Below are 115,343 nucleotides of genomic sequence, written 5' to 3'. Positions count from 1 at the left end.
ATGGTCTCGGGGGCGGCGACGGCCGCCGCGTCGCGATTCAGGAAGGAGACGGACTGATAGGCATCCCGCCGGATGTTGCTGTAGGTGAGGCGCGTGGCGAAGCGGGTCTGATCGAAAAACCGCTCCATCGACCCGTTGACATGCAGCTGACGCCCGCGCCGCGGCGTGATCAGCTGGAGGTTGGCGTCGCTCTCCAGGCGGATGCGGTACCCTTCGATCTCGCCGGGCGTCAGGCGGAAGCTGCCGCCGAACAGCGGGCCGGCGTCGCGCCGCAAGGGCGAAAAGCCGGCGCTGTTGAGGGCTCCGGGCCGCTGGTCGAGCGTCAACCCCAGCGACGGCTCGAGGGAGAGCCAGGGCGCCGGCCTGACCGGCAGCACCCCGACGATCGATTGCTGGAGCACGCGGCCCTGGCTGAACCAGACCGTCTCCCCGTGCAGCCCCGCGCCCACGGCGGCGCGGCCGGGCGCGGAGAGGTTCCAGCGAAAGACATCCTCGTCGCGAAAACTGAGGCGGTTGTCGAACAGCACGTAGGCGTCGGACGCGAAGCGGTTTACGGCCTGCAGGCTCCACCGCCCGATGCGCTCGTCGACGTCGACATGGGCGGCCCATCGGTAGCGATTGACTTCGCGTTCGTATCCCAGCGTAACCGCGCGCGGCGTCTGCGCGGCCGTTTCGGACAGGGTGCACATCGACCAGAGCACATGGAGCATCAGGAGGACGGCCGGCGGAGACCGGAGCACCACCGCCGCGGGCAAACGGCTGCGCATGCGTTCGTCACCCCGGGGGCCAGGTCAACGGGCGACCGCCGAGGAGATGGAGGTGGAGATGAAACACCGTCTGGCCGGCGCCCGGTCCGCAGTTGAAGACCGTGCGGTAGCCGTCGACGAGCCCTTCCTCGGCGGCGAGCTGGCGGGCCACCGTGAACAGATGCCCCACGAGCGCCTCGTCGGCCGCGTCGAGGTGGTCGAGGCTCGGAATCGGTTTTCGGGGGACGATCAGGATGTGGGTGGGCGCCTGCGGATGGATGTCGCGAAAGGCAAAGCTGTGCTCGTCCTCATACACGATCGTCGCGGGAATCTCCCGGTCGGCGATCTTCTCGAACAGGGTTTTTTCAGACATAGGCGTAGCGCGAAGGTGCGCCCGATGGCCGGGCAATTGAAACTCAGATACTCAACAGCCGATACTCCGTTTCAGCCGGCGTACAGAACGGCCGTCATGCCCGATGCGCGGCGGGACCGATTTTCCCGCTGGCGTGTAAGCAGCAGGTACGCCGCGCCCCGATTCATGCTCTGAGTCACGCGCTTAGTCAGTTCTGCCCCGGCGCGGGTAACACGTTCGCTTGTAACCTCCACCTACACCACGCGTTCGTATGCCGATCGTTTATGTGACCCGCACCGTCCATTTTAACGCGGCGCACCGGCTACACAATCCGGATCGTTCCGACGAATGGAATCGCCGGGTCTTCGGGAAGTGCAACAACCCGAACTGGCATGGGCACAACTATACGATGGAAGTGACCGTGGCCGGCGAACCCGATCCGGAGACCGGCTACGTCATCGACCTGGGCGCGTTGAAGCAGATCGTCGAGGACAAAATCCTCTCGAAAGTCGATCACGCCAACCTGAACCTCGACGTGGATTTTATGCGGGGCCAGCTTGCCTCGACCGAGAACTTCGTCGTCGCGATCTGGCGGGAGCTCGAAGGCGCCCTGCCGGCGGGACGGTTGCATTGCATACGGCTCCACGAAACCGACCGCAACATGGCCGAATATCGGGGGGAGTAGCCCCGATACGCCGCCGCGTACGCGAACGCTGCTACTACATCTATGAAGAAAAAAACGACGAAAACGCCGGCCTCCAACGGCATGGCCCATGCGACCATGGAGAAGCTCTATATCCGCGAGGATCGATACGATGCGGAGGTGACCGGCGAAATTGCCGGGCACGTCACCGGCATTCTCGATAAACTGGGTGAAAATCCGGGCCGCGAAGGCCTCGCCAAGACGCCGGAACGCGTAGCCAAGGCCTACCAGTTTCTGACGCAGGGGTACGCGATGGACCCGCATGCCATCCTCACGGCGGCCCTGTTCGAAGAGGATTACAGCGAGATGATCCTGGTGAAGGATATCGAGGTATATTCGCTGTGCGAGCATCACATGCTGCCCTTCTTCGGCAAGGCGCACATCGCGTACATCCCCAACGGGAAGATCGTGGGCCTGAGCAAGCTCCCGCGTGTCGTTGATGTGTTCGCCCGCCGGCTCCAGGTCCAGGAACGGCTTACCCTCCAGATCCGCGACGCGATCGACGAAGTGCTGAACCCGCTGGGCGTGGCCGTCGTCATCGAAGCGCAGCACCTGTGCATGATGATGCGCGGCGCGGAAAAACAGAACTCCACCACTACGACGAGCGCCGTGAGCGGAGAATTTCATCGGGATGCGACGCGCACCGAGTTCATGCGCCTGATCGGGGCCCGCTGAGATGCCGACCGTCCTCATCACCGGCGCCAGCCAGGGTATCGGCGCGGCGATCGCGCTCGCCTTCGCCGGCGAACCGGATACCCGTCTCGCGCTCGTCGCCCGCCACGCCGGCAACCTCGATGCGGTGGTGCGCCGATGCACCGCCGCCGGCGCCGAAGCCGCGGCCTTTGTCTGCGACGTCACGAACGACGAAGCGGTGGAGGCGATGGCCGCCTCCGTGCAGTCCGCCTGGGGCGCCCCGGACGTGGTCGTGAACAACGCCGGCGTTTTTACCCCCGGGACCATCCAGGAGACCACCGCCGAGCGCTTCCGCCACCAGGTCGAGGTCAACCTGACCAGCGCGTTCCTGGTGACGCGCGCCTTCCTCGACCCGATGCTGCAACGTGGCAGCGGCCATTTCTTTTTTATGGCCTCCGTCGCGTCCATCCGGGCCTATCCCGCCGGCGCCGCCTACTGCGCGGCCAAACACGGCCTGCTCGGGCTGGCCCGCAGCGTGCGGGAAGAAACGCGCCAGCACGGACTGCGCGTTACGGCGCTCCTCCCCGGCGCAACCTTCACCCCGAGCTGGGAGGGGGTAGACCTGCCGGAAACGCGCTTCATGCCGGCGGAAGACATCGCCCGGGCCCTGCTCGACGTCTACCGGCTCAGCGACCGGACCGTCGTGGAGGAACTGATCCTGCGCCCCCAGCTCGGAGATCTCTAGGAGGGGGGATTGGCGATCAAGGATTCGTGATCAAGGATTTGGGTGCCGCAGAAGGCTCCCCATCCTTGATCACGAATCCTTGATCGCTAATCCCAATCTCCTCAAAACTTGACGACTTCGAAGCCCACGTCGTCGATGGCCTGAACGATGGCGTCGTGCGCCACCTTGTCGGGGTCGTAGCTGATCTCGGCGAGGCCGATCTCGACCCGTTCGACCTTCACGCCTTCGGTCTGGGTGAGGGCCTGGGTGACGGACTTGACGCAATGGCCGCAGCTCATGCCGTTTATCTTCAGGGTTTCGGTTTTGGTACTCATGGCCTGTAAGGATTCAGGAGATACTGGATGCACGCCAGCGCCGCAGGCGGAGGCTGTTGGTCACCACCGACACGCTCGATAACGCCATGGCGCCGGATGCGATCATCGGGCTGAGCAGCCAGCCCAGCAGCGGATAGAGCGCCCCGGCGGCGATCGGGATGCCGACGATGTTGTAGATAAAGGCAAAGAACAGATTTTGTTTGATAGTACGCAAGGTGCGCGCGGACAAAGCGAAGGCATCCGCCACCGCCCCGAGGTCGTCGCGCATCAGCGTCACATCCGCCGCCTCGATGGCGATGTCGGTGCCGGCCCCGATCGCGATGCCGATATCCGCCAGCGCCAGCGCCGGCGCGTCGTTGATGCCGTCGCCCACCATCGCCACCTTGCGCCCGGCCGCCTGCAGCCGTTCGATCTCCGTCGCCTTCTGATCGGGCAGGACGCCGGCGATGACATGCTCGATGCCCACCTGGGAAGCGACCGCCCGCGCGGCACGTTCGTGGTCGCCCGTGAGCATGATCACATCGAGTCCGATGCGCCGCATGGCCGCGACGGCCTCGCGGGACGAGGCGCGGGGCGCGTCCGCGATCGCCAGATAGCCGGCGAACTGCCCGTCGATGCCGACGCCGATCAGCGTGTTGCCGGCCTCCTGCAGCGCGGCGGCCTCCGCCCCCAGCGCCTCCGTCGACAGCCGGCGCTGCGCCAGGAACGCGTCGTTGCCGATAACCACGGGCCGGTTCTCGACGACGGCCTCGATGCCCAGACCCGTCGCCGACTCGAAGGCCGATGGCGCCGAAAGCGCCAGGCCGCGCTGTTGCGCCGCGCTCAGGATGGCCCCGGCGACCGGATGCTCCGAGCGCCGCTCGGCGGAGGCGGCGATCCGCAAGACTTTGTCCGCGGCCCAGCCGGCCGCCGGCCGGATATCCGTTAACCGCGGCTTGCCTTCGGTGAGCGTGCCCGTCTTGTCGAGCACGATGGTGTCGATCCGATGCAGCTCCTCCAGGGCGTCGCCGCCCTTCACCAGCACGCCGTGCTCGGCGGCCTTGCCGGTGGCGACCATGATGGCGGTGGGGGTCGCGAGGCCCAACGCACACGGACAGGCGATGATCAGCACCGACACGAAGGAGACGAGGGCATAGGCCAGCGCCGGCTCCGGTCCGAAGTACATCCATACTCCGAACGTCAGCACGGCAAGGCCCAGCACGATGGGCACGAACACGCCGGCGACGACATCCGCAAGGCGCTGGATCGGCGCCTTGCGCCCCTGGGCGTCGCGGACGAAACGGACGATCTGCTGGAGCGTCGTCTCCGATCCGATCCGGCGCACCTCGTAGGTGAAGGCTCCCGTGCGGTTGAGCGTGCCTCCCGTCACGGCGTCGCCCGGCTCCTTTTCCACGGGCAGCGGCTCGCCGGTGATCATGCTCTCGTCGACGGCTGAATGCCCGTCGACCACCACGCCGTCCAGCGCGATGCGCTCGCCGGGGCGGACCAGCAGTCGCTGGCCCACGGCGACCTGCGCCACGGGCAGTTCGACCTCGCGCCCGTCGACCACCGCCCGCGCGATCGCCGGCTGGAGATCGACCAGTTTTTCGATGGCGTCGCTCGTTCGCTGCTTGGCGCGCGCCTCCAGCAGGCGGCCCATCAGGATGAGCGTCACGATCACGGCGGCCGCCTCGAAATACACGTCCGGCGTGCGGCCGAGCGCGCGTTCGAACAGGGCGGGGAAGAGCGTCGCCACCACGCTGTAGCCGTAGGCGGACCCTACGCCCAGCGAAACGAGCGTGTTCATGTCGGCGCCGCCGTGCCGGAGCAGCCGGATGGCGCCGCGGAAGAACGGCCCGCCGGCCACCACGACGACGGGGGTCGTCAGGGCGAGCAGGACGTAACGGACGCCGGGGAAATCGAGCGCGCCGTGCGCCATGGAGATGACGAACACGGGCGCGGTGCAGAGGGCGGCGAGCAGGAAGCGGCGAAAGAGGGCCCGGAAGGCGGTGGCATGCGGGTCTTCATCCTCGGGCGCTGTTTCGACCTGGGCGTCGACCGCTGCCCATCCCCGCCCCACCAGCAGCGCCTGAATGGCCGCCGGCTCCACCACGCCGGGCACATAGGTCACCCGGATCAGGTCGTCCGCGCGGGTCGCCGAAAGCACGCCGTTGGTGCGCTCGAACGCCGCCTCGAGGTCGTCATCCGTCGGAGCCGGCCGGCCCGGAGGAAGCGGGCTTTCCACCACCGCATGCGGCACCGTGAACCCGGTGCGCTCGATGGTCTCGACCAGGTCGGAGAGGCGGACCGAGCCCGGCGCCGCGGAGATGCGCGCCCGGTTGCTGGCCAGGTTGACCGCCACATCCTGCACCCCCGACCGTTTGCGCAGCTGCTTTTCGATGCGGACGGCGCAGGAGGCGCATTCCATGCCCTCGACGGGCAGGGTCCACTCGCTGGCTTCGTGTTGCGTGTCGGTGGAGGCGATTTCTGATGACGGGTTCATATCGGCGATCTGGTCGTGAGGGGTGTCGGGCGACCATGGGTTCCGTTAATAAGCGTCAGGGGCGCAGGAGATCCGGGCGAAGCCGGGACTGTGTGGTTCTGTGTTGCATTATCGTACGGTTGTACGGGCTGGAGGCCCCAAATGAGGTCATTTAGCGAGTTTTCTGTACATTGGAACCGCATTTGAATCGATCGCAGCCTCTACCCATCCTTACAGACATACCAGCCATCATGGATTCAGTCTCCCCCGATACGATTACCCAGTTCCTGATCGACTACGGCATCCCGGCCGTCAAAGCGCTCGTGCTCGTCGTCCTCGCCTTCCTGCTCGCGGGCTGGGCAAAGAGCATGAGCTTCAAGGCGCTCCAGAAGACCCGCCTCGATGCGACGCTGACCAAATTCTTCTCGAACATCATTCGCTACGTCATTCTCGTCGTCGCGCTGGTCGGTTGCCTGGGCTATTTTGGCATCCAGACCGCCAGCTTCGCCGCGATCCTGGCGGCAGGCGGCTTCGCGGTGGGCATGGCGATGCAGGGCACGCTGTCCAATTTCGCCGCCGGCGTCATGCTGCTCGTCTTCCGCCCGTTCAAGGTGGGCGACGTCGTCCAGATCAATGGCGTCACGGGCAAGGTGTTCGAGATCGAGCTGTTCACGACGCAGCTCGACACGCCGGACAACCGCCGCATCATCGTCCCGAACGGCTCGATTTTCGGGTCGACGATCGAAAACATCACCTTCCACGAAAGCCGCCGCGTCGATGTCTCCGTGGGGACCGACTATGCCGCCGATCTCAAGCAGACGCGCGTGACGCTCGAAGCCGCGGCCTCGGCCGTCGAAGGCCGGCTCGCGGATAAAAACGTGCAGGTCTATCTGTCCGCGCTCGGTGCTTCGAGCATCGACTGGGAGGTTCGGATCTGGTGCGCCACCCCGGATTATTTTGATGTGCGCGACCGGCTCACGCTGGCCGTGAAGGAGGGACTCGATGCCGCCGGCATCGGGATTCCGTTTCCGCAACAGGATGTCCACATCGATGGGCACGTCACCAGCGCGGTCGCCGGCTAACCAATCCACGCTCCCGTCCGGTCGCCGCGCGCGGCCGGACCGTATGCGTGAAAAAAGAGCGAAGCAGGGCTCCTTGTTTCGCATCGCTACGTTTCACGGCCGTCGACCCGCATTTCATCCACACAGGAGTTTATGTACATGAATTACCAGCTACGTATGCGGCGCTTTCGCGCCATGTCTACTTCGCTCTTGATGTTCGCGCTGGTCGTCATGGCCGGCGCCTTCCAGACCGCCACCGCACAGGAAGCCGAAGTCGATACCACCGGATGGCGGAACAGCGTGATCGCCAGCCTCGCCGGCAGCCAGGCTTCGTACCGCAACTGGAGCGAAGGCGGTCTCAACTCGGTCGCGTTCACCTCCGGCCTGCTCGGCGAGCAGCTCAAGCACACCGAGCACTGGCTCCGCAAGCGCAAGCTTCGCCTGGCCTTCGGCCTGCTGAAGCAGGACACGCTCGACGTCCGCAAGGCGGACGACATCATCCACCTCGAATCGTCGGCCCAGTACCAGGGCGAGCGGGTGTGGAGCGTCCTGAACCCCATCCTCGCGTTCTCCTTCCGCAGCCAGATGGCCGAGGGGTTCGATTACGGCACCACCCCGTCGCCGCGCGTCTCGGCGTTCCTCGCGCCGGCTACGTCCACGCAGACCATCGGTCTGGCGTATCAGCCGGTGGACTGGTTCTCGCAGCGTTTTGGCTTCGCGGCCAAGGAAACGATCGTCACCATCGAGGAGCTGCGTGAATCGTACGGCAACGCCGCCGATGAGACGTTGCGCCTGGAAGGGGGCTTCGACTTTCTGTCGCAGCTCGACAAACAGCTCGTCGAAAACGTGGTTCTGAAGTCGTCGCTGGGTGTGTTTCTGGGATTCTCGGCGCTCGACAAGCCGGACGTCCGCTGGGAGAATCTCGTCTCCATGAAGGTGAACAGCTGGCTTTCCGTGAACTTCGAGTTCGTCACATTCTACGACCTCGACATCAGCGACAAGGCGCAGTTCAAGCAGGTGCTGTCCACCGGCGTTTCGTTCTCGCTGTTGTAAATCGGCCCCGCCGAGCGCCGTTTGTGGCTTCGTTTCCCGTGCCGCAGTCGGGCAGTTTCGCACTGTCTGATTGCGGCACGGTCATTTTGCAGAATGCAACAGCGGGCAGGTATCGGAGCGCGTTTTCGGGGCGTTGCCGGCGTGTGGCATACCGCTTGTAGGCATGGGCGTATCCTTGACCCGGCCACGGCGCCGGGGACGCCATTCGCGCATGCCGCTATGATCTATCTGACCGCGCAACTCCTGCTTTTCCTTCTCCTTGCCGCCTTGCTCGGTTTCGCCATCGGCTGGATGGCCCGCGGGGCCTTCGCCATCGCGACGCGCATACAGCATCTCCCGGCGGCGTTTCTGGCCGACCGGCCGTTCTCCAGTTCCCTGCGGGCCGCGCCCGAGGACGAGGGGGATGGCGGCCAGGGGAGCCGTTAGGCGCGAGCCGGCTCAGAGCGTGATCTCGTTGCCTTCCTGCTTGTATTTCTCCATCAGGCGGTAGATCGTCGAACGGGTGACGCCGAGGCGGATCGACGTCTGGTCGATGTTGCCCTTGCAGAGTCGGTAGGCGTGTTCGATGGCGAGGCGCTTCAGGTCTTCGAGAGGCAGGATGGCCTCCGGCGCGTCGACGCGCAGCAGGGCGTCGGCCGGGGAGGAGGCGCCGGCGCGCGGCGCCACCGGCGGCGTCCCCGAAGGCCGCGCGGCCTGCCGGGGGGCCGGCAGCTGGTCGAGCATCAGGTCTGCCGGTTCGATGCCGGGGGAGTCGGAGACGAGCAGCGCCCGCTCGACGGCATTTTTGAGCTGGCGCACGTTGCCGGGCCAGTCGTGCGCCAGGATGAGCCGGCGGGTGGCCGGCGTGAATTCGCGCGCCTCCACATCCCGGTGCGCCGAGAGGAAGGCTTTCCGGAAATGCTCCGCCAGGAGCAGGGCGTCCTGGTCGCGCTCGCGGAGCGGAGGGAGATGGACCGGGAACTGGAAGAGCCGGTAGTACAGGTCCTCGCGAAACGAACCGTCCTGCGTCATCGCGACGATATCCCGGTTGGTGGCGCAGATGACACGCACATCCACCCGGATCGTCTCGTTTCCGCCGACGCGCTGCACTTCCTGATTTTGCAGGACCCGGAGGAGTTTGGCCTGGAGGCTGAGGTTCAACTCACCGATCTCGTCCAGAAAGATCGTGCCCCGGTTGGCCTGTTCGAATTTACCCATCTTGCGCGTGTAGGCCCCGGTGAACGACCCCTTCTCGTGCCCGAAGAACTCGCTCTCCATCAGCTCGTTCGGGATCGCGGCGCAGTTGACGATGACGAACGGCTCCCGCCGGCGCGGCGAATTGTAGTGGATGGCCTGGGCGGCCAGCTCTTTCCCGGTGCCGCTTTCGCCCACGACGGCCACGGTCAGATTCCCCTTCAGCGTTTTCCGGAGGATCTTCAGCACGCGCGCCATGGCGGCGCTCTCGCCGATCAGGCCCTGCATGCCGTGCGGCGTCGCGAGTTCTTCCCGGAGGGACTCGACCTCCGCCGAAAGCTGGAGGCGGTCGGCGATGTTCCGGGCGATGGATTCGATCTTGACCGTGTCGTCCACCCCCTTGGTCACATAGTCGTAGGCGCCGAGCCGCAGCGCTTCGAGGGCGACATTGACCGAGGTTTGCGACGACACCACGACGATGGGGAGTTGGGGATGCTCGGCATGCATCTGGCGCAGCGTCTCGAGCCCGCCCTGGCCCGGCATCACCAGGTCCAGAAAGATCAGGTCGGGCAGGGGGTCGAGGGCGTCCAGCGCGGCCTCGCCGGTTTCGAAGACTTCGATCAGCGTGTCGAGCTTTTTGAGCTGGAAACGAAGGAGCGACGCGTAGTCGGGGTCGTCGTCGACGATGAAAATGCGAAGAGCCATGACAGGGTAGGATTGTGGCGGGCGTGTCGGGTGAGGCGCGGCGTCAGGGCGCCGGGTGCTCGCGAACGGGCCGCGGCAGACGGAACCAGAAACACGCCCCGCCCTCGGGGGCCGGGCGATAACCGACCGTGCCGCCCCACTGCTCGACCGTGATGCGGCAGAAGTACAGCCCCAGGCCGGCTTGCCCGGGGCGATCGTCGCCCTGGGTAAAGCGATGGAACAGCGAAGGGACCAGGGCTTCCGGCACGCCGGGCCCCTGATCTTCCACCGACGCGTGAATATACGCATCTTCCGCATGGAGCCGAATGGTGATGGTTTCGCCTTCCGTCGCGTAGCGCAGGGCGTTGGCGACGAGGTTGAAGAAGACGCGCTCCAGCCGCTCCGCCTCGCCGGCGACCCGCCAGTCCGCCGCTCCGTCGCCGGCGTCGACCACGAGGTGAACGCCCCGCAGCGCGGACGTGGCCGACATCGAGGCCACGACATGGCGGGCGCACCGATCCATCTCGGGCGCCACCTCCGCGCCGACGAGCGACGGCATCAGCTGGCGCGCCTCCACCGAAAAGGTTTGCAGGATGCTGCGGATCGAGCGCTGCATCTTCTCCGTCTGGTTCAGGCTGATGCGGAGCAGCTCGAAGCCGTCCGGCTGGACCATCGCCTCCTGTTCCGGCAGCGTGAGGCTGCCCCGGATGCCGGCGAGCGGATTGGACAGGTCGTGCACGATGCAGTGGAGCAGGATCTCGCGTTTATTGATCTCGTCCAGCAGGTGCTCGTATTCGAGGCGCTGCTCCCGCGCCTGCTGGAAGATGCCCCACGTTTGTTGCTGGGGCGGGATGCGGATGAGGAGGAGCGGCCGGTCTTCGATGGTGCGGGCGGTGGCTTCGAGGAGGATGTCGGCGCCGTCCGGGCCGGTTTCCGTCCACACGCCGGAGTTCAGGGGATCGGCGGCGCCTCCCGCCCAGTGCGCAACGGCGCGGTCGATAAAGTCGTCGAGAAAGAGGAAATGCTCACCGGGGAGGAGGCGCTCCCGGTCGTCGCCGGCGGCGGGCCAGAGGGCGCGCATCCAGGCGGGCGTTTCGCTCATCCACGTGAACGCGCGGTCGCCGGCGTGTTCGAGCACGGCGATATCGAGATCGGATAACAAACGGGAAAGGACGGCGCTCATGGCATCGAGGCACTTCGGGCGTTGCAGGAATGGAGGCGAAGGGATGTGGAGGGCCATCGGGCGTCATTCCACGAGGCGACGCGCCAGGGCGATGAAGGCTTCGTCAACACCTGTGCCCGTTTTGGCGCTGGTCTCGACGCAGATCCAGCCCGAGGCGCGGAGGGCGTCGAGGTCTTCCTGCCGGCGATCCCAGTGGCCCGGAAGGTCGATCTTGTTCACGATCAGGATGAACGGGAGGGGGCCGACGGTTTGCTCCACCTTCTGGCGCAGGGCGTGCGCCGCCTCGAGCGTGGCGGGTCGCGTCTGATCCACCACCAGGAAATAGCCGGCGGATCCGCGCACATATTCCATCGAAAGCGACTGAAACCGGTCTTCTCCATTCAAATCCCACACGAGCAGGTCCATCCGGACGTCATCGATCGCCAGGGACTTTTTGTCCACCTTGGCGCCCATGGTGGTCAGGTACTTGTCCGAGAAGATCCCCTTCACGAATCGGCGCACCAGACTGGTTTTGCCCACGGCGAACGTGCCGAGCATGCAGATCTTGCGCTTGATCGTACGGGAGGGGTCCGAGGCAGGCTGTGGGTCCGGATTCACGCAGGCGAACGAATTCTTGCGAGCAGCGACGGGTGGTGAGGGCCTTCAGTGTAGCATTCTGCAACCGGAAAGTAAACGGGCGATCCGATAGTTCGCCACGCAGCGGGTTCGGTTCGGAACGAGGGGGTGGGTAAGGTTCCGGGCGGGCCGGCGCCGTCCCCGCCGGGGGCGCATCGCACCGAACAGTAGCGCGCTTGTCCCAGAATGCGTTATTTTGGAACGAGCAAGCGCACCGCTTCCGATCGGTGTGCAGCCGGCCTCTCCGGTTTGCGGGGGCACGGGCTGCCGTGGCGTGTGCGTGCGCCACCGGTATTGCTCTGTGTACTCATCACGATTCAACGCGTAAACGGCATTTCTCTTTACATGGCAACCAAAGCAAAACAACCCGACGAGCCGGCCGCGCCGCGCGCGGTCGAGGACGGAGGCATGGGTGAACTCGAAAAGGTTCGCAGTATCCTTTTCGGCGAACAGATCCGCGCCTATGAGTCGCGGCTGGCGCAGGTGGAGGGCGTCTTGAACGGCCGGATCGATGCCTTGCGCGGCGACATGATGGAGCGGTTCGACGCCATGGAGGCGTCGATCAAGGCGCTGGCCGGCCGCCTGGAGGAACGCCTGGATGGCGAAGGGGCGCAGCGCGCCGGCAGCGACGCGGAGCGCCGGGCGGAAATCGCCGAAGTCGGCAACCGGCTGCAGGCCGCGGAGGAGACGCTCGGCCAGCGGCTCGACGCCGTCGCGCAGGAGCATCGCGAGGCGCTCAAGGCGAGGGCCGACGCGCTCATGGACACGCTGACGGCGAGGGTCAACGAACTCTCGCATAACCTGCAGCACACCCACACCCAGCTCGACGCGAACAAGATCGACCGCGTGCAGCTGGCCGCCTTCATGAATCAGCTGGCCGATCAGCTCAAGGGCGGCGCGGCGGACGGCGCCTGACGCCGGCCGGTCGCGGATTCCCAACGGAACGCATGATGCACGATCCAACATCGTCGCCATCCCCGGACCGGCCCGAGCCGGAGGCCGACGTGTCGCCGGAAATGGAGGAACTCCGGCGGTTGCTCTTCGGGGAGGAAGTCGAGCAGGTCGAACGGCTGGAACAGCGGGTGGATCGGGTAGCCGCCATGGAGGAGGAGGGCCAGGTTCCGGCCCTCAGCCGAACGCTGCCGGATGCGATCGCGATGCACGGGGAGGATTCGCGCGTGCTCGCCAACGCGCTCGGCCCCACGATCGAAAAGACGATCCATATTTCGATCCGCCGGAACCCCAAGCCGTTTGTCGACGCGCTGTTTCCCATCATCGGGCCGGCCATTCGGCGAAGCATCGCCGAGGCGCTCCGGTCCATGGTCGAAACGATCAACCGGGCGCTGGAGCATAGCCTGTCGGTGCGTAGCCTGCAGTGGCGCTTCGAAGCGATGCGCACGGGCCGGCCGTTCTCCGAAGTGGTGATCAGCCACACCCTCGCCTACAAGGTGGAGCATCTCTTCCTCATCGAGCGGAGCAGCGGGTTGCCGATCCAGCATGTCGCCTCCGACACGGCGCAGGAGCTGGATACCGACGTCATCTCCGGGATGATGAGCGCCGTGCAGGATTTCATGCGCGAGTCGTTCGGCGCCTCGCGCGAGCAGAATCTCAACCGCGTCGAGATCGGCGACCTGACGTTGTTGATCGAGCCGGGGCCCAAAGCCGTGCTCGCCGCCGTCGTGCGCGGCGTGCTCACCCGCGAGTTGCGTGAGCGCCTCCAGGATGTGATCGAAATGATCCATCTTCAGTATGGCCATTCCTTCACCGGCTATTCGGGCGATATGGCGGCGTTCGACCATGTCCGGCCGCTGCTCCAGGCCGGCCTGCACATGGAGATGCGCCCGCAGGCGACCGGCAACGGCAAATGGATCTGGGTGGCGCTGGGCGTCTTTTTCCTCGGCAGCGCGATCTGGCTGGCGTGGGGCGTGCTGCAATACCAGCGGTTCCATCGGTACGTCGATACCCTGCGCGCCGCGCCGGGCATCACCGTGGTGGACGCCGGCCGGCAAGGCGGCGTCTGGTACGTCGACGGGTTGCGCGACCCCTATGCAACGCTGCCCGACCGGCAGGACTTCGAGCCCGACAGCATCCGGTACGCCTGGGAGCCGTACATCGCGCTCGATCCGGACATCGTGGTCCGGCGCCTGGCCGCGCAGTGGGAAGCTCCGGGCAGCGTCCGGCTCCGGATGGTGGAGGACAGCCTGATCGCTGCCGGCACGGCGCCGGCAACCTGGATCCAGCGTGCGCGCCAGCGCGCCGGCCTGACGCCCGGCGTCCGCATATACGATGACAGCGCGCTGCAGCCGACGGACGAAGCGACGACGGAGGCGCTCGTCGAGCGGATCGAGGCGACGATCCTGCTCTTCGAAAACGGCAGTACGGAACTGCGTCCCGGGCAAGAGGGGCTGCTGGCCGATCTGGCGGCCTCCATGCTGATGCTCGAACGTCGCTTCGCCGCGACGGCGGAGCCCCGGGCGATCTGGCTATCCGGTCATGCCAGCACCGACGGCTCGCCCGAGCTGAATGCGCGGCTCCGCACGATGCGGACGCGCATGATTCGCGACCGACTGATCGACAGCGGGGTGCCGGCAGGCCTGCTGCAGACCGAGGAGGGCGGCACCCTGGCCCGCAGCGGACAGGACACCTCTTTTTTGAATCGCAGCGTCACGTTCCGGGTAGGGCTCGCGCCTTGAATCAGGGACCGTTGCATCTTGTGTGGCATAATCAGACAGAGCCCCCGATGGCACCCGTTCGCTCGGCGCACCGCGAAATAATATAGAGCCGGTCAACCGGGCTAAATACGCCTTAAATGCATAATTATAGCTTGTAATTACAAGTGATCATGCGGTATTATGAGTCCTAATGCGAAGCGCCGATGAATTGGCATGGACTTCGTAAACGATGCCATCAGACGCACGGGGAAACAGACGGAGTGCCCCGGGCGAGTTCTTCACCAGGATTGAAGAAGGTTACGCGCCGAAGCTGATGCGAAGTGTTGCCGGCGAACGCGCCAACCTGTCGGTTGTGCAGTTGAACGATCAACTGTAATCCAAGAACTAGGGATGGAGTTTATCCCTAGAGGGGAGAGGGGCCGTACCTTAGTGGGTCGGGTGCGGTCCCTTCTCCTTGCTCTTGGACATTTTTCCCATCAGAGAGGGGGTCTTGTCTTAGTGGGTCGGACGGGATCCTCTCTCCGGGAAATTTTCCCCCTAAAGGGAACGTGCCTCAGTGGGTCGGGCGCGTTCCCTTTTTTTTATGCGCTCTTTTTTGCTCCCGAGGCCCGGCGGAGGCGCATTCGGGGCGCGTGCGAGGACGTTTCAGAATTCCTGCCGTCCATGCTGTTCGTTTGGCCGGTAAGTGCTACTTTCGGGAGAGCCACCCACCCGGATATCCTGCACTTAACGACGGGCCGCATGCACGTGCCTCCCTATGCCGATCCATACGCTCCGATGCCGGATGCGGGATGCGCTCGTTCAGCCGCATCGCGCATATCCGGCATCGTGCTTTGGAGGGTCGGGGCGCCGCGGTGCATCGGACCCCTCACCGACCTGCAACGCAACGCATGAATGTTTTTGTATCTGGTGGCGCCGGCTTCATCGGGAGCGCGACCGTTCAGCACCTCATAGAAAAAGGACATCGCGTCCTCGTATTCGACAATTTGAGCCAGGGGCACCGCGAGGCCGTCCACCCGGGCGCCGAACTCGTGGTGGGCGATCTGATGGACGTCCAGGCCGTCGAAGCGAGCATCGCCCGATTCCGCCCGGAAGCCGTGATGCATTTCGCCGCGTATTCCCTCGTCGGCGAGTCGATGCAGCGGCCGACCAAATACCTGCGGGACAACGTCACGGCCGGCCTCAATCTGATGGAATCGGCGGCGGCGCACGGCGTATCCCGCTTTATCCTCTCCTCCACGGCCAACCTGTTCGGCGTCCCCGAGCGGATGCCGATCGACGAGGAGACCCCGATCGCTCCCGGGAGTCCGTACGGGGAATCGAAGGGGTACCTGGAGCGGGCGCTGCACTGGATGGAAACCTGCACGGGCATGCGCTATGCCTGCTTGCGGTATTTCAACGCATGCGGCGCCGTTTCGCCGGACCTCGGCGAGGACCATGCGCCGGAGACGCATCTGATCCCCCTGGTGCTCCAGGTTGCGCTCGGGCAACGCGAGAAGATCATGGTGTTCGGGGATGATTACGACACGGAGGACGGGACGTGCGTGCGCGATTATATCCATGTGATCGATCTCGCGCAGGCGCATGTGCTCGCGCTGGAGGCGATCGGCTCGGAGAGCCGCACCTACAACCTGGGCAACGGCAAGGGCTTCAGCGTGATGGATGTCATCGACACGGCCCGGGCGGTGACCGGTCATCCCATCCCGGTGGAGATCGGGCCGCGCCGGCCGGGCGATCCGGCCTGTCTGATCGCCGGCAGCGACCGCATCCGCGAGGAACTGGGCTGGCAGCCGCGGTTCGTGGAACTGGCGCCGATCATCGAAAGCGCGTGGGCCTGGCACCGGGCGCATCCCGAAGGTTTTTAGCCATTCGCCCACTTCAACCGACCCTCCGCGTCACGAGCCGATCGCGTGCGGTCCATCGGCGAATCTCAGCCGTCTGGATACTGATTTTGTCAGTTCGGGCCTCCAATCGGATGAATGTTAGGTTAAAATGCCTATTTACGAGCGTGGTGTTCCGCCAGGTGGAAGAGGCTCGGAAGAGCTTTTCTTTGAAATGAAGGGGTTTTAACAGCCATATCGCCGGATATGACCGCCTTAGAAGCTAAGGCAGTTTTTTGTCCACGTATTGTAAATACAGGTAGGGCATAATATTATAAGGCTGTTAAAAAACGACTCGCCACCAACGAGAATCTCCTTTTTTGCGCTGTTTGACGCTGCACGACGCTACCTTTTCGAAAGGGTCGAGAACCGCGTTCCAGTCCCACAGGGACCTGCCCCGAGCCGCGTTCCGGTCGGTAGCATCCAGCAGTCGAGAGGAGTCACCACTCGTTTACAGTCATCGGAAGAAACATACGATGCGCAGTGTACTGCGCCATGGTTTTGGAGCTGTCGTCGCCGTCCCTGTCTCAGGGTTTTAGCCTCAGTACAAGCGCGTAGGCATCCGGGAGCCGTCGATTGTTGATCGGCGATCCGGGGGGTTACGCTCTTACCTGTTATAGGCCACTGAGGATGAGGTGGCGACCTGCTCGCAAGACACAGAAAATCCTAGAACCACAGTACAAACATATGGTGGAGAACATGCTACGAAAAAAGTGTGCGCTTCTGCTCCTCATGCTTATGGTGCCTGTGCTCGCGTTTGCACAGAACACAGGTAAGCTGTCGGGACGGGTATTGGATACCTCGACCGGCGAGGGGTTGCCAGGCGCCAGTGTTGTCGTCCTCGATCTGAATCTGGGCGTGGCAACAGACGTTGACGGGTACTACGTCATCGTCGGTGTGCCGGTAGGCACGTACGACGTCCAGGTATCGTTCGTCGGTTATCCGTCGCAAACGGTGCAGGGCGTGGAAGTGAACGCCGGCTACACGCGCGAACTCAACTTCGACATGCAGCCGGGCGTCGAGCTCGACGAAATCGTCGTCGAGTACGAGCGTCCGCTGATCCAGAAGGACGCCGTGGGCGTGCCGAAGATCGTTTCGTCGGAAGAGATCCAGTCTCTGCCGGTTCGCGGCCCTGAAGAGCTGGCCAAGATCCAGGCCGGCGTCGTCGCGAAGGAAGGTACGGACGAACTCTTCATCCGCGGCGGTCGTAGCGGTGAAGTCACGTTCTACATCGATGGTGTCAAGGTGCAGGGCTCGACGGGGCTTCCCCAGTCGGCGATCCAGCAGCAGGAAATGCTCATCGGTAACATCAACGCGCGCTACGGCGACGTGATGTCGGGCGTTATCAACATCACGACGAAATCGGGCTCCAACAAGCTGTTCGGCTCGCTGGAAGCGATCACGTCGCAGTCGCTTGACGCGTTCGGTTACAACCTCGTTTCCGGCACCGTGGGCGGCCCGCTGATCAAGAACAAGCTCAGCTTCTTCCTCTCGGGTGAATACCTCGATCAGGCGGACAGCAACCCGAGCTACTTCGGCATGCTGCGCCTGAACGATTCGAAACTGCAGGATCTGCAGGGCGCTCCGCAGGCCTTCCGTGGCCGCGACGCCGACGGCAATGCCGTTTATATGCCGATCCCCGCCGGCCTCGCCGACGGCGCCAGCCTCATCGTAGACGACGCGGGGCTCCCGGTCATCTCGAACGGCGCGGTTTCGTTCAGCGACGGCACGACGGTCGCCGTACCGTCGGGCATCGACGCCTCGACCATCGGCCTGACCCCTGTGGAACGGGCTGAACTGCTGACGGCGGACGATTTCAGCATCAAAAATGACAAGCTCTCCGCCACCGCGCAGAACCTGTCCGGTACGGGTAACCTGACCTGGAATATCCTCCAGAACGCGCGTCTCCGTGTCGGCGGCCGCGTGAACGTCGGTCAGTTCGACTCGATCAACCGCGAGCTCGACGCGCTGTTTGCGCCGGAGTCGGCGCTGCGTCAGGATCGTTCGGACTATCAGGTGTTCGGTTCCTGGACGCAGTATGTGTCGAACACGACGTTCTTCCAGATCCAGGCGGACTACTCCGATCGCCACGTCGAAAACTACGATCCGCGCCTCGGCAATACCTTTGCCGATCTGATGGAGTACGGGAACATCGAAAACCCGATCTACTCGACACTGGCCGGCTACAAGAACACCTCGTTCGTCAACGAGACCCGCATCGACGATCACGGCACGCCGGACCCCGCCGACGACACCGAGTTCACGGTGCGCGTCCCGATGTATGACAATGCGTTCAACGACGGCGCCAACATTTCGGGCCGTACGGTGAGTGCACTCGTTTCGCCGGTTGGCGGCCGCTTCAACGGCTACTCGAAATCGCGCAACGAACAGTTCCGCATGACGGCGTCCGCTACGACGCAGCTCGGTCTGCATCAGCTCGAGTTCGGCGGTGAGTACGAGAAGCGGACGAACCGCGCCTGGTCGATCACCGCGCGTACCCTCGCCCGCTACGCGGCGGACGGAAATCCGGAGCAGGTAGCCGGCAACCCGGACCTGAATCCGGCCGGGTACAACAGCTACGATGAGATTCCGCTCTTCGTGTTGGACGATATCGTGACCTACAACGGCTACGACATCCGCGGTCAGAACGAAGTAGACACGGAGAACTTCTCGGCCTACCTGAGCCAGGATATCACCAAGCCGCTCGAAGACTATAACATCGCGCCCTACGAGCCGATCTACTACGGCGGGTATGTCCAGGACAAGATCGAGTTCAACGACATCGTGCTCAACCTCGGCGTTCGCGCCGACGTGTTCGACAACAACACGCGCGTACTGAAGGACCGCTTCTCGCGGCGCCCGATCTGCCGCGCCGGCGACCTCGGTCAGACGATCAACGGCGTGAGCTGCGGGGCTTCGACCACGTTGCCCGGCACGATCGGTAGCGACTACTCGGTCTTCTTCAGCGGCGACGACGTCGTGGGCTATCGCGACCTCAACGGCAACTTCTACGACGTACAGGGCCAGGCCATCAACGCCGGCGACATCCTCCTGAATGGCAACGTCCGCTCGACGGGCGCCCAGATTTCGGAGGACATGTTCACCGACTACGATCCGGTCTTCACCCTCATGCCGCGTATCGGCGTCAGCTTCCCGATCACCGACCAGGCGTTGTTCTTCGCCAGCTACGGTATCGTGTCGCAGCGTCCGTCGACGAACACGCTCGCCACGCTCGACGCACTTACGGGCACCGGCGGCATCAACAACACGGGCCTGAAGCCTGAAAAGACCACGAAGTACGAACTCGGCTTCCGTCAGCGTCTCGGCGACCGGTCGGCGTTCACGATCTCTGGTTTCTTCCATCAGATCGAGAACCTGATCCAGCAGCGCGAAATTCGCGGTGCCACGCCGAGCGTGTACACGAGCTACGAGAACGTGGACTTCGGTACGGTCAAGGGCGTCGAATTCGACTTCGACCTCCGCCGCACGGGCAACACGTCGGCTCGCATCAACTACACGTTGTCCTTCGCGGACGGCACGGGTTCGAGCAGCACGACCACCAGCACCATTACGTGGGTGGACGAAACGCCGCCGAACTTCATCAGCCCGCTGGACTTCGACCAGCGCCACAAACTCAACGTGTCGGTCGACTACCGTCTGGGTAAGGGCGAAGGTCCGATGCTCGGCGGTATCCACCCGCTCGAAAACTTCGGTATCAACGTGCTGGCTACCGTGGGTAGCGGCTTCCCGTACACCCCGGTTATCGAGCCCTTCAACCGCGCCGGTGCGGCGCGCGCCACGAACCCGAAAGGCGCCATCAACAGCGCCCGCATGCCGTGGAGCAGCCGTGTCGACCTTCGGATCGACCGCGCCTTCCTCATCGGCAAGGCCAACGTGAGCGCGTTCCTCTGGGTGCAGAATATCTTCGACCAGCGCAACGTGAACAACGTCTGGCGCTACACCGGCATCCCGGACGACGACGGGTTCCTGGCTTCGGAAGCAGGCGCTTCCTGGCTGGCCAGTGCTTCTCCGGTCGCAGAAACGTTGTATGCGCATAGCAACCGGCAGCTCGGGTTTGTGGGTCTTCCCCGCCTGACGCGCCTGGGTCTGCGTCTCAACTTCTAAAGCGACTGTGTTATTTCCGTCATCGTAGGACACAATTTTTGACGCGAACAATCATGAAATCTTTCCTTCGAATGGTGTTCGTGGTCGTCGTGGCGCGCGGGTTGAGCGCCCCGACGGCACGAGCCCAAAACTGTGAGCAGGCGCTTGGGGAAGCATTCCTCGACGTGAATAACGTCCGGGCCCGTATCCTCAACAACGGCTCGCTTTTCTACCGCGGTGAACCGCACGTGTACGAAGTGCCGAAAGGCTCCGGCTCGAACGCGATCTTCGCGTCGGGTATCTGGCTTGGCGGTTTCGTCGGCAACGAGACGGCTCCGCGTGTCGCGGCGTCGACCTACGGCCCCTGGGAATTCTGGGCCGGCCCGCTCGACGAAAACGGCAACCCGCCGGCGGATTGCGGTATCTTCGACCGTGTCTACAAGGTGAACAAGACCGACATCCAGAACTACGAGGCGAGCGGCGCGACCACGCCGGCGCTGACGGGCTGGCCGACCGGTCTTGGCGCTCCTACCCTTGCCGCTCCCGGCAACGGTGTGGATGACGACGAAGACGGCGAGATCGACGAAGAGGGCGAACTGATCAAGTTCGATATCAGCGTCCCCCTTGCGTCCCGCGCCAGCCGCGTCATCGACCTGGCTGCCGGCGAACGCCCCGCGATTCTCGGCGACCAGTCGATCTGGTGGGTGATGAACGACCGCGGCAACACGCACGAGCGCAGTAGCTCGTCGCCGATCGGCGTGGAAGTGCATGGCCTCGCGTTCGCCTTCAACCAGGCGGGCGCCATCGGCGACATGACCTTCTACAAGTTCAACATCTTCTACAAAGGCAGCGAGCCGCTGAATCGTGCCTACCTGGGTATCTTCTCCGACCCTGACCTCGGTGACTTCGCCGACGACTACGTGGGTTCGGACTCGACGCTCGGTCTGGGTTACGTGTACAACGCCGACAACGAGGACATCAGCGGTGAAGGCTACGGCACGCCGGCTCCGGCCGCGGGCTACGACTTCTTCCAGGGTCCCATCGTCCCGTCGGTCGGTGATACGGCGCTGGTAAGCGGCCGCAAGATTCCTGACTTCAAGAATCTGGGCATGACCACCTTCGCCTTCTACAACAACGGCGGTACGGTCATCGGCGACCCGGCTTCGGCAGAAGACTTCTACAACTACATGCAGGGTCGCTGGCGCGACGGTCGCGTGTTTACGTACGGCGCCAACGGCCGCGACGAAACAGGCGGCGGCTCCACCATTCCGACCCGCTTCATGTTCTCCGGCGACCCGGTAACGGGCACCGGCTGGACCGAATTCAACCCGGATCCCTTCACGAACAGCGTCCCGCCGATCAGCCCCGGTGACCGCCGTTTCGCGATGGCGACGGGTCCGTTCACCATCAACCCCGGCGACGAACAGGAGATCATCTTCGGTGTCGTGTTCGCCAGGGGCACGGACAACCTGAACTCGGTGGCCAAACTGCGTCAGGTCGACGCGGCCGCCCAGTCGGCGTTCGACGTGAACTTCGACCTGCCGGTACCGCCTAACGCGCCGAACGTGACCGTGACGGCGCTCGACGGTGAAGTGGTACTCGAGTGGACCAATCCGTCCAACTCGAACAACTACCTCGACTCGTATGCGGAATTCAACCCGCTGGCCGTCGTCGAGCCCGGTTCGCCGGACGAAGCGAAGACCTACTTCTTCGAAGGCTACGATATCATCCAGTATGACGATGTCGCAGACCAGACGGGCAAGTTGATCGCGACGTACGACGTGGCGAACGGCGTGACCCGTGTGATCGACGGCCTCGAAGGCGAGCCCACCGAGATCACCGCGTTCGGTACGGACTCCGGCGTGCAGAACTTCCATCGCATCACCAACCTGACGAACTATAAGACCTATAGCTTCGGCGTTCAGGCGTATGCGTACAACGAAGGCTCTGTGCCGAAGGTCTTCCGCAGCCCGGTCACCCGGTTCGAAGTCATCCCGACGCGCGGTGAAGATGCGCTTTCTGAGACCGCCGTCACGGCGGCCCAGAGCGTCGCCGAGCCGGACATCCTCGCGGATCGCGCCGGCGTGGGCGAAGGCCGCGTCTGGGTTGACGTCGTGAACCCGGGCCGCGTGCAGAACGCCACCTACACGGTTGAATTCTACTCGATCGAAGTGCCGGACAAAGTGGACGGCCGCGTCGCGGAAGAAGAAAACGTGGTGGACCCCGCCGTGGGTACGCCGGCTGTAGCGAAGACGAGCGCCGCCACGGCGACGACCTTCGATATCAAGCGTAACGGCACCGTCATTTTCGACGGCTCGGCCACGGGCGAACCCGCTCCGCAGCGCGAGAAGCTGACGGTCATCGACGGTCTGCAGTTCAGCGTCGTCGGACCGGAACTCGGCATCAAGGGCTTCGCGGCGGTATCGAACAACGCCGGCCCGATCGACCCGCCGGACATGGCGGCCTTCGCCTTCAACAGCTCGGGCTTCCCGATCCTCGAAGGCAACGTCACGCCGGAAGGTTCGTATCCGTCCAACGACCGCCCGACCGAAGGCGTCCAGCAGGCGCTTAGCGCGGCCAAATGGGGCTTCCATGCGGGTGGTGCTTCGAGCATCAACTTCGGCTCCACGAGTGATGGCACGACCTTCCTCGGCCGCGCGGTGCGCAACGACAACCTGGATCGTGTTTCCTTCTACGACTGGGAGATGCGGTTCACGCAGGCGTGTGCCGATGGCATCAACGGTGTGATCGAAGAAACGGACTGCCTCGCCTGGCGCGCCTTCGATGACGGCGCCATCGTCGAGGTGCCGTTCCAGCTCTGGCGCGTCGGCGTCGGCACGCTGACGGACCCGTCGGACGACGTGCGGCTCATCCCGGGCATCTGCGAGGAAGCTTGCGGAGCCGGCACGGATTCGCTCGTGTACGACCTCGGTGGCGACCACCCGATCTCGGGCGGCGACAACGATCCGTTCACGGACTGGATCTACTGGTACCTGCCTGAAGACGGCGGCGCTACGCCGGGCGAGCAGGGCTACCAGGACTTCTTCTTCGGAACGGCCGATACGGGTGGCGAAGTGTTCGCCCGCACGGTTCTGGTGAACTTCAACGGTGGCACGCTGCCGGATGTCAACGCGCCGTTGCCTGAATCCGGCACCACGTTCCGCCTCTACACCTACAAGCCGAGCCAGCCTGGCGACACCTTCACGCTCAGCACAGCCGGGTTTGAAGTGGCGGCCGCGACGCAGGCTCAGAAAGAAGCCGACCTCGAAACGATCGGTATCACCCCCAACCCGTACAAGGGCGCCTCGATCTATGAGCGCAGCCAGCTGATCGACGAAGTCCGGATCACGAACCTTCCGCAGGAAGCGACGATCCGCATCTTCACGCTCCACGGCGCACTCATCCGGACGTTGAGGAAGAACAGCCCGGAACGCTATCTCAGCTGGGACCTTACCACGGATAACGCGTTGCCGATCGCCAGCGGTATGTACCTCGTGCATGTTGAGGTGCCTGGCGTAGGCGAGCATACGATCAAGTTCGCCGTGGTCAAGAAACGCGTCCAGCTGAACGTGTTCTAGCACCGAATCCCTGGGTATGCGGGGGGCTCAAGGCCCCCTGCACACCCGATTCTTTCTCGACCTTGTAGACAATAGGGTTTTTGATATGAAAGCATTGATGCAAAAAACATCGTCGCTGGGGTTCGGCTTGCTAGCGCTCGGCTTGCTGCTCCTTAGCGCACCTGAAGCGCGTGCGCAGGATATCGGCAGCGGCGGCGGCAACCTCGGCCAGTCCGGCTCCCGCTCCGGTACGTCGGGTGCCACCGAGTTGCTGGTGCCGCTCACGGCACGCTATACCGCGCTCGGCGGCACGTCCACCAGTGGTCTGAGCGACATGAACGGTCTGGAGGCGCTCTACGCCAACCCGGCCGGCCTCTCGCTGAATACCGGCACCGCCGGGATCTTCAGCCGGGTGGAGTACGTAGCCGACATCGGCGTGAACTACTTCGGTATCGCGCAGAACTTCGGTCAGTACAACAACATCGCGTTCACGATCTCGGCCTGGGATTTTGGTGATATCGCCGAACAGACGGAAGATTCGCCTGAAATCTCGGACGTGACGTTCAACGTGTCGTACCTGACGGCCGGTCTGTCGTACTCCCGGCAGCTCACCGACCGGATCTCGGCCGGCGCCACGATGAAGCTGGTCAACGAAACCATCGACGACGTGAGCGCTTCGGCGGTCGCTTTCGACGCGGGTATGACCTACAACGTCAGCGAGATCGGCCTGCGCCTCGGCGTCAGCCTGAAGAACATCGGCAACGAGCTGGCCTTCTCCGGTACCGGTCTGTCGCGTAGCGTCAAGATCCCGGGACAGGATCCGTCGGCCAACAACAACACCCTCGCTATCGAAAGCGACGGTGTGCAGATGCCGACGCTCCTCAACGTGGGTATCGCGTACACCGTGCCGATCGCCGGCTCCAACTATGTCAGCTTCCTGACGAACTTCCGGTCGAACTCGTTCGACCAGGATAACTACTCGGGCGGCATCGAACTGGGCTTCCAGAACATCCTCTATGTTCGCGGCGGCTACCAGTTCTCCGAAGACATGGATCGCACGTTCTACCAGGGCCCTGCCTTCGGCGGCGGCCTCAACCTGAACGTGGGCGGCACGCGGATCGCGCTCGACTACGCGTACCAGCCGACCGACTTCTTCTCGGACGTCCAGTACATCACGGCTTCGTTCTCGCTCTAAAGCCTGACGAAACGTACGTTGGGTTACCGATCATCCCGGGTTCCGACGGAGCCCGGGATGATCTTTTTTTTGGGCCTCTGTGCCTCGCTACCGGACAAAAAAAGCCCGATCCGCAGCAGCGGACCGGGCTTTTTCCGTAGGTCGATGTCTATTTCAGGCCTTGACGCCCTGCTTGGCCTGGAAGGCTTCCCAGTCGGCCAGGAACTTCGCGAGACCGTTCTCCGTCAGCGGATGCGTGAGGAGCGCCTTGATGACGTTCAGCGGCATCGTTCCGACGTGCGCGCCGGCCAGCGCCGATTCCACCACGTGCATGGGGTGACGGATCGAAGCGGCGAGGACCTGGGTCTTCAGATCGTAATTCTTGTAAATCGTGACGATCTGGCGGATGAGGTCCATCCCGTTCTGCGAGATGTCGTCGAGACGGCCGACAAACGGGCTGATGTACGTCGCGCCGGCCTTGGCGGCGATGAGCGCCTGGGTCGGGGAAAAGCACAGCGTGCAATTCGTGCGGGTCCCTTCCTCGGTAAACGTCTTGATGGCCTTGATGCCATCCAGAATCAGCGGCACCTTTACGACAACATTCTTGTGGATCCGCGCGAGGACGCGCCCTTCCTGGAGGATGCCGGCGTAATCGGTGGCGGTCACTTCTGCGGAGACATCGCCGTCGACGATTTCACAAATGCGGTAGATGTGCTCGTGGAAATCCACATTGCCGGCCTTTTTCATGAGCGAAGGGTTCGTCGTAACCCCATCCAGCACGCCCATTTCGTTGGCCTCTTTGATCTCCGAGAGATCGGCCGTGTCGATGAAAAACTTCATGATCGATAATCGATTTGGTCCTTGAATATGGTGATCGAACGTGACGAGGACTACTACGAAACCGAAAGGTCTTCTCGACTTGGTCTGATTCTCGCCCGTAGGAAGCAACAAGTTTCGCCGCTGCCCGTGCGGCATCGCGCACGTACGTTCAGGGAAGCGATTGCCTTCCGGTAACGGAAAAGGCGGGTACCTTACACCCGGAGGGTATCGGTACGCCGCATTCCAAACTTAACGCATACCTCGCAGCCTGGCAATGCGAGTCATTCTTCCCGTATCAGGTTCATGACCCATCTCTGCATTTTCGAGGACGATCAGGTCGAGCATCTACGCCCGCTGGTCGACCTGCGCGCCGTGTATCAGCTGCGGCCCGGAATACGAACGCTATTGGAAGCGATACGAACGCTGTTGCCTTCGTGTCCATTGGTACTCCACGCCCGGAAAGACGTTGCATCGATCGCCGCAACAGCCACGGGATGGCCGGCCGGCCCCCCGCCCGGGGAGGTCGCCGTCGTCTTTGTCAATGGCCGCCTCATCGCCGAGGAGGGGCCGGTGCTGGAGCGCATCAAGACCCTCTTCGCGCCGGAAGCCGGCGAGCAGACGCTGGTGCAGGACGGCGTCCTGGTCGCGGCGAAACAGCGGCGTGTCGACGCGCGCCTGTTCGAGTGCCCAGCTATCGGCCTGGACGCGTTTCCGGGTGCGCGGGCCTACCCGGTGGACGGCGCCCGCTTCGTGCGCCGGCACTGGCATGTCATCGACGAAATCCGCGCCGCGCTCGTCCGCGACGCCGCGGTCTGTGCGCGGGATACGCAGACCTGGCATCCTCTGCCGGAGACGCTGGCGGAAGGGGTCGTGGCGGCCGGCCGCGAAAACATCCTCGTCGCGGACCCTGTGCGCATCATGCCGGGGGTCATCCTGAATGCCACGAATGGGCCGATCGTGATCGACGAACACGCGACGATCATGGAAGGGTCCATTTTGCGAGGTCCACTCTACATCGGTCCGCGCTCGACCGTGAAGGCGCTGGCCGAGCTGGAAGGATGCAGCATAGGCCCCGGCTGCAAGGTGGGCGGCGAGGTCCAGGATGTCATCCTGCATGCCCACGCCAACAAGGGCCACGCCGGCTTCCTGGGGCACTCGTACATTGGGAAATGGTGCAACCTCGGGGCGGGGACGACGGTCTCCAATCTGCGAAACGACTATGGCGAAGTCTCGCTCTATAACATGCATCTTGGCCGCTATGAACCGTCGGGCCGGCAGTTTCTCGGCGTCATCATGGCGGATCACACCAAAACCGGCATCCAGTCGATGATCAACACCGGATCGGTGTTCGGCGTCTCGTGCAACCTGTTCGGCGCGGGCTATATGGACCGGTACGCCCCGTCGTTCTCCTGGGGCGGTCCCGAACGCGGATTCGTGCCCTACCGCATCGACAAGGCGTTGCGCGTCGCGGAGATGGTGATGGCGCGGCGGAGCCTGGACATGACCGAAGACGAGCGGATGCGCCTTATCGCGCTGTACCGCAGCGAGCATCCCCAACTCATCGACGCGCCAGCGCCGGGCTGACACGCCCGGACCCGCGCCGGCTCAGACCCCCTTGACCACGATCATCGTGAGGTCGTCGCTCAGGAGCGTGGCGCTGCCCGTGAAGTCGATGATGTCCGTCCGCACCGCGTCCATGATATCCTGGGCGCTCTCGTGCTGATGCCGGCGCAGCAGCGCCATGAGCCGCTCCTCGCCGTATTCCTCCTCGTCGGGGCCCATCGCTTCGGTGACGCCGTCCGTGAAGAGCGCGAGGACGTCTCCGGCCTCGAGCGACACCGTCCCTCGCTCGTAGGGCACCCCTTTCAGGACGCCGAGCAGCAGCCCCCCCTTTTCGAGCAGTTCGATCTCCCCGCCGCCGGCGCGCAGCAGCATGGGCGGGTTGTGGCCGGCGTTGACGTAGTTCAGGAGGCGCGTATCCGTGTGGTATACCGCCAGAAACGCCGTGATGAACTTGTCGAAACCGGTGTTCTGGCAGATGACGCGGTTCATGTGGCTGACCACATCCTCCAGCGAAAGCTCCATCGGCGTCATCGTGTGGAGGCAGGCCTGCAGGTTCGCCATGAGCAGCGAAGCCGGCATCCCCTTCCCCGTGACGTCGGCGATCGCCATGAGCAGGCTGCCGTCCGACTGGATCAGCAGGTCGTAATAGTCGCCGCCCACGTGCCGGCTGGGGAAAGCGACCGCGGAGAGGTCGATGCCGGCGACATTCGGGATCTCTTGCGGCAGCAGGCCGAGCTGGATGTCGCGCGCCAGCCGAAGCTCCTCCTCGATACGCTCTTTCTCGATTTGCTCATCGACCAGGTAGGTGTTCTGCAGGCTCACATAGGCGAGGTTACCGAAGGCGGAGAGGAGTTCGAGATCCTCCTCCATATAGGGTTTCCCGGTCATCTTGGGGCCGAGACACAACACGGCGCTCGTTTCGTCCTGATGGCGGATGGGCAGGATCAGCTTCATGCCGCATGCGGTCATCGGGTCGAAGACGGGCAGGGCGGCCTCGCTCAGATACTGCGCCTCTTCCATGGCGTCGAGGGCATCCATCACCGGTTCGGGAAAATCGCAGTCCGGCACCCCGTGTGACGCGATGACGCGGAGGCCATGCGGATGCTCCGCATTCCCGCCCGGTCGGCGCATGATGAACAGGTACTTGTTGACCAGCATCTGCCCCATCAGCGTAAAGGTAAGCATTTTGAGCAGCTGGGAGCGGTCGAACGTGGCGTTAAACTGCTGGGACAGGTCGAAGAGGGTGTTGAGCTGCTGGATTTTGCCGTCGAGGGTCCGGTTCGTGCGCCGCAATTCGTCGACGACGAGCGAGTTCTTGACGGCGGCGGCGGACATGTTGACGAGCGACTGGATGAACTCCAGCTCTTCGTCGGAGAACGGCACCCCGGTCGCCTTTTTCCCGAGTCCGACGAGGCCGATGAGCACATCCGAGCTGACGATAGGGAGCAAGAGCACCACCTGGTGCCGGCGGAGCGCCTCCGGCACCTCGTCGTCGCGCAGGATGCGTTGCTGCGTACCGGTCTCGAGCCGCACGATCGTGTCCACCGGAATGTCCGACAGTCCTTTCACGATGACGGCCTTGAAGAGCCCGTCCTGCTTCCCGTCGAGCAGACCGATGCCTCGCGTGACGAGCAGTTTGCTCATGGCCGTGAGGAGCAGGTTGTTCAGGACGAACGAAAGATCCAGGGAGCCGCTCAGCAGCCGGCTCGCCTCGTACAGGGCTCTGAGATCGTAACGTTTGGCGCGTTGTGCCTGAGACGGAGTTTCGAGCATCGCGTGGGTGGGGATCGGGTAGCGGCAGCCTCGTGCGTCAGGGCTGTCCGGGTTCGTCGAGATGGATCACCTCGGCCTGCGTCGCCTTGCCGCCGTCGAGGGTGATGCGCACGCAGGTCTTGACGAGGTGGAATCCCTGTTGGCCGGCGGCGCCCGGGTTAATATAGAGCATATTGCGGAGGGATTTCACGCGTTCGATGCGCAGGATGTGGCTGTGGCCGCAAATAAAGATATCGGGCGGTTCGTCGCGCAGGAGCGTTCCCATGCCGCGCTGCCAGGCACCGGGCCGGCCGGCGATGTGCGTCATCCAGATGCGCACGCCTTCCACCTCGCGCTTATAATGCTCCTCGCTGCGGCGGCGGATGGCGGCCCCGTCGATATTGCCCCATACGGCGCGTGTGGGCGCAAGTGCTTCGAGCTGATCCAGAATGTCCGGGGTGCCGACGTCGCCGGCGTGCAGGATCAGGTCAACGCCGCTGAGATAGGTGGGAATCGAGGGATGAAAATAGCCGTGGGTGTCGGACAGGATGCCGATGCGCATAAACAGGAAGGCTCAGCGCAGCATCAGGCGGACGCCCACGCGCTGGCGGCTGCGGGGCCAGTTGGCACTGGCGGGTACCCACTGGTGAACCGGGACGCCGATGAACGGGAGGATCTGGTAGCCGGGCCGATTGAACTCGATGCCGCTGCGGAACCAGATGGCGCCGCCGATATAGTCGGAGTCGATCGTGACCTCTTCCTGCTGCCCGATGGACTTTTGCGAGGCTTTTGGCGTGGGCTCGACGAAGGACGTCTCCAGCAGGTCGTAGTTGCCCGCCTGGCCCATGAGGGAGAAGAAGATGTTGCTGCCGGCGGGGTCGAACGCAAAATCGTATCCAAGCATGAGCCGGCCTTCCCAGCCGAAGGCGCGCGTGTAGATGATGTCTACATTGCGGTCGCGGCTGTCATTTCCCAGGGCGTGCAGGATGTAGTTGCCGCTCCCAACGTTGGGGGAAGGCTCATCGCCCACGACCCATTGCTCGTAACCCATCCGGATTCGGCGCACGCCGATCGCGAAATTGGACGTGGTCGTCGGGGTGATGCTGCTGGCGGAGAGCCAGCCGAGGTCCATCTGCGGGAATCCGACGCGTCCGTCGAGCGAGGGGTCCACCGCGAGCCGGAGGGCGAAGGTCGTCTCCTCGTTGCGCTCATAGTAGGTGAAGACCACCCAGCTGAGGTTGAGGCCGCCGCGGGTGCTGTTGCCGGCCGCGTCGATGATGCCGCTGAGGTCGAGCTGCGGGGCGAGCTGGTAATCGAGCCGGAAGCTGAGGCCGAGGGGATTGGCTTCGAACGACTGGATCCCGTCGTCCTGCACGACGCCGGCGGTGCGGTAGGAGATCTCGCCAGTGAGCGCATAGCCCCCGAAAAATTCGCGCTGGGTCTGTTCGCTGCGATAGAAGGGGTCGTACGTCTGGAACGGCCGCTGCGCATGGGCGGTCCCTACCCCGGCTACGACGAGTAGCGTGATGAGCGGGAGGGTTCGATGTGCACGTTGGCGCGTCAATGCAAGAACAGCCGGATGCTGCCAGGGTTCGAAAAACGCGGTACCTACAAGGGGGGAGGCATTCAAGTAACGCAATAAAGCGCAAGAAAGCCACCGTCTCAGATCCCTGTCGCTACTTCGTAACGATGGGAGCGAGCGAGATAACCGTTTTGTGTCCGGGGAGCGGGAATGTTACGTACGGACATTGGGCCGCTGCATGACTCCGACGAGCGGTCCGCTCTGCTGGATACGGGACGCTGGTTGCGCATAGTCGCTTGCCAGCGAGTAGCCTGTATCGGATGCCCGGCGCGGAGGGGTAGCCAGATCCATAGCTTCATCCAGCGCCCTACGGGGCGACGAGCATCAGGTGCTTAGACGAATTCAGACCGAAAGCGTTTCCCCGGGGGCCATGACCTGCGCGTGATGGCCGGCTTCCGCGAACGAACGCGCCCAGGCTTCCGTGTCGATGCGGATTGGGGGAAAGGTATTGTAGTGAATGGGGATGAACCGCCGCGCCTTGAGCATCTGGGCCGCCCGAAGCGAGCTGCGGGGGCCCATCGTAAATACGTCGCCGACGGGGATGAAGGCGATGTCGAGGGCGTAATCGGCGCCGATCCAGGCCATTTCGGCGAAGGGCGCGGTGTCGCCGGCGAGGTAAAGCGTCTTCCCCTCGATCTCCAGCACGAAGCCGCCCGGATTGCCGCCGTACGTCCCGTCCGGGAACGACGACGAGTGCAGGGCATGCGTCATCGTGACCCGCCCCCAGGGCTGGTCGACGCCGCCGCCGATGTTGAGGCCGATCGTGTGGTCGTGGCCGTGCTGCTGGTTCAGGCGTGTGGCGATCTCATAATTGCCGATCACCAGCGCGCCGGACGCCTTCGCGATCTCCGGCGTGTCGCCCCAGTGGTCCCCATGGGCGTGCGTCAGCAGGATGACGTCGGGCTTGAGGGAGCCGGCGTCCACGATCCCTTTCGCCAGAGGATTGCCTGAGATGAAGGGATCGACGAGGATGTCCACGCCGCCGGCCTCGATGCGAAGGGCCGAGTGGCCGTAGTAGGTGATGTTCATGGTGCGGGGGATTAGCGAAGGAGGATCATGGAGCGCGACCGGGTAACGGCGCCGGCCTGCAGCACGTAAAAATACAACCCACTGGCCAAATCGACCGCATCGAACGTAACCTCGTGCCAGCCGGCGGGCTGGCGTTCGTTCACGAGGGTCTGAACGCGCCGGCCGAGCGCGTCGTAGACGGTCAGCTGGACAGGCGCATCCTCGGGCAGGGCGTAGCGGAGATGGGTGGTGGGGTTGAAGGGGTTTGGGTAGTTGGGTTCGAGCGTCAGCGAAGTGGGCAGGTTACCGGCTGGCTCGACAGCGACGGCCGATGTGGCCACGGTGAACTGCCAGGTGGCCGACCATCCGCTGATTGGAAGTCCGAGTCCATGGGCATCGACGAGACGGAGTCGCCAGAAATACGCGTTGCCGGCCATGACGTCTTCGAGGGGAAACGTCGTGTCCGTCAGCGTCGTGTCGACGAAGGGGCGGTCGAACGCGGGGTTGTCCGCCACCTGCAACGTGTATGGGTAGTCGAGCCCGTACCAGTACAGGGTCACGGGCGCGAGCAGGGCCGTATCGTTATTCGCCGGCGCCGAGTGAACCGGCGGTTCGATCCTTCCGGAGAGGATGCGGAAGGTGGTCCCCGGCTCAGGTAGGGCCGATGTGTAGGGCGGTGCAACCCCGCCGTTCCGGTTGACCAGAACGATGCGGGCGAGGATCTCGCCGCCGTGCCCGGATCCATCGAAAAAGAACCGGTTGTAGCCTTCCTGTCCAGGCTGTTGGAACGCGGGATCGGGGAGATACCAGTAGACCCAATCGGTTGCCGGGTCGTCCATGCCGCTCGAAAGCAGGTGGTCTCCACCGATATCGAAGACGAAATCCTGATCGCCGGCATCGCACGCCGATTCGCACACCGCCGGGATCAGTCTCATATCGTCATTCGGATCGTCCGGTGTGTGCTCGCCAATTCGCCAGAGTTCAAACGGTACTTCCATCCATTCGCCGCCGAAGGTTCTCCATGCGAGGCAATCGGTGTCGTCGGTCACGCCGTCGATGCTCGCGGCGCACGCCTCGGTGAACCGCATCTCGTAATCGAAGGGAGAAAAACGCGCGATGTTGTCGTTTCGCAGCACCCGGGATACAAACGATTGGTCGTTCTTAAACGACCCGTACTCCCAGGCCCCGCCGGCATGGAAGCCCCAAACCGCGCTATTAAGGGATTGTTGGACGCCCGGTGTGGGCTGGAGAGCATTCGGGTACGTCCCTTCCGGCGTAAGGCGCCCTTCGAGAATCGGAAAGTCTTCGAAAAGGAAGTGGGAAAACGCGGCCATGTCGGGCGGATCGATCGCTCCGGCAGCGTTCGAGGTGGTCATGAAGCCGCCGAAAAAGGAGGTGTTAGGCGCGGCACTCGTGGTGAAGGTCCAGGTAGGCGACCAGGGCCCCTCTCCGCCTCCGTTGACCGCGCGAACGCGCCAGAAATACGGCGTGGACGGGAGAAGTTCGTCGACGGCGAGGTGTGTCGCCGTCTGTGTCACGCTTTGGATGATGTTGGTGAAGCCGGCGTCGGTGGCGACGTCAATGGCATAATGAGTCTCCGTCAATTCAGGATTGGCGTGCCAGTAGAGGGAAAGGTCGAGCGGTTGTTCCAGGACGCCATCACCCGGTGCTTCAAGCACAACAGGGCGTCGGGGAGCGGAGCCCTTCGCCAGGGAAGGCACCGCGAGGCCGGCGTCGAAGGCAACCTGCACCGCTGCGTCGATGTCCCGTAGACGCCTCACCGAATCCAGATGGTCTGTGCCGGTGGCGAGCAGGATCCCGAAGGTGGTTTCAAACCGGTCACCCGGCTGGAGAGTGAAAGGCCCCGTGCCCATGGTGAATCGACGATCGTACGTTGCGTTGGGAGGGGCCGAGTTGGTAAATGGGTCCGGATTGCTCTCCGTCCACCCGGTATGGGTGACGGGATCGCCGGAAAACATGAACGAGGTTGGTCTGTTCGATGCGCCGGTCTCGGGATTACGCCCATCGCCCCCATAGGTGATCGGTGTGCCGTCACGCCATCGTCCCTGCAAGGCACGGTGATATTCGACAGCTAACCCGGGGCCGCACGTAGCGCACGAACCATCGGGGAAATAGCCGAATACGGTCATGCTCAGGTTTCGGAAGTCCGGAACACGTTCGCCGCCGATCCACGCGGAATCGCCGGGCGATGGAACGGCCGGGCCCCGAAAGAAATCGTAGCCGAGCGCAGGGACAGGAGTGCCATATCCTCGGTATCCTGCATTCGAGCCAGGGTCGTCGTCGTTGTCCGCATTGTAGACGTAGGCAAGACCGAGCGTCGTGTCCGATCCGACATAATCATCCGAGAAATCGCCCAGTTCGGGGTCTACGAATATCCCGAGATAGGCTTCTTCAAGGGGGGCGTCTCCGTGGTAATAGACCGTGTAGGTGTAAAACGTCATGTCGTCGACGGCCGTACCTTCGCGGGCCGCATAGGCCATGGCGTGTATTTCGACGCCGATAGACTCGCCTGGAGGTTGTCTATCTACAATGCCCCGGTCGTTCATGACCCACCAGACGACTTGATCGCCGAGCAGGGCCGGCCGTTCGCCTGCCGCGAGGTCGATGATACGCTCCGCGCGTTGTGCGAGGGGGACGTCGATGTCGAATCGAATGTACTCCCCCGGCTCGTCGATGATACCGTCGTTGTCGTCATCCAGGCCGTTGCCCGGCGCGGCAAGCGTTGGGGCGCCGAGACCGGTCGGCCAGCCGGCGAGATCCTCCGTGGCGACACCCGTCTGCGCATAGGCGGCGAGGTCGGACACGCTCACGCGATAGAGGCGATCATACATGCGGCAATCGGCCGGTGGGTTGCCCTGCTCGTCCAGAGGGCCCGGCGAAAACGCCGGAAAACTCCCATAACGCGATACCACGGCACGCGGAGTCGTTTCATCCCCATACCGGCCGACGAGCCAGATGTCCGATACATAAACAGGCTCGATCCCCGATCCTTTGGGCAGTTCGTACGAAAACCCCGTAGAGCCGTTTACGGGGCGAAACAGCACTCCGGTGTTTCGTATCGTGGCTCGCACGTTGTTTGCGTCGAGGAGTGACCATCCTTCCGCGGTGCATGTCGCGGTTTGTGCGACGGCCGGCGTCGTCGTGCATAGCAGTCCTGCCAACGTCGCACAGACCATGGATAAGAAGAGCGCGCGCGCGATGCTCATGCGGATAAGTTCCTATTGACAAGGGGATACGGGCAGGTCTAACATACTAACTTTGTGCCTCCGGCTGCACAGGTCGCGGCGAATTACCCCACAAAAAAAGCGAGGGCAAACACCGGTTCGCCCTCGCCTTTATTTCGGATGTGCAGCGTATCAGCGCTCCTGCCGAATCGCCACCTTGTACAGCCAGTACGTGAAGCCCACAAAGGCCCCAACGCCGAGCACATGGGTTACGATGTCGTTCGCGCCGTCGCTCAGGCCCAGGGAGATGCGAAGCACATCGGTGCTTTCAGCGATGGCAAACGGGATGGCGAGGATGATGCCCACGAGCGCCTCGCCCGTGATGAGCCCCGAGGCGAAGAGCAGACCGCGCTGTTCGGACTGTTTGACCTCTTCCTCGTAGCGGTCGCCCAGTGACGCCTCGCGGCTTTTGAAGTAGCGGGTGGCGGCAAAGGCGGCCATTCCGCCGATGAAAATCGCGGTGGAGAGTTCTAGCGGCAGGTAGATGCCGACCGCCACCGCAAGCACGGGCGCCCGGAAGGACGAGCCGCGCGCTTCCAGCATCTTGTCGATGACGATGATGGTCACCGCCACCAGGGCGCCGATGCCGATCATGCCCCACGGCAGGTTACGCGTAAAGACGCCGTTGGCCACCGAGCTCATGAGCGTGGCCTGCGGCGCCTGGAGCGCCTCGCCGGGATCCATGCCGGCGCGGGGAAACACGTCGCCCAACCCGTAGGCCTGGAAGAGCAGGCTCAGCACCGGCGCGATGACCAGCGCGCCGGCCACCACGCCCACCATCTGCATGATCTGCTGCTTGTACGGCGTCGCGCCGACGAGCTGGCCGGCCTTCAGGTCCTGCATGTTGTCGCCGGCGATCGCCGCCGCACAGCACACGACGCCCCCGACCAGAATCGCCGTCGCGGCCGCCTGCGTCGCCCGCGCCGTGTCGATGGCGAAGTCGATCTCGGTGCCCAGGATGTAGTAGAGCACCAGCGAAATGGAGAGGACCGTCGCGATGGTGACGCCCGAGATCGGGTTGTTGGACGAGCCCACCAGGCCGGCCATGTAGCCGGCGACGGAGGAGAACAGGAAGCCGGCGACGTAGGCGAACAACAGCGCGAGCGCCACGGTCGACCAGAACAGGCCGGTGCTGATGTCGAGCGCTTCATGCTCGACGACCGACGTGAATACGACGAACAGCGGAATCGTCAGCACCAGCGCACCGATCATCACGATGTTGATCGGCGTGTCCTGTTCGGTGCGAAGCACGCTGACGCTTTCGCCGGAACGCGACGCCCGAACCGCCTCGAGGGACGAGCGCACGCCGTCCCGGATCGGCTTGACGAGCGAGAGCAGCGCGTAGATGCCCCCGGTGGCCATCGCGCCCACGCCGAGGTACCGGATCTCCCTGCTCCAGATGGCCAGCGCCGCCTGGTACCCCTCGCTGCTGCCGACGATGCCCTGGACGGTCTCCGGCGACGAGACGGCCATGAAGATGGGGATACCGAAGAGCCACGAAATCAACCCGCCGGCGAACACGAGTGTCGCGATGTTCAGGCCGACGATGTAGCCAACCGCCATGAGCGCCACCGACAGGTCGCTGCCGAAGCCAAAAATCGAGCGCCCCGTGGTGATGGCGCCGTCGACGGACGAGGCGGCGAGCTTGAAGCCGGTCTGAAACAGTTTCATGATCGCCGCACCGATGCCGGCCAGCGCGATGTAGCGCACGCCCTTGCCGCCCTCCGTCCCGGCTTTCAGCACCTCGCCCGTGGCCACGCCCTCCGGAAACTTCAGCTTGGCCTCGATGATCAGCGCGCGCCGCAGCGGCACGGTGAAGAGCACCCCCAGCACGCCGCCTACGAGCGAGATGGACATCGTCTCCACGAAGTTGAACCCCTGCCAGAATCCGAGCATCACCAGCGCCGGCAGCGTGAAGATCACGCCGGCCGCCAGCGATTCGCCCGCCGATGCCGCCGTCTGCACGATGTTGTTTTCGAGGATGTTGGACTGCCGGAACATCCGCAGCACGGCCATGGAGATCACGGCGGCCGGGATCGAGGCGGACACGGTGAGACCGACCTTCAGGCCGAGGTACGCATTCGCGCCGGCCAGGATCGCCGAGAGCAGAAAGCCGAGGACAACTGCCTTGACCGTGATCTCGGGCAGCGATTGCGACGCCGGCACATACGGCACGACAACATCGTCATGCGCGGGGCGTGTCTGGGTTGAGTGCATAAGCGGTTTAAGGATTGATGTTCAAGGCTCAAGGGGATCAGGTACACGGCTCACGCTTCAAGACCTACGCCTTGAACCATAAACCTTGATCGTTGAACCTCATTGGGACCACGACGTCGGTTCGCGGTCCCAGCGGTGGGCCTGGAGCGCGGTGTGCAGGTCGGCCTCGAGGGGGCCGGCGTCGCTGCACGCGATATTGGTTTCCACATGCTTCAGCTTGCGCATCCCGGGGATGATGGTGCTCACGTCCGGGTTGTTCAGGATGAAGCGCAGCGCCATGTCCGGCAGGGTCATCTCGGCCGGCACCAGCGGACGCAGGGCGTCGGCGTGATCCACGCTGGAGTTCAGGTTTTCCGGGACGAAATAGGTGCTGCGCCAGTCGTCCGCCGGCCAGGTGGAGTCTTTGGTGATCGTACCCGTGAGGGTGCCTTCGTCGAACGGCACCCGGGCGATCACGGCTACGTCCTGCGCGGCGCAGGCGGGGAAGAGTTCGTCTTCCGGGTTCTGGTCGAAGATGTTGTAGATCACCTGCACGGCGTCGATGACGCCGGAGTTGACCGCGCGGACGCCGTTCCAGGGCTCCCAGCGGTTGATGCTGATGCCGATGGCGTGGAAAAGGCCCTGACGTTTCAAATCGGCTACCTTGCCCATCCAGCGGTCGTCGTCGACCCAGTCATCTTCCCACACGTGGAATTGCATCAGGTCGAACGCATCCAGGCCGGCGTTTTCCAGGCACTTGAGGGTGTATTCCTCGATATGGTCCGGCGGGAAGCAGTCGTCGAGCGTGTAGCCGCGCCGGCTGGGCCACTTGAAGTTCTTCGGGGGGAGCTTGGTCGCCGTGTAGAGCTTTTTGTCCGGGTGGGCGCGCACGAGATCGCCCAGTAACCCCTCGCTGTGGCCGGCGCCGTATCCCCAGGCCGTGTCGAAAAAATTGCAGCCGAGTTCGACGGCCCGGTGGAGGCTGCGCATCGACGCATCGTCATCCGATCCGGTCCATCCCCCCATCCCCCACATCCCGTATCCGATTTCGCTCACCTGCCATCCGGTGCGTCCGAAACGCCTGTATCGCATGAAATCACCCTGAAAAGGGACGGTCTGCCGTCCAGATAAAAAACAAGGACGCCGCGCGATGCGGCGTCCCTGCGAATTAACGTATTTCTTGGGCAGAATTCCAGTGCGGGATTATTGCTCGTTGGCCCCGCCCGGTCCGCGCCGGCCGCCGGGTCCGCCGCGAGGCCGCATCTCGGCGACTTTTTTGTCATACGTCGCCATCTGCTCTGCCGTGAGGAGGGTGGCGAGTTCGTCGCGGGTGCCCTTTTCCAGGTCCTGCATTTCGGCGCGCATCTTCTGCATGGTTTCCGGATTCCGCTCTCCGCTACCCATGTAGGTTTCCATGAGCGCCATCCGCTCCTTCTGCTGGTTTTCCAGGATGCCGCGAACCTGGGTTTCGAGGTCGCCCGTCACGCCGAGCGCGGTGACGAGTTCGTCCGTCTGCGCCTTCATGCGCGCCGCGCGCTCCGCGGGGTCACCGAATCCGCCCCGCTGGGCGAGGACGGCCTGGGGCGTGGCGAAAAAGAAAAGGCCGATGAGCAGGGCGAAGCCGGCCATGCTTCGCCACGAGATTGAACACTGATTCATAGTCGTTGTGCACGTTGATGAACGTGGGGTGAGGTGCGCACTGACGCCGCCGCCGGCGCGCGTTCGGTGGTATTGACGACCGCCGTGACGCCCGGATTCCGTGCGAGAGGATTATTTTTTGGATGTGCGCCGCCGGCGTCAACCCGGATGGCCCAGCCCGTGCAGCAGCCCGGCAAACAGGTCGATGCCGTACCAGAGGTTCGCGACCCGCAGGTTTTCGTCGGGCCCGTGCTGGTTGTTGTCGTGATTGGCGATGGGGACGCCCACGATGGGGAGGCCGAGGTGATCGGCGAAATGATAGAGCGGGAGCGATCCGCCGAGCGTCGGGAGGAGCGCCACGGGCTCGTCGGCGAGGTGGGTCACGACCCGGATGATGTCCTGCACGATCGGGATCGACATGTCGGTGCGGACCGCCGGGTACGACGGGTCGAATTCGAGGCGGGCGATCTTCGGGTAGGTACGCCGGGTTTCGGCATCCGGGACGTCGTCCACGAGGTGCCATCCCTCGGCGACCAGGTGCCGCTGGATCCGGTCCATCATCGTCTCCGGAAGGAGGCCTTTCACCAGCCGCACGTCGATGCTCGCCCGGGCTTCCGAGGGGATCATGTTGACGATGCGGCCATCGGCCACGCCGCACTTGATGCCGCGGATGTTGAGCGAGGGCCACTGGATGCGTTCGTTCAGGCCGGCGTTTTCGCATTCGGTCGCGGCCAGTCCCAGCTCGTCGCGCAACGCGGCGTCGTAGTCCGGCAGGGCGTCGAGCGCCGCCTGCTCGATCGCGTTGAGCGGCACGACGCCGTCGTCGAAGCCGTCCACCAGCACGCGCCCCGCGTCGTCCTTCATCCCGGCGAGCATCCGGGCCAGCAGGAGGCCGGGGTTGGGCGCCCAGTTGCCGTAGTGCCCGCTGTGCAGGTGCCGGTTCGGGCCGTATACCGTCACGGTGAATCCGGAGAACCCGCGGGCGCCGAAGAAGAGCTGGGGCCGGCGGCTCTGGTGCACCGGACCGTCGCAGATCAGCAGGGCGTCGGCCGCGAGGCGATGGCGGTAGGCGGCGAGGTAGTCGCCCAGGGTGGGCGAGCCGATCTCTTCCTCCCCATCGAAAAAGAACTTGAGGTTGACGGAGGGCGGCAGGCCGGCGGACTCGAGCGCGTCGAGCGCCGTCAGGATGGCGGTGAACGGCGCCTTGTCGTCGCTGGCGGAACGGGCGTAGATCCGCCAGGCGGGGTCGATGGGCGCATCGGCGGCAGGAAACGGGATCGGCCGGCCGCCGGCGGACAGGGCGTCGCTGAAGAGCGTCGGTGTCCACGGGGCCACGGTCCACTCGTCGGCGTCGGCTGGCTGGCCGTCGTAATGCGCGTAGCACAACACGGTCGTCGTGGCGCCCGGCGTGGTCCGCTCTCCGAAGACGACCGGCGGCATCCCGCCCAGACGCCAGATTTCGGTGGCGATGCCGCGCCGGCGCATCTCGCCGGCGAGGTAGTCGGCGTTCCGCTCGATCGCGGCGCGATCTTCCGCCACGTTGGGCAGCGCAAGCCACGCGGCGAAGTCGGACAGGATGCGGGCGCCGTGCCGTTGCCGATAGGCGCGGGATGCTTCCAGGGCGCGCTGGACCGGTGGAGAGGGCGTCATGGGCGGCTCAGGCGACCCCGTACAGGGTTTCCTGGATGAGCATCTGAACGACGGCGCGCAGCGCTTCCCGGTCGTCGGCGCCGCCGGCCTTGGCCTCCGTGAAGGTGCGCACCTGCCAGTGCGCGCTGGTGCCCTGGCCGAGGATGGTGCGGGCGTGGCGGACCTCCTTCACGCAGCCGAAATATTCGGCGTCTTCCTGGATGAAATCGAGCAATTCGTCCAGCAGCTGGGCGTAGGGCACGATCTTGCCCTTTCCGTAATCGATGAGGCCGCGCTCGAAGCCGTACCGCTGCGCGCGCCAGCGGTTTTCGTTCAGCAGGAGGTTCGCGTAGTTGCGCCAGCGCTGGTTGCTCCGCCGCAGCCGGTACAACATGCGCAGCCAGCAGCGATAGAGCGCGGCGATACAGAGGGCGTCCTCGAGGTGGGTGCACAGGTCCGAGATGCGCATTTCGAGGGTCGGAAAACGCATGCTGGGGCGGATATCCCACCAGATCTTGGAGCTGTCCTCGATCACGCCGGCGTCGATCAAGACGTCCGCATGCCGCTTGAACTCGGCGAAGCTCGAAAAATGCTCGGGCAGCCCGGTGCGGGGCAGCTCGTTCCACACGGCGATCCGGTAGGACATCAGGCCCGTGTTCAACCCCTCCCAGAAAGGCGACGACGTGCTGATCGCCAGCAGGTGCGGCAGGATGTAGCGCGTCTGATTCATGAAATCGATCCGCATGTCCGCGTCCTCGATGCCGACATGCACGTGCATCCCGCTGATGACCATCCGGCGGGCGACGGCCTGCATGTCGCGGACGAGCATGGCGTACCGGTCCTTGTCCGTATGCTTCTGGCTCTCCGTCGCCGAAAACGGGTGCGTCGAGGCGGCGATGATCGCCAGCCCGTGTGCGTTGGCGACATCGGACACGGCGCGCCGCAGCCGCATCAACTCGATACGCGCGTCCTGGATGGTCTGGCAGACATGGGTGCCCACCTCGATCTGCGACTGGAAGAACTCGGGCGTGACCTGGCCTTCGAGCAGCTTCTTGCACTCGTCGAGCATCGACGGAGGTGCCTCCCGGATCAGATCGCCGGTTTCGTGATCGACGAGGAGGTATTCTTCTTCGATGCCGATGCTAAAGGTGGGTTCAGGAATCATGGGCGGTGGGGACCGGAACGTGAGCGAAAGGGGGGATTGCTCGCGGAAGATAGGAGTTTTTCGTATTTCGGAATATGGGGCGTCACGCGGTGCGACCCCGCATCCGGCCCCAGTCCCCTACACAAAGCCCCAGCCCCCTTATACAGAGCACCAGTCCCCTACACGAAGAAGTCCGGCCACAGTTCGGCGCCCGGCGTCACGGCGTAGCCGCTGAGGTCGGTGATGCCGGCGCCGGCGAGCACCTCGTCGTCGATGAAGAAGTTGCCGGTGCAGCTGCGGCTGTCCTGGGTGAGGATCCAGTGCGCGGCGTCGGCGAGGATCGCGGGGGTTCGGGCGTGGCGGACGGCCTCGTCGCCTCCGAGCAGGTTTTGCACCGCGGCGGTGGCGATGATCGTGCGCGGCCAGAGGGCGTTCACCGCGATGCCGGCCGGCCTGAACTCCTCCGCCATGCCCAGCACGCACAGGCTCATCCCGTATTTCGCCATCGTGTAGGCCACATGCGGCGCGAACCAGCGCGGCTCCATGTTCAGCGGCGGGGAGAGGTTCAGGATGTGCGGGTTGGCGGCGTTTTTGAGGTGGGGGAGGCAGACCTGCGCGCAGAGGAACGTGCCGCGGGTGTTGACCTGATGCATGAGGTCGTACCGTTTCATGGGCGTCGCCTCGGTGCCGGCCAGGTAGATGGCGCTGGCGTTGTTGACCAGGATGTCGATCCCGCCAAACGCGTCGACCGCCCGGGCCACCGCGTCGCGGACGATGTCCTCGGACCGGATGTCCACCACCAGCGGCAAGGCCCGGCCGCCGGCGGCCTCGATCTCGTGCGCCGCCGTGTAGATGGTGCCCGGCAGTTTGGGGTGCGGGACCTCCGTCTTGGCGGCGATGACCACGTTGGCGCCGTCGCGCGCCGCGCGCAGGGCGATGGCCTTGCCGATGCCCCGGCTCGCGCCGGTGATGAAGAGCGTCTTGTTCGATAGCGTAGCCATGTTTCGGGTGCGTTGGCGAAGAAGGGCGGTCGATCAACTTAGGCGGAGCGGGCGAGGGAAACAAGCGGATGTTTCATCTTGAGAGGCTGGGAAGCGAGGCGGGCGGACCGTATCTTGGGCCCGAGCGCAAACGACCGCGGCGGGCGCTCGCGGCGGTCTTCTATCCGGTACCAACCCATCGCTTACATGAAAATCGGCATCCTGCTTTTTCCTGGCGCAAACTGCGATCACGACGCCTATCACGTCGCCGGCCACGTGCTCCGGCAGGAGGCGCGGTTCATCTGGCACAAGGACACGCACCTCGGCGATGTCGATCTCGTGATCGTGCCGGGCGGGTTTTCGTACGGGGATTATCTGCGCGCCGGCGCCATCGCCCGGTTTTCGCCGATCATGAAGGATGTCGTCCGGTTCGCCCGGGACGGCGGGCTGGTGATGGGCATCTGCAACGGCTTTCAGATCCTGTGCGAAAGCGGACTGCTTCCGGGCGCCCTCATGCGCAACGCCTCGCTCCGGTTCGCCTGCAAGGACGTCCATCTCCGCGTCGAATCGACCGATACGCCCTTTACCTCCTCGATGAAGACGGGCGAAGTGCTTCGGATTCCCATCGCCCATGGCGAGGGGAATTATTATGCGAGCGACCGCGAACTGGACGAGCTGGAAGCCGCCGGACAGGTCGTGTTCCGCTACGCGACGCCCGAGGGAGCCATCACGCCGGACGCCAACCCGAACGGCGCGGCGCGAAACATCGCCGGCATCGTCAACGCCAACCGGAACGTGCTCGGCATGATGCCGCACCCGGAGCGCTGCGCCGAAACGATCGTCGGCAGCGGCGACGGATTGAAGGTGTTCGAATCCATCCTCGTGCATGCCGGCGCGGTATCCGCCGGATGAGCTTTTCCCACCCGCGCCCCCGGTGCTAGCCGATCGATCGATGAACCTTCTCGATTACCCCGCCACGCTGGCGTTCCTCGTTGTCAATGTGTTCGTCAGCGGGTACGTGTTTTTTGTCGATCCATCCTCGATCGAAAAGCTGTCGTTTAAACCGCGGGCGATCGTGGATCGCAAGGAATACTACCGGTTTCTGTCCGCCGGCTTCGTGCATGGCGGCTTCGGGCATCTGGCAGTGAACATGCTCACCCTGTATTTCTTCGGGCCGTATCTCGAAGACCTGCTCGGGATCTGGAAATATGTGGCGCTCTATTTCGGATCGGAGATCGCCGCGCACGCCCTGACCTTCTATTACCGCCGCAACGACCCGATGTATTCCGCCGTCGGCGCCTCCGGGGCGATCAGCGGCATCGTGTTCGCCTTCTGTCTGTTTGCCCCGTTTGCCATGCTGGGCGTGATGTTTTTCATCCCCATGCCGGCCATCCTGTTCGCCGTGCTCTATACGTACGGTTCGATCTACATGATGAAACGCGCCCAGGCGGAGGGCGCGTCGGGCGTGATGGGGCGCATCGCGCACGAGGCGCATCTCGGCGGCGCCATCGGCGGGGTGCTGCTCACGATCATGCTGGAGCCGAAATCGCTGGGCATCTTCATCGAACAGATAATGTCCGTTATTCGATAGGATATATTTCCGCCAGAAATGGAAAAATGAGCGGTTATGTCCGTTATGCTACTTGATCTGGGGCGCCGATTGCCGTATGTTCAGGGCTCCTCATGTAGCCTGGAAGCTTTCTGGCGGAAGCTGTCAGTTGCGCACGTCGAATGAGCACCAAAGACTCGGCCCTATCGGCCGGGTTTTTTGGTTTAGGGGGGCTGGATCGGTTCGTCGGGTCGAGTTATCCACATCCTGTGCATATTTCTGTGGAAAACCCGGTGGATTATGGGGGATAACACCGTGGAAAACCTGTGTACATTTTGTGGGTCGATTCCGCTTGATACCCCGCTCAAATCGCAGTACCATTTTCGCCGTGCCTTCGGGCACTGTTCCTTGACGTGACTGTGTCTTCAGACTGCATGGGGATCGTACTTGCCGGCTTTCGGGCCGGCGAGCACTATGATGCACCCTCCCGGGTACGGGCGAAGCGTCGGCCTTGAGCCGGCGGCGCGCAACGCCCGGATTCGGCCTATGTGTCGGTGTCAGGCGCTGATCTGGAATGCTGCACCGGATCGGCGCTTTCGAAACGATACGGATCGTGCGTGTGGACATGTCCGCGCGTCCGAGCCAGGCCGAGAGCCTCTTTGTAAATCCGTCGATCGGGTTGCCTGTTCATCCAGCAAAAAGGTTGAGGATTGCACGGCCGGCGCTTCGAGCCTGTTCGCAGGTTGGAAAGCCGGTATCTGCATCATGGCTACCGCCAGTGTCGCAACGGGGAAACGCTCGTTTTCCTGCTTGCCCCCGGCTTAAGCTGCTTCACAGGGTTAGCGCCTTGCGCGAGTGACTGGAACGAGCGCTCGCGCGGGATCTGCGCTGTGGAGAAGGTGATCTTACGTCCGTTTTTTCCGATTGTCGTACGCTCATGCGGCATCGGGCGCCGTTCGACCTGTGGGACGAACGGCAAAGGAAACGGGATGCGTATCTGGAGGCCGGGCCTCTCCCGGTTGATGACGAACCTTTTCTGGCCGAACGTCATTTGCCGGGTGAGGCGGTCGCGCTCAAGGGCCCCCGATGGCTGCCCTGCTTCTGCAGGGTAGCCACTTTTTTTTGCCCCTGCGGTGCCCCTACCGGGGCAGAAGCGCCGCCGTCAGCGCCGCCCAGTCGTCGAAACGCAGCATCTCTTCGCCGCCGCCCGCGGTGGTCTCGGGCGTGTACCAGGCCGCCTGCCAGCCGGCCTTCCGCGAGCCGGCGATGTCGGAGTGGTACGAGTCCCCGACATACAGGATCTGTTCCGGGCCCACCCCCGCGCGCGCCGTCGCCTCGGCGAAAAGCTGCGGATGCGGCTTCAGGTACCCCACCTCTTCGCTGATGACGACGGAGACGGAGTGCGAGCGGAGTTCGGGAAACCGGTCGAGCTTCGCGTGCTGCACTTCGGCGAATCCGTTCGTCAGGATCCCCGTCGGCATCCGGGCCGCGATCTGCAGAAAGGCGTCGCGTGCGCCGGCGCAGTAGCGCCAGTGATCGGCATAACAGGCCATGTAATGGTCGCCCGTCTCGATCGGGTCGAGCGACGTGATGCCCAGCGCGTCGATCAGCATCTCGAAACGCCGGCGCCGCAGCATCTCCTTGTCGATCTCGCCGGCCGCATAGGCCGTCCACAGGGCCACGTTATGGGTGTGATAGACCGCCTGCACGTGGTCCAGGTCGTGCCCGGCGAACGCTTCGCGGTAGTGCTCGTACAGATGGGTCAGCGCCGTGCGCTGGGCGCTGTGGTGATCGAGAAGGGTATCGTCGAGATCGAAATAAACGAAGGCGGGATGCGGCGAAAAGGGCATGCGGCAGGGCTTACAGGGCGCGTTCGAACATGGCGTATTCCTTGTCCATCACGCCGCCGTACGAGGTAATGGCGTTCATCATGGCCGGATTGCTGTCCAGCACCCAGCTCATCTCGCTGGCGAAATACCCGTTTCGGGGGCCTTCGACCATGATCTCCAGATTCAGGATCGCATCCAGCCCCATGCCCTGGTATTCCTTGATGACGCCCATGAGCAGGGTGCGGCACTCGTGGATGCCGCCGAACTTGGCGCGCAGCAGCAGCTGCGGCAACCCGAAGGGCAGCAGACGGCCGTTGGTGTGCTTCAGCGCGAGGTTGATGTTCGGCAGCGAGATGGAGAAGGCCACCGGCCGGCCGGCGTCTTCGAGGATGAAGACGATATTCGGGTCGACGACCTGTTTGAGGTCTTTCGCCAGATGCGCGAACTCGTTTTTCGTCATCGGGACGTGGCCCCAGTTGCTCGACCAGGCGTCGTTGTAGATGTCGAGCACGATCTGGGCGTCGCGATCGAAGTGGGCCATATCGAGCTTGCGGAGCGTCAGCGAAGGATGCCGGCGGTACACGAGCTTGACGCCCCGATGCAGCTTGTCGATCGACAGGTACTTCATGTTGATGTAGTACGCCCACATCGTCATCGCCCGTGTAAACCCGTACCGCTCCAGGTATTCGGCGTAATACGGCGGGTTGTAGGGCATCATGATCGACGGCGATCGATCGAAACCGGTCACCAGCAGCCCGGAGATGTCGTTCATCGACGGATTGGTCGGCCCACGAACGCCCTTCAGACCCTGCCCGCGCAGCCACTCGCCGGCCGTCTCGAACAGGCGCTCGGCCACATGGTAGTCTTCGATCGACTCGAAGAAGCCGAAGAAGCCGTTGCCGTCGTCGTACTTCTTGAGGTGCATCCCGTTCACGATGGCGGCGATCCGCCCGACCACGTGGCCCCGTTCGTCCTCCGCCAGAAACGTCTCGATCTTGCCGTGCTCGAAAAACGGATTCTTGCGCGGGTCGAGGGTTTTTTTGACATCCATGCGCAATTGCGGCACCCAGTGCGGGTTGGACGCATAATGCGTGTACTGGAAATCGATAAAACGCTTCAGGTCGCCGGCCGAAGCCACGCGGCGAACGCGCACGGCGGTCGACGACGGCTTCGATGGCGATGCAGTGGCTGCAACCTCCATGAGGGACGAACGCGGTTTAGGGGGTGATCAGGCGGCCGTGCCGTTCGATGCGATCACGCCGTTCTTGATGCCAACACGACGGAACGCGTCGAGGATGAAGTCGAGTTCCTCGTTTGTATGCGTCGCCATGTACGAGGTGCGCATGAGCGCCTGCCCCGGCGGCACGGCCGGCGGGACGACCGCGTTGGCGAACACGCCTTCGTCGAGCAGGTCGGTCCAGAACTGGAAACACGTGTACATGTCGCCCACGACGACCGGGATGATCGGGGTCTGGCTGTTCCACACGTTGAAGCCGGCGTTCCGGAACCCGTCGCGCATGTAGTCCGAAATCTCCCAGAGCCGTTCGACGCGCTCGGGCTCTTCCTCGAGGATTTCGAGGCACTTGAGCACCGTGGCGACGTTGGCCGGCGGCATCGACGCGCTGAAGATGTGGGCGGAGCTGGTGTGACGGATGTATTCGATGACGTCGTGGTCGCCGACACAGAACCCCCCGAGCGAGGCAAAGCTCTTGGAGAACGTCCCGGTGATCATGTGCGCGCTGTCGGTCAGGCCGAACGAGGCCGCGGAGCCGCGGCCGCCCGGGCCGATCACGCCGACGGCGTGCGCGTCGTCCAGCATGAGCGCGGCGTTGTAGGTTTCGGCGAGTTCGACGAGCTCCGGGATGCGCGCGATGATGCCGCTCATCGAGAAGACGCCGTCGGTGACGATCAGCTTGCCGGCGTTCGGGCGCTCGTTGCTGACGCGTTCGAGGAGGATGCGCAGCTGATCGATGTCGTTGTGCCGGAAACGCGACGTCTCGGCCAGGCTCACCTGGGTGCCGGCGACGATGCAGGCGTGGTTGTCCTTGTCGGAGAACACGACATCGCCCTTGCTGGCGATGGCCTGAATCACGCCCTGGTTCGTCATGTACCCCGTCGAATACAGGATACACGCTTCCTTGCCCATGAAGCGGGCGAGGCGTTCCTCGAGTTCGAGGTGGATGTCCAGCGTGCCGTTCAGGAAGCGACTGCCCGTGCAGCCGGAGCCGTACTGGCGGATGGCCTGCATGGCGGCCTCCTTGACGCGCGGGTCGGACGTGAGACCGAGGTAGTTGTTCGAGCCGGCCATGATGAGCTCGCGGCCATGCATGATGGCGCGCGTTCCCTCGTTGCGCTCGATCGGGCGGAAGTACGGATACAGGTCCGCCTTCTTGACCTGCGCGTAATCGCCGGCGGGGTCAAAAAACCGATGCGTCTTGGTAAACAGCGTAGGTTCTTCCTTGACGACGGCCTGCGCGCGCGGGAGCCCGAAACCGGGCATGGGCTGATTTTGGTTCATATGTGGCTTCAACGGACGTCCTGTGGAGGTTTTTGGATGCTTCCGGCAGCCGGTCCCAGCGCCGGCGGTGGAAGCAAGGTGAGTCTGGTGCTCTGCAGGTCGATTCCTAATGGGCGCCGCCTCGTGCATGCTGTTGAGCGAGGCGGCTCGATACGTTTTCCGGGCATCGACATGCGGGCACTCAACCGGGGCCCCGGTGCGCGATACCTGAACCGATGACGGCAAGCCGCCATCGTAGATGTTTTGGAGGGGACGTGTGTTACCAGGTTACCCTGATCGACACACCCTGACCGCCGGCGAACGGCACAACAGATGCCGTCAGATCTTCGCCGACATCGAATTCGAGAAGATGCGCGCTGATAAAGGCGTCGAGGGCGGCCAGCCCATACACTAAGCCGACGCCAAAAAGAGAAAGGTCACGGTTGCGTCGAAATTTATCTCGGAAGGGTTTCAGGCTCGACGCCGAGATGTCCTGGCCCTGGCCGATGTCGGCGACGACGCGCGCGTATTCATCGGCATATTCCGGGAACGGATGCGGCTCGCCTTCCTCGAGTTGCTGCTGCCAGCCGCGGTACTGATAGGCGCGCGTATAGAGGCGATGCTGGGCGCCGAAATAGATCGCGAGCGAAACGGCCCCGCCGATGCCGGCATACACGATCGGCACTTTCCAGTATTGCCGGTTATAGATCTGGCCGAGCCCCGGCACCATCAGCGAGCGTTTGAGCGCCAGATCGGGATCGTGCCGCTCGAGCCACGCCGGCCGGGCGGCGGCGCTCACGCTGTCCGCCCCCTGCGCCAGCGCAAGACGGCCCGGTAGGAGGCACAGCAGGAAAACGACGAGATGATGGCGCATGACGCGCGGCTGCTTGCGGAGGATCAATGCCCCAGGAGCAGCTCCATGAGCCGCTCGAGATCTTCGGTCGTGTAGTATTCGATCTCGATGCGGCCGCCTTCCGCTCCCTTCTTGTTCTTGATATGCACCTGGGTGCTCAGACGCGTACGCAGCCGGGAGCCGAGCGCCTGAATCTGCAGCTGGTCGCGATCGGAGCGGGCGAACGGATCGGGATCCGGCTTCGCCGAGGATTCCTTTTTCGCCGGCGCCAGTTTCGCATGCTGCCAGGCGCGGACGCGCTCTTCCACGTCGCGTACCGAGAGGCCGTCCTGCAGGAGGGCGTTGAGGATGTCCACCTGCGCGTCTTCGTCGTCGACCGTGATGAGCGCCCGCGCATGGCCCATCGTGATCGACTGGTCCCGGAGCGCGGCCTGTACCCGCGGCGGCAGCTTGAGGAGGCGCAGGAAGTTGGCGACCGTCGCCCGGTTCTTGCCCACCTTTTGCGCGACATTTTCCTGGGTGAGGCTGCATTCCTCGATCAGGCGCTGGTAGCCGAGGGCCACCTCCATCGGGTTGAGCGCTTCCCGTTGGACGTTCTCCACGATGGCCATCTCCAGCATCGCCTCGGTGTCCGCCTCGCGGACGAAGGCCGGGATCTGCTTGAGTTCGGCGCGGCGCGCGGCGCGAAGGCGGCGCTCGCCGGAGATGAGTTCGTAGTGGCCATCGCCCAGGTGCCGGACGGTGATCGGCTGGATGATGCCCAGCTGCTGGATCGACGCCGACAGCTCGTCGAGGGCATCCTCGTCAAACGTTTTGCGCGGCTGGTAGGGGTTGGGGCGGATGTGGTCGATGTCGACCTCCGCCACCGATCCGGCCCGACCCCGTTCGGGGGCGGAACGCCGGCCCGGCCGGGGTTCGCCGGATGCTTCGTCGGTCTCGCCGCCGGAGCCGGCGTCGGGTAACAGGGCGTTCAAGCCACGCCCAAGGGCTACTTTCTTGGCCATACGAAAAATCGGAAATACGGGAGGCGACGATCTCGGGAGAGGCGATCAGAGAGCGAAGCCGTTCGCCGGCGTGGAGGAGTTATCCGGCAGCGGTGCATCCTGTTCACGCGATCCGGCGTGGGGAGCCCGATCGTCGTCATAGTCTTCCGCCTGGAGAAAAGCCCGGTTGTTGTGCAGGATCTCCCGGGCCAACGCGATATAATTCCGCGCGCCCTGGCTCGTCGCATCGTACAGAAGGACGGGTTTCCCGAAGCTGGGCGCCTCGGAGATGCGCACGTTCCGCTGCACGATCGTGCCGAACACCTTCTCGCCGAAATAGCGGCGCACTTCCTCGGCCACCTGGTTGGACAGCCGCAGCCGCGCATCGTACATCGTGAGCAGCACGCCTTCGATCTCCAGTTCGGGGTTCAGATGCTGGCGCACGAGCTTGATCGTGTTCAGCAGCTGGCCGAGCCCTTCGAGCGCAAAATATTCAGTCTGCACCGGGATGAGCACCGAGTCCGCCGCCGTCAGCGAGTTGAGCGTCAGCAGCCCCAGCGACGGCGGGCAGTCGATGACGATAAAGTCGTATTTCCTCCGCGCGCGCTCGACCGCCTTCTTCAGAATGCTCTCGCGCTCCTCGACATCGATCATCTCGATCTCGGCGCCCACCAGGTTGATATGGCTCGGGACGATATCGAGGAAAGGCATGTCCGTCGGACGGGCGCCCTCTTCCGGGGTCGTCTGGCCGATCAGGACTTCGTACGTGGAGGCTTCGGCCGTTCGCGGGTCGATCCCCACGCCCGACGTGCAGTTCGCCTGCGGATCGATATCGATCAGCAGGGTCGGATGCTCGGTAGCGGCCAGCGACGAAGCCAGGTTGATCGCTGTGGTTGTCTTGCCAACGCCCCCTTTTTGATTCGCAACAGCGATGACTTTTCCCATGAGAATGGTACAGCTGGTTTCAACGCGATGAGCGAGCGCCCCCGGGACTGAAGGTTGCTGCTTCCTTCCCAAAAGGTATCCTGCCTCCTGCCTGATTGGATCAGGGCCGCGGCGGGGCTAGCTTGGAATGTATGAACAAAGCCGGAGTGACGCCAGCATTGCGCCGGACATTCGTCCCCGGGCTTGTAACGGTTTTGAACTTTTGTGCGGGTGCGGGATCTTTGAACTCCCCCCGATCACGCGCGTTGTCACCAACGACGCATTCCCCACAGGTTATGGCGCGGCGCTTCGTACTTAAGGCTGATCCCTCGACACACGCCCAGCTCAGCATCCCCTATGCGGCGGAGCTGAACGAGCAGCAGTACGCGGCGGCGACGGCGTCCGGGGGGCCGGTGCTCGTGGTTGCCGGCGCCGGCACGGGGAAGACACGCACCCTGGTCTATCGCGTGGCGTATCTCGTGGAGACCGGCACCCTGCCCGAGCATATCGTACTGCTCACCTTTACGCGGCGAGCCGCCCGCGAGATGCTTGCGCGGGCGAGCGCGCTGCTGGATGGTCGGTGTAACCGGGTCCGCGGCGGAACGTTTCATGCCTTCTGCCTCACCCTGCTCCGCGAATACGCCGGCGCGGTCGGCTTCTCCACCCGCTTCAATATCCTCGACGCCTCCGACGATGCGGATGTGATCGACGTGTTGCGCACCGCGCGCGGCCTCCACAAGTCCAGCGTCCGATTCCCGCGAAAGAAGACGCTGCAGGCGCTCTTCTCCACGATGACCAACCGCGAGCTCGACCTGGACGACCTGCTCGCCACGAGCTACCCGCAATTCCTCGATCACCTCGAAGCGCTCTACCAGCTCCACGAAGACTATGTCGGCTACAAGCGCGAACATGGCCTGATGAATTACGACGACCTGCTCTATTATGCCGAAGTGCTCCTGGGGCAGGATGCCGATGTACGCCGGCGCGTATCGGCGGGGTGCCGGCATATCCTGGTCGACGAATACCAGGACACGAATCGCCTGCAGGCTACCCTCGTCCAACACCTCGCGTCCGTACACGGCAACGTGATGGCCGTCGGCGACGACGCCCAGAGCATCTACCGGTTTCGCGGCGCCGACGCGGGCAACATCTTCGCCTTTCCCGAGCGCTTCCAGGGGACGAAGCTGCTCAAGCTCGAACAAAATTACCGCTCCACCCAGTCGATCCTCGACCTGGCGAACTATGTTATCGGGAAGGCGCAGCGCAAATACGACAAACGGCTCTTCACCCGGCGGGATGGCGGCGACCTGCCGGGCCTCGTCGCGGCGCCGGACGACCGGTTCGAGAGCCGTTTTGTCTGTCAGATGCTGCTCGAACTCCGCGAGGAGGGCGTGCCGCTCAACCGGATGGCCGTCCTCTTCCGCAGCAGTTTCAACTCCTACGACCTGGAAGTCGAACTGAACCGCCGGGGCATTCCCTATGTCAAATACGGCGGCATGAAGCTCAGCGAGGCCGCACACGTAAAGGATGTGCTCGCCTACCTGCGCGTGCTGGAAAACCCCAAAGACGCCGTGGCCTGGCACCGCATGCTCCAGCTGCTCGAAGGCGTGGGCCCCAAGACGGCGCGCGATCTGGCCGTCTGGGTTACGGAAGATCGGCCGGAGCCTTTCATGCTGGAAGAGCGGCCTTTTTCGCCGCGGTATGCGGAAAAGCTGCAGGAGCTGTTCCAGCTGTTGCGCGCGCTCCACCAGGCCCCGCCGACCCTCTCTGAACAGATCGAGCGCATCCTCCTGCATTACGAACCGCTCCTCAAAAAAGCCTATTACGAGGACTACCCGAAACGCCAGCAGGACCTCGAGCATGTCGCCGCCCTGACGCAGAATTTCAGCGATCGCGCGACCTTCCTTTCCTCGCTCGCCCTGGATCCCATCGAACTGACCGCGCTCGACACCGACCCGGTCGACGACGACGAGGCGCCCCTCATCCTCTCCACGATCCACTCGGCGAAAGGGCTGGAATTCGATACGGTATTTTTATTGCACGCGCTCGATGGCATCCTGCCGTCCGGCTATGCCCTGAAGGACGTCGAATCGTTGGACGAAGAACTGCGTCTGATGTATGTAGCGATAACCCGGGCCGAGCAGCGGCTCTTTATCTCGTACCCTGTCTTGCAACACCGCCGGCATGTGGGCGAGATTCTAACCAATCCAAGCCGTTTCGTAGAGGACGTGCCGGAATCCGTGCTCGAACCCTGGTCGCTCCTCGACGAAGGCGCCCCGCCCCCCGACGCTGAACCTGACGACACGGCCCTGCTGCCTTTTTGACCGCACCGCGCCATGAGCCATTCGGACCCACACGACCGTCTGACGATGGGAAAACCGACTTCCTTTGCCGGGGTGACGGTGGAAGAAGTTTCCATGGATCGCCTCGATGTCATCCGCGCCCTGAATACGGCCATCTTCCAGGAAGAACGCATCATCAATACGTTCGACCGCGACGATCTGCTAATGCTGCTCGCCACGTACGAAGGGCTGCCGGTGGGTTTCAAGATCGGATACAAATACGGGCGGGATACCTTCTACAGCGCCAAGGGGGGCGTGCTGCCGGCCTTCCGCCGGCAGGGTGTGGCCCGCATCCTCCTCTACGACATGCTCGATCGGGTGCGGACCATGGGGTACGCCCGCTTCATCTACGATACCTTTCCGAACAAGCACCCGGGCATGACGGTACTGGGCCTGGCGGAAGGATTCCGGGTGATCCGCGCCGATTACAACCCTGTTTATCGCGATTACCGACTCCAGCTGGAGAAGGAGCTCTGATCGTTACGCAACATCACACCCCGTCAGGGCGTATCCCGAACGGTTTTTATCCTCGTTTCGATCGCGGCGATCGCCATCCCAACCTCTTCGTTCCGTGTACATTTTCCAGGAAATCTTCGAGGGACTGCGTATTGCGCTGGGCGCCATCAGCACGAACAAGCTGCGTTCGATCCTGACCACGCTCGGCATCGTCATCGGCATCACCTCCGTCACCGCGATGGCGACCGTCATCAACGGGCTCGAGCAGAACTTCGAGTCGCAGCTCTCGGAACTCGGGGCGGACGTGCTCTACATCGAGAAATGGCCCTGGGCTTCGGGGCCCGGTTTCAAGTGGTGGAACTACATCAACCGGCCGGATATCAGGGCCGAACTGGCCGACGTGATCCAGGAGCGCTCGCGCTACGCCGTGGCGGCGGTGCCGGTGGTCAATACGAGCCGCGCGGTTCGCTTCGGCAGCAAGACGCTCTCCGGCGTCGGCATCGAAGGGTCGAGCGCGCGCTATCCGGAGGTCTTCACGGTCGATCTGCAGGCCGGCCGCTTTTTTAGCGATGTCGAGGAGCGCGGGGCCCGAAGCGTCTGCGTGATCGGATCGAAGATCGCGAGCGAGCTGTTTCCGATCGAGGAGCCGGTCGGCAAATTTGTGCGCATCTCCGGCATCCGGTTTCAGGTGATCGGCGTCCTGGCGCAGAAGGGATCCGACGCCGAGGGGCAGGGCGGAAGCGACATGGTGGTGAAGATTCCCATCTCCGCCTTCAAGAATCACTTCGGCATCAGCGAACGGAGTGTGTCGGTGCGCGTCAAGGTCGCCAATTCGGATCTGATCGACCCGGCGCGCGACGAGCTGACCGGCATCGTCCGTGCGGCGCGCAAGCAGGATGCGCGCGAGGAAAACAATTTCGAGATCAACGAGCAGAAGAGCCTCCGCGAGCAGATGGCGCCGGTCAAGCTGACCATCTATGTGATCGGGATCTTTCTGACGGCGCTGGCGCTGCTGGTCGGCGGCATCGGTGTCATGAACATCATGTTCGTTTCGGTGAAGGAGCGCACCCGCGAGATCGGCATCCGAAAGGCGATCGGCGCGCGCCGGCGCACCATCCTTACCCAGTTTCTCATCGAGGCCGTCGTCATCTGCCTCCTCGGAGGCGCCCTCGGCGTCATGCTCGCCCTGATCGCCACCGCCGTGATCAACGCCTTCATCACCGCCATCCTCCCGATCAGCACGGTCGTGATGGCGTTTGTGATCTGCGTGCTCGTCGGGGTGATTTTTGGCCTGGCGCCGGCGTGGAGCGCCGCGAAAGCGGAACCCATCGAGGCGCTGCGGTATGAGTGAGTCGCTGGTTCAAGGTTCCAGGCTGCAGGTTCAAGGCGCGGGCCCTGAATCCGAAGCCCGGGGCCCTTGGACGTTGAACCTTAATCTTTGAACCGCAAAAAATGGGATTCGGCGAAGCGTTTCGCATGGCGATGGGCGCCCTCCGGGCGAACAAGATGCGGTCGTTCCTGACGCTGTTGGGGATGATCATCGGGGTGTTCGCCATCATCGTGTCCGTCACGGCGGTCGAGGTGATCGATGTGTATTTCAAGGACTCGATGCAATTTCTCGGGTCCTCTACCTTCAATATCACCCGCTATCCGCAGATCCGCGTGGACGGCGGCCGGCGCGACGAGCGCAATCGCCCCAACCTGACCTACGAGCAGATCGATCGGCTCTCCGACGTGATGGAGCTGCCGGTCAGCGTCAGCATCCTGGAGGATTTTCATTTCGGAGCCGTCCGGTACGAGAACCGCGAAACGGAGCCCAACCTGGTGCTGCTCGGGAGCGATCAGAATTTCCTGGGCAACTTCAGCTATGAACTGGAATCCGGTCGTTTTCTGACGGATCAGGACGTGCAATATGCCCGCTCCGTCATCGTGATCGGCAAGCCGCTCGCCGAAGAGCTCTTTCCCAGCGAGTCGCCGCTGGGAAAATCGATCCGCATGGACGGGCATCGGTATGAAGTGATCGGGGTCATGGCGGAGAAGGGCAGCTTCCTCGGCTTCAACCAGGACAATCGGCTCATCGCCCCGATCACGCGGCTCTTTACGCTCTATGGAAGCACCGATCGCAACATCGGCAGCGTCAGCCTGCGCGTCCACGACCCGATGATGCTGGGGGCTGCGATGGAGGAAGCGATCGGGCGCATGCGCGTCATCCGCAAGGTGCCTCCGGGCGAGGAAAATAACTTCGAGATTGCCACCAACGACACCTTCCAGAGCTTTTTCGACGCCTTCACGGGCGTCCTCCGGATGGGCGGCGCCGGCATCGGATTGATCTCCCTGCTCGCCGCCGGCATCGGCATCATGAACATCATGCTCGTGTCGGTCACCGAGCGCACCCGCGAGATCGGCATCCGCAAATCGATCGGCGCCCGGCGCAAGGACATCATGCGCCAGTTTCTGCTGGAAGCCTTCTTCCTGTGCCAGATCGGCGGCCTGATCGGGATTCTGCTCGGCGCCATGGTCGGCAACGGCGTAGCCCTGTATTTCGATATCCGGGCGGTCTTTCCGTGGACCTGGGCGATCATCGGGATCGTCATGGTCACGTTCATTTCTCTTGTCTTCGGCGGCTTTCCCGCGCTCAAGGCGGCGCGTCTGGATCCGATCGAATCGCTGCGCTACGAGTAGCGCATTGGCCTCTCAACGACCTAACCGATCTTACGCACCATAGCCTCAGGTCTTCCGATGCCGGATACAGGGATGCAGGGTCGCCGATCAAACACTCGGTTTTTCGGTAACCATCGCGCATCGTGTATCCATAGCTCGCCTCGCTACCGGGCGTAACGTCACTATATAACCATGGATCATTCGCAGCAAGATGCGGCCAAGCGCGCCGTCGGCGAGGCCGCCGCGCGCCTCGTGCAGGATGGCATGCGCCTCGGACTGGGTACGGGATCGACGACGGCGTATGCCATCGAGGCGATTGGCCGGCGCGTGCGTGAAGAAGGACTGGCGGTCGTCGGCGTGCCCACATCCTTTGCGGCAGAGCAACGCGCCCGCTCCTTCGGCATCCCGCTGGCGACGCTCGACGACCTGGATGCCCTCGACCTGGCCCTCGACGGCGCCGATGAGGTCGATCCCGGCTTCAACATGATCAAGGGCGGCGGGGCGGCGCACACCCGGGAAAAGATCGTAGCCGGCCAGGCGCTGCGCTTCGTGGCGCTGGTCGACGATTCCAAGCTGGTCGATCGTCTCGGCGCCACGCGGGCCGTGCCCGTCGAAGTGCTGCCGATGGCCCTCACGCCGGTGAGTCGCGCGTTGAAGCGGCTCGGCGCCGAGCCGGTACTCCGGATGGCCGTCCGCAAGGATGGCCCTGTCGTAACCGATCAGGGGATGTGGATCGTGGATGCCCGGTTTCCCCCCATCGAAGACCCCGCAGCCCTCGCCGTCGAACTCCAGGCCATCCCCGGCGTGCTGGAGCACGGACTGTTTATCGGCATGGCGGACGAAGTGCTGGTCGCCACCGCCGACGGATCGGTGCGGTCCATCAGCCCGAATACATAAAAAAAGCCCCCTCCGGCAAGCCGGAGAGGGCGGTAATTCGGTCGATCAGGCCCCAGGCGTTATTTCAGCTTGAAGGTGATCGGCAGCGACATCTTTACAGGCACCGCCTTGCCGCGCTGACGGCCCGGCTTGAACTTGGCCTGGCTCACGGCGCGAACGGCTTCTTCGTCGCAGCCGGCGCCGATGCCGCGCACGACAACCGGATCGAGGACTTCGCCGTTGACGCCTACGACGAACTGGACGAACACACGCCCTTCCACGCCGGCTTTCTTGGCGATTTCAGGATAGCGAATCTTGCTCTGGATCGATCCGAGACCGCCGATCAACTCCGGCATGTCTTCCACGATCATGAAGATTTCCGCTTCCTCTTCTTCCTCTTCCTCGGCGGCCGGAGGCGGCGGCGGGAGGTTCACGATTTCTTCGTCGAGCTCGAGCGATACGTCAAGGTCCAGGTCCTCGTCGTCGAGGATTTCGTCGTCCGGGACTTCGACAGGGACCGGCGGCTTCGGCGGCGGTGGCGGCTTTTCGACCTGCTTGGTCTGCTGGATCTCTTCCATCTGGACGATTTCCTGCTGGACTTCGACCACCTGGAAGCTGGTTTCAGGCGCAAAATCGAGCTTGAACGCCGCGATCAGCAGCCCGAGCGCAGCCACGAGACCTACCTGTACAAACAGGTGGTACTGGCCGCGCAGGTTTGCTTTGTCGGTTTTTCTTAAAGGCATGGGCGCACGTCAACACTAAAATGAAGGGAATGCCCGTTCTGGCGGGCCCTTAAGATAGTGAAGGGATTGTCGGAAGATCAATGCCGGGGCACGGCTTTCCTGATTTCCCTGTCGTGTATCTGTCTTTATGGACCAACGGCGCGGCCGAAAGTTGCTCGCGGCGTTACGCGGCTTGCCGGCGCTCCTGCCATCGAAACAGGCCGGCGGCGGTGCTCAGGCCGAGGATGTTCGCCAGCGCGTCGAAGACGTCGGGCGTGCGGTCCCACGGCAGAAGGCCCTGATAGATCTCGGTGCCGATCGCATACAGCACGCCCAGGCCGATGACGATCGGGAAACGGAAACGGTAGGTGCGCGGCGTGGCGCTCAGCCATAACCATCCGAAACCCAGAAACAGCGAAAAATGGACGATCTTGTCCGGGCGAAGCAGGTCGAAATCGATTTTTGGAATGTCGTTGCCGGGAATGGAGCAGGCCAGCAGGATGCCCAGGGTCCAGCCGATCGCGAGAAGACGAGCGCGGTTCATGAATCGAGAGAAAAACGGGTACGAAAGAGGTAAGGTAGCTGATCGACCAGGTCGCTGGCCATCATGGCGCGGGGGTTGACCGATTCGGCATGACGGTCGGCAGCGGCTCCGCCGAGGTGAAGTGCGCACAGGGCGGCGTGGAGGGGCGAGAGGCCTTGCGCAAGGAAGCCTGTGCATAGACCGGCCAGAACGTCGCCAGTTCCAGCCGTCGCCAGCAGGGGATTGCCGGTGCCGTTGATGTACACGCTGCCGTCCGGCGCGCCCACCACGCTGGGCATGCCTTTCAGGATGAGGACGCTCTGCCAGCGCTGCGCATAGGCGCTCGCGAGCGCGATCCGATCGCTGAAATCGACGTCGCGGCCGGCCAGCCGCCTGAATTCTCCCTGGTGCGGCGTCAGGATCCATCGGCCGGCGGAGAGGGCCGCGATCTCGGGCTCCATCTCGGCCAGCGCGAAGAGGCCGTCGGCGTCGATCACCGCCGGCAGCGCGATGTCGCGCAGCAGCGCCTTCACGAACGCGCGGGTGCCCGGGTGCCGGCCAAGGCCGGGGCCTACGAGGATGGCCCGCGCCTTTTCCAGCGGGCCGGCCAGCGCCTCGATGGCCGCGTCGCTCTCGATGCCGTCTGCGTTGGCGGGGAGCGGTGCCGTCATGATATCGGTGAGCTTGACAGCCAGCACGGCCTGCGCCCTGGCCGGCGATGCGCAGATCACCGCGCCGGCCCCGGACCGCGCCGCGGCCAGCGACGCCATCGCGGCGGCGCCGGTGAATCCGACCGATCCGGCGACGACCAGCGCCGTCCCCACGCTATACTTGTAGGCGTTGCGCGCCCGCGTCGGCAGCAGGGCGCGAACGGCGGCGTCGGTCGTCAGCCGCGCGCACCCCGGTTCGCCGGCCGCCCGGGCCAGGATGTGCGGCGGGATGCCGATGTCGACGGTTTGGATCCAGCCGGCGGCGTCGGGGCCGTCGCCGAGCAGGAGTCCGGCCTTCAACGCTCCCATCGTCACCGTCCCGTTCGCACGCACCGGGCTCCCCTGGGCCGCTCCGGTATCGCTGTTCAGGCCGGAGGGGATGTCGAGCGCGACTACGGTCCGCCCCGTGGCGTTGATCCAGTCGGCGATCCGTTGATAGGGTTCGCTCAGGGCGCGGGTCAGCCCCGTGCCGAGCAGGGCGTCGACGATCAGGTCGACGGCTCCGTAGGCGGCCAGCGCGTCGGGCGCGGTGAGATCGAACAGCGTCATCCGCTCCGGGTCGGCGGCGACCAGCTGCTCGAGCAGGCGCAGATTCAAGCCGGCGTCCGGCGGGAGGTGGTCGGCGCCGGCCATCGATCCAACCGCGACCTGCGCGCCGCGCGCATGCAGGACGCGCGCCACGACGTATCCATCCCCCCCGTTATTCCCCTTGCCGCACAGGCACAGCACCCTGCGCCCCGGCATGGCGCCCCACCGCGCCTCGATCTCGCGCGCCGCCTCGCGGCCGGCCGTCTCCATCAGGGTGAACCCGGGAATCCCGAAGGTCTCGATGGTCTCACGATCGGCGCTCCGCATGGCGGCGGAAGTCAGGATGGGTGACATGGGGGCTGGAGGCTGGGTGCGGGGGGGGGGGATGTGGGATGCAGGATACGGGATGCAGGATGCCGGATGCAGGATACGGGATGCAGGATACGGGATGCAGGATGTGGTGCTTAAGATACGGATGATTCGGACGCAAGGGCATCCGCAATCTTGCCCGCATCTCGCCTTATCGAATCCGCAGGGTGTCGCCGAGTTCGGTTTCCCAGCGGGCGCGGACGGTGAGGCTGTCGGTGCTCCAGTGGAGGGGCTCGGCGAAGGAGAATGGGCTGATGGCTCCTCCGTCCCAGATCATGTTGCCGTTTCGGTCCAGGAACGTGCGGAACCGGTAGCGGGTCTGCGCCGGCAGGTTGGAAAACAAAAAGCGCCCCTCCGCGTCGGCGGCGACGGGGGGAATAGGCTGCGGCGGTGTCTGGTACGGCATCAACGCGATGACGGGGGTTCCGGTCAGGCCCGAGTCGGCCTGCACCACGCCGCTCAGTTCGCCCAGCTCGCTCGGCGAGAGGAAGCTGTAGGCATGGGTCAACACGGTATCCGGCCGGCCGACTTCGGAGCCCGCGATACGCAGCGTGAACGGCGTGCCCGGCGGGATGGGCGGTTCGGGGGTGAGGGCGTAGGTCACGCCGTCTCGCGTGCCTGCGGTAAACGGGTAGGCGACGCCGGCGGAGTCCACAAGCGAGGCGATCCGCTGCACGGCGTCGGCGGATGCGGCCACGCTGAGCCGCATGCCGGGCCATTGCCCGGGAAAGAGGACCTGCGGGCCGGCGCCCTGCGCCGTGGTCGCCGGCGTGAAGGCAACAAAACGCACCTGCACCGTATCCGGCGCGGCCGACGGCGAAAAGCTCACCTCGGCGGGGCTGACGGCATTCAGGCTGGAATCCGCCAGGCCCCCCGGCACGATGAGGTGCCGTGACGCGAAGAGCGGAGCGGTCACCACGAAGACCTGCCTGGGGTCTTCCTGCTGCAGATACACGGCTTCGACCGGGATTTGCTGCTGGCTCACCGAGTCGCGGACGGTCCAAAGCGCCGGATTGGTGTCCGTAAACAGCACCGATTCCGAAAACCGCAGCGTGAGGCGCCGGCTGGAAAGCGCGCGGACGCGCTGGAGCGTCGGCGGGATGGTGTCCAACTGCGTCAGCAGCCAGGGGCGTTCCGCGGGGACGCTGACCGTGTCGGCCCGGATGAGGCTGTCCGGCGGGACTCCGAACGGCTCGACGCCGTCGGGGCGGAAATTGCGGTTGAGGTCACGCAGCGCGACGACGAAATACGGCTGTTCGCTCAGAAAATCGAAGGCGAAACGCCCGGTGTCGTCGGTCTGGGTCCGGTACGCCGGCCGATCGGGAAGCGGCGCCGGGATGAGCGAATCTGGCGCGGCATAGGCGAAGATGTCGACGGTACCCACCGGCGTGCCGTCCTCGGCATCGAGCACGCGGCCCTCGATCTTGCCCCGGTTGATGACGGGGCCGGTGGCGAAGGCCAGCGTGATCGGCTGCTTGAGGGCGACGCGATTCATGTCGCGCAGCTTGGTATCGATCGTGACGATATACGTCGTATTCTCGGCCAGCGGCTCGGGAAATTCGATGGTCACTGCCTTTTTGCGCCACCGGTACACGGGGGGGCGGGGAAACTCCGGGGTGATCGAGATGGCCTGTGCGAACGAGGCCTGGTCGACGTATTCGGAGAAGACGATATGCATCGACGTCGCATCGACGTTGACGCTTTGCGCGGCGGGTGTGGATGCCGCGACGGCGGCCGGCGTCTGGTCGGTCGGGCCGCCGGTGGGCGATACCGGGATGGCGCACGAGGCGAGGCCGGCGAGCGCGAGGGCAAGTGAAAAGAAAGACCCGGTGCGCATGCTTCAGCTGTCCTCGGCGCGCTCGCTGCGCAGGGTGAAGAAAAGATAGGCGCCCAGGATCGCGGCGCCGGCGGCGATCGTGGGTTCGAGGAATCGGCCCACCCAGCGCGTCTCGACGGGAGGCGACTGGGTATCGGGATAGGCGTCCGTGGCCAGTACGGGGGCCTCCGAGCGCCGGATGGTGTCGGAATACGTGTCTTCGCACGCGATCGTGTCGATCACCCGCCGGTCCGGCGCGACGACGGTAGCCTCCAGGCCCAGCGTCACCGTCCGCGCCAGCCGCCGGCGTCGCGCGCGGACGAGCGATACGCCGGCTTTTACGATGTGCACCCGGATGACGGGGGCGCTGCCGAGGGAGTCGGCCTGGTAGACCGTGTGGCCGGCGTTCAGGCCCGCGCCGCTGAGGCCGTCGACGAGAAACGGCATCCGGTCGATCTCGGCCAGACCGTATGCGCCGAGGCTGTCGGTCACCGAAGCGAGGCAGGCTGCGGCGATGGATTCGTAGGCCTCGGCGTGCGTGGGCTGGCCGACCGCGAGGGGCGCCCAGCCTAAGCAGATACAGCAAAAAAGCGCGACGCGCATGGGCACAGGGTTCCGATGGCCGAATCGACAGGATGACCTCTTAAAAGCGCGAGTCGCCCGCTTTGTTTTCCGGGTCTCGAGCGGGCCGGGAAATCCCTGCCTGGACGGCGCGCACAAAAAAAGGGCGGGACGGCATCGCGCTGGATACCGTCCCGCCCGCGTGCCTTGATCGGGCGAGCGCCTAGGCGTAGATGCCGCGAAGCCGCAGCGCCTTGGCCACCTTGTCGACGGCCAGCACGTAGGCACCGATGCGCAGCGAGACATTGTATTGCTGCGCGGCGTCGTACACCGTGTCGAAGGCGGTCCGCATCATGCGGTCGAGCCGGCGATTCACGCGGTCGAGCGTCCAGAAATAGCCGTGGCGGTCCTGCACCCACTCGAAATACGACACCGTGACGCCGCCGGCGTTCGCCAGGATGTCCGGGATGACGAGGACGCCGTTGCTGTTGAGGATGTCATCCGCGGCGGGTAGTGTCGGGCCGTTTGCGCCTTCCGAGATGATCTTGGCCTTGATGCGGCCGGCGTTGTCGACGGTGATCTGGTCTTCCTTGGCGGCCGGCACCAGCACGTCGACGCCCAGCGTGAGGAGCTCGTCGTTCGAGATGGGCTCGGCGCCGTTGAAGCCTTCCAGCGAGTTCTTGTTGGCTCGGGAGTATTCGATCATCGCCGGAATATCCAGCCCGTTCGGGTTGTAGTAGCCCCCGGACACGTCGCTGACGGCCAGAATCTTGCATCCCTGCTCGCGGAGCAGTTTGGCGGCGATGGAGCCCACGTTGCCGAAGCCCTGGACGGCCACGGTGCACTCCGACGGCCGCAGGTTGATGCGCTCCATCGCGGCGAGCGTGACGGTCATGACGCCGCGGCCGGTGGCTTCGATGCGCCCGAGCGATCCGCCCAGCGCGATCGGTTTGCCCGTTACGACGGCGTTATCCGTGCGGCGCACGTGCATGGCGTAGGTGTCGAGTATCCACGCCATAATCTGCTCGTTCGTATTCATGTCCGGCGCCGGGATGTCGCGCTCCGGCCCGAAGACATCGATCATGCTCGCGGTATACCGGCGGGTGAGCCGCTCGAGTTCGCCGGGGCTCATTTCGCGAGGGTTGCAGATCACCCCGCCCTTGGCGCCCCCGAACGGGACGTTGACCACGGCGCATTTCCAGGTCATCCAGGCGGCCAGCGCCTTGACCTCCTCCAGGTTCAGGTCCGGCGCGTACCGGATCCCGCCCTTGCTCGGCCCGAGGATCTCGTTGTGGATGACGCGATAGCCCTCGAACACCTTCAACTGCCCGTTGTCCATGATGACCGGGTTGGAGGTGATGTGGATGCGCGTGGGCGTGCAGAGATAGTCGTAGAACCCGTCCTGAAGATTGAGAATTTCGGCGGCGATGTCGAAGCGCTTCTTCATCGCCTCGAACGGATTCTCGTGGTCGCGAATCGGGGCCGGTTCTTTATAATTGGAATTAGCGTAAACCGCTTTCTTGTTCGACATATTCAGGTGCCAGAGGCCTATCGTTGAAAAAGGCCCGCGCGCAGGCCACATGCTGGAAGCGCTTCCTGTCGCCGGCCGGACATGCCTGTGGCATGATTCGGAGCAGGTTGGCCAGGGAAAAACCAGGATGCGGACGTTCCGTCCGTAGACAGAACTTCCTCTGAGAGCGCACGTGCGAGCGGGAAGGGAGCCGGGTATTCAGCCATACAATCGCAGATACAGGATATACCGCCCATAGTATCGGCGGAGGGTGTATCTTTGAAAAAGGCTGAGCAGCTATTCGAGTAAAAGAACGTCACAAAGGATCAAACCCTCGTCGCTCATAACGCCCTGAGTCGTCATTGGATCGGCCTCGATAAGAAAAAAATTATGGAGCATTCGCTGCGTCTTTCGGATCGCCGGCGCAAGGAGTTGGCGACCTTGCTGCGCAAGAAAGGCCGCGATACCTGGCGGCAGGCGCTGGTGGAAGGGTGGCGCGGCGTCGAGTCGGTGCTCGATGCGGGGGTGCCGGTGCTGGACCTGGTGGCGTCCGACCGCGCGGCGAACGACCCGAGGCTGCCGGCCCTCGCGCGCCGCGCCGGCGCGCCGGTCGTCTTTGCCGCCGAACATGTCTTCGACAAGCTTTCCGACGTGCAGACGGCCCAGGGCATTCTCGCCGTGGTGCCAACGCGCTATCTCCCCTTCGAGGCGCTGGTGGAGAAACGCCGGCTGTTGGTGCTGGACGGCGTGCAGGACCCGGGAAATGTCGGCACCCTGATCCGTACCGCGGGCTGGTTCGGCCTCGACGCCATCGTGACGGGGCCGGGCACGGCCGACCCGTACCATCCGAAAGTCATGCGCGCCACCATGGGGGGGTTGTGGGACGTGGATCTGGCCGATGCCGGCGACCTCGGGGCGTTGCTGGCCTCGCTCGCCGCGGCGGGCTTCGACCTCGTGGGCGCCGATCTCGGAGGGCAAGCGATCCCGACCTGGGCGCCGGCGGAACGCACGGCGCTGGTGCTGGGCAGCGAGGCGCACGGTTTGTCGGACGCGGCGCGGAGGGCGCTCAGCCGCCGCGTCGTCATCGCCGGGGCCGAGGGGCGGCGGGGGGCCGAATCCCTCAACGTGGCGGTCGCTGGCGGCATCCTCATGCATCACTGGCTCGGAACGGGCTGATCGCGGCCCGGCTCAGACGTCCCGCGCCACCCAGAGCCACAACCCGGCGAGCGCCATCAGGGCGTCGCGCATTTTCTCGAGCGCGCGTTTCACCTGCATTTTGATGGCGGCTTCCGTCGTATCCACGATCCGGGCGATTTCTTCGTAGCGGTAGCCGTATTCCTTGAGTTCGATGATGCGCCGGGCCTTGGGGGAGAGGCTGGCCAGGGCGCGTTCGATGTCGATGCTCGACCCGTCGGGCGCCGGCGCGTCCACGTCGTGCGGCGTCTCTTCCGGATCGAACAGGTTTTCGCGGGTATGGTACCGCCCGCGGTACAGATCCTGGAGTTCGAACAGCGCGGCCTTCATGGCGAAGGCCTTCAGGCTGCCGGCCTCCTTGAGGTCCTTGAGCCCGTGATGGACGCGCAGGAGCGTATTCTGCACGAGGTCGTCGATTTCCGTCTTCTGGCCGATGCGCTTGACGAAGAAGCCGCGTAACACGGGTTCCAGGTCTCTCAGAATCTGCTGTAGCGCCTTCTGATCGCCCTTTCGCGCGTGCTCAACGAGGTTGGTATCGAACGTCTTCGATGGTGGCATCCCCGAAGATACAGCGCTGCGCGCAACGGCGCGCAACGAGCCGGCAACGAATCACCGATTCTCCATCGACCGCCGGCCGGCGCGTTCGCCCGGCAGGGCCATCGCATGCTCGCCGTGGCCGCGAGAAGCGTATGGGAGTTTGGGTGCATGGGGGCATTTTTTTGCCGCAAAATCTCCCATACCCCCAGACTCCCATACCGGGAGATGCTCACGTTTGAAGAGCATGCGATTGCCCTGGTTCGCCCGGCTCCGGGGTTTCTTGTCTGCCCCGCCTACGGTATACTGCCTTCCCCGCCACAGGCGCGCCGCCAGGGCGTCCCGCTTCCCGCCTCATCGAGCCGTACGGCCCGTCCGATCGTGCAAAAGACCCCATACGATGTTGTTTTTGCCCTCACGGGCGAAGTGAAGCGTAACTCGCGGGCCTTGAAGCAACTTCGGCTTCTGGAGCGGCTCGGCTGCAGGGTGATCGTCGTGGATCTGGACGATCCGGCCGGCTCGGGCACCGGCGTGGCCGGTGCGGATCTCCTCTCGCTCGGCCGGCCCGCGGGCAGCGGCCCGCGTTTTTTCTGGGAGGTTCACCGGCGTTTCGCCCGCGCGCTCCGGTCGCTCGATGCCCGGATCTATCACGCGAGCGACCTCTACGTCCTGCCGGCCGTGGGGCGGGCGGCCCGGCGGAGGGGCAAGGGGTTCGTCTACGATGCGCGCGAGCTGTATGCCTTCGTCGCCTCGACGGCGGGGCGGCCGTGGGTGACGACGTTCTGGCATCTGTACGAGGGCTTGTTCATCCGCAAGGCGGACGCCGTCTTCACCGTGAGCGACAGCATCGCGGAGCGTCTGGCCATGATGTACGGCATCGAGAAGCCGCCCGCCCTGTACAATGTACCCGAATGGCAGGAGGTGCCCCGAACCGACCGTCTGCGGGAGGCACTGGGATTGCCGGAGGGCCGGCCGATCATCCTTCACCAGGGCCATCTGCAGCGGAGCCGCGGCGGCGAGAAGCTGGTGGAGGCCATGCGCCGGGTGCGTGGAGCGGACCTGGTATTCCTCGGCGGCGGGGCGTTGCGGCCGGCCATCGAACGGCAGGCGCAGGGCGCGGGCATCGAGCGGATTCATTTTCTGGATGCCGTCCCCCCGGCCGAACTGCTCGCATTTACGGCTTCGGCGGACATCGGGGTGACGCTGCTCGAGGACTCGTGCCTCAACCACCGGTTCGCGCTGCCGAACAAACTGTTCGAATACCTGATGGCCGGCCTGCCGGTCGTGGGGTCCGATTTGCCCGAGATACGCCGCGTGGTCGCCGAAAACGAGGTGGGCGAACTCGTCGATGCGAGCGATCCCGCGTCCATCGCCGCCGGCCTCCAGCGGCTGGTCGACGATCCGGAGAGGCGGTCGCGCTGCGCTGCGCGGGCGAGGCCGGCGTGTGAAACTTTTCGTTGGGAGAAGGCATCTGAACGCTACACTGCCACGTACCAGCGCCTGCTCGCGCTTTACCCGTCATGATTCGTTTTTTTGCACTCGCTCTGTTCTCCGTTGTTTGGCTTCCCGCCAGTTGTCAGGAAGAGGAGGTCGCCGAACAGATCGCTCTGGAGCAGGTCGGGGACATTCCACCGGTCACCTGGATCGAATTCCAGGATGCCCTCATCGCGGCGGACACCCTGGGCAAGGCCCTCCTCGTGGATGTGTACGCGACCTGGTGCCCCTGGTGCGCCAAAATGCAGGATTCGGTGTACACCCAGGATCGCATCCGCTCCTACGTCGCCGAGCATTTCGTGACCGCCCGCCTGAATGTGGAGAAGGAGGACGATCAGATCAACTTCAAGGGCTATACCCTCAATTCCGCCGAACTGGCGTCGGGTTTTGGCGCCGAAGCCACGCCCACGACCGTTTTTCTGACCTCGACGGGCGACTACATCACCCGGCTGCCCGGCTACCTGGACGCGGACGGGTTCATGCACGTGCTCCGCTACATCGGCACCGAGGCGTACAAGCACAAATCCTTTCAGGACTTCGTCGACGAAGAAGCCGGCTGATCGACGGCCCGGCTGATCGACGGCAGGGCCTCCGTTATCCCGCCGCCGGCAGCGGCGCGCCATCGGCCAGCATGCCGTACTGGTCGGCTCTGCGGTGCCTGAAGAACAGCTTCCGCGCCGGCGCCTCCTCACATCGGGCCAGATCGATCTCCGCGTAGACGATTGCCTCGCGATCAGCCGGCCCCTGGACGACCAGCTGACCAAACGGGTCGGTCACGAAGGATTCCCCGCCGAAGTGGAGGACGTCCTCTCGCCCCACCCGGTTCGCCAGCGCCATGTAAAAGCCGTTCTGGAACGAGGCGACCCGCAGTTCCGCCTCATACAGCCCGTCGGGCCATTCCCCAACCGTGCCCGCCTGCGGCACGACGACCAGGTCGGCGCCGGCGAGGGCGAGCGCGCGCAGGTATTCGGGGTAGTGGCGGTCGTAGCAAATGGCCACGCCGATGCGCCCCGCCGCCGTCTCGTACACCGGGATGCCAGTGTCGCCGGGCGTGTAATACCCCTGCTCGTGAAAGCCTTCATACTCGGTGATGTGCATCATGCGCGTCCGGCCCAAAAGCGTGCCGTCGGCGTCGATGACGGGCGACGTATCGAACGCGTTGCCTCCATGGCGTTCGTACAGATTGAGGACGACGACGACCCCGAGGCGCGCCGCGGCTTCCTGGAACGCGCGGGTGGTGGGTCCCGGGATCGGCTCGGCCAGGTCGATGGAGTCCGGTGTGGCGCGATGCTGCGGATAAAAGGGGGTGAAGGCCAGTTCGGGGTAGGCCACGAGGCGGGCGCCGGCCCGGGCGGCGGTTTCGAGCGCCTCGAGGCCTCGGGTTACGGATGCCTCGAGATTCGACGTCGGCTGGTACTGGACGAGCGCTATTTTCATCGTGATGATCGGGTTCAGGGTGTGCGAACGTGAACGAAACGGGCCCGGCCGGCCAGGTCGTCGAGCACGCGGATGCGGGTAAAGCCGGCTTCGGCGAAGCATGCCGATACCTGATCCGCGAAGTCGGAGTAGATCTCGACGATGACGGATCCGCCCGGGCGCAGCGCCGGCCTGGCTTTCCCCGCGATGGCCCGATAGAATACGAGGGGATCCTCGCCGGGAAAAAGCGCCAGATGCGGCTCAAATGCGCTGACCTCCGCCTGCAGGCTGTCGCCATCCTCCATCGGGATGTAGGGTGGATTGGAGAGGATCAGGTCGAACGGCGCGCCGGCTCCTTCATCCAGCGTATCTGCCAGGATATCCAGCCGGTGCCAGACGATGGGCGTCTGCGCGACGGCGCCGTTTTCCCGCGCGATGCGGAGGGCCGGCTCGCTGATGTCGCAGGCGAAGACGCGGGCGTCGGGCCGGCGATGTTTGAGGGCGATGGGGATGCACCCGCTCCCGGTGCCGATGTCCAGCACCCGCGGCGCTTCCTTCCCCTCGATATCGGCCAGTCCGTACTCCACGAGCAGCTCGGTCTCATGGCGGGGGATCAGCACGTCCGGCGAGACGGCGATCCGAAGGCCCATGAATTCGGTGTGGCCGAGGATGTGCTGCAGGGGTTCGTGGCCGGCGCGCCGCTCCAGCATGCGGGTCAGCGCCTCGGTTTCGCCGGCGGTGAGGATGCGCTCCGGATAGGCGTAGAGCGAGGCGCGCCCGACCCCCAGCAGTTCACAGAGCATCCATTCGACATTGCGGCGGGCATCCTCGATGTCTTCGCGGGCCAGGAGCCGGATGGCGTCGCCCATAACGTGCTCCAGACGCGAGCGGGCAGGGTCGTACCTCATGGGCTACTTTTTTGCATCCTTGCTAACAGATGGCGCCAATCGGCCGATACGAATCACAGGCAAATCTCTCGCCCCCTCGAACCGGAAGGCCGCTTTGCAATATAAGAGCGATTCACGAAGTTAAGCGATTGCTTGTGGCCGCGACCAGCAGGGATCGCATCGCACCAGACGCGCCCTCTTGCCTGAATGTGTTCCTGGGTATCCTCTCGGATCGCCCGAACAGCTTAAGATTCCAGGTTCAATGCGCTTTGCAAACCTTCTTTGAACCTTAAGCAGGCAACCAGAAACGGCAGACACATTCCATAGAAGGAAGGTGTTTGCACCCGATACATTGCACTCACTCTACACGCTGTATACATGACGACACGAGAAAAGCTCAGCGCAATAGCCGCTAACCTCTGGTGGAGCTGGAATCCCGAAGCCCAGGAATTGTTCGAGTCACTGAACCCGGCGATTTACCTGGCCTCCAACCGCAATCCGGTAGCCGTCCTCCGGTCGCTGGATGACGCGTCGCTGAGCGCACCGGTCGTGGCGGCGCAGGTGGATCGCGTTTATGCCGATTTCCAGGCCTACATGACGGGCACGCCGCGTTACGGCGATGCGCCGCGCGTTTCCTATTTCTGCATGGAGTACGGCCTGCACGAAAGCCTTCCGCTGTATGCCGGCGGCCTGGGCATTCTGGCCGGCGACCATGCGAAGTCGGCGTCCGACCTCGGCATTCCGTTCGTCGCGATCGGCCTTTTTCTGCGAAATGGCTATTTCCGCCAGTACTTCGACCATTCGGGGTGGCAGCAGGAAGAATATCCGGTGATGGATCCCGCCGAGCACCCGGTGACGCTCGTCACGGACGAGCACGGCGATCCGATCACGGTCACCGTCCATCTCGGCACGCTTCCCCTCGAAATCCAGGCGTGGCGCGTCGATGTGGGGCGGACGACGATGTACCTGCTCGATGCCGACTTCCACCGCAACCCGCACGAGTATCGCGGCCTCACCGGCCGGCTCTACCAGAACGGCCGCGCCGTCCGCATCCAGCAGGAGATCGTGCTGGGCATCGGCGGCATCCGGTTGCTTCGCGCGCTCGGCATCGAGACGGATGTGTACCACATGAACGAAGGCCATTGTGCCTTCCTGACCTTCGAACTGTTGCGCGAACGCCTCAGCTCGGGTAACATCCTGTCCGACAACAGCTTTTCGGAGGCCGAAGCGTGGGTGCGGGATCAGTGCGTGTTTACGACGCATACGCCGGTCATGGCCGGCCACGACCGCTTCGATCCGTCCATCTTTATCGAACAGATGGAAGGATTCCGCCAGCAGCTGGGCTTTTCGGAGCACGACCTGCTGAGCTACGGCCGGGTGCATCCGAACGACGTGCACGAACAGTTTACCATGACGGTGCTCGCCCTGAAACTGGCGCGCACCTCGAATGGCGTTTCCGCGCTGCACGGCGAGGTCGCCCGCCGGCAGTGGGCGCATATGTATCCGTCGCTCCCGGTCAGCCAGGTCCCGATCGGGCACGTGACGAACGGCGTCCACCTGCCGACCTGGACGGAACCCAGGGCGCAGGCGTTCCTCACGAAACACCTCGGCGACTGGCGCCCGCACGCGGCCGACCCGACGTTCTGGAAACGCATCGCGGAGATTTCGGATGAAGACCTCTGGGCGCTGCGTACGCAGCTGCGTCACGCGCTCATCGACGAGGTCCATTCCCAGCTCAAGACGCATTCGTATCCGTTCAACAGCCGGCTCGATCCCGAGGCGCTGACGATCGGCTTTGCGCGGCGCTTCGCGCCCTACAAACGCGCCGGTCTGCTCTTCCACGACATCGAGAGCGCCATCGCCCTCTTCGCCCGCGAAGACCGGCCGATCCAGATCCTTTACGCCGGCAAGGCGCATCCGGCCAATGACGAAGGCAAGCAGATCATCCAGCAGCTCTTCGAGGTGGCGAAACACCCCGCGATCTCCGGCAAGGTCATCGTGCTGCAGGATTACAGCATGGCCACCGGCCGGCTGCTGGTATCGGGCTGCGACGTCTGGCTGAACAATCCGCGCCGGCCCTATGAGGCCAGCGGCACCAGCGGGCAGAAGGTTACGGTGCACGGCGGACTCAACCTCTCCATCCTCGATGGTTGGTGGCCGGAAGGCTACAATGGCCAGAACGGTTGGGCGATTGGCAACGAAGCCTCCGCCGATCCGAAAGACCACGCCGTACAGGACCGCGAAGACGTCCGCTTCCTGCACGAGGTCCTCGCCAACGAGGTGATTCCGATGTTCTACAACCGCGACGCAAATGGCTTGCCCCGTCAGTGGATCGAACGGATGCGCCAGGCGATGATCACCCTGCCGGCCGCCTTCAGCGCCCAGCGGATGCTCATCGACTACATCGAGCAGATCTACCGGATGCCGAGCGCGGCGAGGGCGTGAGATGGAGCGCCCTTTGGGCGCGGTCACTGGGCATGAACGACCGGAGGTCGTGTCATGGGCGCCCTATGGGCGCGGTCATTGGTCATTGCGCCCTATGGGCGCGGTCATTGGTCATTGCGCCCTATGGGCGCGGTCATTGGTCATTGCGCCCTATGGGCGCGGTCACTTCTGCGCTATCATTGGTCATCGGGCACTGTGCATGGGGAACCTGCCTGGAGCGACGCGTTCGACCAGTGACCAGTGACCAGTGACCAGTGACCAGTGACCAGTGACCAGTGACCAGTGACCAGTGACCAGTGACCAGTGACCAGTGACCAGTGACCAGTGACCAGTGACCAGTGACCAGTGACCAGTGACCAGTGACCAGTGACCAGTGACCAGGGTTTCAGACCAACCCGCGGCCTTTGGCCCAGGTCTTGAACCCATCGACCAGTTGGTCGAAGGATTCGAGGACATAGAGGATGGGTTGCAGGTGCCACACGTCGTAGTCCTGGACGGTGATGGCGTCGGTGGAAAAGGGGCGCACGTCGACATGGTCCGAAAGGGCGTGCACGACCTCGTCTTTTGACGAGAGGATGCCGGCGCCGAAAATGCGCAGTCCTTCGGCCTGTTTGATGAGGCCGAACTCGACGGTGAACCAGTGGAGCCGCTCCAGCCGGGGGCGATCCGCGCCGCGTGCGTTGAGCGCGGCCTGCCCGAAGAGCTGGTAAAAATCCGCGAACGCCGGCTCTGTCAGCATGGGCATGTGGCCGAACATGTCGTGGAAGCAATCGGGCGCCGGGGTATAGTCGATCTCGTGCCGCCCCCGGATGTAGTCGGTGGAGGGGAAGATGCGCTGGGCCAGCAGCTCGAAGAACTCCTTCTCGTGGAGCAGTCCGGGGATGCGTGCGACCTGCCAACCCGTCGCCCGGTGCAGCGCCTCGCTGAGATCGCGGAGCGCCGGGATGCCGGCCGGTGTCATGCCCATCAGGCTGACGCCGTTGAGGTAGGCCTCGCCGGCGCGTCCGGGCAATAAGGCCATCTGCCGTTCGAAGAGCTGGCGCCAGGTTTCCTGGTCCGCCGGCGCGTAGGCAGGGGGGATGATCTGGGGCCCGATGGGGGGCGGGCCGTCGAGGTACTGGGGAACGCAACGGGGATCGATCGATTCGGCCCCCGCCTTTTCAAACGCCGAACGCTCGTCGTCGAGCAAGGCGGTCGTATTGGGATCTATCATCTTGTAAACCAACCATGTATGTAGAAATCCGGAAGCGCTTCCGGTATGGGTTTACTACCCCAGGGGTATCGGCCAGGATCCTGGCGACCGAGAGGAATCGCGTAAAATATCCCCGATGACGCCGCGTGCTTCAGGCGTCTTCGCCGCTGCGGCGGATGAGCAAGGAAACGACGATGTAGCCGACGAAGGCGCTCCCCGCGAAGCCGGCGGCGAACCGCGTGACCTGCCACGCGCCGCTGAACAGGAAGTCCGAAAGCAAGCCGACGACGCCGAACAGCAGCCCGAAAACGAGCGCCCCCGATAGCACGGTGGGCCAGGAGTCAAAGGCGGAGCTGTCGAACATGGCGGTGGCAGGAAATGGGGCGTGGCGTCCGCACCCGGAACGGCGCGCCGGCGCTATGCGAAAACGCCGGCGACGATAAACGCCACCAGCGCCAGGCCGGCGACGAGCAGCGTGTAGGGGAGCTGCGTGTTGACATGATCGATGTGATCGGACGCGGCGGCCATCGATGAGATGATCGTCGTGTCGGAAAGCGGCGAGGCGTGATCCCCGTAGACGCCGCCCGAAAGCACGGCGCCCAGCATCAGCGCCGGCGAGATGCCCAGGCCGTCCGCGAGCGGCAGGGCGATGGGAATCATGATCGCGAAGGCCGACCACGACGACCCCAGCGTGAACGAAACGAGTCCGCTGACGATGAAGATCGCCGATGGCAGCCACCACGCCGGCCCGTCGCCGCCGATCAGGCCGACCAGGTAAGGGCCCATTTCGAGTTCTCGGGAGACCTGCCCGAGCGCAAACGCAAAAACGATCAGGATGGTCACCGGCAGGAGACCGGACGCGCCCTTGAGGATCAGACCGGTCGCCTCCACGGGCGACATCACCCGCTTTCCGTTTCGCGGGATGCTGTAGAGCAACATCGCCGCGCCGATCCCCATCGTCACGGCCCACAGCACCGAGGTGGATCCGCTGCCGGCCATCAGATGGCCGTTGCCCGTGATCCAGAGGCCGACGAAGATCATGCCGACCATGACGAGGATGGGGACGACGAGGTCGCGCATCTGAAACGGCGCACCGGCGATCGGTTCGAGGCCGGCGACTTCATCGGCGATCATCGGACGTGCCCCTTCGCGCAGTGTCTGCCCCGTGGCGAGGGCTCGCGCCTCTGCGCGACGCATCGACCCGAAACTCCAGCCGGTTATCGCCAGAAAGAGGCTGAAGAGGATCGTGAACCACGAGAAGAAATTGAACGCGAGCGAGGTGGCGAGCAGCTGCACCGCCGAGGTGTCCGCGATGCCCTGCGCGGCGAGCAGGCCGAGGATATACGCGCCCCAACCGTTGAGCGGGATCATCATGCACACGGGCGCGCTGGTCGCGTCGCAGTAGTAGGCGAGCTTTTCGCGCGGGATCCGCAGCTTCTCGAAAAACGACCGGCTCACGGCGCCGACGGTCAGCGACGTGATGCTCGATTCCACGAAGATGAGCATCCCGATCACCCACGCCAGCAGCTCGGCGCCCCGTCGTGTCGTGCCCCAGCCCCGGGCCTGCGCCCATCGAATAAACCCCTCTACGCCGCCGGATGCCTGCACCAGGGCGATCAGGCTGCCTACGAGCACGCAAAAGAACACCACCCGGGTGTTGCCCGCATCCGCGAACACGGCCACCAGTTGATCCCCCAGTTCGCGGAGCCCGAGGATCGGGTTGCCGCCGGCGATGATGGTGGTGCCGACCCACAGGCCGGCAAAGAGCGAGAGGTACACTTCGCGCGTCCACAACGCGAGCCCGATTGCGAGGATCGGAGGCAGCAGGACGATCCAGTCCATACGATTCGTGCTTGGCGAATACCGGTTGGCGTACGAGATGGTCAGAGTGTACGGATCGAACGCCAGGGATCAAAGAAAGGCCGGGGCGATGCCTCGATTTACGGCGCCGCCATGCCGAGGCTCACCTCTGCGCCCACGCGGCGTCAGTCGGCCCGCTTCCACTTGATGCTGCATCCCATCGCGGGGTGCTGGGGACCGTCGTATCGGCCGGTGGCGAGGAGCGCTTCGATGACCTTACGCAGTTCACCACCGTGCGCGGTGCCCATATTGGGGCGGGTCTCGTCGAATCGGCCCCGGTACGCCAGCTTGCGGTTCTTGTCGTACACGAAGAAGTCGGGCGTGCACACGGCACCGTAGGCGCGCGCCGTCAACTGCGTCTCGTCGTGCAGGTAAGGGAAGGGCATGCCGATCTCCCGTGCGCGCTCCGCCATCTTGTCGAAGCGGTCTTCAGGATGTGTCGTGGCGTCGTTGGAGCTGATGGCGACGAACTGGGCCTCGTTTGGTGTATAGGTCTTCGCGAGCGCCACGAGCGCGCGTTCGACATGCACCGCGTACGGGCAGTGGTTGCACGTAAACACGACGACGAGCACTTCGGCCTCGTCGTACTGGCGGAGGCTACGGGTAGTCGAGGCCTCGCCGTCGATCCAGGGATTGGCGATGGGGAGGTCGAAGGCGTGTGCCGGCGTTCCGAGTTCGGTGGGTTGAGATTCTACGGCCATCGGGTGTGGGTCTTGATGGGGGAGCAGGTGTCAGGGAGCTTCGGGAGCCGCCGGCGCGCGGTGCATCTGGTCCAGCGGCGAAACCACCGTCGACGCGATGTTGGCGAGGTGCGAGCTGACGCGGCTCAGCATGCGGGCGGACATGGCGTAGACGACGGCCTCATTGGGCGTGATCGATGCCTGGTTGGCGACCTCCGTGATGTACTGGGCCGCCTGCAGCTTCAGCGACTCGTGCGCCGTCATGATGTTGCGCGCTTCTTCGGGGTTGCCCTTGAAAAAGCCCTCATGAATCATGTTGAACAGGCCCAGCACATCGTCGCGAATGCTGCGGAGCGGACTCACGAGCGGGCCGAGACGTGGCTTGTGCGCGAGATCGGCCATCTTGGCGAGCGACTTCGACAGATCGCCGATCCGCTCGGCTTCGTGCACGATACTGATCAGCTTCAGGCTGAACACGAGATCGCGTTCTGGCCGCATCGTCAGGTGCTCGAGCACGGCGCGCCGCATCTTCTGTTCGCCTTCATTGATCTGGGTGTCGAGGCGCTTGAGGTCTTCGCTGAGGATTTCGTTTTCCAGCAGGTAGGCGGTGGCGGCCGCGAACATCGTCCGGCCCGTTTCTACCATCGTCTGGACTTCCGCGCGCGCCTGTTCCACGAGCGGAGGGTAGTTGTCTCTGAATATATCGAAAAAGCTCATAGTGCTGGATCAGCCGGCATGGGAAAGGGTGTTCGGGATCTTCGTCCCGTCGTCAGGTAAGGCCTTTCTCTAACCGAAGGAAGGCCGGTATTGATTCACCGGACGCCGCTTAGCGGGGAAGATACACGCGCAGGATGTGCTCCGCGATGGCGTCGACGGATGCGGGCACGTCGCTGAAGGAACACACCTGCACGCCGGCATCCGGGAACGTATCCATCACCTGCGGGCTCCCCAGCACGGCCAGGACCGCCGGGCGGGATGCGAAGATCCGGGTCGCCAGCGCGTGCATGGGTTCGGGCAGCCCGAAGGCGTGCCACGCAGCCGGCTTCACGATCGCCGCGACGACGACGGCGCCGGCGTCGCGCGCGCGGAGGAGGGCCGTTTCGTAGACGCTCGCGTCGTCGTCCCGACCGATCTCCATCCACGAGGATCCCGCCTCCTCAGCCAGCCGGCTCGCCAGATACGGAGCCGGTCTGTCGGTGCCTCGCGCAAACGGGTTCAGGACGATCCAGAGCGTATCCGGCCCGGTGCGCAGTGCCTCGTCGGTGAGCCGGCGGCTGTGCAGGGCGCTACGGGCGACCTCGGCGGAAAACGCGCGGTGGGCGTCGGCGCTGTCGGATGGCGCCCCGGCGGCAGGCCGCGCAGTCCACAGCGCTTCGACCCGGCGGATGGCGTCGTCGAGCCGTTCTTCGGGCACGAGTCCTCGCTCGACGGCTTCGACCACGCCGCGTACGGCGGCTGGCGGGTCGAGGGGGTCCAGGATGATGTCGACGCCGGCCTGCAGCAACGCCGCCGCGCGCTCGGCTTCGGTGGCGTACCGGTCGCGGACGGCGCCCATGATGAGGCTGTCCGTGACGACGGCGCCCTGAAAGCCGAGCCGGCCCCGGAGCAGGTCGTGCAGGATCGGGCGAGACACGGTGGCCGGCGTCCCGGAGGCGTCGAGCGCCGGGTAGGCCACATGGGCCGTCATGATCAATTCGACGCCTTCCGCGATGGCGGCCCGGAACGGCGCCAGGTCATGGGCGACGAGCACCTCTTCGGCGTCCACGACCACCGGCAGTTCGGCGTGGGAATCGGCGTGCGTGTTGCCGTGGCCCGGGAAGTGCTTGGCGGTGGCCAGCAGGCCGCCGCGGCGGCAGCCCCGGATGTAGGCGCGCACGAGCGACGCCGCCTTCTCGGTGTCGGACCCGAAGGCGCGCGTGCCGATGATCGGGTTGCGCGGGTCGCGGTTGACATCGGCGACGGGGCCGAAGACGATGTGGATGCCGGCGGCGCGCGCCTCGCTCGCCGTGATCGCTCCAAAGGTCTCCACGGCCGTTTCGGCGTCCGCCCCGAGGCGCTCGAAGGCCCGGGCATGCGGGAAGAGGGTGGCGCCGGCGAGCTGCTGCCCGGCCCCGCGTTCGATGTCCGAAGCCACCAGGATGGGATGGTCGCTCTCCTGCTGTAGGGTGGCGAGCCGCGCCGGCGTGGTCCTCAGGTCGCCATGGAAGAGCACGAGCCCGCCGAAGCCGTATGCTTCCTGCATGCGCCGAAACCGGTCGAAGTCGGCTTCCACGGGGATCGGCGGCGGCATGTTCGATCCGAGGCGCGGGAAGATGATGCGGGCCGCTTTCCGGTCGAGGCGCATACGGAGGCGAGAGGGTTATGGTGTGAGGGCCGAGGGGCCGTTCAGCGGTACAGCCCGTGCCGCGTAATGTACGCCCGGACGCTATCGGGCACCAGATAGCGGATCGATTGTCCGTTCTGCACGCGTTCCCGGATGGTCTGGCTCGACAGGTCGATGGCCGGGGCGTCCGCGTACCGGATCCGGTCGGCGAAGCGCGTGGCGGCTTCCGGGGATGCGGTAACGCCGGGCCGGCGGTAGACGATCAGGGGAGCGCGCCGCACGATCTCGTCCGGCCGGCGCCACGTCATGAAGTCGGCCAGGCTGTCGCCGCCGATGAGCAGGGAGAACGCGACGTCCGGCTCGGCGCGCTGCAGGGCTTCGAGGGTGTCGACGGTGTAGGAAGGGCCACCGCGCTCGAGTTCGATTTCCGAGACCTCGAACGCGTCGTTGCCGGCGATCGCGAGGCGCGTCATGGCCAATCGATGCCGGGCCGGCGTCTCCGCCGTCTTGTGCGGCGGGGTGTGGGTGGGGATCCACCGAATCCGGTCCAGTTCGGCCTGTTCGCGGATGATTTCCGCCAGGATCAGATGCGCGAAATGCGGCGGATTGAACGTCCCGCCGAAGATCCCGACGCGCATCAGGAGCCGCTGGAGATGGCGGTCGTGTCGGAAGCGGCGGGGGTGACGATGGCGTCGAGGCGGGACTGCGCCTGTTCGTACAGGCCTTCGGCTTCCTTCAGGTACGGACTGTCGCCAAAGATCTGGGTCAATCGATCGTAGTTCTTGATCGCCTCGTTGAGTCGATCTGGGCGCCGGCTCACGACACTCTGATCGGCAAACGCGATGTAGGTACGGATGGCGCCGACGAGCGCCTGCTGCGCCCACTGGGTATCCGGGTATTTGTCGAACACGGTCTCGTACGAGATCGCGGCCGCTTCGTACAGATCCCGGCGCTCGTAGAGGCGGGCGGTCTCGAACTGCTTTTTGGCCAGCTTGGACCGGAGTTCGGTGATCCGCTCCTGGGCGTCCGTCACGAGGGTATCGGCGGGATATCGCTCTATGAAGAGCTGGAATTCCTCGATGGCGCGCCGCGTGTTCGTCTGGTCGAGTTCGGAATTGGGCGACAGCTGGTAATACGTCAGCGCCCATTCATAGTGCGCCAGCGGGATGCGGGGATCGGCCCGGTAAATCCGGGTGAACCGGTCGTATTCGTTGGCGGCCAGGAGGTAATCCTTGTTCGCCGCGTAGGTGCGCGCGAGGTACAACTGGGCATCGGCCGCCCACTGATGCGTGCGTCCGAAGCTGAACACCCCCTGGAAATAAGGCACCGCCTCCTCGTATTTCCGCTGTTCGAACAGGGCGCGTCCTTTTCCGAATGCCTCCTGGGGTGTCGTGTAATTGACGCGTCCGCTGCTGCCGCATGCGGCGATCAGGAGGACGGCGAACAGGGTGGCACTGGTAAGAAGCGTACGCATAAACAGAGGGAAAGCGGTATGGGAGCGCTCGTGGGCCGGCGCTGGCGGGCCCGCTTCGGCGGACACAGCCATAACGAGGCGCAGGCCGGCGATATTGTGCATCAGGGGACGCCGCCGGCCCCGGGTGTCGAGCGTTCGATGGTACGTAACGGGTATCGGGCAGTTCCGCCGGCCGGCGTCACCGCATGAGGGTGGGTGTCCCGTCGACGTACCGGTGGTAGAACATGGCCTGATTTACGTTGCCCTCCTGGAAATCGAGCCGGATACCGACCCCCTCGAAGGGCGGTGCCGAGTGGATCAGATCCACGAGCGGGCGCGCATCGTAGCGACGCTGCTCGAACCGCTGGAGGATGAAGGTGCTCACGTCGTAACCCGTATACGCCATGCGCGATGGAGCCTGGCGCGCCAGATCCTCGAAGCGCTGGACGAAGGTCAGGTTGGCCGGGCTCGTCTCGTCGACGTAGAAATCATTGGTGTACGTCACGTTGTAATGGCTGGCCTGCGAGCCCATGGGCAGGTTGTGCCACGACACGGTGCCCAGCACCCGCGTTATCGCGCCGATCCGGTCGAGGCTGCTGAGGGCGCCGCCGATGAGGGTGGGCGCGTTGCTGCCGGTGATTGGCAGGAAGACGGCTTCGGCCTGCCGGATCGAGTCGCGGTTCATCGTTTCGGACAGCCGGAACCACGAGCGGGAGTCGTCCAGATAGGTCTCGTAGACCAGCTCCGCGCCCAGGTCGAGCACTTCGTTGGCGAAGTTCGCCGCCTGAAGGCGATCCTCGGGGCTTTCGCCGTCGGTGATCAGGCCCAGCCGGCGGAGCTGCAGGCCGCGCACGGCGAAACGGCCCATGAGCCGGCCGCGCATCGAGAACGTGGGGTTGGCCTGAAAAACGAACCTGCGCTGCTGGGAAACGGTCTCCGACGTCGCGAGCGGTGCGAGCAGGACGACGCGACGGTCCTCGGCCACGCGGGCGGCGGCTTCCGCCTCCGCGCTGAAGAGCGGCCCGATGATGGCGTCGACGCGTTCCACGGTGGCGAGCTGCTCGATCGCGTTGCGCGCCTTGATCGCGTCGTTGCCGGTATCCGCGAACACCATCTGCACCAGCGGCCGGCGCGTCCCGTCGGCCTGCACCACCGAGGCCGCGTTGTATTCCTCGACGGCGATCCGGATGCCGTTGAACATCTCCTGCGTCAGCGCCGCCGCCTCCTCGCTGAGCGGCAAGGCGATGCCGAGCCGGACGATCTCGACCCGGTTCGCGGTTTGATCGAGCCCCTGCTCGGAAAGCGACAGGGTGTTGCGCGCTTCCATCACATACCGGCTGCGGGGGTAACGCGACAGGAAACTGTTCAACTCCCCGACCGCCAGCTCGTAGTCGCCCCGGTGATACAGGGCCTTGGCGCGCATGACCAGCGCCGCAGTCGTCTTGCGATGAAAGCCGTAGGTGTTGGCGACCACCCCGAACAGGCGCGCGGCGACATCGTACTCCCGGTCCTGGTAGGCCTGCAGGGCGGTCTGGAAGACGGATTCGGCCGATTCTTCGATCGGTATCGGGTTGGTCGGGGCCTGCGCGCGCGCCGGCGCAGCGCCCAGCGCGAGCAGCAGTCCGATGAGGAGGAATTTCCGCATGCCGTTAGAGTTCATTCCCACTCGATGGTGGCGGGGGGTTTGGAGCTGATGTCGTATACGGTACGGTTGATGCCCCGGATCTCGTTCACGATCCGGTTCGATACGTGGGCGAGGAACGCGTAGGGCAGCTGGGCCCAGTCGGCGGTCATGCCGTCGACGCTGGTCACGGCGCGCAGGGCGCATACGTTTTCATAGGTTCGCCCGTCGCCCATCACGCCCACGGACTGGACCGGTAAAAGTACTGCAAACGCCTGCCAGACGCTATCGTACAGGTTGTGCCGGTGCAACTCCTCGATAAAAATAGCGTCGGCCTCGCGGAGCACGGCGAGGTCGGAGGCGGTGACCGGCCCCAGGGTCCGCACGGCCAGGCCCGGCCCGGGGAAGGGGTGCCGGCGGATCATGTCTTCCGGCAGATGGAGCAGACGCCCGATCTCCCGTACCTCGTCCTTGAATAACTCGCGGAAGGGCTCCAGGATCTTGAAGTTGAGTTTTTCGGGCAGACCGCCCACGTTGTGGTGCGTCTTGATCGTCGCCGACGGGCCCTTGAACGAGACGCTCTCGATGACATCCGGGTAGAGCGTCCCCTGCGCCAGGAAAGCCGGCCGGCGGCCAAGGCTTTGCGTGATGCGGTCGGTCGCCTCTTCAAAAACTTCGATAAACGTATTGCCGATGATCCGCCGCTTCTTTTCGGGGTCCGCGACACCGGCCAGACGATCCAGAAAGAGGTCGGTCGCGTCGACGGCTTCGAGTCGGACGTGGAAGTGGTCGCGAAACGTATGCTGCACCTGCTCCCATTCGCCCTTCCGCAGCAGGCCGTTGTTCACGAAGATGCAGGTGAGCTGGTCGCCGAGCGCATGATGCAACAGCGCGGCGGCGACGGACGAGTCGACCCCGCCCGATAGCCCGAGGATGACGTGGTCGTCGCCGACCTGCTTGCGGATCTCCTCCGTCTTCTCGTCGATGAAGGAGCGCGTGGACCAGTCTCCGGTGCAGCCGCAGATCCCGTGGACGAAATTGTGGAGCACCTGCCGGCCGTATTCCGTATGCGCGACCTCGGGATGAAACTGCACCCCGTACTTCGCTTCGCCGGCGGCGCGTACCGCCGCGATCGAGTTGCTCGTTTTGGCGATCAGCTCGTAGCCGTCGGGCAGGCGCGTCAGGTGGTCGCCGTGGCTCATCCACACGGTGGACCCGCTCGGTACCCCGAACAGCAGATCCTGGTCGTCCAGCACGTCGATGGCCGCGCGGCCGAACTCGCGCCGCTCGGCCTGTTCGACGGCGCCCCCCGAGACGTAGGCCATGGTTTGCAGCCCGTAGCAGATCCCGAGCACGGGCACCGGCGTCCCGTCATCCCGCTTGAGGTCCAGCAACTGCGGCGACAGGGAAGGCGCGCCGTCGTCGTAGACCGACCAGTGGCTGCCGGACAGGATGAGGCCGTGCGGCTTCATCGCGATGACGTCGGCCGCAGGGATGGTGCACGGATAGATCTCCGAATAGACACCGGCCTCCCGGACGCGCCGTGCGATCAACTGGGTGAACTGGGAGCCGAAATCCAGAATGATGATGCGCTGGTGCATGGACACTACTGCTGTTGAAAGAACCGGTCCGCCGGGGGAAAGGAATGCGGACTGGGCGCTGGATGGAGCGCCGCATGAGGCGAGCGAGAGCGAAACGCCGGCCGCGCCGGCAAACGGTCAACCAATCAGAGCGGCGTAGTCGCCGGCGGTCAGCAACGCCTCGAACGAGGCCTTGTCCTGCACCTCGATCCGGATCATCCAGCCTTTGTCGTAGGGGCTTGCGTTGACCAGTTCGGGGTTTTGATCGAGTTCTTCGTTGATCGCCACGATCCGTCCGGACAGCGGCATGTACAGCTCGGAGACGGTCTTGACGGCCTCGACGGTGCCGAATACCGCGTCTTTTTCGATGTAGGAGCCTTCGGCTTCGAGTTCGACATAGACGATGTCGCCGAGTTCGCTCTGGGCGAAGTTCGTGATGCCGATGACGGCCGTCTGGCCGCCCTCCTCCATCCGAACCCATTCATGCTCCTTCGTGTAGCGTAAATCCTTCGGAAAATCCATGATAGGCGTTGGCTAGCTGGGTCGATGATCCGGGCCGCGTCGTCGCCTCCGGAGCATGGTCGACAGCTCGAGCGGACCAACCTGCGCGGGTTGGATGCGGCGATACGCGAATAGGCAAGAATACGCTTTCGGCCGGCTTATTCCGCTTCGTTAAGCTTGAATGTTTCGAGGAAATGCGTGTCGAACGTGCCGGCCTGGAACTTCGGATCGTCCATCAGCTGGCGATGGAACGGAATCGTCGTCTGCACGCCCTCGATCACGAATTCATCCAGCGCGCGGCGCATCTTCTTGATCGCGAGGTCGCGCGTGCGGGCGCGGACGATCAGCTTGCCGATCATGGAATCGTAATACGGCGGGATGACGTAGCCGGTATAAACGTGGGTGTCCATCCGGACGCCGTGGCCTCCGGGGGGATGGAACGTCTTGATCGTTCCCGGCGACGGGCTGAAGTTCTTGTAGGGATTTTCGGCGTTGATGCGGCACTCGATGCTGTGTCCCTGCATCGGCACCTCGCGCTTCCGGATCCGCTCGCCCATCGCGACGCGGATCTGGTACTCGATCAGGTCGCTGTCCGTCACCTCCTCCGTGACGGGGTGCTCCACCTGGATGCGCGTGTTCATCTCGATGAAGTAGAAGTTGCGATCGGCGTCGACGAGGAACTCGACCGTGCCGGCGCCTTCGTAATTCACCGACTCGGCGCCGCGCACCGCCGCCTCGCCCATGCGGGCGCGCAGCTTTTCGTCGATGATCGGCGAGGGGGATTCCTCGAGCAGCTTCTGGTGCCGGCGCTGGATCGAGCACTCGCGCTCCCCGAAGTGGATCACGGTGCCCTGTCCGTCGCCCAGGAGCTGGATTTCGACGTGGCGCGGCTGGCGCACGAACTTCTCGATATAGACGTCCGCATTCCCGAAGGACGCTTCGGCCTCGCTCCGCGCCGCGTTGAAGAGGTTGGGCAGGTCCTTTTCGGTCTGCACGACGCGCATCCCGCGTCCGCCGCCGCCGGCGCTGGCCTTCACGAGCACCGGATAGCCGATGTCGCCGGCGATGGAGATGGCCTCGCGGACGTCGCGCACGACGCCTTCGGACCCCGGCACGCACGGCACGTCGGCCGCCCGCATCGTCGTCTTCGCCAGGCTCTTGTCGCCCATCAGCGTGATCACTTCGGCGGAGGGGCCGATGAACTTGATCCCGTGATCCTTGCAGATGGCGCTGAATTCGGCGTTTTCGGCCAGAAAGCCATAACCCGGATGGATCGCGTCCGCGCCGGTGACTTCGGCGGCGGCGATGATCTGGGACATGCGCAGATAACTGTCACGCGAGGGTGGCGGACCGATGCACACCGCTTCGCCGGCAAATCGGACATGCAGCGAGTCCCGATCGGCGGTCGAAAAGACGGCGACGGTCTGCAACCCCATTTCGTGGCACGTCCGGATGATACGCAGCGCGATCTCGCCCCGATTGGCGATCAAAACCTTCTTCACGACGGTGTGGCGTTAGCGTGGGTGGGTGGGAGGCGCCGGAGCGCTCAATCCTTCGCGATGAGAAACAGCGGCTTCTCGAAATCGACCGGTTCGGCGTTCTGCACCAGGATTTCCTTGATGGTGCCGGCCACGTCGCATTCGATCTCGTTCATGAGCTTCATCGCTTCGATGATGCACAGCACGTCGCCGGGGTTCACCCGGTCGCCCACGTTGACGAACGGCCCGGCGTCGGGGCCGGGCGCCCGGTAGAAGGTGCCCACGATCGGCGCCTTCACGACAAAATCGTTGGCGTTGACCACGGCTTCGGCGGGGGGGGCGGGAGCCGGCGGGGCCGCTGGCGCGGCCGGAGCCGGCGGCGGCGGAGGGGGCGGGGCGGCCTGGGGCGCGTACGCCGGCGGATAGGCGGGCGGCGGCGCGTACGGATACATCGGCGGCATGGGGTAGGCCGCCTGCTGGGGCTGCAGGGTGACCGTGGGCGCCGTCAGGCGGACGACCATCCGGAAGCCTTCTTCTTCGATTTCCACTTCAGCCACGCCGCTGTCGGCAACGACCTTGAGGAGTTCTCTAATCTGGGTAAGATCCATAACGATGCGTCTGCAGATGGCTTTGGCTGCGCCCGTGGGTCAGGCGGCCGCTACGCGGGTGACGTACGACCTCGTATCGGTATTGACACGCAGGATGTCGCCCTCGTTGATAAAGAGGGGGACCTGGATGACGGCTCCGCTCTCCATGGTCGCCGGCTTGGTGGCGCCGGTGGCCGTGTCGCCCTTGATGCCGGGCTCTGTCGTCGTGACGGCGAGTTCGACGTTGGTGGCGATTTCCACCGTCAACGCCTTTTCCGTTTCGGCATGGAAGAGGATGTCTACCGTCCCGCCATCCTTGATAAACTCGCGGCGGTACACCATGTCCGCCGGCAACGTGATCTGCTCGTACGATTCCTGATCCATGAAGTGGACGCCCAGGTCATCCTGGTAGAGCAGCTGATGGGGCCGGCGCTCGATGCGGGCCGTTTCGACGCGCTCGCCGGCGCGGAAGGTGTTGTCCACGACTTTGCCGGACTTCACATTCTTGAGCTTCGACCGTACGAAAGCGCCGCCTTTGCCCGGTTTTACGTGCTGGAACTCGATGATCGTCCATAGATCGTTGTTCCAGATCAGGGTCAACCCATTCCGAAAGTCACTCGTATCCGCCATATATGCTACTTCAATTTACGTCTTAGGTAGGTGTTGGAAGACGGGTTGATGCCGCGCCCAGGGGCTGAGCGCGCATGGCTCTCGAATATACCGCGTCCTCGTCAGGTACGCCAGAGGGAACCGGGGGCGTGTTTTTTCGAGCGGAGCCGCACACGTGGCGCGGTCTTTGTTTGTCCGTCACTCCGTAAAAAAGAGAAGGTGCAACGAATTCAGATTGAAAAAGTTTATTTTCACCAACACAATCCATCGGACAGATAAAACGCCATGCGCGCATCGGTAGGCGCTTGTCCCGCGCGAAGCGACGTGCACGCGCTGCAACGCATCGTTCTCTGGATGGCTTCCGCTCCGTTCGCTTCGGGTAAATCGCTCCAAACCCGCGCCCTTTCGTGCGTCATGCGCGCTTCGATCTCTGTACAGGCCCATGATGGATACCGCTATGTTTGATGTGTGTCACGGTATCGCCATGCCGGCAGCCTGCTGCCGCGCCCATGCGATGCGCTCCGGACCGGCTGGTATCGGAAGCCCGTGGCACCGCACGTAGCACACCCCTATTCAGTCACAGCTCAAACGCAACTTGGCTCACGTTCCCCAAATCTTGACCGGCATTGACGTCGTGGACGCTTCCTGGGGAGGCATGTACCAGGGAGGCACCTATCTCTGCTACGGCGATGCCGCCAGCGGGCGCGGCCTTCTGGCCATGCTCTTCCTGCAGGCCGGGGCCTCGGCGGACGAGTCCTGCCTGTTTATCTCTCCCGGCCGGCCCCAGGATTGGTTTATCCAGGCCGATTCCGTGAATTTTGATCTCCAGGGTGCGTACGAACGGGGGTTTGTCCGGCTCATGTGGATTCCCGACGTGTCCGGCCTGCAGCATCTCGACGACCAGACCGCCGCGCGCGCGCTCGGCGATCTCGTCACGCTCATCATGCAGGAGCGCCCGACGCGGGTGGTGATCAACGACTTCATGCCGTTCATGCAGTTCCGATCGTTCGAGGGCTTCCGGCAGGCTTTCCTGCAGACCCTCGAGGCGCTCAGCGCGTCGGACGCCACCATCGTGCTCCTCCTCCCCGAACCGATCAATCCGGTATCCGGGCAGATTGTCGACTTCGTCCGCAACCATGTCAGCGGCAGCATCCATCTCGAACTGGACGAGGATGCCGCCGGCGGCGCCAGCCGCCGCCTGACGCTGCTCCCGGGGATCGGGCACGTGCATCACGAACGGGTGGAGCAGTGGGATCTCTCGATGGCCGGCGTCAACGCCGCGCGGCCCGCGGCCCGGTCGTCGCGCCGCGCCCGGCCGGCCTCGCCGCCCAAAAAGGCCCGCACGCTCAACCCGGTGCAGTCCGCCGGCGGCGCGCGCGTGCCCCTGACGGCCTTCGCCGCGCAACCGCTCGACGACGGGGCGGAACAGGCGGATTTTCAGGCCGCCCTCAACCAGTGCTTCGGCCGGCGGAATCAGGAGGACGCCCCCTTCATGCTCATGGCCCTCCGCCTCGATGCCCAGGCGGCGTCGCCGGTGCCCTTCGCCGAACTCGTCGACCATGTGGAACAGGTCCTGAGACCGGAAGACCGGTTCCTCGTCGATCGCGACTCGCAGCGGCTGGTGCTGGTCATGCCGGACGCCAGGCAGGATCTCGTGCAGCGCTTCTTCGACGCGCTGCAGGCGAGCCTCGCTAAAGAACATCCCTCGGACCAAAAACATCTCCTCGAAAGCGTTTCGGTCGTCGTTGTCCCCAACGGACAGCCGTTCGAACGCGCAGACGATTTCATGGCCTACGCCATGGAAGCCCGATAAGGCGCGAGCCTGAAAGCTTATAGCACGCGATCAAGGCGACATGCGTCCCGCATACATGAAGCGTTTCGTTCACCCTACCCTCTTTTTGATGGCGCTGGCGGCATGCTGGCCGGCCGCACGGCCGGCTCATGCGCAGACCAGCCCCGTGCCGGCGCAGAACGTCACGATGGCCGGCGAACCGTTCCGGCCCATCGACGAGCTGGCGCGTTATGTCGCGGACCATCCGAACGACTACCAGGCCCGCCGGCAGTATGCCGACGCCCTCTACGAGGACAGCCGCTTTCCGGAAGCCGCCAATCAATACGAAGTTTATCTCCAGGGCATGCAGGGCAGCCCGGAATCGGTCCACCGTTATCTGATCGCGCTGGCGTCCTACGCCGGCGATAACGCCCGAGGCGAACGGGTGGCGGAACGGTATCTGGCCTTTTTCCCGACCGATTCCGATCTCCATATGCGCCTCGGGTATTTCCGCCTGTGGCAGGGCAAATACGATACGGCCGTCGACGCCTTCGAGCAGGCGCTGCGCCTGAATCCGGCGAATGCGGAAGCGCGGCAGGGCCTCCAAGCCACGCGAGAAGGCCGCACCGTAGTCCAGCGGCTCTCCACGCCGCCGCCCGTGCGCGCCGTCAACCCCGCCGATCAGCCGCTGCTCGACGAGCGCCGCTACCGGTTTATCGAAGAGCTGCTGGCCTACCGCCGTTTTGCCGACGCGTACGATCAGCTGATGCTGCTGTCCGAACGGCACACCGAGACGCAGCGGTGGCTGGCGATGTACGAGACGATCGACAAGGGCCTGGTTTCTTCGGTCGGTTTTACGCCGGCGTATCCCGTCGATCGCTATACCTACCTGCTGCAGCAGCATCCGTCCGACCGGACCTTGCGCTACAATCTGGTGGATGCCCTGGCCGATGCCGGCCGCATCGCCGAGGCGTACGACGTGTTGCTGGATCAGGACTACGTGACGCCCGAGGATTCGGGCTACGTGAGCCGGCTGGCGATGCTGGAATCCGAGCGCGCCACGCTGGCGTCCGGCTATATGGCCAAGCTGGAGGCGCGTTTCTCGAACGAGTCGAACGATCGCGACGTGCTGCGCGAGCTGATCGACGCCTTTATCGCGCAGCGCCGGTCCGACGAGGCGCTGACCCTCTACGAGCGGATGATCGCCTCGTATCCGGACGATGCGAGCGCACGCTATGAATACGCGAACCTGCTCACCCAGAACGGACTCTTCCCCGAGGCCGGCGAGCAGGTTGAGATGCTGCTGGCGCGGGATTCGACCGAGCTGGCGTATCGGATGCTTTATGCGCGTTTGGAGATCGCATCGGGCCGCATCACGGCGCGCTCCGGCCGGTATCTGGACGAACATCTCGCGCGGTATCCCGACGACGCCGACGCCTTGCTCGATCGCGCCGAACGCGAACTGACGCTGGGCCGGCTCGACGCCGCCGATCGCAACCTGCGCCGCGCCTTCGCCGTCGGGACGCCATCCGACCGGAACCGGATGTATGCGATCGACGCGCGGATCGAGCGCGCGCTGCAACGCCGCAACCTCGACCGCGAGGCCCAGGCCCTGAGCGAGGCGCGCATGCTCGCCGGCCTCGGCAATACGCAGGCGGCCATCGACGACTACGAACGCTACTTCCAGGTCGCCGGCCGCCGGCCGCGCGCCGTCCTCGTCGAGATGGCGGAGGTCTATGCCCAGGCCGAGCAGTACGGCAAGGCCATCGGCATCCTCGAGAGCCTGCAGGAGCTGGAATATGAATACGCGCTGGCCTGGATGATCGCCCGGTACCGGTATTACCTCGAGGACCGGGCCGGCGCCATCCGCGAACTGGAGGATATGATCGCCCGCAATCCGCGGGACGTGGCCGCGCGCGACCTGCTGGCGCAGATCTATCTCGAATCCCGCCGGTTCGCGCAGGCCGATACCGTGTACCACCATCGGGTCGACCGCCTCGGGTTGTTCTCGCGGCTCGAACCGGTGGCCGAGGAGCGGCTCAACCAGCGCATCCAGCTGGTGGAGCACATGTTCGACACCGATTACGCCGGCCTCTTCGTGCCGGTGTCCCAGTACATCACGGCGCGGGGCCGGATCACGGAATACGAACACTGGGCCCAGGGCATGCTCACGCAGGTGACGGTGCCCCGGGACACGGCCCGGTCCGCCCAGAACCCGTTCGTGCTGACGGCCGGCCTCATCTCCCACTTTCAGAACGGCACCCGCCGCCTCCTGCCCAACTCGGGCACGGCGGTGGAACGGGTGAATCAGATCATGGCGGGGGGGATCTTCGATATGACGAATCCCCGGCGCCCGAAGGCGCGCCGCGAATGTCCGGCGCCACGGGTGGATCTGGAGAACGCGCAAGGCTACATCGCCCAGGTGGACACGTCGGAGACGGTGAGCCGCATGGCCGTATCGCTGGGCCTGTTCGATTACGCCGGCGGGCGCACCACCGGCTTCGCGGAGATCAACTACCAGAACAAGCGCCGCTGGATCGGCGACGATTGTTACTGGCATGAAAAGCATTCGTACGCCCTCAGCGCGCGGAGCACCGAGGGCGCTACCGTGCTCTGGTCGCCGGCCGGCGGTCAGTTCGGGCTCCGGCTGACCCAGTTCGAGGCCAAGGGCAAACAGCGCTTCCTGAAGAACGACCGGCTTACGGTGATGGCGGGCCTCGCCCTGAACGTCGTGCGCGGCCGCGCCGACAGCACGACGACGGGCATTAGTTCCAACGTCGGGACCGACCTGCGCCTCGAGAGCAGCTACCGCTTCCAGCGCTTCCTGAGTCTCGGGCTCTCCCTGAACAACATCAACTACCGGCACGTCCTCGAGACCTACTTCTCCCCCCAGGACTACCGTTCGTACGACATCTGGCTCGAATTCGAGGGCGAATACAAACGCCGCTGGTATGTCCGCGCCCGCGCCACGACCGGGCTGGTGTCGTACCGGCGTGACGCCTTCGCGGCGCGCATCGAGTCGGACGTGATTTACCAGATCGTCGAACGCGTCTCCGTCAGTGTCAGCGGCAGCACCGGATATTCCGTGCGTTTTCTTGAAGGAAGCGGTCTCCTCCGTGACGACAGATATCGTATGGGCGTCCTGGCGGCTTCTTTGTACTGGACGCTCTAGGCAGCAGCTCCCCTTGCAGCTACAGGTATGGGATTTATAGAACAACTCAGAGACTGGTTACAGCCGCGTTCGATCGAGCGTGGCGAGGGGGATGCCCCGGTCGCTCCGGCTACCGGCGGAGGGACCTCCTTCGCCCGTCGCGAAGGCGTGCCGGCGCCCCGGCCGGCGGGCCGCGGCGGATTGCCGCAGCCCGTCTCCAGCATTCCGTTTCTTCCGATTGAGGTGCCGCGTACCGAGGCCGACGAAGACAAGGGGAGAAAATACCTTACCCGCATCATGATCTACGGGAGCCTGTCGCTCTTCCTGTTCGTGGTGATCTACCTCTTCATGGAGGATCCGGGCAACTATCTGTTGCGGTGGACCGGGAAAAAGAGCACGCTGTCCTGGCAGGGCCTGGGCGTCTATTCGTCGATCGTGGCGCTGGTGCTCTTCCTCATCATCCTGCTGCTGCGTTATCTCACGCAGCTCAATACCGCCTACCTCACCACGACGAAGCACACGCTTTCCGAGGAGACGCCGCGGCATTTCCCTCCGGTATCGATCATCGTGCCGGCGTACAACGAGGGCAAGCTCCTGCGGACGACGATCCATTCGCTGCTCCATATCGACTACCCGCAGTATGAGATCATCATCGTGGATGACGGCTCGCGGGACGACACCGTATACATCGCCCGCTCGCTGGTGGGCAACTACGGGCGCGCGCAGGTGAAGCTGGTCGAGAAGCCCAACGGCGGCAAGTCGACCGCGCTCAACGCCGGCATCCAGGTATCGGAATACGATTTTGTGCTCTGCGTCGACGGCGACTCCCAGCTTTCGCCCAACACGCTCAAGGCGGCCATTCGCCATTTCGAGCAGGAAGACATCGGGGCGGTGGCCGGCAACGTCAAGGTGGACAACCGCGACAACATCTGGACGACGCTGCAGGCGCTCGAATACGTGGAAGGCCTGAACATGGCCCGCTCCGCGCAGAGCCTCTTCAAGCTGGTGAACATCATCCCGGGCCCGCTCGGGCTGTTTCGGAAGCAGGCGATCGTCGATGCCGGCTACTACAGCTCGGACACCTTCGCCGAGGATTGCGACCTCACGCTGAAGATCATCCGGGAAGGGTGGCGCGTCGAATACGAGCCGAACGCCCGTTCGTATACGGAGGCCCCCAACACGCTGACCGACCTCCTGAAGCAACGCTACCGCTGGACGCGCGGCATCATCCAGGCCATCCGGAAGCACCGCGACCTGTTTTTTAACCCGACGATCAACTTCGGCGGGACGGTGGTGCTCTGGTCGATGGCCTTCGAGTCGTTGATCTGGCCGGTCATGAACGTGTTCGCGAACCTCTATTTCATCTTTATCGCCACCGCGTTCGGTCTGATCTACTTCCTCGCGTACTGGTGGCTCAGTCTCACCATTCTGGATCTGATCGCCGCCTTGTATTGCGTGGCGGTCGAAAAAGAGGAAGCGCGTCTGATTTTTTACTCCCTGTTCTACCGGCTCTTCTTCATCCTCATCGTCGACGTCTGCAAAACGTTCGCGACCGTCGAGGAATTTCTGGGCCTCGGGATGGTGTGGGGGAAATTGGAACGAATTGGTCAGCAAGCATGAATAAGAACCAGACAATGGCCTGGTTTTTGAGTCGAAGTGCGCCTTCAGGGGCCGATCAACATCGATTCTCTGGGCATTACGCTCCGCTCTCCGGGGACAGGTCGTTTCGATTCCGTCGGAACGCCGCGTCGATCCCCCTTTTCCCAGGACGAACGTACAGCAGCCGGCATCCTGCCGGCCGGGCGCTCTCGCCCGTTCTGCATCCATCATCGGTCGTCTTTTTCTGAAATCTGAGGATAATCACCATGGAGATTGTTCCGATCCTCTCCACCATCATTCTGGTCGGTACGGTTGCCACGTTCATTCTGGCCGTTGCGGCGTACGTGTTGTACAAGATGCGGGAGTTGCGCGGCAACGCTGTTGAGAAACAGGAGCCGCAACAGGTCGACCCGCATGTGCTCATGGCGGTGCGCCAGCCCGGCATGATGATGCACGGGGGCGATTCCGCGCCCGCCGAAGCCCAGATGTACATGGCGCCGACCGGGACGCTACCTCATCCGGGGCAGTATGTCGAGATGAGCAGCAACTATGCGATGCCCGAGGGCGGCGACAGTGCGCACTTGCCGCAGCGCGCCGCGGCCGGCATGCCGCTCAGCTCGTTTTTCTGGGAATACACGGACGACGGTTTTATTCCGCGCACGCCGGCGGCCGGCAACGGACGCGCCGCGTCCGCCCATCGCGCGGAGGCCGGGTCGGACGGCGACGCGGCCTGATCGCGTTAGCCCGTGTTCGCAGGTAGGAATATGGCCCGATTTGAGCTCGAACAGGTCAATACGCTGTGGTTCATGACCCTGGGGGTCACCGCGTTGTCCGCCGGGGTACTCGTTTACGTGCTCCTGCTCGAAAGCGCGCTGGGTACGTTCAGCATCAAGGAGTTTTACCCCGCGTCCGACGCCGATCGCGAGCCGCCCCGGATCGCGCTCCTCGCCAGCGAATATTCGCGCACGATCCGCCAGATCAATCCGGAGGATTCCACTGCGCGCTGGCTCGACAACCTGCTCGCCACCTGGCATGAATTCCTCAGCTCGCCGGATTACGACTTCCCGTACAGCCGCATCTCGGATCGCGATCTCGAATCCGGGCTCTCCACCGAATATTTCGATGTGCTGATCCTGCCGGCGGCGCTCGCCATGAGCGATCGGGAGGTCGACAACGTGCTCGCGTTCATGCGGAACGGCGGCAGCGTGTACGCGTCCTGGATGCCCGGCTATTACCGCGAAGACGGCTCGGTGCGCGGCTGGTCGTTCCTGCAGGAGGCGTTCGGCGTCGAGGTCGTCGATTTTGTCGACCGGTACCAGGGCAACTACCGCGCGCACGAATCCATCCATCCGGGATCTACGGAGCCCGGCATCTATCTGCCCGTGCTTCCCGGCGCGCCGGCACTCCAGACGACGCAGTCCTTTGCGCCGCTCCGGCAGTACCGCCTCGTCGCGCCGACCACCGCTCCGCCGCCCCGCGAAGACTACGTGCTGGCCGATACGCTCACGCTGCCGTTGCGCGATGTCGACGGGCTCATGACGCCCCAGAAGGCGGTCAAACTCACTTTTTACAGCTGGCAGGGCGACCGGACGGGCCGCGAGTCGCCCTATGCCTACACCGGCTACGGCATGGAGCAGTTCGCCATGCGGGGCAACACCGTCCTGACGGCCGGCATCCCGGGCGGATACAGTTTCAACGTGCAGGTTTTTGACCCCGCCCTCCGGCTCCATATCACGGGCGACAGCACCGACGTCGTGGGCTACTGGGGCCAGTGGGGCCGCCACCTCCAGCCGGATAGCCTGGTAAACCACACGGGCATCGTATACGGGGTCAATTTCGGCAGCCGTTTCGTCTATTCCGGCTTTCGCCGCGACGCCATGGGCATCGGCAACCGGAACGAGGAGGATGTCGTGGTGATCGACCGCTTTTTTATCAATGTGATGAACTACCTGCGGCGCGCGCCGTCGGCGTGGCTTCGCGACTGGCCGGCGCCCTATGACGCCGCCGCCATCATCACCGCGGTGGGCGATGGCGACTTGCGCAACCTGCACACGCTCGCCGATTCGCTCCTCGCAGAAAACCTCCGGGCCGACTTTTTCCTCCGCGCGCCGGATGCGCCGCTGCCGCCGGCCGTGGTGCAGACGTTCGTCCGCGCCGGACGCGTGGGGTTGCTCGATGCGCCGGGAAGCGACCGGGGCGAATCGAGCCTGTCGCACGAAAATCGACTGGCTACCGTCAAAACGGCGCTGGAGACCGAGACCGGGGTGCCCGTGACATCCTACAAGCCGGCGGACGCCGGCCGCGTGAGCAAGCGCCTCCTCCGCGCCCTCCAGTTTACCGGCTTCACGACGGTGCTGCCGGATTCGATCGCGACGCGGACGGCCCCCGAAGTGTTGCGCGATATCGCGCCGCTCATCACCCAGTTCAACTCGCCGTCTGGAACGGACATCGAGTTTCTCCACCGCCAGCCCGACGCGGACCCCGCGACGATCCAGCACATGATGGCGACGGATTACGAGCGCGTCCACATGGAAGGGGGCGTGTATCAACTGGTCGTTCACGACACCGGACTGGCGCGTGCGCCCTATCGATCTTCCGTCCTCGCCACGGCCCGCGCCCTGCGGCAGGACAAGTTCTGGATGGGGACGGCCGATGAAATCGGGTCGTGGTGGCGGCAGCGGCAGGCCATCCAGGTGTCGCTCAACAAAAACAGCGACGCGCGCGTCGTGCTCCAGATATCGAATCAAAACAGCGAAACGGCGCGCCAGCTCAGCCTGTTGATCGATCTGGGCCGGCCCGTCGTGAGCATCCAGATCCGCCCCGAACTCATCGGCGGCCCCGTGCCGCAGCACGAGCTGATCGAGGGGAATACGATGATCCTGATGAAGGTCAGCGCCCTGCGTCCGCTGCAGACGCGGCTCTACCATATCGATATCGTGCCGGAAGGCATGGAGACCCTTGCCTCGTCCGTCATCCGCTAAGATGCCCCTCTCGCCATGAGCCCATCCAACCTACATAGCGCCGCACGCCGTCCTTCGGGCCGGCGGGTTCTCGCGTTGGCGCTGCTCCTGCTGGGCGCGCTCGCCGCGCCGCGCGCGCAGGCTCAGGGCATCCACCCGGAGGTGACGCTCACCCAGCCGTACGACGACGTCGCCAACGGCCTGGCCTGGCTCTCCGCGGCGCGTACGCCCCAGATCGGTATCCTCGCGCCGCCGGCTTTCGCCGATTCGGCCTATGCGACCGAAAAAGCCTATGCCGACGAGGTGGTGCGCGGGTGGGAGTATTTTCTGGTCGGACTGGACATCCCCTATCGCATCCTGGAGGATTCCAGCCTCACCGATGCCTCGCTCGCCCCGCTCCGCCTGATCGTTTTGCCGGCGTCCTCCGTCATGTCCGCCCCGCATCAGGCCGCCGTCCGGCGGTATATCGAGCGCGGCGGCGGCGTGATCGCCTCGGGGCCCATCGCCACGATGGCGGCACCCGGCGAGCCTGCGGACGATCGGTTCATGCAGGACGTGTTCGGGCTCCGCCTGGCCGGGGTGCTACCGGATACCATCAATGGCGTCGACGTGAGCCTGCGCGGCGGGCACCCCATCACCGACGGACTGCCGGACGGCTACGCGTTCAACGTGGGGCGGGCCCCGGGGGTCACGCTGGCCGTGCCGCTGCGCAACGAGTCGCTCGGGTCGACCAAGAATTATTCGGGGCAGCTGCTCTCCGAAGATCCTACGCTGTTCGCGCATGGCCGTTTTGGCGCCGGCGAGTTCGTATGGATGGGCTTTACCGGGCGCGATGTCTCCCGCATACCGGACTCCCAGCAGGTCTTCCAGGCCCTGATGATCAATGCGATGGCGTGCCTCACCCGCACGCCGGCGGTGGCCATCCGGCCGTGGCCGCGCGGCGCGAAGTCGGCCTTCGTGCTGGCCGTCCTGCCCGAGATCGGTCATCAGCCCTATCAGTTTCTGACCGTGATGGACGTGCTCATGGAGGCGCTGCGCGCCGAGCAGGCGCCGGCGACGTTTTTCCTCACCACCGACGAAACCATCTTCTATCCCCAACTCGTCCGCCAGATGGGCGAGGAGGGCGAAGTGGCGCTGTCGGCCGACACCGACGAACTCCTGGCCGGCCAGCCGCCGGCGTTGCAGCGCCAGCGCCTCGAACACGCGATGGCCGCGTTCGAAGCACAAACCGGCCAGCGGCCGGCGGGGCTCTACGCGCCGGGCGGACTCTATGATGTCGAGACCCTCAAAACGGCGCACGAACTCGGCCTCTCCTATGTCCTCGACGCGACCCCCGGCTTCCGGGTCCCCACCTTCGTGCGGTGGGAGCGCGAACTCGATTACCGCGATTCGCTCCTCCTGGGCGGGACGCCGCCCCGCGACGTCGTCCGGTTCTATCCGAGCGAGTTGACCAACCCGGCGTACTGGGGCAGCCAGTCGTCTCCCAACGCCATGATCGTTCGGATGGCCTCGGCGCTGAAGGGCGACCTCGACCGCATCGAGACGAGCGGCGGCCTCTTCCTCTACGCGTTCGAACCCGGCATCCAGGCGCTCACCAAGCGCCGCGCCGATGTGATCGAGGCGCTGGCCCGGCATGCCCGTCTGCGCGGCAGCTGGATGACGACGCTCGGGGAAGTCGGAGCCTGGTGGAAACAGCGCGACAACCTCTCGGTGCGCCTGCAGGCCGACCGGCGCGATGAGGCGTTCGATGTCGTGCTGCAAAATGACGGCCCCGAAGCCGTCCGCGCCGTGACGCTCGCCATGCAGCTGTACGACCGCTCGGAGACCGTGCTCGACGTCGCCGGCGCCGACTGGCGCCTTGACGAGGCCTCGAACGCGCTCATCCTCGTCGTCGATACGGCGCGCCCGGGCGAGACCGTCATATCCGTCCGCCTCGCGCCCCGTCCCGAATCCCTCTCCTCCGCGATAGGCCGCTAGCGAAAGACCCGTTCCCGATCCAGGAAAGCCACCAGATCGGATACGCCGAGCGGCGTCTGTTCGTAGCGAAACCCTTCGCCGTGCGTCGCCCCGATGCTGTAGCCGAAGGTCTGGGCCCGCGCCTCGATGAACCGGAAAAACATCGGATTGGATACGAACGTCTGCGGCTCGTCGGCCGCCGGCGTGTAGTCCGGATTCGCGATCTGCGACCGGAAGGCCAGCAGCGCGCGCGTACGCTGTTCCCAGACGTCCCCCACATCGACCACCAGCGTCGGTTCGAACGGCGTCGTCTGCATGTACTGGAGGATGTGGTGGGGGCGCCACGGCTCCTGCGGACTTCCGTCGTGCTCCACCGTTTCCACTTTGCGCAGCCCGCTGTAGAAGATGGCCGACATCGCCAGGCGGTGCGCCGCCCCGTGATCGGGGTGACGATCCACCGCGGCATTCACCAGGACGATATGCGGCCGGTACCGGCGCAGGGTTTCGATCACGCGTCCCTGGTTGCGTTTCGAGTTCTCGATGTCGCCGTCGGGCAGACCCAGGTTTTCGCGGGCCGCCAGCCCCATGATCCGGCCGGCTTCCGCCGCCTCTTCGAGCCGGCCTTCCGGCGTGCCCCGGCTGCCCAGTTCGCCGCGCGTGAAGTCGACGATGCCGACGCGGTAGCCGGCGTTGGCCAGCTTGCACAGGGTGCCGCCGGCGGAGAGTTCGACATCGTCGGGGTGGGCGGCGAACGCGAGGAGGTGGAGTGGAGTTGGCATCGGAAGAGGTGGCAGGTTATACGTAGCAGGGCTCCAGGAGCGTAGCTCCGGGACGCCTGTCCCAACCGTGCGAAGATACGGTCCGTGTCGTCTGGCCCCAATCGCTTGCCCGCACACGGCCGGTCTGTTATGTTACTAAGTTGTAACTGTGTGTGAAAACTATAATTCTATATCGAAACATTAGGTCCTGCCGGCGTACAAAGAACAAGACCGCGCGTCCGGCGCAACCGACATTCACGAAAACCACTGGAGATACATCATGACTACGACCCAGATCGCCGAAGGCACCTTTGCCGTCGATGCCGCCCATTCTGAAATCGGTTTCCAGGTACGCCACCTCGGGATTTCGACCGTCAAGGGCTCGTTCGGAGCATTTGAAGCGACCGTCAAGGCGGACGGCGCCCTCACCTCCCTGACCACGAAAGCCACGATCCAGGTGGCTTCGGTCGATACGCGGAACACGGATCGCGACAATCACCTGCGTTCGGCGGACTTTTTCGATGCGGAGCATCACCCTGTGATGACTTTCGAGAGCACCGGCGTCGCCTCGAAGGGCGATTCCGAGTTCACGATGACGGGCAACCTCACCATCCGGGGCGTCACGAAGCCTATCGAGCTGAAGGGTGAGTTTCTCGGTGGGGCCAAGGACCCCTGGGGCAACGAAAAGATCGCCTTCTCGGCGGTCGGCAAGATCAACCGGACCGACTACGGTCTGAACTGGAATGCGGTGCTTGAGGCCGGCGGGTTGCTGGTGAGCGAAGAAGTCAAGATCGTGCTTGAGATCCAGGCGGTGAAGCAGGCCTGAAACAGCTTTGACCTGAAGGGTAAAAGCCGGCCTCCATCAAGGGGGCCGGCTTTTTTGTCTTTAATGCGGGAAGCGATGCGCGGCTAGCGCTCGCCAGCTCACCCCACCACCAGGTTGACGATTTTCCCGGGCACGTAAATCTCCCGGCGCATCGTCTTGCCCTCGAGGTGTTTCGCGACGTTTTCCAGCGCGCGGGCGGCCGAGAGGATGGCGTCTTTCGACGCGTCGGCGGCGATCACGAGGGTGCCGCGGACTTTGCCGTTGACCTGGACGGCGATCTCCAGCGTGTCTTGCTGCAGGAAGCGTTCGTCATACGCCGGCCACGGCGCGTGCGCGAGCGACTCCGCGTGGCCGAACCGCTGCCACAATTCCTCGCACACGTGCGGCGCCATCGGGGCGAGCATCAGGACGAACGGCTCCGCGAGGGCGCGGGGGATCCGATCGAGCCCTTTGATCGCATTGTTCATTTCGATGAGGGCCGCGATGGCGGTGTTGAAACTCAGCCGCTCCATGTCGTCCGTCACGCGCTTGATCGTCTTGTGGAGGAGGCGCACATGCTCGTCGGTTGGTGCGTCGTCCACGACGAGCAGCCGGTCGGTATCCTCCTCGACAAAATTCCGCCAGATGCGCTGGAGGAAGCGGTTGACGCCGACGATGTCGCGCGTATTCCACGGCTTCGAGGCATCCAGTGGGCCGAGGTACATCTCGTACAGGCGGAGCGTGTCGCAGCCGTAGCTGTCGCACATGTCGTCCGGATTGACGGCATTCTTCAGGCTCTTGCCCATCTTGCCGTACTCCTGCGTCACCGGCTCGCCCTTGTAAAAGTAGCGGCGATTTGGCTGGTCCTGCACCTCGGTCGCCGGCCGGCCGTCCTGGTCCACGACATCGTCGGCCGCCACGGCGATCCCGCGGGCGTCCCGATAGGCGTAGGCCTGGATATAGCCCTGGTTGAAGAGCCGTCCAAACGGCTCGGGCGTCGAGACGTGGCCCAGGTCGAAGAGCACCTTGTGCCAGAACCGGGCGTAGAGCAGGTGCAGCACGGCGTGTTCGGCGCCGCCCACATAGAGGTCGATGCCCTTGCCGCCCATCCAGTAGCGCTCTTTGTCGGGGTCGACGAAGGCCGCCTCGTTTTCGGGGTCGATGAACCGGAGGTAGTACCAGCACGAGCCGGCCCATTGCGGCATCGTGTTCAGCTCGCGCTCGTAGCGGACGCCGTCGATGGTGACGTGGCGCCAGCTTTCGGGGGCGCGGCCGAGCGGCGGGCGCGGCGGAGCGTCCGGATCGTCGCTGGCCGTGGGGGAGAAGTCCTCCATTTCCGGCAGGCGCACCGGCAGTTCGGCGGCGTCGACCGGCCGGATTTCGCCGTTGGGGCCGTGCAGGATCGGAAACGGCTCGCCCCAGTAGCGCTGCCGGCTGAAGAGCCAGTCGCGCAACCGGTAGTTGATCGTGCCTTCGCCGTGGCCGTGCTCTTCGAGCCAGGCGGTCATCTTTCGTTTGGCCTCCTTCACCCCGAGGCCGTTCAGGAAGTCGCTGTTGATGGCCGGCCCGTCGCCCGTGAACGCCTCGTCGCCGAAGCCGTCGGGCGGCTGTACGGTTCGGATGATCGGCAGGTCGAAGGTTTTCGCAAAGGCCCAGTCGCGCTCATCCTGCGCCGGCACGGCCATGATGGCGCCGGTGCCGTAGCCCATCAACACATAATCGGCGATCCAGATCGGGATGCGCTGACCGTTGGCCGGGTTGATGGCGTAGGCGCCCGTGAAGGCGCCGGTTTTCTCCTTGCCCTCGGCCATGCGGTCGATCTCCGACCGGCTCTGCGCCCACGCCTTGTAGGCCGCGACGGCCTCGCGTTGCGCGGCCGTCGTCAGGGTATCGACGAGCGGATGCTCGGGCGCGAGCACCATATACGTGGCGCCGAACAGGGTGTCGGGCCGCGTCGTGAAGACCTTCAGCGCGTCCTCGTGTCCGTCGATCGGAAAAACGATGTGGGCGCCCTCGCTCCGGCCGATCCAGTTGCGCTGCATGATCTTGATGGCCTCGGGCCAATCGATCAGCTCCAGGTCGGATCCCAGGCGTTCGGCCATCGCCGTGATGCGCAGCATCCACTGCCGCAACGGGCGCTTGAAGACCGGGTAGTTGCCGCGTTCGCTGCGGCCCTCGTTGGTGACTTCCTCGTTGGCCAGCACGGTGCCGAGTTGCGGGCACCAGTTTACGGGCACTTCGGCCAGGAAGGCGAGGCGGTAGTTCGCCAGCACGGCCTCTTTACGGGCCGGCGTCAGCGTGATCCAAGTCTGTCCGCCCGCCGGCGACAGCCGGTTGTTTTCATCGATCGTCCAGGCGCCGGCCTCCAGCTTCTGCACCAGTTCGGCGATCGGGCGGGCACGCTGCGTTTCCTGGTCGACGTAGCTGTGGTACAGCTGCAGGAAAATCCACTGGGTCCAGCGGTAATAATCGACATCCGTCGTGGAAATGACGCGGTCCCAATCGTAACTCAGCCCCAGCCGCTTCAGCTGGCGGAGCATGTTGTCGATGTTATTCTGCGTCGTGATCTGGGGATGGACGCCATGCTCGACGGCGAACTGCTCGGCCGGCAGCCCGAAGGCATCGAACCCCATCGGATGCAGCACATTGACGCCCCGCATGCGCTTGTACCGCGCGAGGATGTCGGTCGCGATGTAGCCGAGCGGGTGGCCGACGTGGAGCCCGACCCCGGACGGATACGGAAACATATCCAGCACGTAATACTTCGGCCTGGAGGGGTCGACCTGGTCGGGTGTGCGGAAGGTCTTCGCTCCTTCCCACACGCGCTGCCATTTCTGTTCGATTTCGGCGAAGGGATAACCAGCCATGACGGTACGTAAGAACTGCGGTAAAACGTATGCAGAAAGGCAAAACAACGATGGCAGGGCTGAAAAGGTTCAAGGTTTGACGTTCATGGTTTAAAGTTCGAAATGACGCACCGGCTCCGGAAAAAACTTCCTCAAACCTTGAACCTGAATCCTTGAAACTCCGTTGGGAACTGCGCCGGCAAACGGCCGTAGCCCAAACGATCTATAGCCCATCTGCAGTATGACCGCTCCGTCGTCCACGACGCTCTTTAACCCCCTCATCGAACACGCCATCGAACTGGCCGCGCAGTGGCACGACGGCACCTACCGCAAGGGGCGGTGGCGCGATGCGCCTTTCGACGTGCCCGACGGCGCCATGCTCCGCGTCCCTGTGATGGCCCATGTCACCGCCGTGGCGATGACGATCCTGCGCGCCGGATGGGAGGACGCGGTCGTCGCGGCGGCATTTCTCCACGATGTGCTGGAGGATGCGAACCAGTACGACCATTACCTGCGGCTCGCGCACCTCGAACAGATCGTCGGCGAGGAGGTGGCGCGGATCGTGCTGGAGGTGACGGAGGAAAAATTCGACGAAGCCGGCAAGCACCGGACGTGGCGGCAGCGGAAAGAGGATTATATAGCCGGCATCCGCACGCATTCCATCGGCGCGGCGGCGATCAGCCTGGCGGACAAGCAGCACAACCTCTGGAATATCAACCAGAGCCTGGAACGTGGCATCGACGTGTATGCCAACAACACGAATCGCCGCGGCCTCTCGTCCGGCCCCGAAGCGCAGCACTGGTTCCACCTCTCCGTGCTCGAAGCCACCCGCGGCCATCTCGACGACCGCCTCGCCCCCATGCGCGACGGCCTGCGCTACGAGATCTCCCGATTCGAGGTCCTCAGCGGATTGGGGGGAAAAGGGTTTAAGGTTTGAGGTTCAAGGTTCAAGGATGGAGCGGTCTGCATGACGCAACAAAACATCCCTTGAACCTGGATCCTTAAACCTTAAACCCCTTACCCCATCCGTGTGTGCTCGACCATGATGCACCGGTTAGGGATGTATACGAGGCCGGCGTCGGTGGCCAGTTTTTCGGCTTCCTGGCTTGAGACCCCGATCTGCGTCCAGATGGCCGGCCGTTCGCCCGTGCCGGCGATCCGTTCCAGCGTTTCGCGGACGACATCGGCGGTATATTTGGGGCGGCGGAAGATGTTGACGATATCGATGCCGGCGTCCCCGGGCACGCTGGCGAGGTCGGGATAGCAGGTGCGGCCCTCGATCGTGTCGCAATTCGGGTTGATCGGAATCACGTTGTAGCCGGCTTCGATGAGATAGCGCCCGATCGCATAGCTGGTGCGGGACGGCGTGGGCGACATGCCCACGACGGCGATGGTGCGGGCGGATTCGAGGAGTTCGGTCAGCGTAGGCAAGGAATTCCCGGGAATAGTGGTGATCTTGCGAGGTCTAATGTAGCAAACTAGCCCAGTTACGTTCCCATCACGCCATCGTTCGAGAGGTCCCCATGCCGCGCTCCCTTCGCATCCCGTTGTTTTTCCTGCTGCTCGCCTTCGCCCCTGCCGCGGCCTATGCCTGCTCCTGCGTCATGCCGGGGACGCCGGCTGCCGAGCGCAACCAGGCCGCCGCCGTGTTTTCCGGCCGCGTCCGCAGCATCGTGGAGATCGACGATCGGCTGATCGTGCGCATCGACGTCGACAAAAGCTGGAAAGGCATCAGCGACGGGGAGGTGGTGGTGACGACGGCCACCAACAGCGCGGCGTGCGGCTACGGGTTCGAGAAAGGGAAGTCCTACCTGATTTACGCGCACGCCTTCGACGGCGCAGGCCTCAGCGTCAATCTCTGCTCGCGTACGCAGCGCCTCGAGGAGGCCGATGCCGATATCGTGGCGCTGGGCGCCGGGGACGAAGTGCCCGGCATCGGACGTTGCGGCGGGCCGGACAATATCGCGGCGCTGCAGGGGCTTTTCCTGGTGATGCTGGCGCTGCCGTTCTCCGCGCGCGCCGGCAGACGTCAGGTGTCGAGCACGTGATGCTCCCAGGTGTCGAGGGGAAGCCGGTCCATCAGCCGCACAAAAAAATCCAGCCCGTATTCGTTCAGTAGATGCAGCGGGGAAAGCGCCCGCTCCTGGGGTTTTCCGTGCGGAAAGAGGTGGGCGGCGATGCGTTCGATGCGCTGCCGGTCGATGTCCATGTTCCTTTTCTGGCCGCGCACCATGCGGTCGTGCAGCCGGCTCATGGTGCGATGGATCCGCACGCGCGATGACTCGGCGGAGCGTTCGAGCGTGGCATCGATCTCGCCGGCTTCCTTCTTCAGCGCGTCGAGATGCGCATCGAAGGCCTCCATCGCCCGGGCATACGCGGCTTCGTAGGATGCCGGCATGCGGCTGGCGGCGGTCTCCTTGAGCAGTTTCTCCGCGCCGCGGGCATAGTCGGGCAGGGCGAACGGGTACTGATCGAGGTGCTTCCGGACGGCCGGCTCCAGCAGGGATACGCTTACACGCGGATAGATGATGGGCATCGGCACCTCCGCCCAGTCATACACGCCGCGGTATTGCGCGAAATAGGCGGTTTCGCCCGGGCCGGCGACATAGGCGACGGTCGGAAAAAGCAGATCCTGGAGGATCGGACGCAGGACGACGTTCGGGCTGAAGCGCTCCGGCGTCTCACGGATGGTGCGGATCAGCTCCGCCTCGGACCACTCGTGTGTCGTCCCCCGCAACCGAAACCGGCCGCCCTCTGCGTCGACGGGGAGCCGTCCTTCTGGATCCATCACGAACAGATTGGTCGGCTGCGTCGTCACCTGGGCATGGTAGCCCGCCGCGATCAGGGCCTCGCTGGCGGCCGCGAGGCGCGCGTTGGAGCCGGCGCAGTCCCGGGCCTCGCGCTCGAAGAGCGGCGCCGCCAGGCGCTTCATCGCCGGGTCGTCGATCGAGGCGATGATGAGGCCGGTGCCGGGCAGCAGGTGCCGGAGCACGCGGGCGAAGGCGTCTTCCATCGGTACACCCGGCCGGTAGGCATCGCGCAGCAGCGCGAGCAGGTCCGGCGTCACGTCCGTTCGGGGCAGCGCGTCGCCGACGCGCGCGATGAGGTCGTCGATCGCCGGCGCGACAGGAAGTCGGCCGACCGGCCCCGCATTGACGGCGCCCGCGGCCAGGGGCGGTTCGGGGTACGTTACGTCGGACAGGTCGCTGCCGTTGAGCAGCGTCAGGGAGGCGATTTCTTCGAAATCGTGGTCCTCGCCGGCGAGCCAGAAGACCGGCACGACGGGATGCCCGGAGGTGTCGGACAGGTGCCGGGCCAGCTGGATCGTCGTCAGCGTCTTGTAGATCGTATACAGCGGACTGACGAAGAGGCCGAGTTGCTGGCCGGTGATGACGGCGCCGGCGCGAGGCGATCGCAGGGTTTCGAGGGACTGGCGCGTGGCCTCATCGACGCCCCAGCGCGCCTGTTGCGCCGTCAGCGCGTCGACGAGCGCATCCCGGTCGCGGTCCACCGCCAGGGTTCGCCGCAGCGCGGCCCGGAGGTCGTCGGGGTTGCGGAAGTCGCCGTTATAGAACCCGGCTACTCGCCCGTAACGGGTACAGTAGTCGGCAAAAAGGGGCGAAGAGGACAGGGCGGCGTAGGGTATGGACGAAACGTGTTGATAGACCGTATTGGGGTGCATATCGATGTCGATCCGGGCCGGGTGCGCTGGGGGGGGGCGCAGGTGGGTGAGGAGGCTTCGGCCACCCCGGGATCGCCTACACACGTGGGCGAGGGTCAGTTCTGCGTTTGTTCGCCGCGGGTGCGCTCGATTTCGTCCCGCAATTTGGCCGCCAGTTCGTAGTTCTCGTCGCTGATCGCCTTCTCCAGCTGGTCTTCCATCTGCTTGAGCTTGGAGACCGGGCGGGGCGCCTTTTCCTCGACTTCAGGTTTGGGAAGGGCGGAAACACCTTCCTCCTCGGTCGGGATGCCGGCTTCTTCCAGCACGGCCGGCGCGACGTAGATCGGGGCGCCGACGCGCACGGCCAGGGCGACGGCGTCGCTCGGGCGCGAGTCCAGCTGGCTCTCGTCGCCGCCGTGTACGAAGCGGATCTTGGCGAAAAACGTCCCTTCGCGCAACTCGTCGATGACCACGTCCAGAATTTCGGCGCCCACCGTCTCGAACAGATCACGCAGCAAATCGTGCGTCATCGGGCGAGGCGGCTGGATGTTCTCGAGTTCCAGAGCAATGGCTTGCGCCTCAAAAGCGCCAATGATGATCGGCAGGCGGCGATTTCCTTCAATCTCTCCTAGCACGAGCGCGTACGCGCCGCCGCTGGACGGGCTGGTTGAGAGTCCAACGATGTCTACCTGAATAAATTCCATTGACTCTTACGCTTGCATCGACGATGCTGAAAAAATACGGGAAAAGGAAAGGCCCGAAGCACGTGCCAACGCCGGCCTCATCAAGCCGATGACGCGAGCGTATGCAATGACCTTTCCAACGCGCTCAAGAACGCCTTGTTCTCTTCTGGAAGACCGGCACTGACACGAAGATAACCCTGTAATTCCGGATATCCGCTCATATCGCGGACAAGAATTCCGGACGCGGCCAGTTGCTTCATGACGTCCCGTCCACCCCGCTCTGTTTTGAAGAGGACAAAATTTGCCTGACTCGGAACGACGTGAACGCCGGGCATGGCGGCGAGGGCTCTCGTTATATCCCCACACGCCTTTTTCATCGCCGCAACGCGTTCCGCAAGCAACGCGGGCGCTTCAAGCAAAGCCAGTGCCACGGATTCGGAGAGCCTGTCGATCATGAACGGCAGGCGCGCCTTCAGCAACTCCTGGATGATGGCGGGATGCGCCATGAGGTAGCCGATGCGCAGGCCGGCGAGCCCGAACGCCTTCGAGAGCGTGCGCACCAGGATCAGGTGCGGATATCGGTCGAGGAGGGTCTGCGCGCTCGTCTCTTCGGTAAATTCGACATAGGCCTCGTCGACCACGACGAACCCGAAATCGGCCGCCGCGTCCACGATGGGTTCGATTTCGGAGAGCGGCATCGAGAGCCCGGTCGGGTTGTTCGGCGTCGTGAGGATGGTCAGCGATGGGCGATGCGTCTGCACGGCGTCGAGCAGGGCCGCGGCGTCGAAGCGCAGGTCGGGGAGCGGCGGCACCTGGATCGGCCGGCCTTCAAACAGGCGAACGACCGAGGTGTACAGGGAGAACATGGGCGCCGGCAGGACGACCGGCCGGCCCGGCTCGATCAGCGCGAGCCCGAGCGTGTGCGTCAGTTCGTTGCTGCCGTTTCCGATCAGGATGCCCGCCGGGTCGTGCCCGGTATGCGCGCCGATGGCTTCCTGGAGCCGGTTCGGCTGCTCGGTGGGGTACCGGTTGAACGGGACCTCGAAGAAGGCCTTGATCAGCTTTTCCTTGAGTTCCGCGGGAAGATCCGCCGGATTCTCGTTCTGGTTGAGCTTGATGTGGATCTCGCCCGGATCGCGCGCGACGATATAGGGCTTTTCATGCCGGACGGACGGCCGAATCCGGTTGATTGCGCGGTCCAGTGGCGCTTCCTGCTTCATCTCCATGCACCGAGCCGTCGGGGGCTCATCAAAAAGGAATGGGGTGGGGCACTAAACGAACGATGGGCCGGCGTGATCCGGCCCCGTGCCCGCGGGGCGTGTCAGTCGCCGGATTCGCGGTCGAGCCGGACCTGGACGGCGAGCGCGTGGGCCGTCAGTTCTTCTTCGCGGGCGAAGCGGACGATGCGAGGGCCGGTGGCGGCAAGACGTTCCCGGGTGTAGGAGACGATGGATTGCTTGCGCACGAAGTCGTCGACGCCGAGCGCGGAGGCGTACCGGGCGGTGCCGCCCGTGGGAAGCACGTGGTTCGTGCCGGCGAAATAGTCGCCGACGGGCTCGGTGGAATACGGGCCGAGGAAGACGGCGCCGGCGTGGCGGATGCGCGGCAACAGGGCCCAGGGGTCGAGGACGAGCAGTTCGAGGTGCTCGGGAGCCAGTTCGTTGACCATCGAAACGGCCTGGTCCATCGTTTCGGTGACGACCAGGGCGCCGAAGTCGGCCAGCGAAGGCTCGATGATGGCGCGGCGCGAAAGCCGAGGCACCATCCGTTCGATCTGGTCGCGGACGTTGCGCGCCAGGGCTTCGGAGGGGGTGACCAGGATGGCCGAGGCGCGCTCGTCGTGCTCGGCCTGCGAGAGCAGGTCGGCCGCGACGAATTCCGGGTCGGCCGCGGCGTCGGCGAGCACCACGATCTCGCTGGGGCCGGCGATGGAGTCGATCGCGACCCGGCCGTACACCTGTTTTTTTGCCGCGGCGACGTACGCATTGCCCGGGCCGACGATCTTGTCGACGCGGGGGATGGTGTCGGTTCCGTAGGCGAGGCCGGCGATGGCCTGGGCGCCGCCCACGCTGTAAATGCGTTCGAGCCCCAGGAGCTGGGCCGTGGCGAGCACCGACGCGTGGGGCAATCCGTTGGGCCCGGGAGGGGAGACGAGGTGGATTTCGGGGACGCCGGCGACCTGCGCCGGGATCGCGTTCATCAGCAGGCTCGAAGGGTAAAACGCCTTGCCGCCGGGGACGTAGAGACCGACGCGTTCCAGCGGGAGCACGCGTTGCCCCAGGATGACCCCGTCGCCCTCTTCCATGAACCAGGATTGCCGGCGCTGCCCTTCATGAAAGCGGCGGATGTTGCCGGCGGCTTCGGAGAGGATATCGAGAAAGGCCGGATCCAGGTTCCGGTACGCGGCCTGCCGGTCTTCGTCGCTGACGCGCAGCGCGGCCGGCCTCACTCCGTCGAATTGCTCGGTAAAATCCGCAAGCGCCCGGTCCCCTTCGGATCGAACCCGATCCAGAATGACACGAACGGAGGCGTCAACCTCCGGACTGAAGGCTGCCTGTCGGTTCAGGATCGCATGGAGACGCGTATCCCGCTCCGAATACGTTACGATGGGTATCACGGGTTGGCTTCGCTGGCGCGCGCGGGGCGCGAGGGTTCATGAGGTCGGGAGCATGGATTAAGGCCTCCATCCCCCGATCGTGTTCCCGCCAGATTGCAACGAGCCGGCGCGCGCCCGTGGCCGATGCGTTGCAACGTCGAATACGGCCTTAGGCCGTGTCTGAACGGATTTTCAGACAGAACCTTGGCCGTGTCTGAAAAATGGTTCGGGTTGTCCCCGAGTACCCCAAAAACCTTCAAAACAGCGTTGGATCCTGAATCACGTTCAGGATACGTTTCTGTCTGAACGGTTTTTCAGACAGAACCTAGTAGTCTTCGTTGTCGTGATACTCGTCTTCGTCCTCTTGCGGGACGATGGTCAGCTCGGGCAGGCCCCGGAACTCGTACCCGGGCAGGCACTCATCCTTGATGTGCTGAACCACTTCGTGCATCGCAGAAAGGAATTTGCCAAAGTCCTCCTTGTACAGGAAGATCTTGTGCTTCTCGTACCGCGTTTCGTCGATCCGCTTGCTCTCCGTGATCGTCAAAAAGAAGTCTTCACCGGAACGCGTCGTTTTTACGTCGAAGAAGTAGGTACGTTTGCCAGCAGGCACTCGCTTCGAATAGACCTCATCACGGTAGCGGCCAGAGGACCGCGACCGATCCCGACCTTCGTAATAGTCGTCGTCCGAATACTCATCGCGCTCGCCGTACGATCGGTTTGGATTCTCCCGTTCGTAACTCATCGATAACCTCCCCTCGCCCATTAACCAGGCTTTGATGAAACAACCGCAACGTCAAGAATGGAGACAGTTCGTCGGACTGCTTATGGAGCAAATTTCACTCCCTAATATCTGAACCAATTCAGCAAAATACAATCCATTCTTCACTCTCCGTTCGAAACTCTTCGATCATGACGCGAGGGCAAGGGGCGGATAGGTCCGGGCGGTGGGCGCGTCCCGTACGCCTTCAGGCGTCCGTGGCGTCGCGCAGGATGGAGCGGACGAGTTGCTCGGCGTGGTCGCGGATGCGCCGGCCGACCTCGAGCACGTCCTCGTGGCGCAGCGGCGCGTGATGCATGCCCGTGGCCAGATTGGTGATGGCCGAGATCCCGAGCACCGGCATGCCCAGGTGCCGGGCCTGGATCACTTCGGGCACCGTGCTCATCCCCACGGCGTCGGCGCCGAGCTGGCGATAGCAGCGGATTTCGGCCTTCGTTTCGTAACATGGGCCGCGTGTCCAGAGGTAGACGCCGCGGCGGGTCTGGATGCCCGCGCGGAGCGCGACGGCTTCGGCCCGGCCGAGCCAGCCGGCGTCGTAGACGTCCGACATGTCCGGAAAGCGGGGCCCTTCGTCGCCGTTCGGGCCGACGAGCGGGTTGGCGAAGGCGAAGTTTATATGGTCGGAGATGAACATCAGATCGCCCTCGCGGAAGGTCCGGTTGATCCCGCCGGCCGCGTTGGTCACCAGCAGCCTCCGCGCCCCGAGCGCGTGGACGAGCCGGATCGGAAAGACGACCTGCTGGACGGTGATGCCCTCGTAGAGATGGACCCGTCCCTGGATGCAGACCACGCGGCGCCCTTCGAGTTCGCCGAACACCAGGCGCCCCTCGTGCCCCGGGGCCGTCGATGCCGGATAGTGCGGCAACGACCGGTCATCACCACCGGATCCGGATGGCCTCGGCCAGGCTGCCGAGCCCGGAGCCGAGGACGAGCGCAAGTTCAGGCGCGTCTCCAGGCGCTCAGGATGGCGTCCTGCTGCACCGGGTGCGACGGGGCGTGGAGGTCAGCCGGCATGAAGCGTTCCCGAGGCATGTGTGATTCAGGGCGGAAGCCCGGGGTCGATCCATCGCAGAATGACGACGGTCATGTCGTCGGCGCGGCCCGTGGCGCGGAGAACCGGTGAGGTGGTGCACGATGTGGTCCAGGATCTCGGCAGCGGCGCCGGCAAACTCGGCGACGGTGCGCAGCAGGCGCTCAGGCCCGAACTGCTGATGTTCGGCGTTGACCGACTCGTACGGCGTCACGTGTAGAACGCGAGGATCTCCGGGCGGTGAGGAGGTCCGTTTCCTGGATCGCCTGTCGAAGACGACGGGCCCGCCGTAGAGCGATCGCCATCCGCCGGGGCGGACGTATTCGGCCCGGGAGTTCGTTCATGCGCCGCGCGATGATCGGATCGGTGCCGGGCGAACGAGGTGAACGGTACCGCTCGGGTGTCCAGGATGCCGTAGATCATGGAATGAACATGCCGCGCGGCGCGTTCTCGCAAAACAGGGCGTTCACCTTGCTCGCGTCCGCCGGCGAAGGCACTTCTTCCGGCAGAGCGCGCGCAGGAATCCTTGGTGAGCGTCATGAAAAGCACCGCCTGAATCCCCTTGCCCACTCACATCGCCGCCGACGACGAGGGCGAGGCGGTGTTCGTCGATGCGGATGAAATCGTAATAATCCTCCCTTCCTGGGCGGGGATGCAGAAACGCCGCGATATCGACCCCGGGCATGCGCGGCATCTCGATGGGCGGGCGGCCTGCGCGTGCGTTTTCGAGTTCGCCGCGCAGGCGCTCCTGCTGCGCCAGCTCCTGGATGTAGGCGGGGCGGTAAAAGGTATCGGGCGGCGAGGTGCGCCGGCTGATCAACCCCACGAAACCCAGTAACCCCACCCCTCCGATGCAGGCCAGCGTCGCGATGGATTCGGCGATGTCCGGCGCGCCGGCCGGCAGCCACCCGGGCGCCGTGTCCCAGAGCATGCCATACGCCATCAGCCCGACGAAACAGGCCACAAAATCGTATTGCCAGAACGTGAATGCGACGACCAGGGCGATCAGGGCCGAGGGCACGAGCGTGAGCGCATCCGGCCATAGCTTGTACGGGCTCAGGTTCGTCAGCGTCAGCAGGATGGGCATGGCGATGAAAAAAACGCGCTTCGAGGGGAAGCGGCGCATCACCTCCGAGCCGACGCCGAGCAGCACGGTGAGGAGCAGGAGCTGGGTCGACCAGCCCCGAACCCCGATATACAGGCCGGTCGCAAACAGGCTGTTCTCGCGGAGGAAATCCGTATCCCCGCTTTCGGTCAAGGTCGGGACACCCGGCAGGAGACCGAGGAGAGCGACGAGGAGCCCCAGAATGATGCCGGCGACGCCAAGCCCGCGCAGGAGCGACAGGCCGGTCGGGACGTTGTAGAAGTTAACATTGCGCGCGTAGGTGAGCGCCTGCAGCTTTTCGGGCCAGGTCATCCGGGCCAGCGAATCGGTGGCGCTGGAGACGATGAACGTCATGAACCCCCCGATCGAGCCGGCGAGCAGCGTGGTCCCAATCCAGATGAAGGTCACCGACCACGAGTCGTCATCCGCGGTGATCATGTCTTTGCCCATGCTGACAAAGACGATCGTCGCCAGAAACACGCCGCCGAGCAAGGCATCCTGAAGCGCCGATTTTACGTCGATGAGTCGCGCGCTGAGCCGGCGGAAAAACAGGACCAGCACAAAAATGCCGATCGAAATCAAGAGCAGAAGGGACACCAGTTCCGTCGACAGGGAGAACGAATAATCATCCTCCCGCGCCGACGCCGGCGTCGGCGGCGCGTAGGCGATTTCGGCGCCGAGCAGGAGGCCTCCGGCCGTCATTGACAGATCGGCCTTCATCGGCAGACCGGTCGTGGGATCCGTTCCCTTGAAGGCTACGACGGCGGAAGCGCGCTCCGGCTCGTAGGCGAACTGGATGGCTCGCGACCGGGCGATGTGACGCGGCAGGGGCAGCGGCGCGGCGCCGTCGTTTCGCGTGTGGAGGGTATCCACCACAAAGCCGTACGCCGGCGGCACGAGCTGGTTGAGATGGATGCGGGCGAGGCGGACGGCGTCGCCCTGCTGGAGCGGGGTCAACCGGAGCGGGCCGCGCTCGTTGCCGGCGGGGCGTTCCCCGGGCGGCGTGTCGCGAGGCGGATTGCCGGGCCGGTCGAGCGAATCCCGGAGGTTGAAGAGGAGGGCGCCCAGCAGCGTGGAATCCGGCAGGCTGGCGAGCCTCTGGAACAGGGTGGCCGTGCGTCCCGTGTCGGGAATCGCCTGAAACAGCACGTTCCGGTTGACGGCCTGGAAGACGCGGTTCGAGACGGAGCTGTTGAACCACCAGACGTGCCCCCGGTCGTCGAGGCGCATCTCGAACCACTCCGTCGCGTTCGATTCGCCGATCCGGATGTTGCCCTGTCCTTCGACGGTCGGGGCGGGCAACTCCGCCCGAACGAACCAGTGAAACGCCGGCAGGACGGCGCCGGCGCGGACCGTTTCCAGGGCGCGTTGCCGCCCCATCGCTTTTTGCAGGGTGTCCAGGACCGCCGGATCCCGCCGCGGATGGACATACCACGTCAGGCCCTCCGTCTCATACCCCTGATCGATGAGGAAGCGGGTGGCGGATTCGATGAGTTCGGATTCCGGGCGCGTGAATACGGCCGCGCCATCCGTCGCGACGCGGGGCATAAGCAGGGCGAAGGCTGCATAACCCGCGAGGCCGAGCAAAAAGACGATGCCGTCGATGCGTCGTATGTGCTGGCTCAACGTCGTCATCACGCGGTACGCAGGATGCTGTAGTTCTTGGCGCTCCACAGCACCTGCTCGATGGTCACCAGGACGGCGGTCGTGATGGGCAGGGCGAGGAGCATGCCGACGATGCCGCTCAGCTGGGCGCCGATCAGCACCACGAAAAGGATGACGAGCGGATGGGTACGTACGGCGCGCGAAAAGATGAACGGCTGGAACAGCACGTTATCGATGATCTGGGTCGCTCCCATCGCTACGAGCAGGCCCGGGACGAGCGAAAAATCGCCGGTCTGGCCGATGGCCATCAGGGTGCCGGCGAAGAAGCCCACGATGGGCCCGAAATACGGGATCGTGTTGGCGATGCCCGTGAAGAGGCCGAGGATGAGGGCGTACCGAAGATCGGTGAAGAGGAGGGCGATCGTCGCGGTGGTCGACACCGCCAGCACCTGCACGAGGAGCCCGCTGATGTAGCGCCCGATGCGCGTCTGCACCTTGTCGAGCAGGCCCAGGCTGATTTCGAAGAACCGGTTCGGGACATGCTGGACGAGGCGTTTGCGGAGCAACAGTTCGTCCTTCAGCAGGAAAAAGGCGACAATGGGCACGATCAGAATGCCGAAGAGCAAATCGGTGAAGACATCCACCATGAAGGTGATGACCGTCGCGAAGCCGCTTTCGGCGAACAGTTGCTGCGAGATGCGGCTGAAGCTGGCCTGGATGGTGCCTTCGGGCATGATCGGAAGGAAATTGCGCAACTGGGCCTCGAGCGCATTGGCCCAGGTGGTCACGGTGTCCGCCGTGATCTGTTGCGTCAGTTCGCCGACCTGGCTGGCCAGTACGGGCACCAGGGTGGAGAGCAGAATGCTCAACGCCGTAAAAACGAGCAGGAAGGTGAGCAGGATGGCCGGCGTCCGCCGGAGCCCGAAACGCTGGATGCGCTCGACGAGCGGCTGCGTCAGATACGCGACGACGAGACCGATTAGGAGGTAGACGATCAGGCCGGCGAACGACCAGATGAGGAACACGGTGACGGCGGTGAGCAGCGACCAGATGATGCCCCGGACGATGCGATCCGGCGTCAGGGAGGAGCGCCGGCGCGAGCCGACGGAAGGCAGCGAGAGCGGCGTGTCGAGATCGGGCGACGAGACGGCGGCCGGCTCGGTATGTTCGGGGCTGCTTTCGGCTTGCATGAACGAGGCGGAGCGTGTGGGCGGAAAGGCGGTCTACGCCGCGGGGGCGGTCATGATGGATGCGTGCAAGGCGTCTACCCCGGGAGATCGATCTGTGATCCCCGGGCGCCTCGTTTCGCCGGCGGGCCGGGCCGCCTCAGCCGACGCGCGCTTCGCGCAGCACCGTTTCCACCACGGGCGATATCGTATCGAAATCGAAACCGCGCCGCAACAGGAAATCGCTGAGCTTCTTGCGCCGCTTGCGTTCATCCGGCTCGCGTCGCAACCGGTTCAGCCGGCCGCGCGCCTGGGCGAGGGCCTGTTCCTCGAGCTCGTTCGAGGCCTCCAGCGGAGCGATCGCGGCTTCGATGAGCGCGGCCGCCACGCCCCGGCGTTGCAACTCGCGGCGCAACCGCATCGGTCCATACCCCTTGGCCTTCACCCGGCTGTCGACGTAGCGCCGGGCATAGTCGGCATCGTCGAGGTAGTTGAGGCTCTTGAGCCGCTCTATCGCGTGATCGACGACCTCGCCGGCGAAGTCGCGCTGCCGGAGCGCGTCGCGCACTTCGTGTTCCGTGCGGGCGCGGCGGGCGAGGTAGGCAATGGTAAAGCGCCGGGCCCGCAGCCGGGCGTCGTCC

Annotated in this window: 94 protein-coding genes (1 of these 94 running past the window's edge); 34 read left to right on the top strand and 60 right to left on the bottom strand. The window is 64.4% G+C overall.

Annotation, left to right across the window (positions count from 1 at the left end; all coding sequences use genetic code 11):
• Together R2834_10225 and R2834_10220 are read right to left on the bottom strand one after the other, a co-directional pair.
• Positions 1–767 carry the 5' end (the start) of a hypothetical protein gene (locus R2834_10225; protein ID MEZ4700694.1) on the bottom strand. Its footprint begins 1,285 nt before the window's first position, so 767 of the gene's 2,052 nt are visible here — the first part of the coding sequence; its start codon is at positions 765–767; its stop codon lies beyond the left edge, outside the window.
• Positions 768–774: 7 nt separating this feature from the next.
• Complete coding sequence (locus tag R2834_10220; GenBank protein MEZ4700693.1) at positions 775–1,119, bottom strand: histidine triad nucleotide-binding protein; 345 nt, start codon at positions 1,117–1,119, stop codon at positions 775–777.
• A gap of 250 nt (positions 1,120–1,369) precedes the next feature.
• Between R2834_10220 and R2834_10215 the strand changes: the two genes are divergently transcribed.
• The 3 genes from R2834_10215 (at position 1,370) to R2834_10205 (ending at position 3,179) form a co-directional block, all read left to right on the top strand.
• Entirely contained in the window at positions 1,370–1,783 is a 414-nt protein-coding gene (locus tag R2834_10215) for a 6-carboxytetrahydropterin synthase (protein MEZ4700692.1), read from the top strand.
• Positions 1,784–1,864: 81 nt separating this feature from the next.
• Positions 1,865–2,476 carry a GTP cyclohydrolase I FolE gene (gene folE / locus R2834_10210; protein ID MEZ4700691.1) on the top strand — a complete coding sequence of 204 codons (612 nt, stop codon included), beginning with the start codon at positions 1,865–1,867 and terminating at the stop codon, positions 2,474–2,476.
• Between the two features lies 1 nt (position 2,477).
• Positions 2,478–3,179 (top strand): SDR family oxidoreductase, encoded by a 702-nt coding sequence (locus R2834_10205; protein MEZ4700690.1) that lies wholly within the window; start codon positions 2,478–2,480, stop codon positions 3,177–3,179.
• A 101-nt stretch (positions 3,180–3,280) separates the two neighbouring features.
• Here the strand turns inward: R2834_10205 and R2834_10200 are convergent, their stop codons facing one another.
• Both R2834_10200 and R2834_10195 read right to left on the bottom strand, forming a co-directional pair.
• Positions 3,281–3,493: a cation transporter gene (locus R2834_10200; protein ID MEZ4700689.1), complete on the bottom strand. Its 213-nt coding sequence runs from the start codon at positions 3,491–3,493 to the stop codon at positions 3,281–3,283.
• A 13-nt stretch (positions 3,494–3,506) separates the two neighbouring features.
• Positions 3,507–5,975, bottom strand: a complete 2,469-nt coding sequence (locus R2834_10195; GenBank protein ID MEZ4700688.1) for a heavy metal translocating P-type ATPase — start codon at positions 5,973–5,975, stop codon at positions 3,507–3,509.
• A gap of 230 nt (positions 5,976–6,205) precedes the next feature.
• Here R2834_10195 and R2834_10190 point away from each other — a divergent pair, with 230 nt between their 5' ends.
• From R2834_10190 to R2834_10180, 3 genes are all read left to right on the top strand, one after another.
• Positions 6,206–7,036 (top strand): mechanosensitive ion channel family protein, encoded by an 831-nt coding sequence (locus R2834_10190; protein ID MEZ4700687.1) that lies wholly within the window; start codon positions 6,206–6,208, stop codon positions 7,034–7,036.
• Between the two features lie 174 nt (positions 7,037–7,210).
• Entirely contained in the window at positions 7,211–8,068 is an 858-nt protein-coding gene (locus tag R2834_10185) for a DUF3078 domain-containing protein (protein MEZ4700686.1), read from the top strand.
• 219 nt (positions 8,069–8,287) lie between these two features.
• Positions 8,288–8,494, top strand: coding sequence for a hypothetical protein (locus R2834_10180; GenBank protein ID MEZ4700685.1), 207 nt, complete (start codon positions 8,288–8,290; stop codon positions 8,492–8,494).
• 12 nt (positions 8,495–8,506) lie between these two features.
• On the opposite strand, the gene R2834_10175 is transcribed toward R2834_10180, so the two are convergent.
• The 3 genes from R2834_10175 to R2834_10165 all read right to left on the bottom strand — a co-directional run bounded on the left by R2834_10175 (position 8,507) and on the right by R2834_10165 (position 11,705).
• Positions 8,507–9,946 carry a sigma-54 dependent transcriptional regulator gene (locus R2834_10175; protein ID MEZ4700684.1) on the bottom strand — a complete coding sequence of 480 codons (1,440 nt, stop codon included), beginning with the start codon at positions 9,944–9,946 and terminating at the stop codon, positions 8,507–8,509.
• A 43-nt stretch (positions 9,947–9,989) separates the two neighbouring features.
• Complete coding sequence (locus R2834_10170; GenBank protein MEZ4700683.1) at positions 9,990–11,108, bottom strand: HAMP domain-containing sensor histidine kinase; 1,119 nt, start codon at positions 11,106–11,108, stop codon at positions 9,990–9,992.
• Between the two features lie 63 nt (positions 11,109–11,171).
• Positions 11,172–11,705, bottom strand: coding sequence for a Rab family GTPase (locus R2834_10165; protein ID MEZ4700682.1), 534 nt, complete (start codon positions 11,703–11,705; stop codon positions 11,172–11,174).
• A 363-nt stretch (positions 11,706–12,068) separates the two neighbouring features.
• On the opposite strand from R2834_10165, the gene R2834_10160 reads away from it, so the two are divergent.
• From R2834_10160 to R2834_10135, 6 genes are all read left to right on the top strand, one after another.
• Complete coding sequence (locus R2834_10160) at positions 12,069–12,638, top strand: hypothetical protein (protein MEZ4700681.1); 570 nt, start codon at positions 12,069–12,071, stop codon at positions 12,636–12,638.
• Between the two features lie 35 nt (positions 12,639–12,673).
• Complete coding sequence (locus R2834_10155) at positions 12,674–14,416, top strand: hypothetical protein (GenBank protein ID MEZ4700680.1); 1,743 nt, start codon at positions 12,674–12,676, stop codon at positions 14,414–14,416.
• 869 nt (positions 14,417–15,285) lie between these two features.
• Positions 15,286–16,260 carry a UDP-glucose 4-epimerase GalE gene (galE, locus tag R2834_10150; protein ID MEZ4700679.1) on the top strand — a complete coding sequence of 325 codons (975 nt, stop codon included), beginning with the start codon at positions 15,286–15,288 and terminating at the stop codon, positions 16,258–16,260.
• Between the two features lie 645 nt (positions 16,261–16,905).
• On the top strand, positions 16,906–20,400 hold the full coding sequence (locus R2834_10145; GenBank protein MEZ4700678.1) for a TonB-dependent receptor: 3,495 nt from the start codon (positions 16,906–16,908) through the stop codon (positions 20,398–20,400).
• Between the two features lie 53 nt (positions 20,401–20,453).
• Positions 20,454–23,957 carry a T9SS type A sorting domain-containing protein gene (locus tag R2834_10140; protein MEZ4700677.1) on the top strand — a complete coding sequence of 1,168 codons (3,504 nt, stop codon included), beginning with the start codon at positions 20,454–20,456 and terminating at the stop codon, positions 23,955–23,957.
• A 97-nt stretch (positions 23,958–24,054) separates the two neighbouring features.
• Complete coding sequence (locus R2834_10135) at positions 24,055–25,131, top strand: PorV/PorQ family protein (GenBank protein ID MEZ4700676.1); 1,077 nt, start codon at positions 24,055–24,057, stop codon at positions 25,129–25,131.
• 153 nt (positions 25,132–25,284) lie between these two features.
• On the opposite strand, the gene fsa is transcribed toward R2834_10135, so the two are convergent.
• The gene (fsa, locus tag R2834_10130; GenBank protein MEZ4700675.1) at positions 25,285–25,950 is read right to left on the bottom strand and encodes a fructose-6-phosphate aldolase; all 666 of its coding nucleotides are present in this window, start codon (positions 25,948–25,950) and stop codon (positions 25,285–25,287) included.
• 282 nt (positions 25,951–26,232) lie between these two features.
• Here fsa and R2834_10125 point away from each other — a divergent pair, with 282 nt between their 5' ends.
• Positions 26,233–27,513, top strand: coding sequence for a putative sugar nucleotidyl transferase (locus tag R2834_10125; protein ID MEZ4700674.1), 1,281 nt, complete (start codon positions 26,233–26,235; stop codon positions 27,511–27,513).
• Between the two features lie 21 nt (positions 27,514–27,534).
• Here the strand turns inward: R2834_10125 and R2834_10120 are convergent, their stop codons facing one another.
• The 11 genes from R2834_10120 to R2834_10070 form a co-directional block, all read right to left on the bottom strand.
• Positions 27,535–29,265, bottom strand: coding sequence for a SpoIIE family protein phosphatase (locus R2834_10120; GenBank protein MEZ4700673.1), 1,731 nt, complete (start codon positions 29,263–29,265; stop codon positions 27,535–27,537).
• Positions 29,266–29,302: 37 nt separating this feature from the next.
• Positions 29,303–29,806, bottom strand: a complete 504-nt coding sequence (locus R2834_10115; GenBank protein MEZ4700672.1) for a metallophosphoesterase family protein — start codon at positions 29,804–29,806, stop codon at positions 29,303–29,305.
• Between the two features lie 12 nt (positions 29,807–29,818).
• Positions 29,819–30,808: a hypothetical protein gene (locus R2834_10110; GenBank protein ID MEZ4700671.1), complete on the bottom strand. Its 990-nt coding sequence runs from the start codon at positions 30,806–30,808 to the stop codon at positions 29,819–29,821.
• 360 nt (positions 30,809–31,168) lie between these two features.
• On the bottom strand, positions 31,169–31,855 hold the full coding sequence (locus tag R2834_10105; protein ID MEZ4700670.1) for a metal-dependent hydrolase: 687 nt from the start codon (positions 31,853–31,855) through the stop codon (positions 31,169–31,171).
• Between the two features lie 11 nt (positions 31,856–31,866).
• Positions 31,867–34,686, bottom strand: coding sequence for a T9SS type A sorting domain-containing protein (locus R2834_10100; GenBank protein ID MEZ4700669.1), 2,820 nt, complete (start codon positions 34,684–34,686; stop codon positions 31,867–31,869).
• A 525-nt stretch (positions 34,687–35,211) separates the two neighbouring features.
• The gene (locus R2834_10095) at positions 35,212–37,296 is read right to left on the bottom strand and encodes an oligopeptide transporter, OPT family (protein MEZ4700668.1); all 2,085 of its coding nucleotides are present in this window, start codon (positions 37,294–37,296) and stop codon (positions 35,212–35,214) included.
• A gap of 99 nt (positions 37,297–37,395) precedes the next feature.
• Positions 37,396–38,367 (bottom strand): aldo/keto reductase, encoded by a 972-nt coding sequence (locus R2834_10090; protein MEZ4700667.1) that lies wholly within the window; start codon positions 38,365–38,367, stop codon positions 37,396–37,398.
• Positions 38,368–38,478: 111 nt separating this feature from the next.
• A complete protein-coding gene (locus R2834_10085) occupies positions 38,479–38,934 on the bottom strand; it encodes a hypothetical protein (GenBank protein ID MEZ4700666.1) in 456 nt (151 codons plus the stop codon).
• 138 nt (positions 38,935–39,072) lie between these two features.
• Positions 39,073–40,563 (bottom strand): M20/M25/M40 family metallo-hydrolase, encoded by a 1,491-nt coding sequence (locus R2834_10080; protein MEZ4700665.1) that lies wholly within the window; start codon positions 40,561–40,563, stop codon positions 39,073–39,075.
• A gap of 7 nt (positions 40,564–40,570) precedes the next feature.
• Positions 40,571–41,707, bottom strand: coding sequence for a carboxylate-amine ligase (locus tag R2834_10075; protein ID MEZ4700664.1), 1,137 nt, complete (start codon positions 41,705–41,707; stop codon positions 40,571–40,573).
• 158 nt (positions 41,708–41,865) lie between these two features.
• Positions 41,866–42,687: an NAD(P)-dependent oxidoreductase gene (locus R2834_10070; protein ID MEZ4700663.1), complete on the bottom strand. Its 822-nt coding sequence runs from the start codon at positions 42,685–42,687 to the stop codon at positions 41,866–41,868.
• A gap of 186 nt (positions 42,688–42,873) precedes the next feature.
• On the opposite strand from R2834_10070, the gene purQ reads away from it, so the two are divergent.
• Together purQ and R2834_10060 are read left to right on the top strand one after the other, a co-directional pair.
• Positions 42,874–43,578 carry a phosphoribosylformylglycinamidine synthase subunit PurQ gene (purQ, locus tag R2834_10065; protein MEZ4700662.1) on the top strand — a complete coding sequence of 235 codons (705 nt, stop codon included), beginning with the start codon at positions 42,874–42,876 and terminating at the stop codon, positions 43,576–43,578.
• Between the two features lie 40 nt (positions 43,579–43,618).
• Positions 43,619–44,257, top strand: coding sequence for a rhomboid family intramembrane serine protease (locus tag R2834_10060; GenBank protein MEZ4700661.1), 639 nt, complete (start codon positions 43,619–43,621; stop codon positions 44,255–44,257).
• Between the two features lie 1,097 nt (positions 44,258–45,354).
• Here R2834_10060 and R2834_10055 read toward each other — a convergent pair.
• From R2834_10055 to R2834_10030, 6 genes are all read right to left on the bottom strand, one after another.
• A complete protein-coding gene (locus R2834_10055) occupies positions 45,355–46,065 on the bottom strand; it encodes an HAD-IA family hydrolase (protein MEZ4700660.1) in 711 nt (236 codons plus the stop codon).
• 10 nt (positions 46,066–46,075) lie between these two features.
• Positions 46,076–47,197, bottom strand: a complete 1,122-nt coding sequence (locus tag R2834_10050; GenBank protein MEZ4700659.1) for a hypothetical protein — start codon at positions 47,195–47,197, stop codon at positions 46,076–46,078.
• Positions 47,198–47,272: 75 nt separating this feature from the next.
• Positions 47,273–48,562 carry a pyridoxal phosphate-dependent aminotransferase family protein gene (locus R2834_10045; protein ID MEZ4700658.1) on the bottom strand — a complete coding sequence of 430 codons (1,290 nt, stop codon included), beginning with the start codon at positions 48,560–48,562 and terminating at the stop codon, positions 47,273–47,275.
• 259 nt (positions 48,563–48,821) lie between these two features.
• A complete protein-coding gene (locus R2834_10040; protein ID MEZ4700657.1) occupies positions 48,822–49,415 on the bottom strand; it encodes a DUF5683 domain-containing protein in 594 nt (197 codons plus the stop codon).
• 23 nt (positions 49,416–49,438) lie between these two features.
• Positions 49,439–50,368 carry a ParB/RepB/Spo0J family partition protein gene (locus R2834_10035; protein ID MEZ4700656.1) on the bottom strand — a complete coding sequence of 310 codons (930 nt, stop codon included), beginning with the start codon at positions 50,366–50,368 and terminating at the stop codon, positions 49,439–49,441.
• A gap of 75 nt (positions 50,369–50,443) precedes the next feature.
• The gene (locus tag R2834_10030) at positions 50,444–51,322 is read right to left on the bottom strand and encodes an AAA family ATPase (GenBank protein ID MEZ4700655.1); all 879 of its coding nucleotides are present in this window, start codon (positions 51,320–51,322) and stop codon (positions 50,444–50,446) included.
• A 275-nt stretch (positions 51,323–51,597) separates the two neighbouring features.
• Between R2834_10030 and R2834_10025 the strand changes: the two genes are divergently transcribed.
• The 5 genes from R2834_10025 (at position 51,598) to rpiA (ending at position 57,657) form a co-directional block, all read left to right on the top strand.
• Entirely contained in the window at positions 51,598–53,625 is a 2,028-nt protein-coding gene (locus R2834_10025) for an ATP-dependent helicase (GenBank protein MEZ4700654.1), read from the top strand.
• A 12-nt stretch (positions 53,626–53,637) separates the two neighbouring features.
• Entirely contained in the window at positions 53,638–54,120 is a 483-nt protein-coding gene (locus R2834_10020) for a GNAT family N-acetyltransferase (protein ID MEZ4700653.1), read from the top strand.
• A 94-nt stretch (positions 54,121–54,214) separates the two neighbouring features.
• Positions 54,215–55,450 carry an ABC transporter permease gene (locus R2834_10015; protein MEZ4700652.1) on the top strand — a complete coding sequence of 412 codons (1,236 nt, stop codon included), beginning with the start codon at positions 54,215–54,217 and terminating at the stop codon, positions 55,448–55,450.
• Between the two features lie 101 nt (positions 55,451–55,551).
• Positions 55,552–56,781 carry an ABC transporter permease gene (locus tag R2834_10010; protein ID MEZ4700651.1) on the top strand — a complete coding sequence of 410 codons (1,230 nt, stop codon included), beginning with the start codon at positions 55,552–55,554 and terminating at the stop codon, positions 56,779–56,781.
• Positions 56,782–56,952: 171 nt separating this feature from the next.
• Positions 56,953–57,657: a ribose-5-phosphate isomerase RpiA gene (rpiA, locus tag R2834_10005; GenBank protein MEZ4700650.1), complete on the top strand. Its 705-nt coding sequence runs from the start codon at positions 56,953–56,955 to the stop codon at positions 57,655–57,657.
• Between the two features lie 59 nt (positions 57,658–57,716).
• Here the strand turns inward: rpiA and R2834_10000 are convergent, their stop codons facing one another.
• From R2834_10000 to R2834_09975, 6 genes are all read right to left on the bottom strand, one after another.
• A complete protein-coding gene (locus R2834_10000) occupies positions 57,717–58,379 on the bottom strand; it encodes an energy transducer TonB (protein MEZ4700649.1) in 663 nt (220 codons plus the stop codon).
• Positions 58,380–58,542: 163 nt separating this feature from the next.
• Positions 58,543–58,902 (bottom strand): VanZ family protein, encoded by a 360-nt coding sequence (locus R2834_09995; GenBank protein ID MEZ4700648.1) that lies wholly within the window; start codon positions 58,900–58,902, stop codon positions 58,543–58,545.
• The gene (locus R2834_09990) at positions 58,899–60,473 is read right to left on the bottom strand and encodes an NAD(P)H-hydrate dehydratase (protein MEZ4700647.1); all 1,575 of its coding nucleotides are present in this window, start codon (positions 60,471–60,473) and stop codon (positions 58,899–58,901) included. Before R2834_09990 ends, R2834_09995 begins: the two co-directional genes overlap by 4 nt.
• Before the next feature lie 166 nt (positions 60,474–60,639).
• A complete protein-coding gene (locus R2834_09985) occupies positions 60,640–62,325 on the bottom strand; it encodes an Ig-like domain-containing protein (GenBank protein MEZ4700646.1) in 1,686 nt (561 codons plus the stop codon).
• 3 nt (positions 62,326–62,328) lie between these two features.
• Positions 62,329–62,907, bottom strand: a complete 579-nt coding sequence (locus R2834_09980) for a hypothetical protein (protein MEZ4700645.1) — start codon at positions 62,905–62,907, stop codon at positions 62,329–62,331.
• A 181-nt stretch (positions 62,908–63,088) separates the two neighbouring features.
• Complete coding sequence (locus tag R2834_09975) at positions 63,089–64,312, bottom strand: Glu/Leu/Phe/Val dehydrogenase (protein ID MEZ4700644.1); 1,224 nt, start codon at positions 64,310–64,312, stop codon at positions 63,089–63,091.
• A 453-nt stretch (positions 64,313–64,765) separates the two neighbouring features.
• Here R2834_09975 and R2834_09970 point away from each other — a divergent pair, with 453 nt between their 5' ends.
• A complete protein-coding gene (locus R2834_09970; protein MEZ4700643.1) occupies positions 64,766–65,551 on the top strand; it encodes an RNA methyltransferase in 786 nt (261 codons plus the stop codon).
• Between the two features lie 12 nt (positions 65,552–65,563).
• Here R2834_09970 and R2834_09965 read toward each other — a convergent pair whose 3' ends face one another.
• Positions 65,564–66,127 (bottom strand): RNA polymerase sigma factor, encoded by a 564-nt coding sequence (locus R2834_09965; protein MEZ4700642.1) that lies wholly within the window; start codon positions 66,125–66,127, stop codon positions 65,564–65,566.
• Positions 66,128–66,484: 357 nt separating this feature from the next.
• Here R2834_09965 and R2834_09960 point away from each other — a divergent pair, with 357 nt between their 5' ends.
• Both R2834_09960 and R2834_09955 read left to right on the top strand, forming a co-directional pair.
• Positions 66,485–67,627 carry a glycosyltransferase family 4 protein gene (locus R2834_09960; GenBank protein ID MEZ4700641.1) on the top strand — a complete coding sequence of 381 codons (1,143 nt, stop codon included), beginning with the start codon at positions 66,485–66,487 and terminating at the stop codon, positions 67,625–67,627.
• Complete coding sequence (locus tag R2834_09955) at positions 67,624–68,157, top strand: thioredoxin fold domain-containing protein (GenBank protein MEZ4700640.1); 534 nt, start codon at positions 67,624–67,626, stop codon at positions 68,155–68,157. The genes R2834_09960 and R2834_09955 overlap by 4 nt, the downstream gene beginning before the upstream one ends.
• A 34-nt stretch (positions 68,158–68,191) precedes the next feature.
• Here the strand turns inward: R2834_09955 and R2834_09950 are convergent, their stop codons facing one another.
• Together R2834_09950 and prmC are read right to left on the bottom strand one after the other, a co-directional pair.
• Positions 68,192–69,034 (bottom strand): nitrilase-related carbon-nitrogen hydrolase, encoded by an 843-nt coding sequence (locus R2834_09950; protein ID MEZ4700639.1) that lies wholly within the window; start codon positions 69,032–69,034, stop codon positions 68,192–68,194.
• 14 nt (positions 69,035–69,048) lie between these two features.
• Positions 69,049–69,921 carry a peptide chain release factor N(5)-glutamine methyltransferase gene (gene prmC, locus R2834_09945; GenBank protein ID MEZ4700638.1) on the bottom strand — a complete coding sequence of 291 codons (873 nt, stop codon included), beginning with the start codon at positions 69,919–69,921 and terminating at the stop codon, positions 69,049–69,051.
• A 357-nt stretch (positions 69,922–70,278) separates the two neighbouring features.
• Here prmC and glgP point away from each other — a divergent pair, with 357 nt between their 5' ends.
• Entirely contained in the window at positions 70,279–72,345 is a 2,067-nt protein-coding gene (gene glgP, locus R2834_09940) for an alpha-glucan family phosphorylase (GenBank protein MEZ4700637.1), read from the top strand.
• Positions 72,346–72,730: 385 nt separating this feature from the next.
• Here glgP and R2834_09935 read toward each other — a convergent pair whose 3' ends face one another.
• From R2834_09935 to efp, 14 genes are all read right to left on the bottom strand, one after another.
• Positions 72,731–73,558 carry a phenylalanine 4-monooxygenase gene (locus R2834_09935; protein ID MEZ4700636.1) on the bottom strand — a complete coding sequence of 276 codons (828 nt, stop codon included), beginning with the start codon at positions 73,556–73,558 and terminating at the stop codon, positions 72,731–72,733.
• A gap of 130 nt (positions 73,559–73,688) precedes the next feature.
• Positions 73,689–73,901, bottom strand: coding sequence for a hypothetical protein (locus R2834_09930; GenBank protein ID MEZ4700635.1), 213 nt, complete (start codon positions 73,899–73,901; stop codon positions 73,689–73,691).
• Positions 73,902–73,954: 53 nt separating this feature from the next.
• Positions 73,955–75,379, bottom strand: coding sequence for a Na+/H+ antiporter NhaC family protein (locus R2834_09925; protein ID MEZ4700634.1), 1,425 nt, complete (start codon positions 75,377–75,379; stop codon positions 73,955–73,957).
• A 143-nt stretch (positions 75,380–75,522) separates the two neighbouring features.
• Positions 75,523–76,098: a thioredoxin family protein gene (locus R2834_09920; GenBank protein MEZ4700633.1), complete on the bottom strand. Its 576-nt coding sequence runs from the start codon at positions 76,096–76,098 to the stop codon at positions 75,523–75,525.
• 30 nt (positions 76,099–76,128) lie between these two features.
• On the bottom strand, positions 76,129–76,752 hold the full coding sequence (locus tag R2834_09915; GenBank protein ID MEZ4700632.1) for a PhoU domain-containing protein: 624 nt from the start codon (positions 76,750–76,752) through the stop codon (positions 76,129–76,131).
• Positions 76,753–76,903: 151 nt separating this feature from the next.
• Positions 76,904–78,421: a glycoside hydrolase family 3 protein gene (locus tag R2834_09910; GenBank protein ID MEZ4700631.1), complete on the bottom strand. Its 1,518-nt coding sequence runs from the start codon at positions 78,419–78,421 to the stop codon at positions 76,904–76,906.
• A 41-nt stretch (positions 78,422–78,462) separates the two neighbouring features.
• Complete coding sequence (nadD, locus tag R2834_09905; protein MEZ4700630.1) at positions 78,463–79,038, bottom strand: nicotinate-nucleotide adenylyltransferase; 576 nt, start codon at positions 79,036–79,038, stop codon at positions 78,463–78,465.
• Positions 79,038–79,874, bottom strand: coding sequence for an outer membrane protein assembly factor BamD (gene bamD, locus R2834_09900; GenBank protein MEZ4700629.1), 837 nt, complete (start codon positions 79,872–79,874; stop codon positions 79,038–79,040). Before bamD ends, nadD begins: the two co-directional genes overlap by 1 nt.
• 178 nt (positions 79,875–80,052) lie before the next feature.
• Complete coding sequence (locus tag R2834_09895; GenBank protein MEZ4700628.1) at positions 80,053–81,498, bottom strand: ABC transporter substrate-binding protein; 1,446 nt, start codon at positions 81,496–81,498, stop codon at positions 80,053–80,055.
• An 11-nt stretch (positions 81,499–81,509) separates the two neighbouring features.
• Positions 81,510–83,075 (bottom strand): glutamine-hydrolyzing GMP synthase, encoded by a 1,566-nt coding sequence (gene guaA / locus R2834_09890; GenBank protein MEZ4700627.1) that lies wholly within the window; start codon positions 83,073–83,075, stop codon positions 81,510–81,512.
• 117 nt (positions 83,076–83,192) lie between these two features.
• Positions 83,193–83,576, bottom strand: coding sequence for a glycine cleavage system protein GcvH (gene gcvH / locus R2834_09885; GenBank protein MEZ4700626.1), 384 nt, complete (start codon positions 83,574–83,576; stop codon positions 83,193–83,195).
• Between the two features lie 137 nt (positions 83,577–83,713).
• A complete protein-coding gene (gene accC, locus R2834_09880; protein ID MEZ4700625.1) occupies positions 83,714–85,057 on the bottom strand; it encodes an acetyl-CoA carboxylase biotin carboxylase subunit in 1,344 nt (447 codons plus the stop codon).
• Between the two features lie 44 nt (positions 85,058–85,101).
• Positions 85,102–85,641, bottom strand: coding sequence for an acetyl-CoA carboxylase biotin carboxyl carrier protein (gene accB, locus R2834_09875; GenBank protein MEZ4700624.1), 540 nt, complete (start codon positions 85,639–85,641; stop codon positions 85,102–85,104).
• A 39-nt stretch (positions 85,642–85,680) separates the two neighbouring features.
• Entirely contained in the window at positions 85,681–86,250 is a 570-nt protein-coding gene (gene efp / locus R2834_09870) for an elongation factor P (protein MEZ4700623.1), read from the bottom strand.
• A gap of 595 nt (positions 86,251–86,845) precedes the next feature.
• On the opposite strand from efp, the gene R2834_09865 reads away from it, so the two are divergent.
• The 6 genes from R2834_09865 (at position 86,846) to R2834_09840 (ending at position 97,687) form a co-directional block, all read left to right on the top strand.
• Positions 86,846–88,042: an ATPase domain-containing protein gene (locus tag R2834_09865; protein MEZ4700622.1), complete on the top strand. Its 1,197-nt coding sequence runs from the start codon at positions 86,846–86,848 to the stop codon at positions 88,040–88,042.
• 55 nt (positions 88,043–88,097) lie between these two features.
• On the top strand, positions 88,098–91,172 hold the full coding sequence (locus R2834_09860; GenBank protein MEZ4700621.1) for a tetratricopeptide repeat protein: 3,075 nt from the start codon (positions 88,098–88,100) through the stop codon (positions 91,170–91,172).
• A 27-nt stretch (positions 91,173–91,199) separates the two neighbouring features.
• The gene (locus R2834_09855; GenBank protein ID MEZ4700620.1) at positions 91,200–92,771 is read left to right on the top strand and encodes a glycosyltransferase family 2 protein; all 1,572 of its coding nucleotides are present in this window, start codon (positions 91,200–91,202) and stop codon (positions 92,769–92,771) included.
• Positions 92,772–93,016: 245 nt separating this feature from the next.
• Positions 93,017–93,484, top strand: coding sequence for a hypothetical protein (locus R2834_09850; protein MEZ4700619.1), 468 nt, complete (start codon positions 93,017–93,019; stop codon positions 93,482–93,484).
• A 30-nt stretch (positions 93,485–93,514) separates the two neighbouring features.
• The gene (locus R2834_09845) at positions 93,515–95,731 is read left to right on the top strand and encodes a hypothetical protein (protein MEZ4700618.1); all 2,217 of its coding nucleotides are present in this window, start codon (positions 93,515–93,517) and stop codon (positions 95,729–95,731) included.
• Positions 95,732–95,746: 15 nt separating this feature from the next.
• Complete coding sequence (locus R2834_09840; protein ID MEZ4700617.1) at positions 95,747–97,687, top strand: polysaccharide deacetylase family protein; 1,941 nt, start codon at positions 95,747–95,749, stop codon at positions 97,685–97,687.
• On the opposite strand, the gene bshB1 is transcribed toward R2834_09840, so the two are convergent.
• Entirely contained in the window at positions 97,684–98,445 is a 762-nt protein-coding gene (gene bshB1, locus R2834_09835) for a bacillithiol biosynthesis deacetylase BshB1 (protein MEZ4700616.1), read from the bottom strand. The genes R2834_09840 and bshB1 overlap by 4 nt on opposite strands.
• Before the next feature lie 259 nt (positions 98,446–98,704).
• Here bshB1 and R2834_09830 point away from each other — a divergent pair, with 259 nt between their 5' ends.
• On the top strand, positions 98,705–99,250 hold the full coding sequence (locus R2834_09830; GenBank protein ID MEZ4700615.1) for a YceI family protein: 546 nt from the start codon (positions 98,705–98,707) through the stop codon (positions 99,248–99,250).
• A 98-nt stretch (positions 99,251–99,348) separates the two neighbouring features.
• Here the strand turns inward: R2834_09830 and leuS are convergent, their stop codons facing one another.
• Complete coding sequence (gene leuS, locus R2834_09825) at positions 99,349–102,096, bottom strand: leucine--tRNA ligase (GenBank protein ID MEZ4700614.1); 2,748 nt, start codon at positions 102,094–102,096, stop codon at positions 99,349–99,351.
• A 220-nt stretch (positions 102,097–102,316) separates the two neighbouring features.
• Between leuS and R2834_09820 the strand changes: the two genes are divergently transcribed.
• Positions 102,317–103,012 (top strand): HD domain-containing protein, encoded by a 696-nt coding sequence (locus R2834_09820; protein MEZ4700613.1) that lies wholly within the window; start codon positions 102,317–102,319, stop codon positions 103,010–103,012.
• Positions 103,013–103,092: 80 nt separating this feature from the next.
• Here R2834_09820 and R2834_09815 read toward each other — a convergent pair whose 3' ends face one another.
• Positions 103,093–103,506 carry a CoA-binding protein gene (locus R2834_09815; GenBank protein MEZ4700612.1) on the bottom strand — a complete coding sequence of 138 codons (414 nt, stop codon included), beginning with the start codon at positions 103,504–103,506 and terminating at the stop codon, positions 103,093–103,095.
• Between the two features lie 92 nt (positions 103,507–103,598).
• Between R2834_09815 and R2834_09810 the strand changes: the two genes are divergently transcribed.
• The gene (locus R2834_09810) at positions 103,599–104,123 is read left to right on the top strand and encodes a hypothetical protein (protein MEZ4700611.1); all 525 of its coding nucleotides are present in this window, start codon (positions 103,599–103,601) and stop codon (positions 104,121–104,123) included.
• Here R2834_09810 and bshC read toward each other — a convergent pair.
• The 6 genes from bshC to R2834_09780 form a co-directional block, all read right to left on the bottom strand.
• Positions 104,105–105,757, bottom strand: a complete 1,653-nt coding sequence (gene bshC, locus R2834_09805; GenBank protein MEZ4700610.1) for a bacillithiol biosynthesis cysteine-adding enzyme BshC — start codon at positions 105,755–105,757, stop codon at positions 104,105–104,107. The two genes, R2834_09810 and bshC, sit on opposite strands and share 19 nt — an antisense overlap.
• 95 nt (positions 105,758–105,852) lie before the next feature.
• Positions 105,853–106,440: a bifunctional nuclease family protein gene (locus R2834_09800; protein ID MEZ4700609.1), complete on the bottom strand. Its 588-nt coding sequence runs from the start codon at positions 106,438–106,440 to the stop codon at positions 105,853–105,855.
• A gap of 80 nt (positions 106,441–106,520) precedes the next feature.
• On the bottom strand, positions 106,521–107,645 hold the full coding sequence (gene hisC / locus R2834_09795) for a histidinol-phosphate transaminase (GenBank protein MEZ4700608.1): 1,125 nt from the start codon (positions 107,643–107,645) through the stop codon (positions 106,521–106,523).
• 95 nt (positions 107,646–107,740) lie between these two features.
• Positions 107,741–109,036, bottom strand: a complete 1,296-nt coding sequence (gene hisD, locus R2834_09790; GenBank protein ID MEZ4700607.1) for a histidinol dehydrogenase — start codon at positions 109,034–109,036, stop codon at positions 107,741–107,743.
• Between the two features lie 304 nt (positions 109,037–109,340).
• On the bottom strand, positions 109,341–109,760 hold the full coding sequence (locus R2834_09785; protein ID MEZ4700606.1) for a DUF3276 family protein: 420 nt from the start codon (positions 109,758–109,760) through the stop codon (positions 109,341–109,343).
• Positions 109,761–109,983: 223 nt separating this feature from the next.
• Entirely contained in the window at positions 109,984–110,661 is a 678-nt protein-coding gene (locus R2834_09780; GenBank protein ID MEZ4700605.1) for a purine-nucleoside phosphorylase, read from the bottom strand.
• 238 nt (positions 110,662–110,899) lie between these two features.
• Here R2834_09780 and R2834_09775 point away from each other — a divergent pair, with 238 nt between their 5' ends.
• Positions 110,900–111,046 carry a hypothetical protein gene (locus tag R2834_09775; GenBank protein MEZ4700604.1) on the top strand — a complete coding sequence of 49 codons (147 nt, stop codon included), beginning with the start codon at positions 110,900–110,902 and terminating at the stop codon, positions 111,044–111,046.
• 246 nt (positions 111,047–111,292) lie between these two features.
• Here the strand turns inward: R2834_09775 and R2834_09770 are convergent, their stop codons facing one another.
• The 3 genes from R2834_09770 to R2834_09760 form a co-directional block, all read right to left on the bottom strand.
• Positions 111,293–113,569 (bottom strand): hypothetical protein, encoded by a 2,277-nt coding sequence (locus R2834_09770; protein ID MEZ4700603.1) that lies wholly within the window; start codon positions 113,567–113,569, stop codon positions 111,293–111,295.
• Positions 113,566–114,726 carry an AI-2E family transporter gene (locus R2834_09765; GenBank protein ID MEZ4700602.1) on the bottom strand — a complete coding sequence of 387 codons (1,161 nt, stop codon included), beginning with the start codon at positions 114,724–114,726 and terminating at the stop codon, positions 113,566–113,568. Before R2834_09765 ends, R2834_09770 begins: the two co-directional genes overlap by 4 nt.
• A 136-nt stretch (positions 114,727–114,862) precedes the next feature.
• Positions 114,863–115,343: regulatory protein RecX (locus R2834_09760; protein ID MEZ4700601.1), on the bottom strand; the 481-nt coding region annotated here is incomplete at its 5' end.

The sequence above is a fragment of the Rhodothermales bacterium genome (genome assembly GCA_041391505.1).
Taxonomy (GTDB): Bacteria; Bacteroidota; Rhodothermia; order Rhodothermales; family JAHQVL01; genus JAWKNW01.
Note: the sequence above shows the minus strand (reverse complement) of the source record. Positions and strands in the feature narration are given on the sequence as shown.

Excerpts from the sequence above, each read along its gene's own strand:
- R2834_09985 (MEZ4700646.1), bottom strand. The coding sequence starts at position 62,325 with ATGCGCACCGGGTCTTTCTTTTCACTTGCCCTCGCGCTCGCCGGCCTC.
- R2834_10170 (MEZ4700683.1), bottom strand. The coding sequence starts at position 11,108 with ATGAGCGCCGTCCTTTCCCGTTTGTTATCCGATCTCGATATCGCCGTG.
- R2834_09855 (MEZ4700620.1), top strand. The coding sequence starts at position 91,200 with ATGGGATTTATAGAACAACTCAGAGACTGGTTACAGCCGCGTTCGATC.
- R2834_09925 (MEZ4700634.1), bottom strand. The coding sequence starts at position 75,379 with ATGGACTGGATCGTCCTGCTGCCTCCGATCCTCGCAATCGGGCTCGCG.
- R2834_09950 (MEZ4700639.1), bottom strand. The coding sequence starts at position 69,034 with ATGAAAATAGCGCTCGTCCAGTACCAGCCGACGTCGAATCTCGAGGCA.
- R2834_09980 (MEZ4700645.1), bottom strand. The coding sequence starts at position 62,907 with ATGCGCGTCGCGCTTTTTTGCTGTATCTGCTTAGGCTGGGCGCCCCTC.
- R2834_10000 (MEZ4700649.1), bottom strand. The coding sequence starts at position 58,379 with ATGCCTTTAAGAAAAACCGACAAAGCAAACCTGCGCGGCCAGTACCAC.
- R2834_10060 (MEZ4700661.1), top strand. The coding sequence starts at position 43,619 with ATGAACCTTCTCGATTACCCCGCCACGCTGGCGTTCCTCGTTGTCAAT.
- R2834_10125 (MEZ4700674.1), top strand. The coding sequence starts at position 26,233 with ATGACCCATCTCTGCATTTTCGAGGACGATCAGGTCGAGCATCTACGC.
- R2834_10175 (MEZ4700684.1), bottom strand. The coding sequence starts at position 9,946 with ATGGCTCTTCGCATTTTCATCGTCGACGACGACCCCGACTACGCGTCG.
- accB (MEZ4700624.1), bottom strand. The coding sequence starts at position 85,641 with ATGGATCTTACCCAGATTAGAGAACTCCTCAAGGTCGTTGCCGACAGC.
- R2834_09920 (MEZ4700633.1), bottom strand. The coding sequence starts at position 76,098 with ATGGCCGTAGAATCTCAACCCACCGAACTCGGAACGCCGGCACACGCC.
- R2834_09970 (MEZ4700643.1), top strand. The coding sequence starts at position 64,766 with ATGGAGCATTCGCTGCGTCTTTCGGATCGCCGGCGCAAGGAGTTGGCG.
- hisC (MEZ4700608.1), bottom strand. The coding sequence starts at position 107,645 with ATGGAGATGAAGCAGGAAGCGCCACTGGACCGCGCAATCAACCGGATT.
- R2834_10100 (MEZ4700669.1), bottom strand. The coding sequence starts at position 34,686 with ATGTATGATCGCCTCTATCGCGTGAGCGTGTCCGACCTCGCCGCCTAT.
- folE (MEZ4700691.1), top strand. The coding sequence starts at position 1,865 with ATGGCCCATGCGACCATGGAGAAGCTCTATATCCGCGAGGATCGATAC.
- R2834_09895 (MEZ4700628.1), bottom strand. The coding sequence starts at position 81,498 with ATGCGGAAATTCCTCCTCATCGGACTGCTGCTCGCGCTGGGCGCTGCG.
- R2834_10030 (MEZ4700655.1), bottom strand. The coding sequence starts at position 51,322 with ATGGGAAAAGTCATCGCTGTTGCGAATCAAAAAGGGGGCGTTGGCAAG.
- R2834_09935 (MEZ4700636.1), bottom strand. The coding sequence starts at position 73,558 with ATGATAGATCCCAATACGACCGCCTTGCTCGACGACGAGCGTTCGGCG.
- R2834_09830 (MEZ4700615.1), top strand. The coding sequence starts at position 98,705 with ATGACTACGACCCAGATCGCCGAAGGCACCTTTGCCGTCGATGCCGCC.
- R2834_10025 (MEZ4700654.1), top strand. The coding sequence starts at position 51,598 with ATGGCGCGGCGCTTCGTACTTAAGGCTGATCCCTCGACACACGCCCAG.
- R2834_10105 (MEZ4700670.1), bottom strand. The coding sequence starts at position 31,855 with ATGAACATCACCTACTACGGCCACTCGGCCCTTCGCATCGAGGCCGGC.
- bamD (MEZ4700629.1), bottom strand. The coding sequence starts at position 79,874 with ATGCGTACGCTTCTTACCAGTGCCACCCTGTTCGCCGTCCTCCTGATC.
- R2834_09990 (MEZ4700647.1), bottom strand. The coding sequence starts at position 60,473 with ATGTCACCCATCCTGACTTCCGCCGCCATGCGGAGCGCCGATCGTGAG.
- R2834_09765 (MEZ4700602.1), bottom strand. The coding sequence starts at position 114,726 with ATGCAAGCCGAAAGCAGCCCCGAACATACCGAGCCGGCCGCCGTCTCG.
- R2834_10185 (MEZ4700686.1), top strand. The coding sequence starts at position 7,211 with ATGTCTACTTCGCTCTTGATGTTCGCGCTGGTCGTCATGGCCGGCGCC.
- R2834_10010 (MEZ4700651.1), top strand. The coding sequence starts at position 55,552 with ATGGGATTCGGCGAAGCGTTTCGCATGGCGATGGGCGCCCTCCGGGCG.
- R2834_10040 (MEZ4700657.1), bottom strand. The coding sequence starts at position 49,415 with ATGCGCCATCATCTCGTCGTTTTCCTGCTGTGCCTCCTACCGGGCCGT.
- gcvH (MEZ4700626.1), bottom strand. The coding sequence starts at position 83,576 with ATGGATTTTCCGAAGGATTTACGCTACACGAAGGAGCATGAATGGGTT.
- rpiA (MEZ4700650.1), top strand. The coding sequence starts at position 56,953 with ATGGATCATTCGCAGCAAGATGCGGCCAAGCGCGCCGTCGGCGAGGCC.
- R2834_10120 (MEZ4700673.1), bottom strand. The coding sequence starts at position 29,265 with ATGCTCGAAACTCCGTCTCAGGCACAACGCGCCAAACGTTACGATCTC.
- R2834_10135 (MEZ4700676.1), top strand. The coding sequence starts at position 24,055 with ATGCAAAAAACATCGTCGCTGGGGTTCGGCTTGCTAGCGCTCGGCTTG.
- R2834_10195 (MEZ4700688.1), bottom strand. The coding sequence starts at position 5,975 with ATGAACCCGTCATCAGAAATCGCCTCCACCGACACGCAACACGAAGCC.
- R2834_10140 (MEZ4700677.1), top strand. The coding sequence starts at position 20,454 with ATGAAATCTTTCCTTCGAATGGTGTTCGTGGTCGTCGTGGCGCGCGGG.
- purQ (MEZ4700662.1), top strand. The coding sequence starts at position 42,874 with ATGAAAATCGGCATCCTGCTTTTTCCTGGCGCAAACTGCGATCACGAC.
- R2834_10190 (MEZ4700687.1), top strand. The coding sequence starts at position 6,206 with ATGGATTCAGTCTCCCCCGATACGATTACCCAGTTCCTGATCGACTAC.
- leuS (MEZ4700614.1), bottom strand. The coding sequence starts at position 102,096 with ATGGCTGGTTATCCCTTCGCCGAAATCGAACAGAAATGGCAGCGCGTG.
- efp (MEZ4700623.1), bottom strand. The coding sequence starts at position 86,250 with ATGGCGGATACGAGTGACTTTCGGAATGGGTTGACCCTGATCTGGAAC.
- R2834_09930 (MEZ4700635.1), bottom strand. The coding sequence starts at position 73,901 with ATGTTCGACAGCTCCGCCTTTGACTCCTGGCCCACCGTGCTATCGGGG.
- R2834_10045 (MEZ4700658.1), bottom strand. The coding sequence starts at position 48,562 with ATGAACCAAAATCAGCCCATGCCCGGTTTCGGGCTCCCGCGCGCGCAG.
- nadD (MEZ4700630.1), bottom strand. The coding sequence starts at position 79,038 with ATGCGCGTCGGGATCTTCGGCGGGACGTTCAATCCGCCGCATTTCGCG.
- R2834_09965 (MEZ4700642.1), bottom strand. The coding sequence starts at position 66,127 with ATGCCACCATCGAAGACGTTCGATACCAACCTCGTTGAGCACGCGCGA.
- bshC (MEZ4700610.1), bottom strand. The coding sequence starts at position 105,757 with ATGCACCCCAATACGGTCTATCAACACGTTTCGTCCATACCCTACGCC.
- R2834_09850 (MEZ4700619.1), top strand. The coding sequence starts at position 93,017 with ATGGAGATTGTTCCGATCCTCTCCACCATCATTCTGGTCGGTACGGTT.
- galE (MEZ4700679.1), top strand. The coding sequence starts at position 15,286 with ATGAATGTTTTTGTATCTGGTGGCGCCGGCTTCATCGGGAGCGCGACC.
- R2834_09910 (MEZ4700631.1), bottom strand. The coding sequence starts at position 78,421 with ATGCGCCTCGACCGGAAAGCGGCCCGCATCATCTTCCCGCGCCTCGGA.
- R2834_10090 (MEZ4700667.1), bottom strand. The coding sequence starts at position 38,367 with ATGCGATACAGGCGTTTCGGACGCACCGGATGGCAGGTGAGCGAAATC.
- R2834_10160 (MEZ4700681.1), top strand. The coding sequence starts at position 12,069 with ATGGCAACCAAAGCAAAACAACCCGACGAGCCGGCCGCGCCGCGCGCG.
- R2834_10115 (MEZ4700672.1), bottom strand. The coding sequence starts at position 29,806 with ATGCGCATCGGCATCCTGTCCGACACCCACGGCTATTTTCATCCCTCG.
- R2834_09800 (MEZ4700609.1), bottom strand. The coding sequence starts at position 106,440 with ATGGAATTTATTCAGGTAGACATCGTTGGACTCTCAACCAGCCCGTCC.
- R2834_09785 (MEZ4700606.1), bottom strand. The coding sequence starts at position 109,760 with ATGAGTTACGAACGGGAGAATCCAAACCGATCGTACGGCGAGCGCGAT.
- R2834_10215 (MEZ4700692.1), top strand. The coding sequence starts at position 1,370 with ATGCCGATCGTTTATGTGACCCGCACCGTCCATTTTAACGCGGCGCAC.
- R2834_10070 (MEZ4700663.1), bottom strand. The coding sequence starts at position 42,687 with ATGGCTACGCTATCGAACAAGACGCTCTTCATCACCGGCGCGAGCCGG.
- guaA (MEZ4700627.1), bottom strand. The coding sequence starts at position 83,075 with ATGCACCAGCGCATCATCATTCTGGATTTCGGCTCCCAGTTCACCCAG.
- R2834_10055 (MEZ4700660.1), bottom strand. The coding sequence starts at position 46,065 with ATGCCCTTTTCGCCGCATCCCGCCTTCGTTTATTTCGATCTCGACGAT.
- fsa (MEZ4700675.1), bottom strand. The coding sequence starts at position 25,950 with ATGAAGTTTTTCATCGACACGGCCGATCTCTCGGAGATCAAAGAGGCC.
- prmC (MEZ4700638.1), bottom strand. The coding sequence starts at position 69,921 with ATGAGGTACGACCCTGCCCGCTCGCGTCTGGAGCACGTTATGGGCGAC.
- R2834_10020 (MEZ4700653.1), top strand. The coding sequence starts at position 53,638 with ATGAGCCATTCGGACCCACACGACCGTCTGACGATGGGAAAACCGACT.
- R2834_09995 (MEZ4700648.1), bottom strand. The coding sequence starts at position 58,902 with ATGAACCGCGCTCGTCTTCTCGCGATCGGCTGGACCCTGGGCATCCTG.
- R2834_09820 (MEZ4700613.1), top strand. The coding sequence starts at position 102,317 with ATGACCGCTCCGTCGTCCACGACGCTCTTTAACCCCCTCATCGAACAC.
- R2834_10075 (MEZ4700664.1), bottom strand. The coding sequence starts at position 41,707 with ATGATTCCTGAACCCACCTTTAGCATCGGCATCGAAGAAGAATACCTC.
- R2834_09845 (MEZ4700618.1), top strand. The coding sequence starts at position 93,515 with ATGGCCCGATTTGAGCTCGAACAGGTCAATACGCTGTGGTTCATGACC.
- R2834_10205 (MEZ4700690.1), top strand. The coding sequence starts at position 2,478 with ATGCCGACCGTCCTCATCACCGGCGCCAGCCAGGGTATCGGCGCGGCG.
- R2834_09860 (MEZ4700621.1), top strand. The coding sequence starts at position 88,098 with ATGAAGCGTTTCGTTCACCCTACCCTCTTTTTGATGGCGCTGGCGGCA.
- R2834_10095 (MEZ4700668.1), bottom strand. The coding sequence starts at position 37,296 with ATGCACTCAACCCAGACACGCCCCGCGCATGACGATGTTGTCGTGCCG.
- R2834_10085 (MEZ4700666.1), bottom strand. The coding sequence starts at position 38,934 with ATGAATCAGTGTTCAATCTCGTGGCGAAGCATGGCCGGCTTCGCCCTG.
- R2834_10200 (MEZ4700689.1), bottom strand. The coding sequence starts at position 3,493 with ATGAGTACCAAAACCGAAACCCTGAAGATAAACGGCATGAGCTGCGGC.
- R2834_09975 (MEZ4700644.1), bottom strand. The coding sequence starts at position 64,312 with ATGAAGAAGCGCTTCGACATCGCCGCCGAAATTCTCAATCTTCAGGAC.
- glgP (MEZ4700637.1), top strand. The coding sequence starts at position 70,279 with ATGACGACACGAGAAAAGCTCAGCGCAATAGCCGCTAACCTCTGGTGG.
- R2834_09810 (MEZ4700611.1), top strand. The coding sequence starts at position 103,599 with ATGCCGCGCTCCCTTCGCATCCCGTTGTTTTTCCTGCTGCTCGCCTTC.
- R2834_09955 (MEZ4700640.1), top strand. The coding sequence starts at position 67,624 with ATGATTCGTTTTTTTGCACTCGCTCTGTTCTCCGTTGTTTGGCTTCCC.
- bshB1 (MEZ4700616.1), bottom strand. The coding sequence starts at position 98,445 with ATGCCAACTCCACTCCACCTCCTCGCGTTCGCCGCCCACCCCGACGAT.
- R2834_10180 (MEZ4700685.1), top strand. The coding sequence starts at position 8,288 with ATGATCTATCTGACCGCGCAACTCCTGCTTTTCCTTCTCCTTGCCGCC.
- R2834_10155 (MEZ4700680.1), top strand. The coding sequence starts at position 12,674 with ATGCACGATCCAACATCGTCGCCATCCCCGGACCGGCCCGAGCCGGAG.
- R2834_10145 (MEZ4700678.1), top strand. The coding sequence starts at position 16,906 with ATGAGGTGGCGACCTGCTCGCAAGACACAGAAAATCCTAGAACCACAG.
- R2834_09840 (MEZ4700617.1), top strand. The coding sequence starts at position 95,747 with ATGAGCCCATCCAACCTACATAGCGCCGCACGCCGTCCTTCGGGCCGG.
- R2834_10220 (MEZ4700693.1), bottom strand. The coding sequence starts at position 1,119 with ATGTCTGAAAAAACCCTGTTCGAGAAGATCGCCGACCGGGAGATTCCC.
- R2834_10080 (MEZ4700665.1), bottom strand. The coding sequence starts at position 40,563 with ATGACGCCCTCTCCACCGGTCCAGCGCGCCCTGGAAGCATCCCGCGCC.